An 84,737-nucleotide genomic window follows, 5' to 3' on the forward strand; every position below is an offset into this window, starting at 1 on the left:
ACTTGCGCTGCTTCTCCAGCACGCTGAGGGGGTTGTCGAATTCATGGTTGCCCACTGCCATGGCATCGTAGCGAATGTTGTTCATCGCCATGAAGTCAGGCTCGGCATCCTGCAGATCGGACTCCGGCACCCCGGTATTCACATCACCACCGGAAAGAACCAGTACGTCACTGCCAGCAGCCTTGGCATCGGCACGCAGCTGCTCGACCAGAGTCTTCTGGGCAGCCATACCGTACTCATTTTCAGCGTTGTGCCAGAAACGGCCGTGGGTATCGTTGGTGTGCAGTATGGTCAGTTTGCAGACATTTTCGGTGCAGGGTGCAACGGTGTCATTGCTCGAGGTATTACAGCCAGTCAGTGCAGCAAGCACGGCCAGTGCCACGCCGCCTTTGATAAAGTTATTATTCATTTCCATATCACCTTGATTGTTTTGTTATTTATCAACCCTGTCCAGCGGGTCGGGCGCCAATATAACAAACAACAGATGACCGTTTTTCATCGATGACTCACAAATTCTGCTAATTGTGATCTTCGGCCCAACATCCGGCTTCCTGCTGATTTATCAGGTTTTTTGTTGAGCAGTCACTCACTTGCTCCCCTCCCGCACCAAGGAGGCGCCACGTATACGCCCCTTTATGGCATACTCCCCAGCCAGCCATGCCCGAGGAGATGATTTGATGGCCAAGTACGACAAGATTTCCCCCGAGACTCAGCAGGAGGCGATGAAAATTGCCCGTGCCAACCAGAAGCCGGGGCAGACCAAGGAACAGACCCAGCTTATCGCGCAAGGGATCCAGAAAGGCATCGACGAATACAAGAAACGGATGAAGGCGCGGGCCCGCGAAGCGAGCCGCCAGAAAAAAATGCAGGCCAAAGCCAGGCAGCCACAGGGCGCGCCACAAACCGAAGAACAAGACGATCAGCTGGAGCTGGTTGAAGTAAGCCATCAGCATCCCCTGCCCTGGATCTTGCTGGTGCTGAGCTGGCTGGGATTTGCTGCAGCCTGGTTCTGGTTGCACTAAGACGCTCTAGCAAACCTTTATCCGGGATCCTCTTCACAGCCCGGGCCCAGGCTGCTGGTGATTACCTGCGAAGAGTGATTAAATCCCGCGCCTCTTGCACCGGACAACCGGTTTTTTGACGATCAGTTTTCAGGAAAGATGTTATGAACCCCGCTCCGCTCTATCTGCTGGCCCCTTTTGTTCTGTTCCTTGTGACCATGCTGCTCTATCGCATTTCGCCGCTGCGGGCGGTCGCCGCCGGTGGGGTACGCTGGTTTATCCTCCCCGCCTTCACCCTGTTTATTTTACTGATCATCATCAACGGTGCCGCCGATCCCACCCTGCGCGATCCGGCATTCCACTGGTTGATGCCGGGCCTTGGCTTTGCCCTGAGCCTGTTTCCGGCCCTACCCAAGGCGCTGGTGCCACGGCTCGCCATCAAGGAGGGGGCCTTTGCCGCCCTCGGCCTGATGCTGATGAGCCTGGCCATGGTCTACTGATCGGCTGGCACAGCCGTTAGCATGGCTCAAGGGGCGCTCTGTGACGGGCGCCCCTTGTACAAACAATGGCCTGCAGGCATCTTGGTGACAGGATAACCAGCAAGGAGGCCAAATGGACAATCCGCCCGATTTCATGGCGCTGTGGGATTATCAGGATCCCGCCGCCAGCGCCCTGCGTTTTCACACCCGTCTTCCCGAAGCGCGCGCCGCCGCCGACCTGCAACTCGAACTGGAGTTGCTGACCCAAATTGCCCGCACCCACTCGCTGCAGCGCCAGTTTGCCGAAGCCCATCAGCTGCTCGACGAGATAGAGCCCCGCCTCACCGATAAAACCCCCAGAGCGCGGATCAGGGCCCTGCTGGAACGAGGCCGCACCTTTAACTCGGCGGGCGACAAAGCCAGTGCCAAACCGCTGTTTGAACAAGCCTGGCAATGGGGACTCAAGGAGAAGGAGACCTATCTTGCCATCGACGCCGCTCACATGATCGCCATCGCCGCACCACTGGAAGAGCAGAGCCGCTGGCATCAACTGGCGATGGAGCTGGCGGAACGCAGCAGTGACGAGAAAGTGCGCGGCTGGCTGGCCCCCCTTTACAACAATCAGGGCTGGACCCTGTTCGAACTGGGTCGCTTTGATGAGGCGAAAATCCAGCAGCAGAAGTGTCTGGCCTGGCATCTGCAGCATAACCAGCCGGCCAAGGCGTTTATCGCCCGCTGGAGTCTGGCTCGCCTGACTCGGGCCCAAGGTCAGCACCAGCAGGCGCTGGCAGAGCTGCACCAGCTCAAGGTCGATATGGCCGAGGCTGGCGAGCCTGAGGATGGTTATCTGTTCGAGGAGCTGGGGGAGAATGCCTTGGTGCTGGACGATCCGCTGGCCGCGGAATACTTCTCCCGAGCCTGGTTTCTGCTGTCACAGGACCGCTGGTTCAGCGCCAACGAGGGGGAGCGATTGGCCCGCCTCAAGCGCCTCGCCAAACTCTGATCCCCAAAATAGCAAGGGCGGCACGTTAGCCGCCCTTTCTGCTGGCAAGATGGTTCAGGCCCGATTGGACTCTTCCCACCCCTGCTTTTTACGGTAAATGGTGGAGGGGCTGATCTCGAGCAGGGCCGCCGCCTTGGGAATATTGCCGTCACAGCTGGCGATGGCCTGTTCGATCACCTCTTTCTCCACCAGCCAGAGCGGACGAATTGGCCCGTTGGCCACCCCGGTGGCGGCCGGAGCCGATGCCACCGCTGCCGCAATCGCAGCCGGCAGCTGGGGACGAACCCCATTGAGTGGTGGCGGCAGAATATCCGGGCTCACCAACTCCTTATCGTTGAGCACCACAATATTGCGCACCACGTTCTGCAGCTCGCGTACGTTGCCAGGCCAGGGGTAGTCAAGCAGCACTCGCGCCGCCTCGACATCGAAATCCTTGAAGCGTTTGTTCTCCTCCTTGGCGTAGCTTTGCAGCAGGGTGCGCGCCAGCAGCAGGATATCCTCACCCCGCTCCCGCAGTGGCGGCAGGGTAAGCGGAATGACGTGGAGCCGATAGTAGAGATCCTCGCGAAAACGGCCCGCTTTCACCTCCACCAGCGGATCCCGGTTGGTGGCGCAGATAAAGCGCACATCCACCGTCTCGAGCTTGCCGCTGCCGACCCGCTGCACTGTGCCGGTCTGGATAAAGCGCAGCAGCTTGCTCTGCAGATCCAGGTCCATCTCGCAGATCTCGTCGAGAAAGAGGGTACCGCCATCGGCCAGACTGGCTGCCCCCTTGCGATCCCCCTGGGCGCCAGTAAAAGAGCCCTTCACATGACCGAAGATCTCGCTCTCCATCAAATCATGGGGAATGGCGGCGCAGTTGAGGGCAATAAAGGGCTGTTCGCTGCGGGGACTGCACTGGTGAATCGCCTCGGCACACACCTCTTTGCCGGTGCCGCTCTCGCCAGTGATAAAGACGGTCGCCTTGCTGGGCGCCGCACTTTCGATGATGCGATAGACCGCCTGCATCGACATGGAGGCGCCGATAAAACCGAAGAAGGAGCTACGCTCGAAGTTCTCCCGATAGTGGGCAACCAGCGAGCTCAACTGCTGATGTTTCAAGGCATTGCGAACGGTGGCGCAGAGCCGCTTGCTGTCAAACGGCTTGGTCAGAAAATCGAAGGCACCGAGGCGCATCGCCTCCACCGCCACATCCACCGAGCCGTGGGCGGTGATCACCACCACAGAGCAGGGTAACTGCTGTTCGGTGATCATCTGCAGAATATCCATACCGGACATATCCGGCAGCTCCAGATCCAGCAGCACCACGGGGGGAGGGCTTGCCAGCAACTGCGCTAACGCCTGCTGACCACAATCGGCCAGCACCACCTCATACCCCTCCTGGCGCAGGTACTGTTCATAGACCACCGCCAGACTACGGGTATCTTCCACCAGCAGGACACGCGATTTATTTTCAGCCACTGGACTCATCCTTGTATTTGATTCTGCGATCTATTTTGCCTTATTTTCGCGCGCAAACCCAACGCCAAGACAGCTCTGTTATCCCGCGATTGCAGGGAATACACAAGTAAAAACGGCTCCTTAAGGAGCCGTTTTTCACTACAAGAAAAGATTACTTCTTGGCATCGTCAGCAGTCGGCTTCTCGATAGCCAGCAGCTCAACGTCAAACACCAGCACGGCATTCGCCGGGATGGAGCCTGCACCATGCTCGCCATAGGCCAGCTTGGACGGCAGGAAGAACTTGAACTTGGAACCAACCGGCATCAGCTGCACACCTTCGGTCCAACCCGGGATAACCTGGTTGAGCGGGAAGGTAGCCGGCTCGCCGCGATCGACGGAGCTGTCGAACTTGGTGCCGTCGGTCAGGGTACCGGTGTAGTGAACCTTGACGATATCGGTAGATTTCGGCTTGGCGCCAGTGCCCATCTTCTCGACCACGTATTGCAGGCCGGATTCAGTGCTCTTCACACCCTCTTTCTTGGCGTTGGCAGCCAGGAACTCTTCGCCCTTCTTCAGATTCTCAACGGCGTCTTTCTCGGCCTTGGCCTTGGTCAGCTCGTTGATCTTGGCGTCGTAATCCTGCAGTACCTTCTGGATCTCTTCATCAGTCATCTTGGCTTCTTTGCCCAGACCGTCAGTCACCCCTTTCAGGATCACGGCGTTGTCCAGTTTGATGCCCAGTTCCTGCTGACGCTCCAGGGTATTGGCGATGTAACGACCCATGGAGAGGCCAATTGCGTAGCCAGATTGCTCTTCAAAGCTCTTGGCTTCGGCCTTGGTCGCCTCTGCCGGCTTGCTGGCTTCTGCCTTCACTTCGGCGGTATTGGCCGCAGCAGGCTTCTCGTCTTTTTGGCAAGCAGTCAGACTGACGGCAACGGCCGCCGCCAACAGGGACACCTTCAGAAATTTGTTCATCAGTTTCTCCAAACTCCAAATACCGCTCTCGGTTCCATCGTGAAATGAGAGGTTTATCGTGATAAGCGCCTTATACTAACGCCGTGATCGCAGGTAACAAAAGCGTGAGACCGCAAAAATGATAAAAAGTGCCATTTATCTGGTGAGCCTCTGTTTAATGCTCACCGGTTGCGAGCAAAGCTCCCAACCCAACCAGCAAATGACCCTCGCCAGCACGGGTCTGCTGACCGCAGATCTCTCCAGTGATGGCAAGCAGGCCATCGTCTCCAGCATCAGCCAGGGCATCATCGTCTGGGATCTGGAACAGAACCGTCAACGCTGGCGCTGGAAGCAATCCGACTCGGCGGAAGATCTGGTATTCATTACCCGTTTTTCCGAAGACAACAGCCATGCAGTCACCGCCACCCCAGACACCTTTGCTACCTGGCGGCTGAACGACGGGCAATCACAAGGCTACTACTCACTTCCTGAATCCAGGCTGAGGGACATCGCGCTCTCGGCCGACGGTCGTTATGTGCTGATAGGTCGGGAAGATGGCAAGGCCGAGTGGCTCGATACCCGAAGCGGCCGTCGTCTGCAGTTTCTGGGGCACACCGAACAGGTCAATACGGTGGATCTCTCCGCCAACGGTCGTTACGCCCTGACCGGCGGCAACGACTATAGCGCCTATCTGTGGGATACCCGCAGCGGGCAGGTAATTTGGCGCTTCAACCATGGTGGCCGGGTGATCATGGCCAGACTGGAGCCGAACGGCCGCTACGCCTTCACCGCCGACAGCAGCCGGGCCAGCATCTGGGATCTGAAAACCGGCAAGGAGGTGAGTCAGCTGCAATATGATCACCGCTTCGAGGTCTACACCAGCGCCCGCTTTGCCAACGATGGCAAGTGGCTCATCACCGGCGCCCCTTCCCGTCAGCTCTCCCTGTGGCAAGTGAGCGATGGTGCCCTGCTGCAGAGCTGGCGCGTCTCGCCGCAACCCAAGGTGAAACCGCCCAGCGCAGTGGTCTACGGCGTCGCTTTGCGCGACAATAGCCACCTTGTCAGTGCCAGCTCCAGTGGTCTGGCCGAAATCTGGACAATCAAGTAAGGACCCGAAGGCCCATGAGTCAGCAACTTAACGATCGCATCGAAACCCTGGAAACCCGTCTCGCCTATGCGGAGTACACCATAGAGCAGCTCAACGACGAGGTAACCACCCAGGGCCGTGAACTCGATCGACTCAAATACCAGATCCAGCTGCTGATCGACAAACTACAAAGCGTACAGCCCAGCCAGATTGCCAGCATGGCCGAAGAGACCCCGCCGCCGCACTATTGATGGGTGTGCAATCAACAAGCTGTCTGCTCAAGACCAATAAAAATCCGAAACCGGCAAAACCGGTTTCGGATTTTTTTCATCCAAATGGCCTGACAGCTGCGACTCGGCGCCTCAGAGTCGGCCCGCGTTAACCTTTGTAGATCTTGGGGTTAAACACATCCCGCAGCCAGTCACCCAGCAGGTTGATGACCAGCACCAGCACCACCAGACAGATACCCGGGAAGGCGGTGATCCACCAGGAGCCGGAGAAGATGTAGTTGAAGCCGACGCTGATAAGCGAACCGAGCGAGGGCTGATCAACCGGCATTCCCAGCCCGAGGAAGGAGAGCGCCGCCTCGCTCATGATGGCGTTGGCCACCTGCACGGTGGAGATCACCAGAATGGGCGACAGGCAGTTGGGCAGAATGTGGCGGAACATGATGCGCGGGGCGCGGAACCCCATCACCTTGGCCGCTTCCACATACTCCTTCTTCTTCTCCGCCAGCACAGAGGCGCGCACAGTACGGGCGTACTGCGGCCACTCTGCAATACCGATGATCACCACCAGCATCATGATGGCGAACTTCGAGTAGAACTCGGAGCCAAAGGTTGCCTGAAAGATGGCGGAGATGATGATCGCCACCATCATGGTGGAGAACGACAGCTGCACGTCAGCAAAGCGCATCAGCAGGTTGTCGATACGACCACCGAAGTAACCGGCAATCAGACCGATGACGATACCAAGCACCAGCTGCAGCGCCACCGCAAACAGGCCGATGGTGAGGGAGATACGGGCGCCATAGAGAATGGTGCTCCAGATATCCCGCCCCTGGTTGTCGGTACCGAGCCAGAAGCGCTCCTCGCCGCCTTCAAGCCAGGAGGGGGGCAACTCGGCATCCATCAGATCAAAACTGGTCTGGTCATAGACGTTGTGCGGGGCGAGCCAGGGCGCCAGCAGCGCCGCCAGCACAAATACCACGAACACCGCAAAACTGAACATGGCTACCTTGTCCCGCAGGAAGTAGTAGACGATGTCGGAATTCTTGAAACGTGCCCAACGGCTTGGGCTTGCAGTTACAGCGTTACTCATGCTTACCCCTTGGCAGTCAGGTTAACGGTCGGGTTGATCAACCCGTAGAGCAGGTCGACCAGGGTATTGGTCACCACGAAGATCAGTCCCACGAAGATGACGTAGGCGGTGATGAGGGGCGTATCGACCCGGTGGATCGCCTCGAGGAACAGGAAGCCGGTGCCCGGCCACTGGAACACGCTCTCGGTCAGGATGGTGTAGGCCACCATGGTGCCGATCTGCACCCCACCGACGGTAATGACCGGCAGCATGGTGTTCTTCAGAGCGTGCTGATAGTAGACCTTGTTGTTATCCAGCCCCTTGGCGCGGGCGAATTTGACGTACTCGGAGGAGAGCTGCTCCAGCATCTCGGAGCGCACCAGCCGGATAAACAGCGGCAGCATGATGGAAGAGAGGGACACCGCCGGCAGGATCAGATGCAGGATACCGTCCCAGGTGAAGAAGCCCGACTCCCAGCCCAGCAGGTTACGGGTCTCGCCGCGGCCATAGGCCGGCAGCCAGCCCAGCTGGATGGAGAAGAGGTACATCAGCATGATGGCGGTCAAAAATACCGGGATCGAGATACCGATACTGCTCCCCGCCATGATGATCTTGGTGGGAATGCTGCGCGGGCGGATCGCCGAATAGACACCGAGTGGAATGGAGACCACCACGATGATGAGCGCGGCGGCAAACACCAGCTCAAGGGTAGCCACCAGCTTGTCGAGGATCACCTCGAGAGCGGGTCGCTTGAAGAAATAGGAGGTGCCCAAATCCCCATGCACCGCATTTTTCAAAAAGCGGCTGTATTTGATGAGGAAGGGATCGTTAAGGCCCATCTTCTCGCGCAACTCGTGACGCTGGGCTTCGGAGACGGATTGTCCCACCAGCTCGCGCAACGGGTCACCCAGGTTGTCCTGGATGGAGAAGGCGACCAGGCTGATGACGAACATCACTATCACGGCCTGATAGAACCGTTTCAGCAGGAATGTAAACATGCTTGTCCTTCTACGTGGCCTGTGTCGTGGCACAGGCTTCTGTTAGTGGGCGGAGTGGCCAGCTGACCACCCCGCCCCGTCCTTCCTTGCGACGTTCTCTTACTTGCTGACCACCAGGTCACCCAGGTAAGGGAAGTTCATCACGTTGACCACTGGCTTGATGTCGACGTTCTTCTTGGCGCCATAGGCCAGATCTTCCCAGTGCAACGGCACGTAGGCAGCATCTTCGATCAGCATGGCTTCGACCTTCTTCAGCATCTCGGCACGCTTGGCCGGATCGGTCTCGGCGTTGGCATCCATCACCAGCTTGTCAGCTTCGGCGTTGGCATAACCGGCGCAGTTGTACTGACCCATACCGGTCTTGGCGTCCTTGGTGAAGGTCAGGAACTCGAAGAAGTTCGCGGTATCTTCGGTGTCGGAGTGCCAGCCGATCAGCTGCATGTCTGCGGCACACTTGTCAAACTCGGGCCAGTACTGGGCCACCGGCATGGTCTTCAGATCCACCTTGATGTTGATCTTGGCCAGCATGGCGGAGACCGCCTGGGCAATCTTGACGTCGTTGACGTAGCGGGCTGCCGGGGAGATGAAGGTCATCTTGAAGCCTTTCTCGTAACCGGCCTCTTTCATCAGCTCCTTGGCCTTGGCCAGATCATACTGGGGTGCCAGCGCCTCGTTGTGACCGGCATAGCCTTTCGGGCTCAGCTGACCAGCAGGGGTACCGAAGCCCTTGTTGATCTTCTCGACAATGCCCACTTGGTTGATGGCGTAGTTGATCGCCTGACGCACGCGCTTGTCTTTCAGTGCCGGGTTGGTGTTCTGGTTCAGCTCGATGATGATGGCGCGGGTACCGGACAGGGTGACCAGCTGGGAGTCCTTGCCATTCTTCACGCGCTCCAGATCGTTGGGCGCAACCGGATAGATCATGTCCACGTCGCCACCCAGCAGGGCTGCAACACGGGTCGCATCTTCCTTGATCGGCACCACGGTCAGGTTCTCAACGTTACCCTTGGAGGCCTTGTCCCAGTAGTTGGCGTTGCGGGCATAATCCAGCTTCACACCCTGCTCGCGGAACTTGACGGTGAACGGGCCAGTACCGGAGACGTGGGTAGAGGCATAGGAGTCGCCGTTTTTGACGATCTCGGCCTTGTCTTTGCCCGCTTCGGTCTTGCCGGTGTAGAACTTGGAGTCCATCGGGAAGATGTAGGTGACGGTCTGCAGCACCAGCGGGAACGGCTTGGCGGTGATCAGATCGACGGTGTAGTCATCTACCTTCTTCACTTCGCTGATGGGATCGAAGATCGCCTTGAAGTCGACGGAGGATTTCAGGCGGTTGACTGTCCACACCACGTCGTCTGCGGTGAAGTCGTTACCGGAGTGGAACTTGACCCCTTTGCGCAGGTGGAAGCGGACAGTCTTGTCATCGACACGCTCGAACTTCTCGGCCAGACGGGGCTCGAACTGCAAGTCCTGGGTGTAACGCATCAGGGGATCGAATACCAGGTGCGACATCTCCAGGGTCTGACCGGAGAGCTGCTCCTGCGGATCCAGCGAAGTGGCGTCAGAAGCGACACCCACCTTGATATCAGCGGCTGAGACACTGAAGGCGAAACCGGCGGCAAACAGCGCCAGGGCAATCTTGGACAATCCTTTCTTCATCTTGTTCTCCATGCTTTTGGCTTTCTTATGACACTTTTTTTGACAAGCAGACCGGCGCACCGGCGCTCTCCTAGCTTGCGATTTCCAGCCCCTCGCGGGACATTCCCTTGAACTCCGGCATGAGGGAGATCAGCTTGCGGCTGTACTCATGCTCGGCATTGGTAAAGAGTTTCTCGGTCTCGGCCACTTCCACCAGATGACCATGCTGCATCACCCCGATGCGGTCGCACATCTGGCGGATCACCGGCAGATCGTGGCTGATAAACAGCATGGTGAGCTTGAGCTCCTGCTGCAGATCCTTGAGCAGGTTGAGGATCTGGGCCTGCACCGACACATCCAGCGCCGAGGTCGGCTCGTCGCAGATGAGGAAGCGCGGGCGAGTGGCCAGGGCGCGGGCAATGGAGATACGCTGGCGCTGGCCGCCGGAGAACTCGTGGGGGTACTTGAGGCCAGCACCACGGCCAAGACCCACGTGATCCAGCAGATCGCCGACAATCCCCTCGATCTGGCTCTCGCTGCTCGCCAGCTGATGGAAGCGGATCGGCTCGGCAATGATGTCGCGCACCTTCATCCGCGGGTTCATCGATGAATAGGGGTTCTGGAACACCATCTGCATCTGGCGACGCAGCGGGCGACGCTCGCGTTCGCTCTTGAGAGCGGTCAGATCGATCCCCTCGAAGAAAATCTTGCCGGTATCAGGCGGATAGAGACCGGTGATGGCGCGGGCACTGGTCGATTTGCCGGAGCCCGACTCCCCCACCAGACCGAAGGTTTCACCCTCGAAGATCTCGAAGCTGATGTTGTTGCAGGCACGCACATACTGGCGGCGGCTCGGGAAGATGGAGTCCTTGGTGACGAACTTCAGATCGACGTTCTCCACCCGCAACAGCGCCCCTTCATAGGCTCGCTCGTCCTGACTCTGGCCGAGCCAGTGGGTCTTGAGGTCGATATTGGTATCCGGCGCACTGGCATCCTCGATATAGGAGACCAGCGGGAAACGCACCAGCTTCACGTCGGAGCGGGGTACCGCCGAGATGAGGCTGCGGGTATAGGGGTGATTGGGGCTGCCCAGCACCTGTTCGGTCAGGCCAAACTCCACCAGATCGCCGCGATACATCACCGCCACCTTGTCGGTAACGTTGGAGACCACGCCCATGTCGTGGGTCACCAGCATGCAGCCCACCTGACGCTCTTTGCAGAGGGCGCGGATAAGCTGGAGGATCTGATCCTGAATGGAGACGTCCAGCGCTGTGGTCGGCTCATCGGCGATGATCAGCTCCGGATCGCAGGAGAGCGCGATGGCGATAACCACCCGCTGACGCATGCCACCGGAGAACTGGTGCGGATACTGTTTGATGCGCAGCTCCGGCTGCGGAATACCCACCGCCCCCATCAGCTCCAGTGCCTTGGCAAAAGCGGCCTCGCGAGAGAGGTCGGTATTGGCCAGAATGGTCTCCACCAGCTGATGCTCAACGGTGAACAGCGGGTTGAGGGAGGTCATGGGGTCCTGGAAGATGAACCCGATACGGGAGCCACGGATGGCCCGCATCTCATTCTGGCTCTTGCCGGAGATGAGCTCGCCATTGAGATAGATATCACCACGGGCGATGCGACCCGGCGGGCTCAGGAGATCGATAACGGCGTTGCCGATGGTGGACTTGCCGGCGCCGGATTCACCGACCACCCCGACAATCTCACCCTTTTCGATAGAGAAAGAGAGATCCTTCACCGCGGCCAGCACCCCGTAGCGGGAGGGGTACTCGATCCGCAAGTTCTTTACTTCGAGCAAGGACATGTTTACCTCTGCGGGGGACATCCGTCCCAAATAATTCGTCCGTAAATTAGCCGCAGATGCCGGTTGTTACCTTGGGCAATATTTGCTCAATCCATGAGGCAGCGAAACCAGCGATCCGGGCGGGTTTTTTGCATTTTTTTGGAATAACCCGCGAGTAACTTAGACGGTTTGACCACGGGTGTAAATGATTGAGTTATACAATTCCGCAATGTTTTGTGCAGATAACCACCAATTCGGCAGAGATAAATGATGATTTTCATCACACAAATGGCCGGTGCGTCCGTACATCTATTGGTATCATTACTTTAATTTCAACAACAACGCAACAAGCAGCATTTATCACTATTTCCAAAACGATCACCAGCCCCGAATGAGTAGTGAATATTTATGTGAAATGGATGATAAACGGCAGCATATGCCGATGAATGAAAATTAAGCAGATATAAATCGGGGGATGCCAGAACGGTCATCCCCCGGAAGATGACTCTCAACCGAGCCAGAATGCCAGTAATTGCATACAAAACAGGGCGATCAGGCCGGCGATCAGATCGTCCAGCATGATGCCCAGACCTCCGTGGATCCGGCGATCAAACCAGGAGATGGGCCAGGGCTTGAGCACATCAAACAACCGGAACAGCGCGAAGCCCGCCACCACCCACTCCCAGCCGGCTGGCGCGGCGATCATGGTGACGCCAAAACCGATCACCTCGTCCCAGACGATGGCGCCGTGATCCGGCATGCCGATGGCATCGGTGGCGCTCTGGCAGATACGGATCCCCACGACAAAACCCACCGCCAGCAAGGCGATAAACCAGTGGGTCGGCAGCCCGCTCACCAGCAGGTAGAGCGGAATGGCCGCCAGGGTGCCCATGGTGCCCGGCGCTTTGGGGCTGAGACCGGAACCAAACCCCACCGCCAAAAAATGAAGCGGATTTTTCAGATCCAGTCGTGTCAGCTCGGGCTTTATCCTGAACAAACTCATGCGAAGTGATCCCACCCTTTCAGTTGCAACTCGACCGCCTGGTCGCCACGCAGGTAGTCGATGCCCGGCTCGCCCGCCACGATGCGGCCGATGCGGCTGAACTTGACCCCGCTGTGGGCCAGCGCCGTATCGAGCGCGCCGCGGTGCTCCTCCGGTACGGTGAAGCAGAGCTCGTAGTCATCGCCACCGGCCAGCGCCAATTGCCACGCCTCCTGCTCGCTCACCGCATCCTGCAACACCGGCGAGAGCGGCAGCAGATCGAGATCGATCTGGGCCCGCACGCCGGAGGCCTTGAGGATATGGCCGAGATCCGATGCCAGCCCATCGGAGAGATCCAGCGCACTGCCCGCCAGCCCGCGCAGCGCCTGACCGGCCAGAATGCGGGGATGGGGGTGGTCGAGCCGTGGCAGCACGGCTGCCAGCTGGTTCTCGTTGAGGGTGCGTTTGCCCAGCAGGTGGGAAAGCGCCAGCGCTGCATCACCCAGAGTGCCGGTCACATAGATGCCGTCACCGGCTTTGGCGCCGCTGCGCATCAGGGCGCGACCGGCAGGCACCGACCCCTTCACCGAGATGGTGATGGAGAGCGGCCCGCGGGTCATATCCCCGCCCACCAGCGCCACATTGTAATACTCGGCCAGCTCCAGGAACCCTTCGGCAAAACCGGCGACCCAGCCTTCGTTGATGGCAGGCAGGGTCAGTGCCAGCGACACCCAGCGCGGCTCGGCCCCCATGGCGGCGAGATCGGAGAGATTGACCGCCAGCGCCTTGTAGCCGAGATCCACCGGATCCATGTCGGGAAAGAAGTGTACGCCGCTCACCAGAGTGTCGGTGCTCACCGCCAGCTGGGTATCGGGGGGCAGGGTCAGCAGGGCACAGTCATCTCCGGGGCCCATCACCACATCCTTGCGGGCGTGGGGGACCTTGAAGTACTTATCAATCAGCTCAAATTCACCCATACAGTAAAAAGCCAGCAATAAGCTGGCTCCTCTCTTAGATGCTGACGGACAGCAGGATCAACGCTTGTTCAGCGACTTGATCACCTTGTCCAGTACACCGTTGACAAACTTGTGGCTGTCATCGGCAGCAAAAGCTTTGGCCAGCTCGATCGCTTCGTTGATGACCACGCGCGGCGGTACATCATCACGACGGGTCAGCTCGTAGGTCGCCAGACGCAGGATCGCCTTGTCCACCATGTCCACTTCTTCCAGCGGACGGGAGAGGAAAGGTGCAAACACCTTGTCCAGCTCGCTGCAGTGGAGGGCTACCCCGAACAGCAGATCGCGGAAATAGTTCAGGTCTACACCCTTGGTGTCCTGATCGATCTTGAACTGCTCTTCGATGTCACCCACGTTAGCCTTGGTCATCTGCCACTGGTAGATGGCCTGTGTGGCGCAATGGCGGGCTTTACGGCGCTCAGACGGTTTCAATGTACTTCTCCTCGTTACACGTCCAGTTCTTTCAGGACGTTGATCATTTCGAGCGCTGCCAGTGCAGCCTCTGCACCCTTGTTACCCGCCTTGGTACCTGCACGCTCGATGGCTTGTTCAATGTTTTCAGTGGTCAGCACACCGAAGGCAACGGGAATTTCATATTCCATCATTACCTGGGCCATGCCCTTGCTGTTCTCGTTTGCCACCAGGTCGAAGTGGTAGGTGCCGCCACGGATGACAGTACCGACCGCCACGATGGCGTCGTATTGACCACTCTTGGCCAGCTTCTTGATGACCAATGGCATTTCAACCGCGCCCGGCACTTTTACCAGTGTCAGGTTGCTGTCCTGCACTTGACCTTGACGCTTCAGTACGTCCACCGCGCCGTTCACCAGACTGTCGTTGATGAAGCTGTTGAAACGGGCAACAACAATAGCAACGCGCGCCTCAGGAGCGGCGATATTTCCTTCGATAACCTTCATTGGAAATCCTGTATCTGTGCAATCAAAAGGGCCGGAGTCAAAAGTGCGCACATTCTAGCACAACAGACCCACGACAAAAACCATGGCCGCAATAGACGGCCATGATCGCGATGTAACCAGTCCGGCGCACTTGCTCGCCGGTAAATTCCACGACTTCCAGACCGAAACCGCCCGGAAGGGGATGGTACTTCTCTGGTGGAACTTTACTCGCCTACGTATTCAACCACTTCCAGACCGAAACCACCCGGAAGGGGATGGTACTTCTCTGGTGGAGCTTTACTCGCCGACGTACTCAACCACTTCCAGACCGAAACCGCCCGGAAGAGGATGGTACTTCTCTGGTGGAACTTTACTCGCCGATGTACTCAACCACTTCCAGACCAAAACCGCCGAGGGCATGGTACTTCTTCGGCGAGCTCAACAGGCGCATCTTGCTCACGCCGAGCGCCTTGAGGATCTGGGAGCCCACGCCAACCCGGCGCGAGGTGCCCTGCCACTTGGCTCCTTCCGGTGCTAGCCCCTTGTCGGCGGCTTCAAAACCTTTGACCCTAGCCAGCAGCTCGGCGCCATGGGATTCCGCCCCCAAAATCACCAGCACGCCGCCTTCGTCGGCGATGCGGGCCATGGATTTGGGCAGCGGCCAGCTGCGGGCCGCATGACGGTCGGTCAACAGCAGATCGCTCAGCACATCGTGCAGATGGACGCGCACCAGGGTCGGCTGGTCGGCCTGCACCTCACCCTTTTTCAGGGCGAAGTGAACCTGATTGTCGATGGTGTCGCGGAAGGTGATGAGGTCAAACTCGCCAAACTCGGTGGGCAGCTTGCACTCGGCCACCTTCTCGACCGTGGTCTCGTGCTGGTTGCGGTACTCGATAAGATCGGCGATGGTGCCAAGCTTGATGCCGTGCTCCTCGGCGAACACCTCCAGATCCGGACGGCGCGCCATGGTGCCATCCTCGTTGAGGATCTCGACGATGACGGCGGCAGGCTCGAAACCGGCCAGACGGGCCAGATCGCAACCGGCTTCGGTGTGGCCGGCACGGGTCAGCACGCCGCCATCCTGCGCCATCAGCGGGAAGATGTGGCCTGGCTGCACCAGATCGGCCGCCTTGGCATTGGGCGCCACTGCCGCCTGCACGGTCACCGCGCGATCGGCGGCTGAGATACCTGTGGTCACCCCTTCTGCCGCTTCGATGGAGACAGTAAAGGCGGTGGAAAACTGGGCATTGTTGCGATCCACCATCAGCGGCAGCGCCAATTGCTTGCAGCGATCCCGGGTCAGGGTCAAGCAGATGAGGCCACGGCCGTAGCGTGCCATGAAGTTGATATCCTCCGGACGGACGCAGGAGGCGGCCATGATGAGGTCCCCTTCGTTCTCCCTGTCTTCGTCATCCATCAGGATCACCATCTTGCCAGCCTTGATATCGGCAATGATTTCCTGGGTTGTGCTCAGCGCCATGGGCTACTCCATCAGTGTGCTTGGGGGTTGAGCCAGCAGGCTCAACGCAAATGCGAGTGTATGTTGCTCTAGATTGGGGCTAGCGGCTCCATTTCAATCAGAGCGGGATCACAGAAAATCGTTTTGGGGGCCAGATTCAGCGTTCACCGTCAGAGAAAACCGGCCTTGGCCAGGGTCTCCATGGTCAGGGTCGAGGCGCTGCTCTCCTGACTCTTGCCCATCATCAGCCGCTCCAGATAGCGGGCGATCTGATCCACCTCGAGGTTGACCTTGTGGCCCGGCTTCCAGCTGGCGATGGTGGTCTCCTGGGCGGTGTGGGGCACGATCGTCAAGCGGAAAAGGTCCCCCTGCACCGCGTTGACGGTGAGGCTGATGCCATCCACCGCAATGGAGCCTTTCTCGGCGATATAGCGGGAGAGCTCGCCCGGCGCCTTGATCCAGTACTCGATGGCGCGGCCGCTGCTGGAGACGCTTTTCACCTCCCCTACCCCGTCTACGTGGCCGGAGACCAGATGACCGCCGAGGTGGGAGGTGGGCATCAGCGCCTTCTCGAGGTTGACCCGATCGCCCACTCTGGCGGCGGCAAAACCGGTACGGGAGAGGGTTTCCAGCGACACATCTGCGGTATAGCTCTTGTCGCCCAGCGCCACCACGGTGAGGCAGACGCCGTTGGTGGCGATGGAGTCGCCCAGTTTGACGTCACTAAAATCCAGACCTGGTGCGTGGACGGTGAGGGCCATGTCATCGCCCTGACGGCGCAGCTCGGCTAGGGTTCCCACCGCTTCGATAATTCCGGTAAACATGCAGATCACCTTGCTGATGATGGGGGCTGATTATGCCCCCTTGAACATTGATAAATCAGGCTATTTTGGCGGTAATGCGAATATCCGGCCCCACCATGCGTACATCCTTGATAGCGAGCTTGGGGGCCTGGAACAGCCGGGTCAGACCCGGCAGATGGAACAGGCCGCGCCCTTCGTCACCCATCAGTTTGGGTGCCTGATAGAGCACCAGCTCATCCACCAGCCCTTTTTCCAGCAGAGCGCCGCACAGCCGCGGCCCCGACTCGACCAGTACCGAGTTGACGTTCTGCTTGGCCAACAGCATGAAGAGGCTGACCAGATCCAGCTTGCCATCCAGCAGCGGCAGCTCCAGCTGCTGCACCCACTCGGGCCACTCGCCGGACGCCTTGTGACGGGCCAGCAGCACCGGGCTCTCGCTCTGGAACAGCGGCAAGTCGGGAGTGAGGCGGTTTTGCGAATCGACGATGACTCGCAGCGGCTGGCGCAGGGTCTCTTTGGGATAACTTGCCTTGACCGAGGGGGGCAGCTCGTCCCAGCGCACGGTCAGGGAAGCGCCATCGGCCAGCACGGTTTCGGCGCTGGAGAGCACCGCATCGTGGCGGGCCCGCAGTCGCTGCACGTCGCGGCGCGCATCCGGGGAGGTGATCCACTGGCTCTCGCCGCTCGCCATGGCGGTGCGGCCATCGAGGCTGGCCCCCAGCTTGACGGTCACTCGCGGGAAGGCGGTACGCATCCGCTTGAAAAAGCCCGGGTTGAGCGCTTCGGCTTCACTCGCCAACAGGCCGAAATCTGTCTTGATCCCCGCTTCGGAAAGCATACGCAGGCCACGCCCACCCACCTGGGGATTGGGATCGACCATGGCCGCCACCACCCGCGCGACGCCAGCATTGATCAGCGCCTCGGCGCAGGGGGGAGTACGACCGTGATGGGAGCAGGGTTCGAGGGTTACATAGGCGGTAGCGCCACGGGCGTTGTCACCGGCGGCGCGCAGGGCGTAAACCTCGGCATGGGGCTCGCCCGCCTTTTGATGCCACCCTTCGCCAACCACCACGCCATCTTTGACCAGCACGGCGCCGACGCAGGGGTTGGGGGCCGTGGTGTAGCGGCCGCGGCGGGCCAGTTCGAGGGCCCGACTCATCCATTGGTAATCATCTTGACTAAACATTCGGGCTCCTTTGACAACACATCTCGACTTTACGCAGTATCGTAGGTTCGATTAGCGCAGCGTAATCGGACGCGGCAACATGGGTGAGCATGGAGGTTTACTTCTCCAGCTTGGCAATCTCTTCGCCGAACTCGCGAATATCTTCGAAGCTGCGATAGACGGAGGCAAAGCGGATATAGGCCACCTTGTCCAGACTCTTGAGCTCATCCATCACCAGATTGCCTACCAGCTCGGAGGCGACTTCGCGCTCGCCGGTGGCACGCAGGCGGGATTTGATATGGTTGACCGCTTTTTCGATGGCCTCCATGCTCACCGGCCGCTTCTCCAGCGCCCGCAGGATGCCGGCGCGCAGCTTGTCTTCGTTGAACGGCTCGCGGGAGCCGTTGGACTTGATGACGCGGGGCATCACCAGCTCGGCCATCTCGAAGGTGGTAAAACGCTCGTGACAGAGCAGACACTCACGACGGCGGCGCACCTGATGGCCTTCTGCCACCAGACGGGAATCGATCACCTTGGTATCAACCGCACTACAGAATGGGCAATGCATCGGACCTCCGGCGTTAATGGAACAGGGACCGGCCCGGCGGGCCAGGATCTAGGTCGGCCAGTGTAGCACGGCCATCCAAAACCGGTAAAAGCCAGAAAAAACAATGCCACCCGCAGGTGGCATTGGTCTCAAACCGGATGGTCTGACTTATCAGCCATAGACCGGGAAGCGGCGGCAGATATCCAGCACCTTCTCGCGTACGGTGGCCAGCACGGCATCGTTATCGTGGTTGTCCAGTACGTCGCAGATCCAGTGGGTCAGCTCGATGGACTCGGCCTCCTTGAAACCACGGCGGGTGATGGCCGGGGTACCAATCCGTACACCGGAGGTGACGAACGGGGAGCGCGGATCGTTCGGCACGGAGTTCTTGTTGACGGTGATGTTGGCTTTGCCCAGCGCAGCGTCAGCATCCTTACCGGTCAGCTCGCGGCCGATCAGGTCAACCAGCATCAGATGGTTGTCGGTACCGCCGGAGACGATCTTGTAACCGCGCTCGATAAAGGTGGCGGCCATCGCCTTGGCGTTTTTCACGACCTGAGCCTGATAGGTCTTGAACTCGGGCTCCAGCGCCTCTTTGAAGGCAACGGCTTTACCGGCGATGACGTGCATCAGCGGGCCACCCTGACCACCCGGGAAGACGGCAGAGTTGAGCTTCTTGTAGAGCTCCTCGTCGTCAGCGGCGGAGAGGATCAGACCACCACGCGGACCGGCCAGGGTCTTGTGGGTGGTGGAGGTGACCACGTGAGCGTGGGGAACCGGGTTCGGGTAGACGCCAGCGGCAATCAGACCCGCCACGTGGGCCATGTCGACGAACAGGTAGGCACCGACCTTGTCGGCGATTTCGCGCATGCGGGCCCAGTCAACGATGCCGGAGTAGGCAGAGAAGCCACCGATCATCATCTTCGGCTTGTGCTCGACAGCCTGACGTTCCATGTCGTCGTAGTCGATCTTGCCGGACTCATCGATACCGTAAGGCACGATGTTGTAGAGCTTGCCGGAGAAGTTGACCGGAGAGCCGTGGGTCAGGTGACCGCCGTGTGCCAGGTTCATACCCAGTACGGTGTCGCCCGGCTGCAGCAGAGCCATGTAAACGGCGCTGTTGGCCTGGGAGCCGGAGTGCGGCTGCACGTTGGCGTAAGTGGCACCGAAAAGCTCTTTGGCGCGCTCGATGGCCAGGGTTTCGACCACATCCACATACTCGCAACCACCGTAGTAACGCTTGGAGGGGTAACCTTCGGCGTACTTGTTGGTCAGCTGGGAGCCCTGGGCTTCCATGACACGGGGGCTGGTGTAGTTCTCAGACGCAATCAGCTCGATATGCTCTTCCTGACGACGGGTTTCGTCTGTGATGGCCTGCCACAATTGCGGATCATAATTGGCGATGGTCATGTCACGTTTCAACATCCGTTTCTCTCCTGAAAATCGTTTGCGCGTTAGGTGAAGTGGGCGCGGGCATTGTAACGTGAGCTGGATCAAAGAGACAGTCCAACCACCTAAAATAATGTTGAATTTATGTTGTAAAAAGCAAGATTCCCTCCCCGTTCAATACCCTGGCTGCTCCGCCAAACGGCACATTTTTCATCCCGCTGCGGGCGGGCAAAACCCGAAGGGGATCACAACGCCCTCTTTATCCATCCTGTAACATATTCATTCGAAACAAATTTAATGATGATGGAGCTGATTGCAGCCATGCATCCGAGGGGCTGCACCTAACCGGAGGAGTTCAAGATGGACCATCTGCTGACATTCGTGATCCTGGCGGTCTTTTTTCTGTTCTACTGGGTCTACTACACCAGCCAACGCAAACATCTCCCCACCACCTCGTGGGAGCAACTCCCCACCAAAGCCGAATATCTGGCGGCCCACCCTGAATCAGTCGATGGCGATATCATCTTCTGTTATCACTGCGGCCACCACGAGTTGCTGGAGGTAGGAATGGTGCACCTGACCGATTTTCGCCGGGAATGGGTCTGTGCCAAGTGCAAGCAGGTGCTGTTTCGGGAGATCGAATAACAGCGCAGGGGCTGGCCCCCTCCCTAAACGTTGTGCATCGCCAGCAGGGATCAGAACTGCGCATCCCTGTTGGCCGTCAGCCACTGCTGCAACCCGCTCACCGCCGCGTCAAATTGCGCCCCGATTGTCGCAGGCTCCCCGCCTCCCACCTCAAGAGCCGCACAGTGGCTGGCAAATTCGGTCAACCCCAGCGCCAGCGCACTCCCCTTGAGCTTGTGCGCCAGCTGACGTTGCTCTTTCCCCTCACCCTGAGCCAACTTATCCACCAACACCCGCCCTTGCGACTCAAACAGCGCGACCAGCTGGCGGATCCGCGCCATGCCGAGCAGGGGCAGATCGGCGTCCAGCACCGGATTGGCCCACTCAGGCTGGTTAGTTGGGGGCGCGGCTGCTGATAATTGCACCCGCGGCTCAATAGCGGCGCCCTCTTGCCGAAATAGTTGATCTATGGCGTTCGCCAGCACCGCCAGCCGCACCGGCTTGCCGACAAAATCGACAAACCCGGCGGCAAGGCAGTGGCGGATATCCTCCGGATACATCTGGGCCGAGATGGCGATGGCGGGCAGCGGCCGCTCATGCATCTCCTCGCTGATGGCTGCCAGATCCTCGCGCAGGGTCATACCGTCCATATCGGGCAGATTGATATCGAGCAGCGCCAGCTCGAAGGGGCGCTCGGTCACCAGCGCCAGCGCGCTGCGACCATCCTCCGCCAGGGTGACGCGATGGCCGAGGCGGGTCAGCATGCCTTGCACCACCAGCCGGTTGATCTCGTTATCCTCAACCAGCAGGATGTCGCGGGACTGGCCAAGGTGCAGCCGCTGCGCCTCAGCGGGCAGTTGGGCGCTCGAGCGTTGCAGGGGCAGGCTGAAGCTGAACTCACACCCCTTGCCCGGTTCGCTGGCAAGGTTCAGCTCGCCTCCCATGGCGGCCACCAGCTTGCGGCTGATCGCCAGTCCCAACCCGGTGCCGCCCTGATGGCCCATATCACGCTTACGCTGGCGAAACGCCTCGAACACCGCCTCCTGCTCATCGGCCGGAATGCCGGGGCCGGTATCGCGCACCACGAAGCGGATGCAGGGCTCGGCGCAAGGGCCGTGACAGACAAGGGGCGCCACCGTCAGGGTAATCTGGCCACGGGCGGTAAACTTGACCGCATTGCCGAGCAAGTTGCCGAGCACCTGGCGCAGTTTGCCCAGATCCCCCTCGACCACAGGCGCCAGCCCGGGCGCATATTCCAGCTCCAGGGTGACCCCCTTGGCCGCGGCCTTTGGCCGGAACAACGCGCTGAGCTCATCCACCAGCTGGAACAGGGGGAAGGGTTCGCGGCGCGCCTCCACATGGCCCGCTTCTATCTTGGAGTAGTCGAGAATGTCGTTGAGGATCTCCAGCAGGGATTCGCCGCTGTGCTCGATGGCGGCCAGATAGCGCTGCTGGGTGTCGCTGAGGTGGGTATCTTCCAGCAGCGTCAGGCCCCCGAGAATGCCGTTCATGGGGGTGCGGATCTCGTGGCTCATGGTGGCGAGAAACACCGACTTGGCGCGGTTGGCCTGCTCCGCCTCGGCGCGGGCCTGCCGCTGCTTCTCCACCTCCTCATTGAGCCGCTCGTTGGCGTGGCTGAGCTGGCCAGTGCGCTCCTCGACCCGCGACTCCAGCTCGCGCTGATAACGGCCCAGCTCCACCGCATTGTCACGAAACACCTGCAGGGCCCGCCCCAGCTCCGCCAGCTCATCGCGCCCGGTACTGGCGATCGGCTCAAGGGGGGCCAGCTCCCCGCGCGCCAACCGGCTCATCCCCGCCACCGCCCGTTGCAGCGGCCAGACGATCCGGCCGTAGACCATGCGCCACATCAGCAGCATCAGCAGTAGCAGCGTAAGCAGGCCAATGGCCATCAACGCCTGCTCCAGCAGCCTGAGGCGCTGACTTAGCGCCTGCTGGCTCTGCCCCAGTGAATCGCGGGCACGGCTGACCAGCTCACCGACCTGCTGATTGAGGCTGCTCATCAGGGCGTCGTTGGCACTGGCCAGCACCCGCAGTGCCTCCCCCTTGCCGAGCCAGTCGCTGCGCAGTTGCACCAGCTTGTCGCTCTGCGCCAGCACGGTCAGCGCCTGTTCCACCGCCTGCCGGCGGGCCGGATCGGTCACCGCCCCGGCCCGCAGTTGCAAGATAGCCAGCTCCCGCTGCCCCTCTTGCAACAGCGTTTGCAACTGTTCCTGTCGTTCGCTGCGCCACATCTCCTCGATACGCTGCTGCTGCATCAGGGTACGATGACGCAGCTCGGTCATCTGCTCCAGCCAGTCGAGATCCTGCTCCAGCAGGCGGTCCAGCGTCCGGGCCGCCTGCGCACCTTGCTGTTGGTAGAGGGAACCCAATCCCGCCACCATCACGGTTTCGGCGTTCTCCATCTGGCTGCGCGCCAGCTCGGCGATCTGTCCGGCCGCCGCCACCAGATGGGCCCGCTGCGCCTCACCCTGCGCCATCAGGGTCAACCGCTCCCCCACCAGCCAGCCCTGCTGGCCCAGATTGCCGATAATGCTCTGACTGAGCTGATCGAGGCTTGTTGAACCCTGCCCACGGCCGAGTTGCGCCAGCACCTGTTGTAGCTGTTGCCCCTGCAGGGTGAGCAAGCGTCCCTGATGCTCCCGCTCCTGCTCGCTGGTTGCGGTGGCCAGCAGCCGTGACGCGCTCTGGATCTCGCCGCTGAGGCGAGAGAGCGTGCGCGCCAGCTCCTGATCGGCGAGAGTCTGCTGCACCCCTTGCTCCAGCTGGCGCAGATGGCTAAGCCCCACCCAGCCCAGCAGGGAAGCACTCAGGGTCAGCAACGCCATCAGGGAGAAGGCCAGCAGCAACTTGCCACCCAGGCCGGAAAAGATTCTCACGGGAAGTCCCTTGGTTGTGGTCGGCTTTGACCGGATAATATGGCCCAACACTTTAACAAAACCCCTGGCCATGCGAAGCGTCTATCTCTCCCCGTTGTTGCTGATCTGGTTACTAATGCTTCCCCGCGCCGCCCTCGCCTTTGCGGTCGATATCTGGCGCGCCGGCGAATTCAGCGGCCAGCCGGTGCGCCAGCAGTGGCCGGAACCCGCCGCCGCAACCAAACCGCTGACCCTCTGTGCCCTCTACCCCCATCTGCGCGACGCCTACTGGCTTTCGGTCAATCAGGGCATGGTTGACGAGGCGAAGCGGCTGGGAGTCAAGTTGCAGATCCACGAAGCGGGAGGCTATGGCGCCCTCGCCGAGCAGCGTCAGCAGTTGCAACGCTGCGTGCAGGAAGGAAGCGATGCCATCTTGCTCGGCGCAGTGAGCTATCAGGGCCTGCGCGAGGCCATCAAGGCCACGCCGCTGCCGCTCTTTGGACTGGTCAACGATCTGCCCAGCGGTCTGGTGCAGGCGAAGGTGGGGGTCTCCTGGTACCAGATGGGCTGGCAAATCGGCCACTGGCTGGCGCAGCGTCACCCCGCCGGCAGCAAGCCGGTCTCGGTCGCCCTCTTCCCCGGCCCGCAGGCAAACGGCGGCAACAACTTCGTCGAGCCGGGCTTTGCCGATGCCATCAAGGGGAGCGCCATCAAGCTGGTCACCACCGAACGCGGCGACAACAGCCGAGAAATCCAGCGCACGCTGGTGCAGCAGACGCTGGCCCGCTATCCCGACCTCGACTATCTGGTGGGGGGCGCCATCGCCGCCGAAGTGGCCGTCAACGAGCTGGCGCAGCGCCATCTTGACAGGCCCCGGGTGCTGAGCACCTACTTCAGCCACGGGGTACAGCGGGGCCTGCGCCGGGGCAAGATCCTGGCAGCCAACAGCGATCAGATGCGGCTGCAGGGGCGCCTTGCGGTCGCTCAGGCGGTCTGCCTGCTACAACACCCTGATGCCAATGCCGAGCAGTGTCCGCGGGTGATGGGGCCACCCATTCTGACGCTGTCTGCGCCACTGACCGACCCCGCCGATTCCCTCTCGGATGGCGCTTTTCGTCCCGTCTATCGGGTCGAATAGCCGTTCCAAATCCGAACAGCACACTCAAGGAGAAGAGATGAAAGAGTTACATGCCAGCTGCCTGTGCGGCGCCGTCGCCCTGACCCTGCCGGATCAGTTTGACTATATGGGGAACTGCCACTGCAGCGAATGCCGCAAGTTTTCAGGGGGAGATTACGCCTCGGTCGGCGGACTGGATGGCAACAAGGTCACCATAGTGAAGGGGGAAGAGGCCATCGGCCACTACCGGAAATCGGCAGAGACCACCCTGGCCTTCTGTCGTCACTGCGGCTCCAGCCTGTTCAGCCAGAAGAGCAGCAGCGGCAAGATCAATCTGCGCCTCGGGGTACTGGACGATGTGCCGAGCCAGCGGCCCGCGTTTCACATCTTTGTCGGCTCCAAGGCGCCCTGGCACCAGATTGGCGACGACTGCCCGCAATTTGATACCCGCCCGCCGGTCTGATACCCGGTCAAACAGGCCAGGGCCACCGCAACGGAGTCAGGAGGCTATCTCGCCGGCAAACAGATAGCCTTCACCATGGACGGTGACAAACAGCTGGGGATCCCGCGGATCCGCTTCCATCTTGCCGCGCAGCCGCCGGATCAACACATCTATGGTGCGATCGCTCGGGCCATCGCCGCGATGGCTGATGAGGGTCAGGATCCGCTCCCGACTGAGCACCCGCCCGGCATGGGCGACAAAGGCCACCAGCACTTCATATTCGGCCTTGGTCAGACGCACCGGCACTCCGTCCTTGCTGAGCTGGCGACGGGGGATGTCAAAACGCCAGGGGCCAAAGCGCACCGCATCGTCAGCCACCGCAGGCTCGCTCGGCGCGGCGGCCGCCAGCGAGATCCGCCACAGCAGATTCTTGACCCGCACCAGCAACTCCCGTAGCTCGAACGGCTTGGTGACATAGTCATCGGCCCCCATTTCGAGGCCGACTATCCGGTCTACCGCATCACTGCGGCCGGTGACCAGAATGATCCCCACCGTGCTGCGCGCCCGCAGTTCACGGGTCAGCAGCAGACCATCTTCCCCCGGCAGGTTGATATCCAGCATCACCAGATCGACCGTCTGTTCCGCCAGCACGGCGCGCATCTCCTGGCCGTTTTCGACCGCCGTCACCCGATAGCCCTCCCGCTCGAAATAGCCGGTCAGCTTCTCGCGGGTAACCGCATCATCTTCAACAACCAGAATGTGGTAGCTCATGGGCAGGGTTCACGATGGTCGACAAGGGAGGATTATTCTATTCACATTTTGTCATAAATACCCCTATTTCATTAATTTGTGGCGGCAGCCCTGTTCACAACGCCTCCCTATCATGGCTCCCATCAAAAAAGTGATGTGAGATAGCATGATGAAAAAACTGTGGCACTTCCTGCGCACCCCCAGCCGTCGCTGGTCGGTACTGGCGCTGCTTCTGGTAGGCGTCGGCGTCACCCTCGCGGGCACCGTCGGTCTGCACTATGGCTTTGAGAAAACCAGCAGCCTCGAATTCTGTATCTCCTGCCACTCCATGAAAGACACCGTCTATCCGGAGTACAAGGAGTCCATCCACTTCAAGAATGCCTCCGGGGTACAGGCGGTCTGTACCGACTGTCACCAGCCGAAGGACTTTGTCGGCAAGGTGGCCCGCAAGATGGAGGCGGCCAACGACCTCTATCAGGAGTACATAGGCCACAGCATCGACACCCAGGAGAAGTTCGAGGACCGGCGTCTGCATCTGGCCGAGAAGGTGTGGGCGCGGATGAGCAGCCAGAACTCCAAGACCTGCAAGTCCTGCCACAGCTACGACAACATGGATCACGCCAAGCAGTCCCCGGCGGCAGCGCTGGCGATGAAAGATGCGGCGGCGAAGAACATGAACTGCATCGAGTGCCACAAAGGCATCGCCCACGAACTGCCCAACATGGCGGGCGGCTTCCGGGCCACTTACGCCACCCTGGTCAACGACGCGCAAGAGGCGCCAGCCGCCGAGACCCTCTACAACCTGGGTGAAAAAGATCTCTACGCCAGCGAGCAGAGCACCGACCCGGTCGGCAAACTGCTGCCTGCCTCCCGCATCGACGTGGTGGACCGCAGCGGCGATCGCCTCAAGGTGACCATCGAAGGGTGGCGCGAGAGCGATGGCAAGGGCCGGGTGCTGAGCGAATACATGGGCAAGCGGGTCTTCGTCGCCACCATCCGTGACGAACTGAAAGCGAGCGAGAAAGTGCTCAAGCAGGAGACCGACAGCGCCACCCATATCAAGTGGGAGCAGGTTCAGGTGCAGGCCTGGGTCGATGGCAAGGGCTTTGAATCATCGCTCAAACCGATCTGGGATTACGCCGGCGAGATGTACAAATCCACCTGCAACTCCTGCCACGGCGCGCCGGATCCCGCCCACTTCACTGCCAACGGCTGGATTTCGGGACTCAAGGCGATGTCTGCCTACTATCGCCTGAGCAAGGAAGAGGAGCGCACCCTGCTCAAATACCTGCAAAACCATGCCGCCGATACCGGTGGTCAGGGCAGCCACTAAGTCCGGATTCGAAAGAGGAATAACAAGATGATCAATATTTCCCGTCGTGGTTTTCTGGGTGGCTTGCTGGCCAGCGGTGCCTCTGCCCTGATCGGCCCCTCCCTGCTCGGTCGTGCCGTGATGGCCGCCGAGTCTGGCGAAAAACTGGTGCAGTCCGGCTCCCACTGGGGCGCCTTCCGTGCCCGGGTGGTCGATGGGCGCTGGGTCGAGACCCTGCCGTTCGAGCATGACAAGCACCCCACCGACATGCTCAAGGCCTTGAGTGAGGTGGTCTACAACCCCTCCCGCATCCGCTACCCCATGGTGCGACTAGACTGGCTGCGCAAGGGGCACCAGTCCGACACCAGCGAACGCGGCCAGAACCGCTTCGTGCGGGTGACCTGGTCTCAGGCGCTGGACTTCTTCTATCACGAGCTGGAGCGGGTGCAGAAGACCTATGGCCCGAGCGCCCTCTATGCCGGTCACTCCGGCTGGCAGTCGGTGGGCAAACTGCATTCCGCTGGTGCCATGCTGGGGCGCGCCATGAACCTGCACGGCACCTATCTGGCCAAGGCCGGTGACTACTCCACCGGTGCCGCCCAGGTGATCCTGCCCCACGTGGCGGGCGCCATGGAGGTGTATGAACAGCAGACCTCCTGGCCGCTGGTGCTGGAACACAGCAAGACCATCGTTATCTGGGGCTCCGATCCCATCAAGAATCTGCAGGTGGGCTGGCTGGTGCCGGACCACAGCGTCTACGACTACTGGGCGCAGTTGAAAGAGAAGGTGGCCAAAGGCGAGATCCGGGTGATCAGTGTCGATCCGGTCAAATCCAAGACCCAGAAGTACCTCAATTGCGATCAGGTGACCCTGAATCCGCAGACCGACGTACCGCTGATGCTGGGCATCGCACACACCCTCTACAGCGAGAAGCGCCACGACGAGGCGTTCCTGAAGAACTACACCACCGGCTTTGACAAGTTCCTGCCCTACCTGCTGGGCACCAGCGATGGTCAGGTGAAGGATGCCGAGTGGGCCGCCGCCATCTGTGGCGTACCAGCCGAGACCATCCGCGAGCTGGCCCGCACCATGAGCAGCGGTCGTACCCAGCTTATCGGCGGCTGGTGCGTGCAACGCATGCACCACGGCGAACAGTACGCCTGGATGCTGGTGGTTCTGGCCTCGATGATTGGCCAGATCGGCCTGCCGGGGGGCGGTTACGGCTTTGGCTGGCACTACAACGGGGCGGGTACCATCACCTCCAGCGGCCCCATTATGTCCGGTTTCAGCTCGGTCATCCCCGGCGTTAAACCACTCCATGACGGCGAATGGAAGGGCTACTCCAAGTACATTCCGGTGGCCCGTTTCGTCGACTGCATCCTCAATCCGGGCAAGCAGATCGCCTTCAACGGCCAGACCATCACCTACCCCCACATGAAGATGGCGGTGTTCTGCGGCAACAACCCGTTCCACCACCAGCAGGATCGCAACAAGATGGTCGCCGCCTGGCGCAAGCTGGAAACCGTGGTCAGCATCGATCACCAGTGGACCGCCAGCTGCCGCTTCGCCGATATCGTGCTGCCCGCCACCACCACTTATGAGCGGGACGACATAGAGCAGTGGGGCTCCCACTCCAACGCGGGCATTCTGGCCATGTACAAGGTGGTGGAGCCGCTGTTCGAGGCGCGCGATGACTACGACATCTTCGCCGATCTCTGCCGTCGCTTCGGTCGCGAGGCCGAGTTCACCGGTGGCAAGAGCAAGCTGGAGTGGATCCAGAGCATCTATGACGATGCCCGCCTGCAGGGCCGCGGCATCGGCATTCGTCTGCCCCGTTTCAGCCAGTTCTGGCACGGCGAAGGCTTCGTCACCTTCCCGGCGGGCCAACCCTGGGTGCGCCACGAGTCGTTCCGTCAGGAGCCGGATCTGGAACCCCTCGGTACCCCGTCCGGCCTTATCGAGATCTACTCCAAGACCATCGCCGACTACGGCTATGGGGATTGCCCGGGCCACCCGGTCTGGATCGAGCCCTACGAGCGTTCCCACGGCGGGCCGGGCAGCAAACAGTACCCGCTGCACCTGCAATCCTGCCACCCGGACAAGCGGCTGCACAGCCAGCTCTGCTCCTCCGACAACTACCGCGCCACCTACACGGTACAGGGGCGCGAGCCTGTCTACATGAATCCGCAGGATGCCAAATCCCGCGGCCTCAAGGACGGCGATCTGGTGCGGGTGTTCAACGGCCGCGGTCAGGTATTGGCTGGTCTGGTGGTGAGCGATGACTACGCCCCCGGCGTGGTGCGCATTCAGGAAGGAGCCTGGTATGGGCCGCAAGAGGGTGGCAAGGTGGGGACTCTCTGTACCTACGGCGATCCCAACGTGCTGACCGCCGACATCGGCTCCTCCAGCCTGGCGCAGGCCACCACGGCCCATACCGCGCTGGTGGAGATCGAGAAGTTCCGTGGACAGGCACCCGCCGTCACTGCCTTCGGCGCGCCGGAATCGGCCAAGGGCATCGACCCCATGTTCCCGGCACTCTGACCCCTGGGGGACGAAAGCGCCCCCTTGAGTTTCCTTTATTTTTAAAGTCGTTAGAATCGGGAGCCATCAAGGCTCCCGATTGCCATCCACGGAGGAAAAATGCAGGAATTTATGGCTACCAGCGAACGCCGGGCCGAACTCTACTGGTGGTTCTCCACCCTGTTCGCCGCCGAACTCAGTGATGAGCAGATCGCCGAATATGACACCTATGATGTGCGAAGCTTCCTGAAAAGCCTCTCCACCCTGGATCCGATGCGCGAAGCCGTGGCCGAGCTCAACGATGCCATCGCCCGCCTGCTGGTGCGCCCGGATCGCCAGCTGGAACTGGCCGCCGACTTCGCCGGCCTGTTTCTGGTGGATCCCAAACAGGGCGCCCTGCCCTACGAATCGCTCTACCGTGGCGATGCCAAGCTGCTGATGCAGGCCCCGATGGCCGAGATGCAGGCCCGCCTCGATCGCCTTGGTATCAATGTCAGCGATAAATACAAAGAGCCTGCCGACCATCTGGCTATCGAGCTGGATCTGATGGGCAATCTCATCATCCGCGCGGCGGAAGCCAAGAGCGCAGCCGAGCGGGAACGCTGGCTCGACGAGCAGGAAGCACTGCTGCACGGTCATCTGCTGGGCTGGTTTGACAAGTTCGAAAGCGCCTGTCGCGCCGCCGACCGGTTTGGCTTCTACGGCGCCAGTGCCCGTCTGCTGGGGGTCTTCCTCAAGATGGATGCCAACTACCTCTCTCTGGTCAAACCGGCACCGTCCGCCGACTGAGGCCGCGATGAAGACAGCCCTGCTTCTGATTGCATGCTGGCTGCTGGCCCTGATCCCGCTGGATCAGGGCATTACTCCCCTGATTGCGCTGCTGTTCAACCCGGATCGCGAGCTCTACGGCACCGCTCAGCTCACCGGCTTTGCCGGCATCCTGCTCACCCTCTACCTTGCCAATCTCGGCGTCGAGGTGGTGTTGCGCCGCCGCTTCCAGATTGCCGGCATGCTGGCGCTGCTGGCCGCCTGGATCGACTTCATCAACAGCAGCGGCAGCGAGTCGCACTTCCTGCTGCTCTATCTGCTTGCCCTCCCCTTCCATCTGCTCGGCTGGCTGGTACTGGTGCGCGGCATTCAGGCGTTTGGTCGCCAGAAGGGATAACCACTCGCCCCTTTTTCCATCCTTTTTATCAGGTTTTTCTGCCTATTCTTGCCGTCAAAACAACCAGATAACTCCGCTTGACTCCCGGCCAAACAGTTCGTGCCATACTGACAACTGATGCAAGTGATAAAACAATCAATGCCGAGGTCATCATGGATGGGAAGCTTTTCAACGCCGACACCGAGGCAATGTTGACCCAGCTGTCAGATCACACCGTCCTGGAACAGCTGATGGATAATGCCCCTCTGGGCATCGGCGTCTTTGACTGCGAATTTCGCTACCGTAAAGTCAATCAGGTGCTTGCCGACATCAATGGCAAGAGCATCGAGGAGCATCAGGGCAAGCACCTCAGAGAGGTGGTTCCCAAGCTGGCCCCGACCCTGGAGCCCATGTTTCAGCAGATCATGCGAAGCGGCATGCCCTACGTGGATATCGCCATCACGGGCCAAACCGCGGCGTACGACAGCAGCTCACGCCGCTTTCAGGCCACCTACAGCCCGATGCGGGATGAGAAAGGGGAGCTGAACGGCATCCTCGCCATCGTGCGGGACATCACCGAGCAGTACGAAACCGAACAACGCCTGCAACTGGCAATGCGAGCGGCCCAAATCGGGGTGTGGGAGTGGCACGTGGCGGATGACAGATTGCTGTTCGACGGCCAGATTGAGCCGCTGCTGGGCATCGAGGCCAACCAGTTCCACGGCGGGCTGCAAGCGTTCGTCGACTGTTTTGAACCGGAATCCGGCAGCCAGCTCAAGGCCGCCCTGCAAAGTCATGACCCCATCCATCTCACCCTGAGCTACCTCACCGCTCTCAACGAGCGCCACTGGGTCGATATTCATGCCGACCATGTCCCCGCCACCGAGTCGGTCGGCCACCGGGTCATGGGAGTCATTCACAATGCCACCGCCCGCCGCCGTCAGGAGGAGCGACTCCATCAGGCCAACGTGGTATTCGATACCACGGCCGAGGGGATCATCATCCTCGACAGCGAGCACCATATTCTGTCGGTCAACCCGGCCTTCACCATGCTGACCCAATACAATGCCGAGGAGGTGATAGGCCGCACCCCGGATATCATCATGCATCCCAGGCGCTACACTGACCTCGACTATCCCTGGTATCACCTGCGCCCCGGCAACAACGCCTGGCATGGCGAGATGGTTTGTCTGCGCAAGGATGGCAGCTACTTCTCCTCCTGGCAGCAGATCAGCGCTGTCTATGACAACTTCAACAACACTACTCACTATGTGATCGCCCTCTCCGACATCAGCGCCATTCGCAAGGTGGAGGCCGAGCTGAATCACCTTGCCTATCACGATCCCCTGACCGAGCTGGGCAATCGTCATCTGTTGCAGGAGCGGCTGGCCCTTGAGCTGAAAACCGCGCAGCTCAATCGCAAACGGTTGGGGCTGCTTTTTATTGATCTGGATGGCTTCAAGCTGATCAACGACAGCCTGGGCCACGGAGTCGGCGATGAGCTACTCAAGCGGCTGGCAGAGCGGATCCGCGGCTGCCTGCAGCACAACGATCTGGCGACCCGCCTCGGGGGAGACGAGTTTCTGGTGCTGATCCCCTATCTGGAGGAGCCTGACGAGCTGGCAACCCTGGCCAATACCCTGCTGACCGTGTTGCGTGAACCGGTTGAGCTGGCCCATGAGCTGGTGGCAATCTCGGCAAGTATCGGTATCGCCATCTATCCGGATCATGCAGACAGCCCGGAAACCCTGGTCAGCGCCGCCGACAGCGCCATGTACGAGGCGAAAAGTCAGGGGCGCAACGGATTCCAGTTCTATACCCCCTGCATGGCGGCTCGAGCCCGCGAGCGGATGCAGATTGAGCAGGGTCTGCTCAAGGCCCTGGAGCTCGAACAGCTCTGCATCTTCTATCAACCCATGACCAATCTGGCCAACGGCCACCTGAGCGGACTGGAAGCCCTGCTGCGCTGGCAGCATCCGAATGAGGGGATGATAGCGCCGACCCGTTTTATTCCGGTGGCGGAGGAGTGCGGCCTGATCGAGAAAATTGGGGAGTGGGTGATGCGCAACGCCTGTGAGCAGGGACAAAACTGGCTGGCCGCCGGACTGCCGGTGCCCCGCTTGTCGGTCAATGTGTCGGTACGGGAGATGCGCTCCCCGGGCTACGTTGAACGGGTCGCCGCTATTCTGGCAGAGACGGGATTTCCGCCAGAACGGCTCGAGATCGAGGTGACGGAGAGCATCATCCAGCGAGTCGAACAGAGTCTGGATCTCTTTACTCGCCTGAAAAATCTCGGCGTGCAGATTGCCATCGATGACTTTGGTACCGGCTTCTCGTCACTGAGTCTGCTCAAGACCCTGCCGATCGATCGCATCAAGATCGACCGGGCGTTTGTGCAGGCATTACCGGAAGACAAGAACAGTCGGGAGCTCTGCCGCACCATCATCAATCTGGCCGACAGTCTGGATATGGAGGTCACCGCCGAAGGGATTGAAACCAAGGCACAACACGCCTTTTTGCAGTCACTCAACTGCGGCGAAGGACAGGGTTATCTGTTCAGCAAACCACTGCATGTAGAACAGATGCACGAACGCTTGGATTGCCAAAACGCTCAACATTAGCGATACCAAGGAAACAAACCGCCAATCAAACTATTTTCCAAACGTCAGGGTAGGAACACCACCATTATCCCGGTCATTGGCCATGCGAGTGAGCGGTGAGTCGCCAGAGTAACGGGATCCTGGCTCACTGAGGGAAAACTTGGTTCCCGACTTTTTGTCCTGCCATGCATGACCAAGCTGATCAGCAACCCGCTCCCGCACAGTCTGTGAAGGCTCCTGGTGTGTAATCGCAAACTCTTTGGGAGGTTTGTCTGCAAGAACAGTCGTATCAAAGTGCCACAGGGATGCACAGAGCAATAGAGAAAACATAACTACCTCCATCCATCAAGGTCCTCCTTTTTACCGACTCACTGCGCGAGTGTCACCCATAACCCTGTAACCAAATGTTGCTGTCTATCCAAAAGTCTAATTGCCCCCATCAGCCAAAGGTATAAGTTGTTACTTAATTATTAAAAGTATGTATTCAAAGGAGTGAGTGATGAGCGAGAGCAAGGTCTACCCGGTCAAACCCCACATCAGCAGCAATGCACTGCTCGACAAGGGCGACTACGCCGCCATGTATCAGGCCTCCGTCGAGGATCCCGATACCTTCTGGGGAGAGCAGGGAAAAATTCTCGACTGGATGAAACCCTATACCAAGGTCAAGAACACCTCCTACGATCCGGGCCATGTCTCCATCAAATGGTTTGAAGATGGCCAGCTCAACGTCTCGGCCAACTGTCTCGATCGCCATCTCGCCGAACGGGGTGACAAGGTCGCCATCATCTGGGAAGGGGACAACCCCGCCGAAGATCGCAAACTCACCTACCGCGAATTGCACAGTGAAGTGTGCAAGTTTGCCAACGTATTGAAAGCACAAGGGGTTCACCGCGGCGACGTGGTCTGCCTCTATATGCCTATGGTACCCGAAGCCGCCATCGCCATGCTGGCCTGTACCCGCATAGGCGCGGTACACAGCATCGTCTTCGGCGGCTTCTCGCCGGAAGCGCTGGCTGGTCGCATCATCGACTCGGGCTCGCGCATCGTGATCACCGCCGACGAGGGGCTGCGTGGTGGCCGTCCGGTGCCGCTCAAGAAGAATGTGGATGAAGCGCTCACCAACCCGGATACCCAGGTCAACAAGGTGATCGTGCTCAAGCGCACCGGCGGCAATGTCGCCTGGTACAACCACCGCGACATCTGGTGGCATGAAGCGACCGCCGCCGTCAGCAGCGACTGCCCGCCCGAGGCGATGAACGCCGAAGATCCGCTCTTTATCCTCTATACCTCCGGCTCCACCGGCAAACCCAAGGGGGTGCTGCACACCACCGGCGGCTATCTGGTCTATGCCACCCTCACCTTCAAATATGTGTTCGACTACCACGAAGAGGACATCTACTGGTGTACCGCCGATGTGGGCTGGGTCACTGGTCACTCCTATCTGGTCTACGGGCCGCTTGCCAACGGTGCCACCACCATCATGTTCGAAGGGGTGCCCAACTACCCGGCCACCAACCGCATGAGTCAGGTGGTGGACAAGCATAAGGTCACCATCCTTTATACTGCACCAACCGCCATCCGTGCCCTGATGGCCAAGGGTAACGAAGCGGTCACCGGCACGTCACGCCAGAGCCTGCGCATCATGGGCTCGGTGGGTGAGCCCATCAACCCGGAAGCCTGGGAGTGGTACTACCGCACCATTGGCGATGAGCGCTGCCCCATTGTCGATACCTGGTGGCAGACCGAGACCGGCGGCATCCTGATTACGCCGCTGCCCGGCGTTACCGACCTGAAACCGGGCTCGGCGACTCGTCCCTTCTTCGGGGTGCAACCTGCGCTGGTGGACAACATGGGCGAGCCGCTGGAGGGGACCACCGAGGGTAACTTGGTGATCACCGACTCCTGGCCGGGCCAGATGCGCACCGTATTCGGCGATCACGAGCGCTTCGAGCAGACCTACTTCTCCACCTTCCCGGGCCGCTACTTCACCGGCGACGGTGCCCGTCGCGACGAGGACGGCTACTACTGGATCACCGGTCGGGTGGATGATGTACTGAACGTCTCCGGCCACCGCATGGGTACCGCCGAAATTGAATCGGCGCTGGTGGCCCATCCCAAGATCGCCGAAGCCGCGGTGGTGGGGGTTCCTCACGAGATCAAGGGTCAGGGCATCTATGCCTATGTCACCCTGATCGCCGGGGAAGAGCCGAGCCGTGAGCTGCACAAAGAGGTGAAGGAGTGGGTGCGCAAGGAGATTGGTGCCATCGCCACTCCGGATGTCATTCACTGGGCAGAGGGGCTGCCGAAGACCCGTTCCGGCAAGATCATGCGGCGAATTCTGCGCAAGATCGCCACCGGCGAGACCGACAGCCTGGGGGATATCTCCACCCTGGCGGATCCGGGGGTAGTAGACAAACTCATTCGCGAGAAGTCGGAAGCAGCCTGATCCCGCTTCGTTTGTTGCTCAACAAAGCCGGCCCTGTGCCGGCTTTGTCGTTTCTTATCTGCCAGCAAACAGCAAGGCGGTAGACACGAAGCCTTGCCGACAAAAACGTGCAATAAATAGCCAGATGTAGAGATTAGACCAGTAAAATGCTGCTAATTTTCACGAAATCAATATAATTGCGAAATCTGTGTGCCAGGGCACACCGATTTGCGCAGAAAATGGCTAGATTTCTGGTAGTCCACAAGATAGCTGATAGATAGCAGCATTATCATCGAGGATGTACTCAATATGTCGCAAAATCACCGAATTCTCCTGCTCAACGGACCAAACCTGAATCTGCTGGGCAAACGGGAACCGGGTATCTACGGCAGCAAGACGCTTGATGAGATCGTCGCCGATCTGAAGCTTAACGCCAGCGAACTCGGTGTCACTCTGGAACATCTGCAATCAAACGCCGAACATGAGTTGGTCGGCCGCATCCATCAGGCCATGGGCCAGGTGGATTTTATCATCATCAATCCAGCCGCCTTCACCCACACCAGCGTCGCCATTCGCGATGCGCTGCTGGGTGTCGCCATCCCTTTTATCGAGGTTCACCTGTCAAACGTCCATGCCAGGGAGCCGTTCCGTCATCACTCCTATCTGTCTGATGTCGCAAAAGGGGTCATTTGTGGTCTGGGGGCCGATGGCTACCAATTCGCTTTAACCGCGGCCGTGCACCATCTGCGCGCGGCTTGATAATCACTGATCAGATAAAGAAGAAAGAGAATGCTAATGGATATCCGCAAAATCAAGAAGCTGATTGAACTGGTTGAAGAGTCCGGCATCGCCGAACTGGAGATCTCCGAAGGTGAAGAGTCCGTTCGCATCAGCCGCAACTTCTCCGGTCAGGTGACCACCGCCATGCCGCAGATGATGATGCAGCAAGCTGCTCCGGTTGCCGCACCTGCCGCTGCAGCCCCGGTTGCCGCGGCACCGGCCGCAGATGCCGCCCCGAGCGGTCACCTGATGCGCTCCCCGATGGTTGGCTCCTTCTACCGCTCCTCCAGCCCGGATGCCAAGCCGTTCGCGGAAGTGGGTCAGCAAGTCAATGTCGGCGACACCCTGTGCATCGTCGAAGCCATGAAAATGATGAACCAAATCGAGTCTGACAAGGCCGGTGTGATCAAAGCGATCCTGGTTGAAAATGGTCAGGCCGTCGAATTTGACGAGCCGCTGTTCATCATCGAATAAGGGAAATCGCCACCCATGTTGGACAAAGTAGTCATCGCCAACCGCGGTGAAATTGCCCTGCGGATCCTGCGCGCCTGTAAAGAGCTCGGGATCAAGACAGTGGCCGTTCACTCCACCGCCGACCGGGAGCTCAAACATGTGCTGCTGGCCGACGAATCCATCTGTATCGGCAGACCGGCCAGTACTGAATCCTACCTCAACGTCCCGGCCATCATCGCCGCTGCCGAGGTAACCGGTGCCGTGGCCATCCACCCGGGTTACGGCTTCCTCTCCGAGAACGCCGATTTCGCCGAAGTGGTCGAAAAATCCGGCTTCATCTTCATCGGCCCGCGCGCCGAGACCATTCGCCTGATGGGTGACAAGGTCTCCGCCATTGAAGCGATGAAGAAAGCGGGCGTACCGTGTGTACCGGGCTCTGACGGCCCCGTCGACAACGACGCCAAGCACAACGCCGCCATTGCCAAGCGCATCGGCTATCCGGTGATCATCAAGGCCGCCGGTGGCGGTGGTGGTCGCGGTATGCGCGTGGTGCGCAATGAAGCGGAACTGGCGGGCGCCATCGCCCTGACCAAGTCCGAAGCAGGCCAGTTCTTCAAGAACGACATGGTCTACATGGAGAAGTACCTGGAAAACCCGCGCCACATCGAAATTCAGGTGTTGGCAGACGGCCAGGGCAACGCCCTCTATCTGGGCGAGCGTGACTGCTCCATGCAGCGTCGCCACCAGAAAGTGGTGGAAGAGGCGCCGGCACCCGGCATCACCGCCGAAATGCGCAAGTTCATCGGCGAGCGCTGTGTGCGCGCCTGTATCGAGATCGGCTACCGTGGTGCGGGTACTTTCGAGTTCCTGTACGAGAACGGCGAGTTCTATTTCATCGAGATGAACACCCGTATTCAGGTTGAGCATCCGGTCACCGAGATGGTCACAGGTATCGATCTGATCAAGGAGCAGCTGCGCATCGCCGCCGGTCAGCCCCTGTCGATCACCCAGCAGGATATCCGCATTCGTGGCCATGCCATCGAGTGCCGGATCAACGCCGAAGATCCGGCCACCTTCATGCCCTCTCCGGGTCTGGTGCAGCGCTTCCACGCGCCGGGTGGTCTGGGCGTGCGTTGGGACTCCCACATCTATGCCGGTTACAAGGTACCGCCCCACTACGATTCGATGATCGGCAAGCTGATCTGCTACGGCGAGAATCGTGACATTGCCATCGCCCGCATGCGTCATGCGCTGGACGAGCTGGTGGTGGAAGGGATCAAGACCAACGTACCACTGCAAAAAGAGATCATGAAAGACGAAAACTTCCAGCACGGTGGCACCAATATCCACTACCTGCACAAGAAGTTAGGTCTATAAGGATCGCTGATAGAGACCGGACTTCCGATGGAAGTCTGCTCCGCAAGGAGCCTCTGCTGAAAAAGGGCCATGGCGACATGGCCCTTTTTTGTTATCCTTGCGCCCCTCAAATTTGTCGGAGGCCAAGGTGAACCGTTTTGCTCTCGCCCGCCGGGAAGCAGCTTTCTGCCTGCTGCTGACCCTGTTCTACTTCTTTGCCTGGTATGGCACCGCCTATTTTATCCCGCCCCAGCTGGAGTTGTGGGGGCTGCCACTGTGGTTCCTGCTCAGCTGCATGGTGATGCCGCTGCTGTTCATTCTGCTCTGCGCCCTGATGGTGAACCGGCTGTTTGTGGAGATCCCCCTCGATACCCACTCCCCTTCCGGCAAGGAGTCATCCCATGAATCTTGAGTTGATGCTGCCGCTCGTCATCTATCTGGTGCTGGTGCTGGGGGTGGGTTTCTGGGCCAGCCGCCATCGCGCAGAAGGCAACTTCGTGCAGGAGTACTTCATCGGCAACCGCAGCATGGGCGGGCTGGTGCTTGCGATGACGCTAGTGGCCACCTACACCTCGGCCTCCTCCTTTATCGGTGGGCCGGGCGCGGCCTACAAGATCGGTCTGGGCTGGGTGTTGCTGGCGATGATCCAGCTGCCCACCGTCTGGCTCACTCTGGGAGTGCTTGGCAAGAAGTTCGCCATCATCGCCCGCCGGGTCAATGCGGTGACCATCAACGACATGCTGTGGGCCCGCTACCAGAGCAAGGCGGTGGTGATCCTCGGCTCCATTACTATCATCCTCGCCTTTATCGCGACCATGGTGGTGCAGTTTATCGGCGGCGCCCGCCTGCTGGAGACCGCCACCGGGCTCTCCTACCAGCAGGGGTTGATGTTGTTTGCCAGCTGCGTACTGCTCTACACCATCATCGGCGGCTTCCGCGCCGTGGTGATGACCGATGCCCTGCAGGGGATCATCATGCTGATCGGCACCGGCGCCCTGCTGGCAGGAATTCTGATTGCCGGTGACGGGCTGCCTAACCTTATCCACCAGCTCAGGGAGATCGATCCCAAGCTGGTAAGCCCGCAAGGGGCTGGCGACATGCTGACCCAGCCCTTTATGTTGAGCTTCTGGATCCTGGTCTGTGTCGGGGTGGTGGGGCTGCCCCACTCGGCATTGCGCTGCTTTGGTTATCGCGACAGCAAGGCGCTTCATCGCGGCATTCTGATCGGTACAGTGGTCAGCGCCCTGCTGATGTTCGGCATGCATCTGGCGGGTGCCCTTGGCCGCGCCATCCTGCCGGGCATGGACAGCCCGGACAAGATCATGCCCTCCCTGATGATGGAAGTGCTGCCCCCCTGGCTGGCCGGGGTCTTTCTGGCGGCGCCGATGGCGGCCATCATGTCCACCATCGACTCCCAGCTGATCCAGGCTTCCGCCACTCTGGTGAAGGATCTCTACCTCAACTATCTGAGTCCAAAGCAGGAGAAGCTGGAAGTGCGCATTCCCCGCCTCTCTCTGCTCTGCACCCTGATCTTGGGCACTCTGGTGCTGCTGGCGGCGCTGCAACCGCCCGAGATGATCATCTGGCTCAACCTGCTCGCCTTTGGCGGTCTGCAGGCGGTGTTCCTCTGGCCGCTGGTGCTCGGCCTCTACTGGTCACGGGCCAACGGCCCGGGCGCGCTGGCCAGCATGGTCAGCGGCATCGTCAGCTATGGGGTACTGAGTCAGTGGGGGATCAAGCTGGCTGGTCTGCACGCCATCGTGCCAAGCCTCACGCTGGCGCTGGTGGTCTTTATCACGGTCAGCTTGCTGACGGCACCGCCCTCGCGGGAAGTGCGCGAGCTTTTCGGGCAGAAATAATAAAAATATAAATTAGGGGTTCCAAAACTATCCCCAAATAGGTGTTTTCCGGTTAAACTGTGCGCCAAGTCACAGAACGTAGCCGCTGTATGCCCGTTAAAGCCACTCGACAAGTCGTTACTCAAGCCCTGCAGCGGCTCGGTTATGCCCTGCTGCTGCCCGTCTCCATCCTGCCGATGGCGGCGCTGATATACCGGCTTGGGCAACCCGACGTGCTCGATTTGGCGGTGCTCTCCCTCACCGGTCAGGCGATCTTCAGCCAGATGCCGCTCATCTATGCGGTGGCGATCGCCTTTGGCCTGAGTCGGCAAGAGCTGGGCGGGCAGACGCTGGCGGGTGCGGTCAACTTCCTGCTGCTCAGCACCGCTTTCAATACGCTGGCCCCCAACCTGCACGCCGACATGATCTGCGGTCTGCTGGCGGGGCTCACCACTGCCATCATCTACCCCTGGGTTCACCAGCAAACACTGCCCCGCTGGCTGCAGATCGCCAAGGGGGAGTTTCCCAGCCTGCTGGTGTCGGCCTTGGCTTGTCTGCTGATCGCCATCCCCCTTTCGCTGCTGTGGCCGCCGCTGGAGCGCGGGCTGACCCTGCTCACCTCCGAGCTGCTTACCACGCCGTTTGGTGCCTTCTGCTACGGCACCCTCAACCGCTTGCTAATCCCGCTCGGGCTGCATCAGGTATTGGGTAGCGTCATCGGCCTTGGCGAGAGCAACCTGCAGGCGCTGGCCACCGCCCAGCCCCTTCATGAAGGGTATGTGGCCGGTCTCTACCCCATCATCATGTTCGGCCTGCCGGGCGCCTGTTTTGCCATCTGGCTACACCGCCAGCGGATGCAGCGGCTGCCGCAGGGCGGGCTGCTGCTCACCCTGGCGCTCACCTCGGCACTGGTGGGTATCACAGAGCCCATCGAGTTTCTGTTCGCCTTTACCGCCCCCTGGCTGTTTCTCGCCCACGCCCTGCTGACCGGGCTATCGCTCGCTGTCTGTAGCGGGCTGGGGATCAAGGTGGGCAGTTACTTCTCCGCCGGCCTGCTGGATCTGGTGCTGAGCTATCAGGCAGGGGAGCACAGCTTCTGGCTAATCCCGGTCGGTATCCTGTTTTTCGTCGCCTACACACTGCTCTTTTACCAACTGCTGGAGCGTGCCCCCCTCAGCATGCCGAGCAAGCCCATCGCGGTGGAGCATCCGCGCCTTGCCAGCGTTGCCCCCTCCGACCCGCAGATGCTGGCGATCCAGTACCTCAAGGTGCTAGGCGGGATGGACAATCTGGTGGCGATGAGTGTCTGTATCACCCGCCTCAGCCTGCGGGTGCGCGATATTTCACTGGTGGATGAATCTCGCCTGCTGGGCCTGGGCTGCCTCTCCTGGATCCAGCTCAACGACCACCAGCTGGTGCTGGTGCTGGGCCCCAGCGCCAGCCTGATTGAAGGGCAGATCCGCATGCTGGCGGAGCGCCAGTCGGTCCCCCTCGGCCTCAAACCCAATCAGGAGTCGGCCAGCCAGAGCAGCTGGTAACTCAGGCAAACGGCAACCGCTCGGCCACGAAATCCATCAGGGTGCGCAGAGCGGGGGCCAGATGCTCCCGACTCGGATAGATAAAGTAGAACGGGTTGGCCGGAATGGGCTGATCCGGCAACACCTTCTGCAGCCGCCCCGCCGCCAAATCCCCTTCACAGACATGGTGGGGCAACAGGGCAATCCCCCCGTCATGGAGTGCCATCTCCCGCAGCGCCAGCAAGCTGTTGCTGACACAGGCCCCCTGTGGCCGCCAGCCTCCCTCCTGCAATGGCCACACCGGCATGGCCGAGTGCACCAGACAGGCATAACGGCCCAGCTCGCTCAACTGTTGCGGCATGCCGTGGGCCGCCAGATAGGCGGGCGCTGCCACCAGATGACGCGCCACCTGACCGATACGCCGACAGATAAGGCTGGAGTCTTTCAGCGGCGCCGCCCGCAGCGCCAAATCATAACCTTCCCCCACCAGATCGAGCTGTTCATCGCTCAGGGTCAGCTCCAGCACCACTTCGGGATAGAGGGCGCGAAACTCGGCGAGGATCCGGCCAAGCAGCAGGGTGCCGGTCGCCTCGGGGGCGGTGATCCGCACCCGCCCCGCCGGGGCCGAGCGCAGCCGTGCCATCGCCAGATTGGCGCTGCGGGCCAGTGCCAGCAGCCCCTGACAGTGCTCCACATAGAGCTCCCCCTGCGGGGTCAGGCTCAACCTGCGGGTGGTGCGCTGCAACAGCCGTACCCCGAGCTGGGATTCCAGCCGCGAGATCTTCTGGCTCACCGATGACTTGGGCATACCAAGCAGCTCGGCGGCCCGGGTAAAGCTTCCCTGCTCCACCACGGTGGCAAACAGTCCCATCAACTCCAGATCGACATTGTTCATATATTCAAACAGTCTTTACCGATTACCCATCTTAATCTTGATAATCAACCAGACTAGAGTGAGTGGCAATCCCGAACACAGCGATTTGAAAGGAAAAACCATGAAAGCCATTGCCCTGACTCACTATCTGCCAAGCGACCACCCCGACTGCTTCATCGCCGCCAACCTGCCCGATCCGGTTCCGGGTCCGCGGGATCTGCTGGTACGGGTCACCGCCACCTCCGTCAATCCGGTGGATACCAAGGTGCGTTCCCCCAAGGCCAAAATTGAAAGTTCGCCCCGGGTACTGGGCTGGGATGCGGTGGGGGAAGTGATCGCCATCGGCAGCGAAGTCACCCTGTTCAAGGCGGGCGACCGGGTCTGGTATGCCGGCGATATCAGCCGTCCGGGCAGCAACAGCGCCCTGCAACTGGTGGATGAACGCATCGCCGCCATCGCCCCCACCAGCTTGAGCGATGTGGAAGCCGCCGCCCTGCCGCTCACCGCCATCACCGCCTGGGAGACCCTGTTCGAGCGCTTCGCTCTTACCCGCGAAAGTCGTGGCAAACTGCTGATCATCGGCGGCGCCGGTGGCGTGGGCTCCATCGCCATCCAGCTGGCTCGCCAGCTCACCGGTATGGAGGTGATTGCGACCGCCTCCCGCCCCGAGAGCCGCGAATGGTGCCTCGAAATGGGCGCCCATCAGGTCGTGAACCACCACAAGTTGCAGGAGGAACTGACCGCCCTTGGCATCACTCAGGTCGATGCCATCTTCTGCACCAACGCCACCGCCGAGCACTGGGCCACCATGGCCGGGCTGATCCGTCCGTTTGGCCATATCTGCACCATCGCAGAATCGAGCGAGCCGTGGGATCTCTCCCTGCTCAAGAGCAAGAGCGTCACCTTCAGCCAGGAGTTCATGTTCACCCGCTCCCTGTTCCAGACGCCAGACATGATCGAGCAGCACCGCCTGCTCGGCCGAGTGGCGGCACTGGTCGATGAAGGGGTACTGCAGACCACCCTGACCAGAACCATCCCTTCGCTGACCCCGGTCACGCTGGCTCAGGCCCATGCCGAGGTGGAAGCGGGCCGTATGGTTGGCAAGCTGGTGATCGACATGAGCGGCTTTGCCAACTAAGCCCTCAAACGCACCATGATGGGATAAGTTCACCAAGGAGATGCCCCAAACGGGCACAACCAGCGGCACTCATGACTGCCTGTGGCAGACCAACGCCCGACAATCAGCCAAAAAAGAGGCCATTTCGCGAGAAATGGCCTGAATACCTGAACATTGGGGTAACAATCACACACATATCCTTATGCAGGACATATTAGTCTTTGCATCTGGCGTGCCAACAGCAGCATGAATGCGCCAAAACGGCGTCAGCCCGTCCTTGAGCAAGGTGCCGACCTTGCTCTTTTTTTGTCTGGCAGACTTTTTACCAGGCAAACAAGTGCAGATAAAAAAATGCCACCCGAGGGTGGCAGTGAAAGATGACGGAACTTGAGCAAAGCGTTCAGCGAAAACCGGTCGTCTTCGCCTGCATAGAGCAATACAGGAACCGTGCCAATCCGGCAAAAGCCCCCGTATCCCTCCACGTCATGGGCAAACCACGACAGCACTGCCCCATGATGGTAGAATCTCGCGGTTTCACATTTATGAAGAGTCGACGCCATGCCCTGGATACAAATTCGAATCAACGCCACTGCCAAGACCGCAGACAAGGTGAGCAACATGCTGCTGGGGCGTGGAGCCCAGGCGGTGACCTTTATGGATGCCAAGGATGTGCCCGTCTACGAACCCATGCCCGGTGAAACCCCGCTCTGGGGCGAGACCGAAGTGATGGGTCTGTTCGATGCCGAAACCGATCCGGCCCCCACCATCGCCTTCTTCCAGCAGATCTTCGGCGAAAATGTCGGCTACAAGGTCGAGCAGCTGGAGGACAAGGACTGGGTGCGCGAGTGGATGGATCACTTCCATCCCATGCAGTTTGGCGAGCGCCTCTGGATCTGCCCGAGCTGGCGCGATGTGCCGAACCCCGATGCGGTCAACGTCATGCTGGATCCGGGTCTGGCCTTCGGTACCGGTACCCACCCCACCACCGCGCTTTGCCTGCAGTGGCTGGACGGACTGGATCTGACCGGTAAAACCGTGGTCGATTTTGGCTGTGGCTCCGGCATTCTCGGCATCGCCGCCCTGAAACTGGGTGCCGCCCGCGTCATCGGCATCGACATCGACCCGCAGGCCATTCAGGCCAGCCGCGACAACGCCGCGCGCAACGGCGTTGCCGACCAGATTGAGCTCTATCTGCCAGCCGACCAGCCGCAAGATGTCGAAGCGGACGTGGTGGTTGCCAACATCCTGGCCGGCCCGCTGCGCGAACTGGCACCGCTGATCGCCGGCCACGGTAAAGCGGGCAGCCTGATGGCCCTCTCCGGCGTGCTGGAGAGCCAGGCCCCGGAGCTGGAAACCATCTACGGCCAGTGGTTCGAGATGGACCCGACCGCCGTCAAGGAGGAGTGGTGCCGCCTCTCCGGCCGCAAGCACGGCTAAGCGCGGGCAACATAGACGCCAACCTCATGCCATCAGGGCTCCCATTCGGGGGCCCTGATTGTTTTGGCCTGTCAGGCTCTTCCCGGTCCGTGGACATGGGCTTGATCGCCCTCCCTTCTGATTGTGTTCGTTTGAAAACAACAGACACCTTTTATTCCGGTAAGATAGCGGTCCGAGCCAACGCAACCGAGAAGGATTTCTTATGCGGATTGCCATTCTGGATGACTATCAGGATCAGGTGCGCCACCTCCCCTGCTTTGCCCTGCTGGCGGGTCATGACGTCACCATCCTCAACCAGAGCGAACCCGATACAACGCGCCTTGCCGCACTGCTGGAAGGAATGGAAGCACTGGTGCTGATCCGCGAGCGTACCCGCATCGACGAACAGCTGCTGATACAGCTTCCCACCCTTAAACTCATCAGCCAGACTGGCAAAGTCAGCCAGCACATCGACCCGGCACTATGCCAACGGTACGGCGTTGCCGTGGCAGAAGGGATCGGCAGCCCTATTGCTCCCGCCGAGCTCTGCTGGGCGCTCATCATGGCAGCCTCCCGCCATATACCTGCTTACAGCCAGGCGTTAAGCCAAGGCCAATGGCAGCAATCTGGTGACCTAGGTTTGGGACGCACGCTGCATGGGTTGACGCTCGGCATCTGGGGCTACGGCAAGATAGGCCAGCGGATCGCCCGCTATGGCAAGGCATTTGGCATGTCGTTACTGATATGGGGCAGTGAGGCTTCGCGCAGGCAGGCCGAGCTGGATGGCTATGCCTGCGCCTCCAGCAAGGAGGCGCTTTTCAGTCAAGCCGATATCCTCACGCTGCATCTGCGCCTGAGCGAGGCAACCCGCGGCGCTGTTACACGCGCAGACCTGGCCCGCATGAAAGTTGACTCTCTGCTGGTCAATACCAGCCGTGCCGAACTTATCGAGCCGGGCGCCCTCTATGCAGAGCTCAGTAACCATCCTGAGAAACGGGCCGCGCTCGATGTATTTGACATCGAGCCGGCGACACAGGAAAGCGAGCCCCTGCTGCGTCTGCCCAACGTATTGGCGACGCCTCATCTCGGCTATGTGGAGCAAAACAGCTACGAACTCTACTTTCGCGTGGCGTTCGAGAATGTGCTGGCCTTTGCCGAAGGCAGACCTGCCAACCTGGTTCTGCCCATATCGGGTGGATGATCACGTTACTTCTGCCGTATTGGCGCCAATATCCAAATCCCTGGCAGATAAAGGAAAGCAACCTTCATGATCGAATACCAGAAGATGATCAGCAGCCAACCGTACAACTGCATGGCACCCGAGTTGGCCCAGTTGCGCCGGGAGGCGGCACGGCGCTATCGCCGTTTCAATCAGGCGGAAGAGGAGACAGAGCAGCGGGCACTACTGGCGGAGCTGATTGGCGAACTGGCAGAGAATGCCTTTATCTGCCCGCCCCTCTACTGCACCTATGGCCGCCACATCCACCTGGGCAAGGACTCCTACATCAATATGGGGGCGACCCTGCTGGACAATGCCCCCATTCGCATCGGCGCCCATGTGATGATTGGGCCAAACGTGCAGATCTATACCGCAGCCCATGCACTGGAGGCCGACGAACGGATTCAGGGCACAGAGACGGCGCTGCCGGTCACCATTGAAGACAAGGTCTGGATTGGGGGCGGCGCCATCTTGCTGCCCGGCGTCACCATAGGGCGGGAGGCGATCGTCGGCGCGGGCGCCGTAGTCACCAAAGATGTACCGGCCGGAGCTCGGGTAGTCGGCAATCCAGCCCGGATCCTGCCAGCCAAAAACAGGGCATAAGGCTGCCAACCGGGCTGCATCTTGATGCCGCCATCAACTCACAACAACCCCGACACCCCATAAAAAATAAAGCCCAATGTCACGAAGACGTTGGGCTGTTAAAAGGTGCTACGGAATTGCGACTCTCATCGCAGAAAAATTAGAAGGAGTACCCTTCTAAACTGGCAGTGAGATATTAGCGAATGCGCAAACGTTTTACATAGTGAAATACAACAGGATTGCGAGGTACATCGCACTATTTAAATAATTACCTGCTATGGTGCGCGAAGCCTCTTTGACCCATTTATTTTCCCCAATCACTCTGGTTACTATTCACGGTTAAACAGAAAAGCCCCGATATCTCGAGGCTTTGCTTCTCTTAACCGCAACGTGGCCGAAAAATCAGAAACGGCGGACAAACTCATCGAGCGGCAGCTCGCGCAGTTTGCGTGCTTCCAGCATGGGGGTGCCGAGATAGAGGAAACCCACCAGCTGATCCTCTGCCGCCAGTCCCAGTCCCTTGTTGATCTGCTCATCAAAGATAAACCAGCCGGAGCGCCAGATGCCGTTGAAGCCCTGCGCCTGCGCCGCCATCTGCATCGCCATCAGGGCGCAACCTGCGGAGAGCTCCTGCTCCAGTTTCGGCACCTTGGGGTGATCCTGATAACGGGTTGCCACGGCGATGACCAAGGGTGCCCGCAGCGGCGCTTCGTTGCACTTCTTGATGCTCTCTTCATCTTCGCCACGGGCACGGGCGGCGTCCGCCAACAGCTTGCCCAGCCGCTCGCGCCCCTCTCCTTCAAACAGAATGAACTGCCAAGGGGTCAGGGTGCCGTGATCCGGCGCGCGCAAGCCCGCCTTGAGGATATTGTCGAGCACCTCACCGCTCGGGGCGGGATCGGCGAGACGGCCACAGGAGTGGCGATTGAGCAACAGGGTGAGGGCATCCATGGGCAATTCCTTCTCTAGGGCAATGATGGCGCTACCTTAGCACAGCACCGAATGAAGAAAACCCCTGAGGCTCAGGGGTTTATCGCACTATAAAGGACAAGAGGGCACAGTTTGCTAGATGATCGCAGCCAGCTCGGCCCCTTGCCGGATGGCGCGCTTGGCATCCAGCTCGGCAGCCACGTCGGCTCCGCCGATGATATGCACCGGCTTGCCTGCCGCCTGCAACCCGGCCTGCAGCTCTTTAAGGGGCTCCTGCCCGGCGCAGACGATAACCTGATCCACCGGCAGACACTGCTTGGTCTCGCCCACCTGAATGTGCAAGCCCTCGTCATCGATCCCCAGATATTGCACCCCGGAGAGCATCTGCACCTTGCGGTTCTTGAGCACGGTACGGTGGATCCAGCCGGTGGTCTTGCCAAGGCCGTCGCCCACCTTGCTCTCCTTGCGCTGGAGCAGCCAGATCTGGCGCTCGGGCGCATCGACTTCAGGGGTGGTGAGGCCACCGCGCTCGCCGAGATGCTTGTCGATGCCCCACTCCTTGAGCCAGTGATCACGGTGCCCATCGGCATCCATCTCCACCTTCTTCTCTACCAGATACTCAGCCACATCGAAACCGATGCCGCCGGCACCGATCACCGCCACCTTCTGGCCGACCGGCTTGTGATCCCGCAATACATCGAGGTAGTTCAATACCTTGGGATGCTCGATCCCCGGGATATTGGGGGTGCGCGGACGGATACCGGTAGCGAGGATCACCTCGTCAAAACCGCCGCCGAGCAGGCTCTCGGCACTCTGGCGCTGGCCGAGATAGAGCTCGACGCCGCACTTCTCCAGCCGTTTGGCGAAATAGCGCAGGGTTTCGTGAAACTCCTCCTTGCCCGGGATCTGCTTGGCGAAGTTGAACTGGCCGCCGATTTCGCTGGCCTGATCGAACAGGCTCACCTGATGACCGCGCTCGGCAGCGTAGCAGGCAAATGCCAGCCCGGCCGGGCCCGCCCCCACCACCGCCAGCTTTTTGGGCTGGGGCACGCGGCCAAAAGTCAGCTCGGTCTCGAAACAGGCGCGAGGATTGACCAGACAGGAGGCTCGCTTCTGCTTGAACACATGGTCAAGGCAGGCTTGATTGCAGGCGATGCAGGTGTTGATCTCGTCCGCACGGTTCTCGGCCGCCTTGATGACAAATTCGGGATCCGCCAGGAAGGGGCGCGCCATGGAGACCATATCCGCCTCGCCACCCGCCAGAATGCGTTCGGCCACCTCGGGGGTGTTGATACGGTTGGTGGTAATGAGGGGCACCTTGAGGTGTTTTTTCAGCTCGGCGGTCACCCAGCTGAAGGCGCCGCGCGGCACACTGGTGGCGATGGTGGGAATGCGCGCCTCGTGCCAACCGATGCCAGTGTTGATCAGGGTCACCCCCACCGCTTCCAGCGCTTTGCCAAGGGCAATCACCTCTTCCAGGGTCGAACCCTGTTCCACCAGATCCAGCATGGAGAGGCGGAAGATAATGATGAAGTCGGTGCCGACCCGCTCGCGGATGGCGCGGACAATCTCCACCGGGAAGCGCATCCGGTTTTCACTGCTGCCGCCCCAACCATCGGTGCGCTTGTTGGTGCGCTCGCAAATGAACTGGTTGATGAGATAACCTTCCGAGCCCATCACCTCGACGCCGTCATAACCGGCCGCCTTGGCCAGCGCTGCTGTAGCCGCGAAGTCGCGAATAGTGCCGCGGATCTGCCGCTCGCTCATGGCGCGTGGTTTGAACGGAGAGATGGGGGCCTTGAGGGCGCTCGGCGCCAGACTGAACGGATGATAGGCGTAACGACCGGCATGGAGGATCTGCAGCGCTATCTTGCCCCCCTCCTGATGCACGGCGCTGGTCACCTTCTTGTGCTTGCTCACCTGCCAGGGGAAGCTCAGCTGGGAGCCGTGAGGTACCAGCCGACCGCGCAGATTGGGGGCAATGCCGCCGGTGACGATAAGACCGACGCCACCACGGGCACGCTCGGCGTAAAAGGCGGCCAGCTTGTCAAAACCGCCCTTCTCCTCTTCGAGGCCGGTGTGCATGGAGCCCATCAACACACGGTTGCGCAGCTGGGTAAAACCGAGGTCAAGGGGCGTCAGCAGATGGGGATAGCGACTCATGATGCCTTCCTCTTTAAGGCCAGGGTGCATGGAACAACGCCCAACACCCGGTTGCGCAGCTGGGTAAAGCCAAGGTCGAGCGGGGTCAGCAGGGTCGGATAGCGGCTCACGATGCCTCCAGTTAATTTTTTGTTATCAAACTGAGACTAGAGTAAAGAATCGAAAATTCTTTTTCAAACAAATGTTTGGACAATTTTTCAGCGAACAGCCGTGCCCTGAACGAAGATAGACGGGATCCGCCAGTCGGAAATGGCAATTTCGCCCGCAACTGGTTAATAATGGCTCTTCTCTACCCATTAACAGGGCGATAACGCGACTATGTCTATTTTCAAAGGTCTGGGTTGGTTGTTCCGCAGCCTGTGGCGCCTGCTCAATTTCACCCGGCTGATGCTGGTCAATCTGCTGTTTCTCATCGTAGTGCTGGTCATCGTCTTCAGCGTCAGCCAGAAAGAGGCACCCAAGGCGCCCATCGAAGGGGCGCTGACCCTCAATCTCAACGGCGTGCTGGTGGAGCAACGCACCCAGACAGATCCCACAGTCCAGTTGCTGCGCCAGATGGACAGCAGCGACGAGCAGCCGAGCGAGATCGTCCTCTCCGACCTGCTGTGGGCCATCAAGAGTGCCAAGGATGACGAGCGCATCAAGGCGCTGGTGATCAAGCCACAAGGGCTGCAGGGAGCCAACTTCACCAAACTGCAGGAGGTGGCGAGTGCCATCGACTCCTTCCGGGAGAGCGGCAAACCGGTGATCGCCATGGCCGACTTCTACACTCAGGGCCAGTACCTGCTGGCGGCCCACGCCGATCACGTGCTGCTCAACCAGAGCGGCGCCGTGGTGATCGAGGGGCTTGGTGTCTACCAGACCTACTTCAAGTCGGCGCTGGAGAAGCTCAACATCACCCCGCATGTATTCAAGGTCGGCACCTACAAATCCTTCGTCGAACCCTATACCCGCGACGAGATGTCTCCCGAGAGCAAAGAAGCAAACCAGCGCTGGCTGGATCAGCTGTGGCAATCCTATGTGGCTGACGTAGCCGAGCAACGGGAGATCGAACCGGATGCCGTGGCACCGGGCAAGGAGCGCTTCCTCGAGCTGCTGCGCAAGGCCGGTGGCAATGCCGCCAACTACGCCCTCGACAACGGGCTGGTGGATCAGCTGGCCACCCGCGACGAGATGACCCAGGCGGTCATTAAAGAGGTGGGTGAAGCGGACGACCACAGCTGGAAAGGGGTCGGCCTGAAAGAGTATCTGGCTGCCATTCCGGAACAATATCCCCAGAGCGGCAAGGATGAGGTGGGTCTGGTGGTCGCCAGCGGCGCCATCATGGATGGCGTGCAGCCTGCCGGTACCATCGGCGGCGACAGCCTCTCCGACCTGCTGGCCGATGCCCGCCGCGATGACAAGGTCAAAGCCGTGGTCCTGCGGGTCGACAGCCCGGGCGGCAGCGCCTTCGCCGCCGAGCAGATCCGCGCCGAGCTGCTGGCCCTGAAACAGGCAGGCAAACCGGTAGTGGTCTCCATGAGCAGCTATGCAGCCTCCGGTGGCTACTGGATCTCCGCCGATGCGGACAAGATCTTCGCCTCCCCCACCACCCTCACCGGCTCCATCGGGGTATTCGGCATGTTCGCCACCATCGACAAGGCGTTGGCCCAGTTCGGTGTCCATACCGATGGGGTCGGCACCACAGATTACGTCGGCGTAGGCCCGACCCGCGCCCTGCCGGATCACGTCGGTCAGGCTATCCAGCTGAGCGTGGAAGATACCTACCAGCGCTTCATCGGTCTGGTCAGCAAGGGCCGTGGTCTGAGCCCGGAAGAGGCCGAGAAAGCGGCCGAAGGTCGGGTCTGGACCGGCGAAGATGCCAAAGCCCTGGGTCTGGTGGACGAGTTCGGCAATCTGGATGACGCCATCAAGGCCGCCGCCGAACTGGCCAACCTCAAGGAGTGGCAGGTGACCCCCATCGAGCAGGAGGAGTCCACCAAGGACAAGTTCCTGCGCCAGCTGTTTGACAGCAGTGCCCAAGTGCTGGCCCCCCAGTTGCAAAGCTGGCTGCCGGCAGGATTTGGCAAGGCATTGGTGGAAGTGAACCGCAGTCTCGACCCGCTCACCCGCTTCAACGATCCGCAAGGCACCTACGCCTTCTGCCCGGTCTGCGTGCAGTAAGCAAGCGGTGACTCCCCCCATAAAAAACGGCGACCATCTGGTCGCCGTTTTCTTTATTCAGCCAGTGCGCGCGGCACCGCCAACTTGCTCAATCAGGGATTGAGGCGGGTCGGCATACCGGTACGCTGTTCCAGCACCTGCTTGACCACGTTGGAGTCAGACTCGGCGTGAGCGATGAAGCGGGTGATGGCCGGTGTCATCGGGAGCGGCACGGAGGCGGTGGAGTTGAACTCCTCCTCGGTACGCGACAGCGGCTCATGTACTTCCATGTAGCGACCGCCATCCGGCTCGACCGTGGTCTTGACCGGCTGGTTGACGAACTGGACGCGGGTGCCGACCGGCACGTTGTCGAACAGATACTTGATGTCGTCAGCGCGCAGACGGACGCAACCGCTGCTCACCCGCAGACCGATACCGAAGGTGGCGTTAGTGCCGTGGATGGCATAGAGGTTGCCGATGTAGAGGGCGTGCAGACCCATGGGGTTATCCGGACCCGCTGGCCATACTGCCGGCAGAGTCTTGCCCTGGGCGGCATAGCGACGACGGATGTTCTCGGTCGGGGTCCAGGTCGGGTTAGCGCGTTTGCGCTCTACCTTGGTGATCCAGTTCTCCGGGGTGTTTACCCCCAGCTGACCGATGCCGATGGGCAGTACTTCCACCACGTTCTTCCCTTTCGGGTAGTAGTAGAGACGCATCTCGGCAACGTTGATGACGATCCCTTCGCGGGGCGCGTTGGGCAGGATCAGCTGATGAGGGATGATCAGGGTGCTACCCGCCTTCGGCAGATAGGGATCAACGCCCGGGTTGGCTTCCATGATGTTGGTCAGACCCAGCTGGAAGTCAGCAGCGATCTGCTCCAGCGGACGGTTGTCCGCAGGCACCACGTATTCCTGGTTTTCACCGATCAGGCGGCTGTTGGCCGCAGGCAGACGGTACTCGACGGCGGCAGCCTGCTGGCTGACCAGCGCAAATGTGCATAAAAGGGCCGAAGCGGCAGTGCGAAGGGGATTCATAAAATTCCTGTGTGGTTTCCTGTACCAAATGGGCCGGGGGCCGTCTCATCCTCGGTCTGCCGGTGGCGGGTCAACCTGCCCCACGACGCCAATAACCGAGCGCGCATTCTTTCCTGAGTCGGCCAAAATTTCAACTTCCATATGTTGCTTTTCTTGTTAAAAGTAGCCGTTTTCGATGTGACGCTTATCAACAGGGCAAAAGCCACACTGGCAAGTCGCAGCTGAGTGAAAGATGAATGGCACGGCCCGCCTGGCAGCGAGCCACTCCAGCCCCCGTCAACCACAGCGCAGCGCCACCTTGCTTCACGGTTGCAGCCCTAGCCAAAACGTTTGTCACACCGGGAGAGATAGACCAATGTCGACGGAGGCTCTTTATTGGGATGAAGAGGGATAAAACCGTGCGTCGGCTACCCGCCGGTGCTGGCAGCCACCATAAAAAAACCGCTCCGAAGAGCGGTTAATGGAGCCACCAGGCAACCATAAAAGGGACTACAGGTAGTTGTCATTGGAATTACTGGACGGCTGCCTCTCCGGTGCCATTCTGCTCTTTGAGGAAGCTGATCCACGGAGATGCCCGACCACTAACGTTGCCATTCTGAGCCGCCTGGGTGAAGGCGTTGAGGGCCTCCTTCGGCTTTTGTTGCTCAAAATAGGCGACCCCGGTCAGGAACTTGAGATCAGCACGCTGTTCACCATTGGCATTGGCTGCCGGTTTGGCGGCCAGCGCCACCAGATCCTGATAGCGCTTGCTCTGGATCATCATGCGCGCCATTTTCAGCTGCAATTCGGCGCTCGGGGCCAGCTGGTAGGATTTGGCCAGGGTGTCGATGGCCGGATCCAGCTCCTTGGCCTGATGCCAGTAGTTGGCCAGGGTCTTGTAGTTGCTGGCGCTCTGCTCAATCACCCCGTCCTTCATCCCCTTCTCCATCACCCGTGCGGCGCGATGGGGAATGCCGGTGAAGGCGAGGTAGTTGGCGAGGCGCTGCAGCTCGGCGGCCTCGGTCAACATGCCGAGGTTGTAGGCCGATTCCAGCGCCGCCAGCGCCTTGGCATCGTTGCCTGCCTGCATATGCATGGCCGACAGCTGGGTCCAGTACTTCTTCTTCTCCGGGAACATGTTGACCAGAGAGGTCAGCACCTCGGTCGCCGGTTTGTACTGTTTCAGCTCGTAGTGAGCGCCCATCTTCAGCAGATACCAGGACTCCGGCGCTTTACCTGCCGACAGCTTGATCGCCTGATCCACCGCCGGGATCGCGTCACGGTACTGCTTGAGCTGCACGTGAGCGTTGGCCAGCGTGATATAGGCATGGGAGTTGGGCTTGTCATCCTTGCCCTGGTTGGCAAACCACTCCTTCATGGTCTTGATCGAGCCCTGATAATTACCCTCAGCCATATAGAGCTGGGCCAGGTTGTAGCGCACCTGCTGGGCCACCGGTGGCGGCAGGCCGCCTGTCGCGATGGCATCGGCAAAGTACTTGGTCGCCTGACCGTATTTCTCCTGCTGGGCGGCTACGAAACCGAGCGTCTGCAATATGACTCCCTTGTCGTAGACCCGATCACCCACGCTGGAGAGTGCCTCCTGCAATCTGGCATTCGCCAAACCGTATTGCTTGTCAGTGATCAGCTCCTGCGCCTTGTTGACCGCCCGATAGGCCCGATCCGACAGGGTCGGCTGCTCGGCTGCCCAACTGGCGGTGCTAAGCAGCACCGCCATGGCGACCGGGGCGAGGATCATCTTGTGTAACTTGTTCATCGCCACCTTCCTTAGTTGACCGCAAACTCGATCTCTTGCTGCATACGGCTCGCCTGCGGCTTGCCATCCACCATGGCCGGTTTGAACGTCCACTTGGCGATGGTTTTGCGCGCCTCTTTGCCGAGGTCATAACTGCGCGGCTCTTCCTTGACGATCCGCACGTTGCTGACGGTGCCGCGCTCGGTGACGGTGAACTCCACCAGCACCTTGCCGGAGGCCAGTCCAGCCAGTGCCGCCTTGCGGGGCATCATGGGCTCGAAGGTGGCCAGCGGAATGGCACCATTGTTGCCACCGACGCCGCCACCACCGCCACCGGTGCTGTAGGCACCCAGCGCGTTGCCACCACCGATGTTGACCGGGATGTCGAGCTTGGGCATGTCCATCGGCGCGCTATCCATCTTCGGCCGATCCGTGCTGGCCACCTCCATCTCGGGAGGCGGCGGCGGACGCTTGGGCGGCGGCGGTTTGGGCAGCTCCCGCTGTTTCTCTTGCAGGGTCTCCTGGGGCTTGAGGCGGATGAAATCGGTCATGGTGACGTCATCCTTCTCCACCAGCTCCCGGTGATCCGGTGTGATCAGCTTGTTCATTCCCAGAAACAGAAAGAACACCACCACACAGGAGACCGCCAACGATATCAGGTATCTCATAGGTCTCTCTCCGGTATCAGCTGCTCTTGTCTGCCGCTATGGAGATGTTCTGGACACCGGCCATGCGGATCTGATCCATGACCTGCACCACCAGACCGGAACGGGATTCGTTATCGGCCTGGATCACCACGGCGCTCTCCGGGTTCTCGGCCCGCAGCCGCTCGATGTTGGCACGCACCGCCCCCACCTCGACCACCCGCTTGTCGACCCAGACCTGACCGTTTTCGCGCACCGCGACCATGATATTGCCCTTCTTCACCGTCTCGGCCGTGCTGGCACTGGGACGGTTGATCTCGACACCGGACTCCTTGACGAAGGAGGTGGTGACGATGAAGAAGATCAGCATGATGAACACTATGTCCAGCATGGGGGTCAAATCGATAGCCGCCTCGTCAGCACCGCTGTCGCTGTAACGTTTTCTCATAGCAGAAACTCCTTGCTTGTTCTGTGCCCCCGGCAGGCCATGCCTCGCCGGGGGTATGCATCCTGCATCAACCGTGTTTCAGGTTGTCTTCCAGCTTTTGCACCGCCAGTTTGGCCTTGTGATCGAGCTGGTTGACAAAAAACAGGCCGGAAAGGGCGGCGATCATGCCCGCCATGGTCGGTACCGTTGCTTTGGAGATCCCCGATGCCATCGCCCGCGGCGAACCGGTGCCAGTGATGGCCAGGGTGTCAAACACCTGCACCATCCCCACCACGGTACCGAGCAATCCCATCAACGGGCAGAGAGCGATCAGTACCTTGATGACCGGCATCCCCTTGTCCACCGCCATGGCAACCCGAGAGACCAGCTCGCGCCGGATCTGCTTGGCAGACCAGGAGAGATGATCGGTGCGGGCCAGCCAGGTCGCCTTGGTCTGCTTCACCTGCTTGGGGTAGACCGCCATGAAATAGAACCAGCGCTCCAGCAACAGGGCCCACATCATCAGGGTCAGGAAGAACAGGGCGACCAGTACATCGCCCCCCAATCCCAAAAACCGGCGGACCGACTCGACTTCTTCAATCAACCAGAACCACATGGGTGACTCCTTACGCTGCGGCTTTGGAGGCGTGCAGACGTTCCTGATAACGGGCGACGAAACCGGCGCTCTGCTCTTCCAGCACCTGGATCAGACGACGGCTCTGGGTCTGCACAATGGTGTAGAGGAACAACATGGGCACGGCGACGACCAGGCCCTGCATAGTGGTCACCAGCGCCTCCGATATACCGCCCGCCATCAGCTTGGGATCGCCGGTACCGAACAATGTGATGGCCTGGAAGGTGGCAATCATCCCCACTACGGTACCGAGCAGGCCCAGCAGCGGCGCGACCGAGGCGATCAGCTTGATGATGCTGATACCCTTCTCGAACTTGGGCACGTTGCGCAGGATGATCTCGTCGAGCTTGGACTCCAGATCCTCGATGTTGTCACCACGATGGCTCTGGTAGGCTCCCAGCATGTCACCAATGGGGTTGCCCTTGATGATCTGATCGGATTTCAGCTGCTTGCGCATGGACGAGCCGATCAACGACAGCCGGATACCGCAGAAGATGGCCAGCAGGGTACCGAGCACACCGAGCACCATGATGACGTAACCCACTTCACCACCCTGATCGATCCGCTCCTTGAGAGTCGGTGACTGCACCAGCAGAGAGAGGATCACGCCGCGAGACGGGTCGATAAAGATGGGTTTGACCCCGTCACCGCCCTGTTCAAACTCGGCGATCGGTTCCAGCACCCCCTTGTCAGGTTGACGGGAAAGCTGCTCGAACTTGCCGGTCTCCGGCACGAAGGTGAGGTACTTGCCTTCGGAGACAGTGTTGAACTCACCGATCTGGGTGACCGTCTTCTCGGCCTGGTTGCCTTCGCCGTAGACCACGGTCGCCGGGATCTGGCTCACCTTGCCACCGTCCACCATGCGGCTGAGGGTGGTGGTCCAGAACGCTTCCAGATCGTCGCTGGAGGGGAGCTCTTTACTCTCGGCCAGACGGGTCAGCAGCGCGGTCTGTTCCGGATGCTCGACCCGACGGGCGGAGGCATTGAAGATCCCCTTGAACTCACCGGCGAACTGACGCAGTACGCCGAACATCTCGCCCATGTTGCCGGAACGCTGGCGCAGGGTTTCGGTCAGTTCGGTCAGCTGCTTGTCGTTGGCATCAAAGGTCGCCTTGAGCTGCTCGCCCTTGGCGGTTTCGGCAGCCAGCTCGGCCTTGGCCTTGGCCAGCAGCGCCCCCTGCTCGTTCTTGTCAGCCAGGAAGCGGGCTTCCCGCTCCTTGTTGAGTTGGGATTCGCTCAGGCTGGAGGCCTTGACCTGATTCAGCAGCGCATTGAGATCAACAGGTTTTTCGGCGGCGGTCACCGGCAGGGTGACCAGGGTTGCTCCCGCAATCAGGGAGGCAATCGCAAGTTTGATTCCTTTCATGATGCTTTCTCCGCAGTTTGAACCGGCAGCTTGATCAGAGCGGGAGGCGCCTGCTTCTTGGCGATGCGAAGGCCCTGTTCAACCGCACTGCGATACTCCTGGGGCAACTCTTCCCACTGGCGAGTCTTCTTGTTCCACATCCCGGTCTCATTGCCATCCGGGGATTGATAAAGCAGCGCAATGCGGCCAACCCGCAGGAACTCGTAGGTCTTCTCGCTGCCATCCTTGTCCAGGCTCGCCTTGTAGGATTCGATGGTGCGGCTGAAGCCCTCCTCGATCTGGTAAGCCTCCAGGATCTTGCGGTACTTCTCGGAGATGGTGACATCAGCACGGTTCATCAGGTCGGTCAGAGCCGCCACACGGTCCTCGCGCTCGACCTTCTGGAACGGCAGATCCAGCGCCACAAACTGCTCGAGGGAGTCGATCATCTTGAGCATCAGGGGCACCACTTCGGTGCTGGTCTGGTCGATCTGGGCGATCTGCTTTTGCATCGACGCCAGCTCGGCGCTCTGGGACTCGACCATCTTGCTCACCTGCTCGTTGTAGGTGCGCAGACTGTCGACCTGACGCAGGGCGGCCTTATACTGGGCCAGTGCGGATTCGGCAGATTCGGCATAGCTGTCGATTTTCTGCTGGGAAACTTTGGATGCGTTGTCGGTGGCGGCTTGAGCGTCCACGGCCTGACCGGCAGTGGCGGCACTCAGATTGAAGCTGGTCAACAAGGCGGCCGAAACCAGGCTGCCAAGGAGCGCTTTCTTCATTGTAATGGTCCTTGTCTTCATAGGATTACCCTATCTCCGTAACTTCCTTGGACGTTGGGCACAGCCGGCCCGACCGGGCCGGCTGAGGTTGTATATCAACAGGGTTGATTAGAACTTCTGGGTGTAGTCGATGTAGTAGATGCGACCGTCGATGCTGTAGAGGTCTTCATCGTAAGTGAAGCCATCGTTGGACAGGGAGGGGCCACGGTTGAACATGTTCTTCACACCGGTCTGGATCTTGCCATTCCAGCTGGTATCGACCGCCACGTTCAGGTTCCAGACGGTGTTGGAAGCGATATGACCCTCTTCCTTGCCATCCACATAATCCTGACTCTGTGAGTCGATATAGTTGGCGCTCAGGTAGGTATCCAAATTCCACAGCTGCGGGAAGTTGGCACCGATCCCGGAGTTGAGGCGCAAGTCAGGTTTGCCATTCCAACCCTTCTTGTCGATCATCGGACCACCGGCAAACAGCCCCTCTTCGTACTGCAGGATGTAAGTACCACCGAAGTCATAACGCAGGGTGAAGGTGTTGAAGTCGTACTTGTAATCGGCTTTAAAATCTACACCACTGGTCTTGAGTTGCCCCAAGTTGACCATGCCAGCCTTGATCTCCTTGATGGTGCCGTTGGGGAGACGAATTACGTTCGGGTTGCTGCCACTGTTCAGCTCCTGATAAATCTGGGTTTGTGCTGTGGCTAGCTGGATCACATCATCAATCTTGATGTAGTAGTAATCGAGTGACAGATTCAAGTTGTCCAGCGGGTTGTAAGCAGCCCCGATAGTGAAGGTATCAGCCGTCTCCTCCTTCAGATTTTTATTGGACTGACGGGTAACGTCATACTGTTTTTCAGGACAGTTAGCTGTGCCGGTAGCATTGCAGCGTACATAGTCCTTGGCATAGTCAGCAGAGAATGAGTCTGCGGCATAGAGATCATCCAGCCCCGGCGCCCGGAACGATTGTGACCAGGAGGTCCGGAACATCAGGTTGTCTAGCGGCTGGTAACGCAGGCTCGCTTTGGGCGAGAAGGCGCTGCCAAAGTCGCTGTACTTGTCATAACGACCCGCCAGGTTCAGCTCGACCTGCTCGGTGATGGGGATCAAGCTCTCGATATAGGTGGCAAACACATCGCGCACACCACCACCGGAGTTGCCGGATGAACCTATGACGTTGCCTGCTTCAGACTGACTGTCATAGGTATCGGAGTAAGTCCAGTCGTTATACTCGGAGCCCCAGTACCAACCGATTGGACCGGCAGGCAGTTCGCCCATTTCCCAACCCAAACCGCCATACCACTGGAAAAAGTCCATCTTGGAAGTACGCGAGGTATCGTAGGACAACAGATCATTTACTGACTTATCAAACTCACCATTGGTGAACTTGCCATCTTTGATTGCATTACGGGCAGCACTTTTGAGGATATAACCGCTACCATCGCTGGTATTGTCAGTCTTGGAGTACATGTAACCGGCGTTCCATTCAACATCCCCAACGGCCTCGGTAGGTAGTACACCGTCAAAGCCCAGGTTCATGCTGCCGGTAAAATCAGTCACATCGTTATCACGGGGACCAATATTGTTGAATCGATAGAAAATTGCAGCCTGACCGCCAGTGATTCCGTTCGCAGCCAACAACGCAGGATCATCACTCACAAATGAGCCCGCAGCAGGGGCAAAGCGGCCAAAACTGGTCACCCGAGAGCCGATAAACTGAGGTACAAAATCCACGCTGTCATTGATGTGATAGCGACCATTCACATAGACAGTATCGCGAGAACGAGAGGCTGTTTTAGCAGCGACCTTGGCGAAATCAAAGTTGCACAAACCATCCTGTTCAACAAAGCCGGTCCCGACATTGGCACAGTTGATACCTGCAAGCTGCTTCAGATCGCCTGTATCTAAATCCATGATATTACGGCCAGCCACGCTGGGGGACATTGCACCTTGTAAAGCCAGATAGTCACGGTCACGATAATAGATCACGTCCTTCTCATCGTGCTCGTAAACCATCATCAGGGATCCTTTCTCCCCATTGACACCCGCAACCACAGAGCCACTCTTCTCATCACCGCCCTCTTCGGTTGGTGAGCCAAGACGCCCTTGGAATGTCAACCCTTCGAAACCCTCTTTGAGGATCACGTTGATAACACCGCCGATAGCATCAGAACCATAGAGTGCGGAGCCGCCATCTAGGTTCACTTCCACTCGCTCAACAGCAGCCATGGGGATGGTATTGAGGTTGATGGAAGTGCCCCCCATGGAGGGGGATCCAGCAACACGTTTGCCATTGAGAAGCACCAGGGTACGTTCTGAGCCCAAGCCACGCAGCCCTACTGTGGCTTGTGACTGGGCAGAACTACCGGAGGATGGGGAGAAACCACCAAAGGAGTTGTAGGAGGCCTGTTTCAGATAATCGGCCACAGTCTGCTGACCAGACTGTTCAATTTGAGCCTTGCTGACAGAGACAACCGGAGTTGCCCCCTCAACATCAACACGGGAGATACGGGAGCCAGTGACTTTGATTTTCTGCAGTTTTTCGACGTTCTGCCCTTCTTCAGCAGATACGGATGGGGCCGCCGCAAGGCTCGCCAAGGCGAACGCAATCGCAGCAGAGATTCTGCTCTTCCTAAGCATCGCTTATATCCTTCCTGGTTGTTTATTGTTTGCTTCCTGATACCGCCCTCTTTGGAGCGATGTGTAAGGCTTATCAATCTTTGACTAGCGACGTCAATGGAGCAGGGGTGTGGCGAGGTCAAGCGTAGAATAAGCGGAGTGTATTAATTTTGACCGACATAATTAGTGAATAATTCTGCCAAAAACAACTTGCGCAATGTAAAGATATTGTTAAATGGCGTAAATGGCGCTGAATTAAAATTTGATGAACTTATTAGTTAACGTGCTGTCCGTTTATATCTTATTTTGATTTATCGGCCTTAATAAGAATAAAACACTAACTTCATGAGGGTTGAACCTGACCGCTCCCATGGGGATAACAGTTAAAGTCGTCGAGATGATATCGTTTTCCTTCAATTTCATCTTTCAAATAAAAACATTGCAAATCAACACCTTAAAAACACAAAAAACTCAAACAAACAGCTATTTATATTTTTTAAAATAATGTTTAGCGGTAGCGTTTTGTTTTGATTTTCACTTTTCAGATAAAAAACGTCATTTTTCGGTGCTTTTGGTCTCAGCGGGTCATTTGTCCCAGTTTTCCATTTCCTTGTACTTGATTTTTGTTGCAGAGCTTTTACAGTGGCCAAGCGGATTGTCTGCTGTTTGGCAACCAATTCAGCGCGTAATGCCAGGAAGGACAGGCCCGTCACCGGATTTGACTGGCCGCAAAAAAGAACAACAAGGACGAGGTTCCACCATGCTGTCGTATTTCCTACGCCGGATGCTTTTGATCATTCCGACGTTTCTCGGTATCACCCTGCTCGTCTTCACCATCACCCGTTTCGTGCCGGGCGGACCGGTCGAGCGCATGCTGCTGCAAGCCCAGGTTTCCCAGAATGAATCTGGCCGCTCCAGCGGCAGCAAGGGGGCGCAGGCCCTCTCCGATGAACAGATCGAGGAGCTCAAGGCCTTCTATGGTCTCGACAAGCCCATGCTGGTCGCCTACTGGGAGTGGCTGCAGAAGCTGGCGGTGCTGGATCTGGGCGAATCGACCCGCTACTACGAACCGGTGTGGGAGCTCATCAAGGAGCGGCTCCCCGTTACCGCCTTCTTCGGGCTGGCAACCTTTCTGCTGAGCTATGCGGTCTCCATCCCGCTCGGGGTGGCGAAGGCGCTCAGGCACAACAGCCGCTTCGACTCGTTGAGCTCCATGCTCATCTACATGGCCTATGCCCTGCCCGCCTACGTGGTGGGGATCTTCCTCATCACCGTCTTCGCCTTTCATCTGGAGTGGCTGCCGATGGGCGGTTTTCCGGGAGACGACTTTGAGTACATGGAGAGCAGCTGGGATCAAATCCGCACTGTCTTTGCCCACGCACTGCTGCCGCTTATCGCCTACGCCATCGGCGATTTCGCCATCCTCACCATGACCATGAAAAACAGCCTGATGGAGAACCTGTCGGCCGATTATGTGCGTACCGCCGTGGCCAAGGGACTGCCGTTTCGCAAGGCGGTCACCGACCACGCCATGCGCAACAGCCTGATCCCCATAGCCAGTCACCTGGGGTCTGTGCTCACCGTTTTCTTTGGCGGCTCCTTCCTCATCGAAACCATCTTCAACATCGACGGCATCGGCCTGCTCGGTTACGAGGCGATCGTCGAGCGGGATTACCCCACCGTCATGGGCATTCTGGCCATCACCTCCATGCTGATGCTGATTGGCAATATCGTCTCCGATATCTGCGTTGCCCTGGTTGATCCCCGCGTGCGGTTTGGAGATTGACCATGAACCAGACCTCTATTGCCATGCCGATGCTGATATCACGCCATATCGTCTCCGATATCTGCGTTGCACCTTCTGTTGACCCCCGCGTGCGGTTTGGAGACTGACCATGAAGCTCAATCCGGTTACCTTGAAAAAACTCAAGCGCTTCAAGTCGATCAAGCGCGGTTACTACTCCTTCATCATCTTCACCACCCTGGTGCTGCTCTCCCTGCTGGCGGAGCTGCTGGTCAACAGCCGGGCACTGATGGTGAGCTATCAGGGCCAGCTGCACTTCCCCACCTATGGCGATGTGATCCCCGGTCAGCAGTTCGGGCTCGATTACGAGTACGAAACCAACTACCGCCAGCTCAAGGCCAAGTTTGCCGCAGAGGGCCAGGGCGACTGGGTACTGCTGCCGCCGGTGCCCTGGAACCCCTACGAGCAGGATTTCAAGGAGGATGCCTACCCGCCTTACGCCCCCAGCGCGGCCGAGCGCCACTTCCTCGGCACCGACACCAGCGGCCGCGACGTGCTGGCGCGGCTGGTTTACGGCTTTCGCATTGCCATCGGCTTTGCCTTTATCGCGCTGGCGGCCAGTTACGCCATCGGGGTAACCATCGGCTGTCTCATGGGCTTTCTCGGCGGCCGCTTCGACCTCATCCTGCAACGCTTTATCGAGATCTGGTCCCAGGTGCCATTTCTCTACGTCATCATGATCCTGGTGTCGCTGGCCAAGCCCAACTTCGGCCTGTTTGTCGCCATCAACGTGCTGTTCGGCTGGATGGGGATCACCTGGTATATGCGCACCCTCACCTACAAGGAGCGGGCACGGGACTATGTGATGGCGGCGCGGGCGCAAGGGGCGACCACCGGGCGGATCATCTTCAACCACATCCTGCCCAACACCCTGATGATGATCGTCACCCTGGCGCCGTTCGCCGTGGTGGGCAATATCTCCACCCTGACGGCGCTCGACTATCTGGGCTTCGGGCTGGCTCCGCCGACCCCGAGCTGGGGGGAGCTGCTCTCCCAGGGCATCAACAATCTGGATGCCATCTGGATCGTCAGCTCGGTGGTGGCAGCGGTGAGTCTGGTGCTGATCATGGTCTCCTTTATTGGTGAGGCGATCCGCGAGGCGTTTGATCCGCGCAAATTTACCCGTTACCAATGAGCCAGCCGATGCCAGCGCATCGGCTGGCGCCGGGTAACGAACAGTGATGAATGAAGGACGGGCCACCGCCATCGGCGGTCCCGGGAGCAAGGGATAATCCCGTTATCAATCAAGACCCCCAGTGCAGGGGCCAGACCTGGAAGTCAAACATGAAAAATAAAATCAAATGGATAGGTGCTCTCTTTGTGCTGGTAAACGGATCCTGGGTCTGGGCGGCCAGCCTGCCCGCGGATCTCAAATGGGAGACCAACGACACGGATCCTGTGTTCGCCTCCCCCAAGGCGCAGCCGGGCGGCAGCCTCAATATGTTTGTGGAGAGCTTTCCGCTGACGTTCCGCACCGTGGGGCCTGACTCCAACGGATCGTTCCGCTCCTTTATTCTCGATAACCAGTTGCGACTCATCAGCTTCCATCCCAATACCGGCAACCCCATCCCCTCGCTCGCGACCCACTGGGCCATCGCGCCAGACAGCCAGACCGTCTACTTCAAGCTGGATCCCCGCGCCAAATGGTCGGATGGCAAGCCGGTCAATGCTGACGACTACACCTTCGGCTACGAGATGATGCGCTCCAAACACATCAAGGGGCCCTGGTTCAACAACTACTACACCACTGAAGTGGTCGCGGTAGAGAAGATCGATGATCACACCATTATGGTCAAAGCGGCCAACCGCAAGGCCAAGATGGACCTGCTCAACACCACCGAGCTGTGGCCCCAGCCCAAGCACTACTACAAGCTGACCCCCAACTGGGTGAAGCAGTACAACTGGGCCGTGGTGCCCACCACAGGCCCCTACGTGATCAGCGACGTCAAGAAGGGCAAGTCGGTCACCTTCAGCAAGCAGAAGGATTGGTGGGCAAAAGACGATCGCTACAACCAGCACAGATTCAACATCGACACCATCAAGGTGCAGGTGATCCGCGACCACAACATCGCCTTCCGCCACTTCCTGAAAGGGGAGATCGATACCTTCGAGATGATCCTGCCCAACTGGTGGCATGAAAAAGCGGTCACCCCGGAGTACAAAAAAGGCTACGTGCAGAAGGTAATGGCCATGACCGACACCAAACAGGGCGGTCAGGGGGTGCACCTCAATGTGGCCAACCCCAAGCTGGCGGACGTGAACGTGCGCCTCGGCATCCAGCACGCCTTCAACATCGACAAGATGATCGAGACCGTGCTGCGCGGCGACTATGACAGAGCCACCACCTTCGGCTCGGGTTTTGGCGAGTTCACCGACATGACGCTGCCGGAGCGGGCTTATGACATCGGCAAGGCGCGGGAGTACTTTGCCAAGGGCGGTTACAACAAGCCGGGGCCGGACGGCATCCTGCAAAATGAGAAGGGGGAGCGGCTGACGCTGGCACTCACCTACACCAGTCAGGAGCACTCCAAGCGCCTGACCGTGTTGAAAGAGGAGGCCAAGAAAGCGGGTCTCGATCTGGAGCTTAACCTAGTGGATGGCGCCACCGGCTTCAAGGTGATGCTGGAGAAGAAACACGAGGCGGCCTGGCTTGGCTGGGGCGGCGGCGGTCTCTATCCACAATATTGGGAGTCGTTCCACTCCGCCAATGCCAACAAACCGCAGACCAACAACCTGTTCAACGTGGCTGACAAGGAGCTGGACGCACTGATCGACGCCTACAACGTCGAATTCGACATGGCCAAACGGGCCGAGATCTCCCGCCAGATCCAGCAGCGCATCTATGATCTCGCCATCTTCGTGCCCGGGGTGCAGCTCAACTATGTGCGGGCCAGCAGCTGGCGTTATGTGATGCTGCCGGACGTACCTGCCACCAAGAACACGCCGGATCTGCTCTACTGGCCGATGGATGGTTATCCTCACAGTAGTGGTGGTCTGCTCTGGCTCGATCCCAAGGTGAAGGAAGAGACCCGCAACGCCAAGGAGGCAGGGGAGGCGCTGGCGCCCATCAACCTGCTCGACAAGACCTATGCACGTCATTGATATTCAGGCCATTGCGAAGGGAGCAGCCGTTATGCCCAACACTCAGGCCCCCATTCTTGACGTACCGGATAACGGGGGGGAGTTCGCCGCTGATAACGGCCAGCACCAGGCCCCAATCCTCGAAGTACGCGATCTTGAGGTGGAGTTCGCCGTCGATGACGGCAAAATCAAGGTGCTCGACGGGGTCAGCTTCAAGGTGGCCCCGGGTCAGACGCTGGGGATCGTCGGCGAGTCCGGCTGTGGCAAGAGCGTTACCTCGCTCGCCATCATGGGGCTCTTGCCCAAGCCCCACGGTCAGGTGGTGGCCGGTTCCATCCGCTTTCAGGGGGAGGAGCTGCTGTCGCTTGCGCCGGATCAGATGTACAAGGTGCGCGGCAACCGCATCTCGATGATCTTTCAGGAGCCGATGACGGCCCTCAACCCGGTGCAGACGGTGGGGGAGCAACTGATGGAGGTGTTTCGCCTCCATCGCCCCGAGTATGACAAGGCCCAGCGCAAAGCTGCGGCCATCGCCATGCTGCAGAAGGTGGGGATCCCGGAACCGGCCCAGCGCTTTGCGGTCTATCCCCACAACCTCTCCGGCGGCATGCGCCAGCGAGTGATGATCGCCATGGCGCTCTCCTGCGAGCCAGACCTGCTTATCTGTGACGAGCCGACCACGGCGCTGGATGTCACCATTCAGGCCCAGATCCTCGAATTGATGAAAGAGCTGCAGGCCCAGACCGGGATGGCCATCATCTTTATTACCCACGATCTGGGGGTAGTGGCGGAGCTGTGCGACGAGGTGGTGGTGATGTACGCCGGGCGGGCGGTAGAGCAGGCCGACGTGTTCGAACTGTTTGACCACCCCCGTCACCCCTATACCCACGGCTTGATGAGCTCAATCCCGCGCCTTGAGGATGAGCCCAAGAGCCTGCTCAAGACCATCAAGGGACAGGTGCCAGCCCTGCACGAGATGCCCGCTGGCTGCCGCTTCTCCAACCGCTGCCCCCATGCAACCGATCTCTGCATCAGCGCCATTCCGGCGGTGGAGCAGTTAAATCTGCGCCACCATGTCGCCTGTCACTACTGGAAGGAGTTGACCGTATGAGCACTCTGTTATCGGTCAGGGATCTGAAACAGCACTTCCGGCTGGGAGGCGGGTTCCTGCGCAAGCAATATACGGTTCACGCGGTGGATGGCATCAGCTTCGACCTGAAACAGGGGGAGACGCTGGGGCTGGTGGGTGAATCGGGCTGCGGCAAGTCCACCCTCGGGCGCAGCCTGCTCAAGCTGTTCGAGCCGACCGCGGGCACCATCACCTTCGAGGGGCGCGACATCACCGCCCTCAGCCCGAAGGAGATGCGATCCCTGCGTCAGGAGATGCAGATGGTGTTTCAGGACCCTGCAGAATCCCTCAACAGCCGCCACACCGTGGGCCAGATTTTGGAGGAGCCCTTTATCATCCACGGTAAAGGCAACACTGAACAGCGGCGCGGCTGGGTGCAGGAGCTGCTGGCAAAAGTGGGCCTGCCGGGCAGCGCGGTGGATCGCTACCCCCACGAGTTCTCCGGCGGTCAGCGCCAGCGGATCGGCATCGCTCGCGCCATCGCCCTCAAGCCCAAGCTGCTGGTGTGCGACGAGGCAGTCTCGGCCCTCGATGTCTCGGTGCAGTCGCAGATCGTCAACCTGCTGCTCAGCCTGCAGCGGGAGATGAACCTCTCCATCATCTTCATCGCCCACGATCTGTCGGTGGTCAAACACATCTCGGATCGGATCGCGGTGATGTATCTGGGACGGATCGTCGAACTGGCGGATGCCCAGTCGCTCTATCTGGCACCGCGCCACCCTTACACCCAGGCGCTGATCTCCGCCATTCCGGTACCGGACCCGCGCAGGCGCAGCCAGCGCATTCTGCTGACCGGCGATGTGCCCTCCCCCATCTCGCCGCCAAGCGGCTGCCACTTCCACCAGCGCTGCCCCCATGCGACCGAGTTGTGCAAAAGCAAGGCGCCCAAGCTTGAGGCGTGTGATGAGTCCCATCATCAGGTGGCCTGTCACACCCCGCTCGCCGTCGGTAGTCACGCTATCAGCGGCGACAGCAGGCTGGAGCAGGCGAGCTAGGCGCAGCGAACAAACCCCAGGGTAGAAACAGACGAGGCGGCCATCAGGCCGCCTCGTGCTATCGGGTCACTCTTGTCTTATCGGGTCACGGCTACCGCTCATCAGGCAATCTGATAGCGGCCCGGCTTGTGGTTGAGTGTCAACACCAGATTACAGATAACCGCCGCCACGATGGAGAGCGCCAGAATCCAGGGCTGCACCACGAAAAACGAGGCGACAACAATGGCGCAATCGAGCCCCATCTGCAGCTTGCCCGCCCGAATGCCAAAGCGATCCTGAATAAAGAGCGCCAGAATGTTGAAGCCCCCCAGACTCGACTTGTGGCGAAACATGATGAGCAGCCCCATACCAATCAGGGTGCCGCCGATCAGCGCCGCATAGAGGGGCTCTATCTTGCCGATCTGCAGCACCCCGTTGAGGTGATCGGTCATGTAGGAGACCGCCGCCACCGAGACAAAGGTGTTGAAGGTAAAACGTGGCCCCATCCGCAGCCATGCCAGCGCATAGAAGGGCAGGTTGATGCCGAAAAACAGCAGGCCGAAGCTGATACCGGTCACCTTTTGCAGCAACAGCGCCAGCCCGGCAGTCCCGCCGGTGAGCAGGCCAACCTGATGAAACAGAAAGATGCCGAGGGAAACAAAGCCGGCCGCCGTCAGCAGGGCCAGCACATCCTCATAAATAGGATGGGCAGTACGAATCGAGGTGTTGTCCATAACCTGTATCCAAGCGAAGTAAAGAGAGAGAGAGTGTCTGTCGCCTGCCGTTGCGGGCGGGCTGCGAGCCCTGTCCACAGGGCTTCGTTATGGGGTCCAGTCTATTTTTTGTGAAAAGGATCACAACAGGCAGGCTGAACGCCCCATTCTGGTGCCTGTCATCTGGCATTGACACCCGCTGCACCAAGATGCAGCATGCCGCGGTTTAAGCGCGCCATCCCCCATTCACAGCACGAGGCACTTTTCATGAAGGTCACCATTTTTGGCACAGGCTATGTCGGGCTGGTACAGGCCGCCGTTCTGGCCGAGGTGGGCCATCAGGTCTGCTGCGTGGATGTGGATGATGAGCGGATCGCCGCCCTCAGGCTGGGGCAGATCCCCTTCTATGAGCCGGGGCTGGCCACGCTGGTCGAGAGCCATCTGGCCAGCGGCCGCCTGAGCTTCACGGTCGATCCCGCCATTGCCGTGGCACACGCCGACCTGCTGCTGATCGCCGTGGGTACCCCGGCTGACGAGGATGGCTCGGCCGATCTGCAACATGTGCTGACGGTGGCCGACACCATAGGCCGACTGATGAGCCGCCCCAAGCTGGTGGTGACCAAGAGCACTGTGCCGGTCGGCACGGCGCAGCAAGTAAGGGAACATATTGAGCTACAGTTGGCCGAACGTGGGCTGTCCCTCACCTGCGAGGTGGCGGCCAACCCCGAGTTTCTCAAGGAGGGGGCGGCGGTCAACGACTGCATGCGGCCGGATCGCATCATCATCGGCTGTGACAGCGAGCGGGCGCTTGAGCAGTTGCGCGCCCTCTACGCCCCCTTTAACCGTAATCACGACCGGATCGTGGTGATGGATCTGCGCAGCGCCGAGCTCACCAAATACGCCGCCAACGCCATGCTGGCCACCAAGATCTCCTTTATGAACGAGATGGCGGCCCTCGCCGAGCAACTGGGGGCCGATATCGAGGCGGTGCGCCAGGGGATGGGGGCCGATCCCCGCATCGGTTACCACTTTATCTACCCGGGCTGCGGCTACGGCGGCTCCTGCTTCCCCAAAGATATCAAGTCGTTGCGCCATACCGCGGCGAGTGTCGGCTGCGACGCCCCGCTTTTAGCGGCGGTCGAGCAGGTCAACCAGCGCCAGCAACAGAAGATGGCGCAAACCCTGCGCGGCCGCACCTTCGCCCTGTGGGGGCTGGCGTTCAAACCCGGCACCGACGATATGCGCGATGCGCCGAGCCGCCCGCTGCTGGCCGCCATCTGGGCTGCCGGTGGCCGGGTGCAGGCCTTTGATCCCAAGGCGATGGGGCGTGCCCGCCAGATCTACGGCCAGCGGCCGGATCTGCTGCTCTGCCCCACTCAGGAGGCTGCACTGGAAGGGGCCGATGCCCTGCTCATCTGTACCGAGTGGCAGGCGTTTCGCGCCCCCGATTTCCAGCAGCTAAAGGCCCTGCTCAACCAGCCTGTCATCATCGATGGCCGCAACCTCTATGATCCGCGCCAGCTCAGCGAGCTCGGGTTTGACTATCACGCCATCGGGCGACCACATCTTCCCGCCAAAAAGCAGCCTGCCAACACCAGCTGCAACCCGGAGACCCAACCATGACCTATCTGGTCACCGGCGTCGCTGGCTTTATCGGTTTTCATGTGGCCAGCCAACTGTGCGCCGCAGGTCATCAGGTGGTGGGGATCGACAACCTCAACGACTACTACGAGGTGAGTCTGAAAGAGGCGCGGCTGGCCCAACTTGCCAGTTTCCCCCATTTTCGCTTCGAGCGGCTTGATCTGGCAGATCGCGAGGCGATGGCGACCCTGTTTGCCAGCCACGGTTTCGAGCGGGTGCTCCATCTGGGGGCGCAAGCGGGGGTGCGCTACTCCATCGACAATCCGTTCGCCTATGCCGACAGCAACCTCACCGGCATGCTGACGGTGCTGGAGGGGTGTCGTCACCACGGGATTCAGCACCTCATCTACGCCTCCTCCAGTTCGGTCTATGGCATGGGGGATCAGATGCCCTACTCCACCGCGCAGCAGGTGGATCACCCGGTCTCCCTCTACGCTGCGACCAAAAAGAGCGGCGAGCTGATGGCCCACGCCTATTCGGCGCTCTATGGCCTGCCCACCACAGGGCTGCGCTTCTTTACCGTCTACGGCCCCTGGGGCCGGCCCGACATGGCCATCATCAAGTTCACCCGCGCCATCCTCGCGGGAGAGCCTATCGACGTCTATAACAACGGCGATCTCAGCCGCGACTTCACCTTTATCGACGACATCGTCGCTGGGATCCTCGCCGTCGCCGATCAGCCGCCCCGCCCCAATTCCGATTGGCACGCCAGCGAGCAGAGCGCGGCCGAGAGCGCCGCCCCCTACCGCATCCTCAATATCGGTAACGGCCAGCCGGTGCGGCTGCTCGATTTTATCGAGGCGCTGGAAGAGGCCATCGGCAAACCCGCCATCAAGCGGATGCTGCCGATGCAGGCAGGCGACATGCACGCCACCTGGGCCGACAGCGAACCGCTGCACACCCTCACCGGCCTGCGCCCCGCCACGCCCCTCAAGCAGGGGGTTGCCGAGTTTGTCCGCTGGTATCTCGACTACTACCAGCCCGACCGCTGACGAACGCGGGTAGACCCTCGGTCATTGATGAGTTAATCAGATACCACTGATGCCCCGCGGGTTTTAGGATGGCTGAACGCACTGTCTGCGCACCATAGCGAGGATTTGAGATGCAACAACAGGAACAGGGTCTGATCGATGGACTGTTCGACCGCCTCAAGCAAGCGCAAGCCAGGGATAGCAAGCGAGACCAACAAGCGGATCAGCTGATCCGCCAGCATCTGGCAGAGCAGCCCGATGCCCCCTACTACATGGCCCAGGCGCTGCTAATTCAGCAGGCAGCCCTTACTCGCCTCAACGAGCGGGTCAAGGAGCTGGAAGCCAGCCAGAGCGCCCCAAGTGGTGGCAGTTTTCTCTCCGGCCTGCTTGGTAGCGAAAGCAGCCCGCCCCCGCGCTTCACGCCGCCACCGGCATCCGCTCCTGCCCAGCCAGCATCCCGTACCAGCTCCTTTTTGGGCGGCGCCCTGCAAACCGCCGCCGGTGTGGCCGGTGGCGTGATGCTGGCCGATATGATCGGCGGACTGTTTCACAACAATCGGCCCGAGGAGATCATCGACATCATAGAGCCAGCGCCCATCGCCAATCCGGTCGATGCGGAACCGGTGCGCTGGGACGGCTGGGATTCACCTCCCGATGCTGGCAGCAATTTTCTCGACGACGATAGCCAGAGTAGCGGCTGGGCCGACAGTGACGATAACAACGACGGTTTCTTCTGACCGTCAAACCATTACTGGCCCCGCACCTAGCGGGGCTCAACTCGATACGAAACCCATGACTATGGAAAGTGTGATGACACCACGGATCGGCAGCGGCATGACGCGATATACTCAGCGCGCTTCGTGCCACCCGGGAACAACTCCCGACCCCAGGCGCTCTGTCCGTGGCCACGCAACACCCCCATGACGACAAGGAGCCACCTCATGATCCGAACCCTGCTTTTGACCGGTGCCGCCATTGCGGCCTATGCCCTGACCCAGAGCCACTCTCTGCTTCCCCTGCTCAGCCTGCTGGCCCTGCTTTCGCTCTGGGTTGTCAGCGAAATTGGCAGCTTCTATCGCGCGCTTCCTCCCGCAGCGCTGGATGAGCAGGAGTATCACCACGACTTTTAACCGGATGAAAAATGGTGTGAAACGGTCGAGATGCCGTTAGTTCCATACCGTTTTGCTCTCTGAAATCAACCGGCTATAACAACAGGATCCACTGGGTTCGTGGCGATAGCAGCCATGTTCCTCTATATCTTCTGTACTCAAACAGGAGATAACCCATGAGGCACATCAGCGAAAACGGACTGTTTTTGCTGCTTTTTTTGTCGTTGTTACTGGCAGGTACGCCGCGGGCGATGGCACAAGGCAGGGATTTCAGACAGGCCCCCAAGGCGCTGACGGCGATCAAGCAGGGTCAAGTTGCCCAGCAACACGGTCATCTGCAAAAGGCCATCGCCCTCTACTGTGTCGCCGCCAGCACCGGCAACCCTGAAGGATATTTCCGGATCGGCCGCCTGCTCGCCACCGGCCCCGCCTCGGTTCGCAGCGCCAAGCTGGCCAACAGCTATCTCGCCATGGCGATGCGCCTTGGCAACCAACGGGCCGCCCGTTACTACAACGCCCGCATCGGCAATGCCCCTATGGGGGATAGGTGTGGCATGGGGATCCGTGGCGGTCAGGGTGGCTATCTGGCCGGGCTCCCCTCCACCCCCTTCAATGTCGACTCCTGGGTTGCCCGCCAGCCCCCCGCCAAGCAAAAGCTGGTCACCATGCTGCGTCACGCAGCCAAGCACCATAAAGTGGATGCCCGGCTGGTACTGGCGATTGCCATCGCCGAATCCAATCTCAACAGCCGCGCCGTTTCACCCAAGAATGCGCAGGGGCTGATGCAGCTGATCCCCGAAACCCAGCAACGGTTCGGGGTAACCCGGCCATTCGATCCGGCCCAAAACATCAAGGGCGGCGTCAGTTATCTCAAATGGCTGGATCGCCGTTTCGATGGCGACTGGGTACTGATCTCGGCAGCCTACAATGCCGGGGAAAAAGCGGTGGAACGCTATGGCGGGATCCCACCCTATGACGAGACGCAGGAGTACGTGAAACGGGTGCTTTACTTCGCTGGCCACAAGCAGCCCTGAGCGGAAAATCAGGAGCTCGCCCGACCGGAAGGCGGCACACGCCCCTTTCTGCGGCCACTGTAGCGGCCACGCCCCCAATAATCGAAGCCATAGTGGCGGTAGTAACCCACCAGATTGCTGACCAGAAACAGCCCCTCCATCAGCGCGGCGACCGGTGAGCCCACCAGCAAGTTGTTACCCAGCCAGCAGAGGGTACCGAGCAGCATCCAGCGCCGCAGCAGGCGATCATCAGGGCAAAACGCGGCCCGGGTTTGCAGCTGGCTCGCCAGCAGCCCGATCCATGAGAGCAGGCCCTGATAGGTCGCTAGCGCCGCCGCACAGGCCAACCCCATGAAAAACCACATCAAGATGCGGCGAACCAGCCAGATGCTCACCAGAAAGCGCATACTGGCCAGCAGCAACAGGCTGGCGGCCGACCACTGCCCGAGCAGGGCAAAGTGACCGGCATTGAGGGCGCAGGAGAGGGCCAGACAGGCCAGGATCCTGCGGCGATCCCGCAACTGAAACGACAACAGATCGAGCAACAAGGCCAGGCTCACCACCAGTTGCGACCACAGAAACAGCGACATCATCCACCCCTCGTCTGTCATTTGGATGGCGCAGCATGAGGGGATGGCCGGAGAGCGGCATTAACCCGTGTTAATGCGCCTGCGGATCCGTGACAGGGTGACCGGGCTGATGCCGATGTAGTTGGCGAGCTGCACCTGAGTGAGCCGCGCAGGCCAGTGAGGGAAGGTGTGGCAGAGCTCCCGATAACGTTCCTCGGGGGAGTGGAGCAGCAAAAACGCCTCCTTGCGCTCCTTGTAACCGAGCTGCTGGCGTAGCAGGGCCATGCAAACCGGCTGCCAGGCGGGCTCATCCAGCAGGGTGAGCGGCACCCGCACCACCTGCAACTCCGTCAGCGCCTCCAGCTGATAGCGGGCGATCGATCCCGTGAGCCAGCTGTCATAGAGCAGGCAGAGTTCCCCCTCGAAGTAGAACTCCTTGCAGCGCTCCTGTCCGTCCCGGGTGTAGTGGCAGGCGCGAGCGATGCCCGCTTCGATATAGAAGGCAGCTTCCTGCCCTGCCCCTTGCGCCAACAGTGCCTGACCGGCGCGCAGCGTCTGCCGTGGCAAGCGCTGGCAGAGAGCTTCACTCAGCGCGGCGTCCAATCCCATTGTGCAGAGAAAGTCGGCCAGTGAGGGGGCTTGAGGAGATGGGTTCATGACGGCTCCGGAACAAAACGGCAGCCCACATCATGCCCAAATTGCACGGCTGATGCAGCAAGGCGTGACCGCTGCGGCAAAGGGGGGACATAGCCGGGTGCCACCTTTGCCCCCCCTCGTCCGTTGGTTTACAATCGACGGGTTTTTTGGAACCCGGTTGACCTGTGTCGACCTGGCCCCACCACGACATCAGTCTGTTAATGCCAAGACATTAACCTGCTGAAAAGGAAGAGAATTAGCCAATGGCTCAATTTATTTACACCATGAACCGGGTCGGCAAGGTAGTGCCGCCCAAGCGTCATATTCTCAAGAACATCTCCTTGAGCTTCTTCCCGGGCGCCAAGATCGGCGTGCTGGGTCTGAACGGCGCCGGTAAATCGACCCTGCTGCGCATCATGGCGGGCATCGACACCGAGATCGAAGGGGAAGCCCGTCCGCAGCCCGGCATCAAGATCGGCTACCTGCCGCAGGAGCCGAAGCTGGAGCCGGAGCAGACCGTACGCGAAGCGGTCGAAGAGGCCGTTGGCGAGGTGAAGCGCGCCATGGCCCGTCTGGACGAGGTCTATGCGGCCTACGCCGACCCGGATGCCGACTTTGACAAGCTGGCCCGCGAACAGGGCGAGCTGGAAGCCATCATCCAGGCCCAGGGCGGTCACAACATGGAAAACCAGCTGGAGCGCGCGGCCGATGCCCTGCGCCTGCCGGCCTGGGATGCCAAGATCAAGCACCTCTCCGGTGGTGAGCGCCGCCGTGTGGCACTCTGCCGTCTGCTGCTGGAAAAGCCGGACATGCTGCTGCTGGACGAACCAACCAACCACCTGGATGCGGAATCCGTGGCCTGGCTGGAGCGCTTCCTGCACGACTACGAAGGCACTGTTGTGGCCATCACTCACGACCGTTACTTCCTCGACAACGTGGCGGGCTGGATCCTGGAGCTGGACCGCGGCGAAGGTATCCCGTGGGAAGGCAACTACTCCTCCTGGCTGGAGCAGAAGGATGCCCGTCTGGCGCAGGAAGCCAGTTCCGAAGCGGCCCGTCGCAAGTCCATCGAAAAAGAGCTGGAGTGGGTTCGTCAAAACCCGAAAGGCCGTCAGGCCAAGTCCAAGGCCCGTATGGCTCGCTTCGAAGAGCTCAACACCAACGACTACCAGAAGCGCAACGAGACCAACGAGCTGTTCATTCCGCCCGGACCGCGCCTCGGCGACAAGGTGGTTGAAGTGGCCAACCTGCGCAAATCCTACGGTGATCGGGTGCTGATCGACGATCTGTCGTTTGCCATTCCGAAAGGGGCCATCGTCGGCATCATCGGTCCTAACGGTGCCGGTAAGTCTACCCTGTTCCGCATGATGTCGGGTCAGGAGCAGCCGGATTCCGGCGCCATAACCCTGGGTGAAACCGTGGTACTGGCCTCTGTCGATCAGTTCCGCGACAGCATGGATGACAAGAAGACGGTATTCGAAGAGGTCGCTGACGGTCAGGATATCCTGCGCATCGGCAACTACGAGTTCCCGAGCCGCGCCTACATCGGCCGCTTCAACTTCAAGGGTTCCGATCAGCAGAAGCGGGTTGGCGAGCTCTCCGGTGGTGAGCGCGGTCGTCTGCATCTGGCCAAGCTGCTGCAGACCGGCGGCAACGTGCTGCTGCTGGATGAACCGACCAACGATCTGGATATCGAAACCCTGCGCGCCCTCGAGAACGCCCTGCTGGAGTTCCCGGGTTGTGCCATGGTCATCTCCCACGACCGCTGGTTCCTCGACCGTATCGCCACTCACATCCTCGACTATCAGGATGAGGGCAAGATCGAGTTCTTCGAAGGTAACTTTACCGAATACGAAGAGTGGAAGAAAAAGACCTACGGCGCCGAGGCGATCCAGCCCCATCGCGCCAAGTACAAGCGCATCGCCAAATAGGGCTGACTGCGTGTTGAGGGGAGCTTCGGCTCCCCTTTCTCTTGCCTTTTGACTTACAATCCTAGACGGATGCCTTTGCATGGATGTAGCACGATGACGACCCCCATAGAGAAAAAACTCACCATCCAGATCCGGGTTGAACCGGGTTGCCTCGGGCCGGATGGCAAGGAGCACATAGAGACCTTCTGTGCTGCTGCCGCCAAGATTTTTGCCGCCGTGGAGCCCGAGCTGGTGAGCTGGGTGCTGATCCCCCGCTACGACAAGCAACTGCCTGAGCAGGAGTTCTTTATCGAGGGGCGCAAGCTGACCGAAGAGCAGGCAAGCCTCTTTCTGCGCCGCTTCGGCCGCGAGCTGGGTGAAGTGCAAGACCGGCTCGACTCGGTGCTGGCCCAGCTGGTCGAGCGCTACTTCAAAACCCTGTAAGCCCCCAATTTTCGATAAAAGGTTCTCTGCTGAGAACCTTTTATCATGCTCAAAAAGCAAACGTTTGAATTTTTACTCTATTCATTGATCTGCTTCGCAGATCCGGGGTTTGTAAACGGCGCCGCCTGTGTAAAAATGTGCGCGCTGTCACGGTATCAGGACGAGTCTGGTTACTTAACCGCCAGAAAAAGGGCAATTTACCCCGCATGGATGGGATAGCCCGTTCCCCTGCTGCTTATTTCACGTCACCTATTGGAATCCAACATGAATCAACAACACCAAGCTGCCAATCAGGCCGCCGGGCAAGGATTGCTTGAGCGCCTGTTTGCCCTGCAAGGCCATGGCACTACCGCCCGCACCGAAGTGATTGCCGGTATCACCACCTTCCTGACCATGGTCTATATCGTGTTCGTCAACCCGCAGATCCTCTCTGCGGCGGGCATGGACACCCAGGCCGTGTTCGTCACCACCTGCCTCATCGCCGGTATCGGCAGCATCCTGATGGGCCTGTTGGCCAACCTGCCGATCGCCCTGGCTCCCGCCATGGGCCTCAACGCCTTCTTCGCCTTCGTGGTCGTCGCCGGTATGGGTTACTCCTGGCAAGTGGGCATGGGCACCATCTTCTGGGGTGCCATGGGTCTGTTGATCCTCACCCTGCTGCGAGTGCGCTACTGGCTGATCGGCAACATCCCGCTCACCCTGCGGGTCGGCATCACCGCCGGTATCGGCTTGCTGATCGCCCTGCTCGGCCTGCACAACGCCGGGATCGTGGTGGCCAGCCCCGCGACTATGGTAACCGTGGGCAACCTCACCTCCCTGCCCTGCCTGCTGGGTCTGCTCGGTTTCTTCCTGATCTGCATCTTCTCCGCCCGCGGCGTCCACTCCGCCGTGCTGATCGCCATCGTGGTCACCACGGGTCTGGGCTGGCTGTTTGGCGATGTCACCTTCAAGGGCTTTGTCTCCATGCCCCCCAGCATCGAGCCGGTGTTCGGCCAGCTGGATCTGATGGGATCGCTCGATATCAGCCTGGCCGGGATCATCTTCTCCTTTATGCTGGTCAACCTGTTCGACTCCTCCGGCACCCTGATCGGCGTCACCAACCGCGCCAAGCTGGCCGATGACAAGGGGCACTTCCCGCGCATGAAGCAGGCACTGCTGGTCGATAGCGTGAGCTCGGTCGGCGGCGCCTTTATGGGCACATCCTCGGTCACCGCCTTCATCGAGAGCAGCTCCGGCGTTGCCGTCGGCGGCCGTACCGGTCTGACTGCCATCGTGGTCGGCATCCTGTTCCTGCTGGCAATCTTCTTCTCTCCGGTCGCCGCCATGGTGCCGGCCTATGCCGCCGCTGGCGCCCTTATCTATGTGGGTGTGCTGATGTGCTCCGAGCTGACCCGGGTGAAGTGGGAAGATCTGACCGAAGCGGTTCCGGCCTTCATGACTGCGGTGATGATGCCGTTCAGCTTCTCCATCACCGAGGGGATCGCCGTGGGCTTCATCTCCTACTGCGTGATGAAGGCGGGCACCGGCCGCTGGCGCGAAATCAACCCCTGCGTGCTGGTGGTAGCCCTGCTGTTCGTCCTCAAGTTCTTCTGGGTAGACGGTCACTAAGTCAGGCTTTCGCCAACAAAAATGCCAGTCAGCTGACTGGCATTTTTTTATCCCAAACTATTCTCGGCCTGTGCTCTGGCCATAAAAAAATCCGAAACCAGTGGTTTCGGATTTTTTCTATTCAGCATGTGGCAGAGCAGGGTTATCCCCTCGCCTGCCACATCGGCAGCAGTTACTCGGCAGCCATGCGGGCTTCGATGTAAGCCAGCGCGCGGTCGATACGGGCCAGTACGCGCTCCTTGCCCACCAGCACCATCACGGCGTCGATGGCAGGGGGGGATTTACCTAGAGCGGTGATGACGACCGGCAACGTCAGGCTTACTCGGCAGCCATACGGGCTTCGATGTAAGCCAGCGCGCGGTCGATACGGGCCAGTACGCGCTCTTTGCCGACCAGCGCCATCACGGCGTCGATGGCTGGGGACTGACCCAGACCGGTGACGGCTACACGCAGCGGCATACCAACCTTGCCCATGCCCTGACCCAGCTCGGCAGCGGTCGCTTCAATCAGCTCGTGCAGCGCTTCGGTAGTCCAGCTATCCAGTGCAGCCAGCTTGGTTTTGGCCAGAGCCAGCGGCTCGGCAGCAACGCCGCGCAGGTGCTTCTTGGCAGCCGCTTCGTCGATCGCTTCATACTCTTCGAACAGGTAGCGGCTCTGGGCGGCCATCTCGACCAGGGTGTTGCAGCGCTCGGCCAGCAGGGTGACCACGTCGGCCAGCGCCGGGCCATTGCTGGTGTCGATCTTCTGGTTTTCCATGTGCCATGCCAGATGCTTGGCAACATAAGCCGGATCCAGGCTGCGCATGTAGTGGTTGTTCAGCCACAGCAGCTTGTCGGTATTGAAGGCAGAGGCAGACTTGGAGATGGCATCCAGGCTGAACAGCTTGATCATCTCTTCCAGGCTGAAGATCTCCTGATCGCCGTGGGACCAGCCCAGACGCACCAGATAGTTCAGCAGCGCTTCCGGCAGGTAGCCGTCATCGCGGTACTGCATCACGGAGACTGCACCGTGGCGCTTGGAGAGCTTGGCACCGTCGTCACCCAGGATCATGGAGACGTGGGCAAACTCCGGTACCGGCGCGTTCAGCGCCTTGTAGATGTTGATCTGGCGCGGGGTGTTGTTGATGTGGTCTTCGCCACGCACCACGTGGGTGATCTCCATATCCCAGTCATCGACCACCACGCAGAAGTTGTAGGTCGGCGCGCCGTCGGTACGGCGGATGATCAGATCGTCCAGCTCGGTGTTGGCGAACTCGATGCGGCCACGGACGTGGTCATCGAACACCACGGAGCCTTCGGTCGGGTTGCGGAAGCGGATCACGTGCGGCGCATCGGCCGGGTGATCGTGGGCGTGGTCGCGGCACTTGCCGTCATAACGCGGTTTCTCGCCGTTGGCCATCTGGCCTTCACGCAGCGCTTCCAGACGCTCCTTGGAGCAGTAGCACTTGTAGGCGCGGCCGTCAGCCAGCATCTCGTCGATCAGCGCGTTGTAGCGATCGAAGCGCTTGGTCTGGTAGTAGGGGCCCTCATCCCAGTTCAGCTCCAGCCATTCCATGCCCTCAATGATGGCGTCGATGGCCTCCTGAGTGGAACGTTCCAGATCGGTATCCTCGATACGCAGCACAAACTCACCGCCCTGGTTCTTTGCAAACAACCAGGAATAGAGTGCGGTACGGGCACCGCCGACATGCAAAAAGCCGGTCGGGCTGGGAGCAAAACGGGTTTTGACTTTCATCTTTAAGCCTTGTGTAGAGGGCCTTGGGCCAATTCGTTAAAAAAACCGTCGCATTTTAGCACCGACAATCACGGATGGGAAAACCATGAAGCCGCAAAGGGCAAAGTAGCAGGTTTAATTTGCGCAACGCCGCCCTGCCCCCCTGATCTTTGAAGGGGATCGCAGAACAGAATCCCCATTTCCGATTTGCTATGCATAGCGCTGGAGAGCTGCCTCCTCCTGCCGATATCCAGACAACTCTCAACGCCCCACGCAACAAGAACAAGGAAGAGACGATGCAGTTCCGTTCAATCCAGACCCGAATACTGGTCATGGCCGGGATCGCCATGACGACAGCCCTGGTCATCCTGATCCTGCTCAACCAGTACTCCGGTCAACAGACCCAGAAGCTGACCATCAGCTCCAGCCGCGCCGCCCTGCAGCAGGAGGCATGGCAGAAGGTCAGTGCCAACGCCCGCGCCGAAGCGGCCACCATCACCCAGCTGTTGCAAAAGGGGCTCTCCTACACCCAGCAGATGGCCAGCGTCTTCGCCCAGCAACAGCAGGGCCTGCTGCCGCTCGATCGCCAGCAGGCCACCGACCTGCTCAAGGCACAATTGGCGTTGGAGCCCCAGCTCTATGGCGCCTTTGCCGGCTTCGAGCCCAACGGTTTCGACGGTCAGGATGCCAGCTTTGCTGGCCAGAGTGCGCTGGGCAGTGATGACAAGGGGCGCTTCGTGCCCTACTTCTATCGCGACAAGGATCAAATCGGCACCGATCTGCTGCTCTCCATCGAAAAAACCGACCCGGACGAATTCGGCAATCCCGCCAACGACTACTACGCCTGCCCGAAGCGGGAGGGGCGCTCCTGCCTGATCGATCCCTTCAAGGTGGATATCAACGGTCAGCAGGTGCTGGTGAGCACCATCACCACCCCCATCATGGTGGATGGTCAGTTCAAGGGGATCGCCGCGCTGGATCTGGCGGTGGACTCCATCAGCCGTCAGGCCAAGAGCCTCAACAGCAATATCTATGACGGCCAGGGCGAAACCCTGATCGTCAGCGCCGCCGGTGTCATCACCGGCACCAGCGGCGATGCCAGCCTGCTCGGCAGCAGCGCAAGTAAGGTGCTGGGCAACCAGTGGCAGCAGTACCTGAAACCGGAAGTTCAGCGTCAGGAGCTGGACGAGTCATTCCGTATTTCCGTCCCCATCATGGTACCGGGAATGAGCCGCAACTGGGCCATCATCGTCACCCTGCCCTACAAGGTGGTACTGGCGGGGGCCGATCAACTGGAGAGCCAGCTGAGCGACATGAACCAGGCAGCCATGACCCAGCAATTGGTGGGTGCCGTTATCGTACTGGTGCTGGCGCTGGCCACCATGCTGGTGATTGCCCGCAGCATCACAGGCCCCATCCGTCAGATGGTCAGCCTGGTGGATGACATCGCCGATGGTGAAGGGGATCTCACCAAACGCCTCACGACCCGCTCGGTGGATGAGCTGGGGGATCTCGCCAAGGGGATCAACCGCTTTATCGACAAACTGCAGGGGCTGCTCGGGGATGTGCTCAAGACTGCCAGCGAGGTGAACCGTTATGCCGGTGATACCGACCGCATCGCCGGTCAGACCGACAACAACCTGCAGCACCATCAGGCCGAGATGGAGCAGATGCTGACCGCGGTACAGGAGATGTCCTACGTCAGTCAGGAGGTGGCCACCCACGCCAACAATACCGCCGACTCGGCCAAACAGGCGCAAGGCGCGGCGGATCAGGGCAAGGAGCGCTTCCAGCAGGTGATCCAGTCGATGCACAAGGTCGCGGCAGAAGCCGGGAAAGGGGCCGAAGTGGTGGAAGGGCTGGCCCACGACAGCGCCCAGATCACCAGCATCCTCACCGTCATTCAGGGGATTGCCGATCAGACCAACCTGCTGGCCCTCAATGCCGCCATCGAGGCTGCACGGGCTGGCGAACAGGGCCGCGGCTTTGCGGTGGTGGCCGACGAGGTGCGCAAACTGGCGGGCAATACCCAGCAGGCGGTGCAGAACACCCAGGAGTTGATCGAGAAGATCCGCCTCAGCTCCACCAATGCAGTCAACGCCATCAACCAGAGCCAGCAGCTGACCCATCAGGCGGTGGGCGAGGCGGATCTGGCGGAAGAGGCGCTTGGCAGCATCTACCAGGCCATCTCCACCATCAACGACATGACCTATCAGATCGCCTCCGCCGCCGAAGAGCAGAGCTCGGTCTCAGAAACCGTCTCCGGCAACCTGTCAAAAACCAACGCACTGGCCAACGACATTGCTCAGGATGCGACCGAAACGGCCAAAGCCAGTCAGGCTTTGCGTCAGGCTGCCGACAAATTGCAGCAATTATTGGGTCAATTTCGTCTCAGCTGATAATTTTCCGCATCAGGACTCTCCCCCTCGGGGGCGAGTCCGTTTACCATAGGCGACGAATTTGCCTGATGGCAGGCAATGTAGTGAGAGGTAAATGCCGTGCCCACCCCGGACCGTCGCCCACGAGGCCATAACAGACGAGCCCAGCAGCGTCGCCAAGACGAATCACAAGGATCCCTGCTCCATCGCATCAATGCCGCGACCCTGTCCCTGCGCCAACGTTTTGGCCAAGGGATGAGCAACCTCGGCCAACGCCGCCAGGATGCCAAAGCAGGCAAATTCAAGCTGTCCAGCCCGCTGCCCCGCAAAAACACCATAGGTCTGCTGATCCTGATCCCGCTCTGGTTGCTGGTGCTGGCCTGGGAGCCGGCACCATCCGCTCCCAAAGCAGCCCCTTCCGGCTCGCTGGAAGTGCCGCTGGCCGTGCCTGCTCAAGCTCTAACTGTCGATAATGGCGCGGCAGGTAGTGCACCCGCGGCAGCCAAACCAGTCGAAGAGAAGGTCAACGGTACCTGGCTGCAACACGATGTGCAGGCGGGTGAGACCCTCTACTCCATCTGGCGTAAATTCGAGTTGCCGGGTGCCGAGCTGAGCCGCCTGATCGCCATCGAGGGGCCGGATCGTCCCCTGACCCGCCTGCAATCGGGCCGTTCTATCTTCATCCTGGTGGACGACACCCGCCGCATCCAGCGGGTGGAGATCCGCTCCTACGGTCAGGCGGTTTACCGCTACGACCGGCAGGGCGAAGGGTTCGCCCTCAAGGAATAACAACAACGGGAGGCGCTGGCCTCCCGTTTTTTTCAGTCAAATATCTTCAAATAAGCTACTGACTTCACAATATTTTTAGCTTGTTCAAAAAACGAAAGGGGTCAAATTGACAAGGATCGGCGCTAACGTACAATCGTTTGTGCTTTAAACAGGGATTGTTCTACGTGCTACTGGGACAAAGAGACGTGGTCAGTCATGAGCCAACCCCTGCTTGCAAGGCAAATGCAGCCCAGCACGGGCTTAGTTTCATTTTGTTATTGATAGGATTTAGCACATGTCTGACATTCGCACCGGCCAGGTAAAATGGTTCAACGAAACCAAGGGTTTTGGCTTTATTGAACAATCCCAGGGTCCGGACGTATTCGTTCACTTCTCCTCCATCCAGAGCACCGGTTTCAAAACCCTGGCTGAGGGTCAAAAAGTCCAGTTCACTGTGACCCAGGGCAAAAAAGGCCCTCAGGCTGAGAACGTTACTCTGGTTTAAGCCCGCGCCAGTGAATCATGCAGGAGGAGCCAAGGCCCCTCCTCTTTTTTGCCCGCAATTCTCGCCTCCCACCACTTGTCACAACCGCTTGCCTCGTACAATCCGCACCATGAGCCCACATCCCCTTCCTGTTGGCAGGAGGTGGTAGAGACGCGCCTAGTAAACGCCAGATACGACAAAGCATCGCAGCGCGATGTGAGGGGAAATTCAGAGGGATTATGAAGACTTCGAAGAGAGATTGGAGCGGGAAACGAGACTCGAACTCGCGACCCCGACCTTGGCAAGGTCGTGCTCTACCAACTGAGCTATTCCCGCAACAGAATGTCATTTACAAGTGATTGGAGCGGGAAACGAGACTCGAACTCGCGACCCCGACCTTGGCAAGGTCGTGCTCTACCAACTGAGCTATTCCCG

76 protein-coding genes and 1 tRNA gene (1 of these 77 only partly in view) are annotated in these 84,737 nt (G+C 59.8%); 41 read left to right on the forward strand and 36 right to left on the reverse strand.

Annotated features, from left to right (window positions below):
- Positions 1–409: the beginning of a bifunctional UDP-sugar hydrolase/5'-nucleotidase UshA gene (gene ushA / locus OKC31_RS14905; RefSeq protein ID WP_257696678.1), read on the reverse strand. The gene continues 1,316 nt to the left of window position 1, outside the view; the window shows 409 of its 1,725 coding nt (coding positions 1–409); its start codon is at positions 407–409; the stop codon falls past the left edge of the window.
- 268 nt (positions 410–677) lie between these two features.
- On the opposite strand from ushA, the gene OKC31_RS14910 reads away from it, so the two are divergent.
- The 3 genes from OKC31_RS14910 to OKC31_RS14920 all read left to right on the forward strand — a co-directional run bounded on the left by OKC31_RS14910 (position 678) and on the right by OKC31_RS14920 (position 2,483).
- Positions 678–1,022: a DUF2956 domain-containing protein gene (locus OKC31_RS14910; protein WP_257696677.1), complete on the forward strand. Its 345-nt coding sequence runs from the start codon at positions 678–680 to the stop codon at positions 1,020–1,022.
- 143 nt (positions 1,023–1,165) lie between these two features.
- On the forward strand, positions 1,166–1,501 hold the full coding sequence (locus tag OKC31_RS14915; RefSeq protein ID WP_005335280.1) for a hypothetical protein: 336 nt from the start codon (positions 1,166–1,168) through the stop codon (positions 1,499–1,501).
- A gap of 112 nt (positions 1,502–1,613) precedes the next feature.
- Positions 1,614–2,483: a hypothetical protein gene (locus OKC31_RS14920; RefSeq protein ID WP_257696676.1), complete on the forward strand. Its 870-nt coding sequence runs from the start codon at positions 1,614–1,616 to the stop codon at positions 2,481–2,483.
- A 54-nt stretch (positions 2,484–2,537) separates the two neighbouring features.
- Here the strand turns inward: OKC31_RS14920 and OKC31_RS14925 are convergent, their stop codons facing one another.
- Both OKC31_RS14925 and fkpA read right to left on the reverse strand, forming a co-directional pair.
- Positions 2,538–3,944, reverse strand: a complete 1,407-nt coding sequence (locus tag OKC31_RS14925; protein WP_005348258.1) for a sigma-54-dependent transcriptional regulator — start codon at positions 3,942–3,944, stop codon at positions 2,538–2,540.
- Between the two features lie 151 nt (positions 3,945–4,095).
- A complete protein-coding gene (gene fkpA / locus OKC31_RS14930) occupies positions 4,096–4,899 on the reverse strand; it encodes an FKBP-type peptidyl-prolyl cis-trans isomerase (protein ID WP_257696675.1) in 804 nt (267 codons plus the stop codon).
- 118 nt (positions 4,900–5,017) lie between these two features.
- On the opposite strand from fkpA, the gene OKC31_RS14935 reads away from it, so the two are divergent.
- Both OKC31_RS14935 and OKC31_RS14940 read left to right on the forward strand, forming a co-directional pair.
- Positions 5,018–5,986 (forward strand): hypothetical protein, encoded by a 969-nt coding sequence (locus OKC31_RS14935; RefSeq protein ID WP_257696674.1) that lies wholly within the window; start codon positions 5,018–5,020, stop codon positions 5,984–5,986.
- A gap of 14 nt (positions 5,987–6,000) precedes the next feature.
- Positions 6,001–6,216: a SlyX family protein gene (locus OKC31_RS14940; protein WP_005335285.1), complete on the forward strand. Its 216-nt coding sequence runs from the start codon at positions 6,001–6,003 to the stop codon at positions 6,214–6,216.
- A gap of 127 nt (positions 6,217–6,343) precedes the next feature.
- On the opposite strand, the gene OKC31_RS14945 is transcribed toward OKC31_RS14940, so the two are convergent.
- The 13 genes from OKC31_RS14945 to glyA form a co-directional block, all read right to left on the reverse strand.
- On the reverse strand, positions 6,344–7,285 hold the full coding sequence (locus OKC31_RS14945; protein ID WP_040068611.1) for an ABC transporter permease: 942 nt from the start codon (positions 7,283–7,285) through the stop codon (positions 6,344–6,346).
- Positions 7,286–7,287: 2 nt separating this feature from the next.
- On the reverse strand, positions 7,288–8,262 hold the full coding sequence (locus OKC31_RS14950; protein ID WP_005349514.1) for an ABC transporter permease: 975 nt from the start codon (positions 8,260–8,262) through the stop codon (positions 7,288–7,290).
- 99 nt (positions 8,263–8,361) lie between these two features.
- Positions 8,362–9,918 (reverse strand): ABC transporter substrate-binding protein, encoded by a 1,557-nt coding sequence (locus tag OKC31_RS14955; RefSeq protein WP_201905711.1) that lies wholly within the window; start codon positions 9,916–9,918, stop codon positions 8,362–8,364.
- A gap of 70 nt (positions 9,919–9,988) precedes the next feature.
- Positions 9,989–11,713: a dipeptide ABC transporter ATP-binding protein gene (locus tag OKC31_RS14960; protein ID WP_270657118.1), complete on the reverse strand. Its 1,725-nt coding sequence runs from the start codon at positions 11,711–11,713 to the stop codon at positions 9,989–9,991.
- 487 nt (positions 11,714–12,200) lie between these two features.
- Positions 12,201–12,695: a phosphatidylglycerophosphatase A family protein gene (locus OKC31_RS14965; RefSeq protein WP_160881823.1), complete on the reverse strand. Its 495-nt coding sequence runs from the start codon at positions 12,693–12,695 to the stop codon at positions 12,201–12,203.
- The gene (thiL, locus tag OKC31_RS14970) at positions 12,692–13,651 is read right to left on the reverse strand and encodes a thiamine-phosphate kinase (protein WP_026034998.1); all 960 of its coding nucleotides are present in this window, start codon (positions 13,649–13,651) and stop codon (positions 12,692–12,694) included. Before thiL ends, OKC31_RS14965 begins: the two co-directional genes overlap by 4 nt.
- Before the next feature lie 57 nt (positions 13,652–13,708).
- Positions 13,709–14,122 carry a transcription antitermination factor NusB gene (gene nusB, locus OKC31_RS14975; RefSeq protein WP_005343514.1) on the reverse strand — a complete coding sequence of 138 codons (414 nt, stop codon included), beginning with the start codon at positions 14,120–14,122 and terminating at the stop codon, positions 13,709–13,711.
- 14 nt (positions 14,123–14,136) lie between these two features.
- Positions 14,137–14,607: a 6,7-dimethyl-8-ribityllumazine synthase gene (gene ribH, locus OKC31_RS14980; RefSeq protein WP_005338866.1), complete on the reverse strand. Its 471-nt coding sequence runs from the start codon at positions 14,605–14,607 to the stop codon at positions 14,137–14,139.
- Positions 14,608–14,956: 349 nt separating this feature from the next.
- Complete coding sequence (gene ribBA, locus OKC31_RS14985) at positions 14,957–16,066, reverse strand: bifunctional 3,4-dihydroxy-2-butanone-4-phosphate synthase/GTP cyclohydrolase II (RefSeq protein ID WP_021230382.1); 1,110 nt, start codon at positions 16,064–16,066, stop codon at positions 14,957–14,959.
- A gap of 149 nt (positions 16,067–16,215) precedes the next feature.
- Positions 16,216–16,869 carry a riboflavin synthase gene (locus OKC31_RS14990; protein ID WP_247823989.1) on the reverse strand — a complete coding sequence of 218 codons (654 nt, stop codon included), beginning with the start codon at positions 16,867–16,869 and terminating at the stop codon, positions 16,216–16,218.
- A 55-nt stretch (positions 16,870–16,924) separates the two neighbouring features.
- Complete coding sequence (gene ribD / locus OKC31_RS14995; RefSeq protein ID WP_201938299.1) at positions 16,925–18,034, reverse strand: bifunctional diaminohydroxyphosphoribosylaminopyrimidine deaminase/5-amino-6-(5-phosphoribosylamino)uracil reductase RibD; 1,110 nt, start codon at positions 18,032–18,034, stop codon at positions 16,925–16,927.
- A gap of 97 nt (positions 18,035–18,131) precedes the next feature.
- Positions 18,132–18,581 carry a transcriptional regulator NrdR gene (gene nrdR, locus OKC31_RS15000; RefSeq protein WP_005338880.1) on the reverse strand — a complete coding sequence of 150 codons (450 nt, stop codon included), beginning with the start codon at positions 18,579–18,581 and terminating at the stop codon, positions 18,132–18,134.
- Positions 18,582–18,731: 150 nt separating this feature from the next.
- A complete protein-coding gene (gene glyA / locus OKC31_RS15005) occupies positions 18,732–19,985 on the reverse strand; it encodes a serine hydroxymethyltransferase (RefSeq protein ID WP_005338884.1) in 1,254 nt (417 codons plus the stop codon).
- Positions 19,986–20,309: 324 nt separating this feature from the next.
- Between glyA and OKC31_RS15010 the strand changes: the two genes are divergently transcribed.
- On the forward strand, positions 20,310–20,594 hold the full coding sequence (locus OKC31_RS15010; protein WP_100646668.1) for a hypothetical protein: 285 nt from the start codon (positions 20,310–20,312) through the stop codon (positions 20,592–20,594).
- Between the two features lie 50 nt (positions 20,595–20,644).
- Here OKC31_RS15010 and torS read toward each other — a convergent pair whose 3' ends face one another.
- The gene (gene torS, locus OKC31_RS15015) at positions 20,645–23,470 is read right to left on the reverse strand and encodes a TMAO reductase system sensor histidine kinase/response regulator TorS (RefSeq protein ID WP_247823988.1); all 2,826 of its coding nucleotides are present in this window, start codon (positions 23,468–23,470) and stop codon (positions 20,645–20,647) included.
- Positions 23,471–23,540: 70 nt separating this feature from the next.
- On the opposite strand from torS, the gene torT reads away from it, so the two are divergent.
- The gene (torT, locus tag OKC31_RS15020) at positions 23,541–24,587 is read left to right on the forward strand and encodes a TMAO reductase system periplasmic protein TorT (RefSeq protein WP_247823987.1); all 1,047 of its coding nucleotides are present in this window, start codon (positions 23,541–23,543) and stop codon (positions 24,585–24,587) included.
- A gap of 37 nt (positions 24,588–24,624) precedes the next feature.
- Positions 24,625–25,029: a GFA family protein gene (locus tag OKC31_RS15025; RefSeq protein WP_247823986.1), complete on the forward strand. Its 405-nt coding sequence runs from the start codon at positions 24,625–24,627 to the stop codon at positions 25,027–25,029.
- A 36-nt stretch (positions 25,030–25,065) separates the two neighbouring features.
- Here the strand turns inward: OKC31_RS15025 and torR are convergent, their stop codons facing one another.
- Positions 25,066–25,779, reverse strand: coding sequence for a two-component system response regulator TorR (gene torR, locus OKC31_RS15030; RefSeq protein ID WP_042080622.1), 714 nt, complete (start codon positions 25,777–25,779; stop codon positions 25,066–25,068).
- 145 nt (positions 25,780–25,924) lie between these two features.
- Between torR and torC the strand changes: the two genes are divergently transcribed.
- The 5 genes from torC to OKC31_RS15055 all read left to right on the forward strand — a co-directional run bounded on the left by torC (position 25,925) and on the right by OKC31_RS15055 (position 33,355).
- Positions 25,925–27,091 (forward strand): pentaheme c-type cytochrome TorC, encoded by a 1,167-nt coding sequence (torC, locus tag OKC31_RS15035; RefSeq protein WP_005343495.1) that lies wholly within the window; start codon positions 25,925–25,927, stop codon positions 27,089–27,091.
- A gap of 27 nt (positions 27,092–27,118) precedes the next feature.
- Positions 27,119–29,611, forward strand: a complete 2,493-nt coding sequence (torA, locus tag OKC31_RS15040) for a trimethylamine-N-oxide reductase TorA (protein WP_270657119.1) — start codon at positions 27,119–27,121, stop codon at positions 29,609–29,611.
- Between the two features lie 99 nt (positions 29,612–29,710).
- A complete protein-coding gene (gene torD, locus OKC31_RS15045; protein ID WP_005358423.1) occupies positions 29,711–30,379 on the forward strand; it encodes a molecular chaperone TorD in 669 nt (222 codons plus the stop codon).
- A gap of 7 nt (positions 30,380–30,386) precedes the next feature.
- Positions 30,387–30,755, forward strand: a complete 369-nt coding sequence (locus tag OKC31_RS15050) for a hypothetical protein (protein ID WP_005349490.1) — start codon at positions 30,387–30,389, stop codon at positions 30,753–30,755.
- A 152-nt stretch (positions 30,756–30,907) separates the two neighbouring features.
- The gene (locus tag OKC31_RS15055; RefSeq protein ID WP_425600908.1) at positions 30,908–33,355 is read left to right on the forward strand and encodes a sensor domain-containing protein; all 2,448 of its coding nucleotides are present in this window, start codon (positions 30,908–30,910) and stop codon (positions 33,353–33,355) included.
- A gap of 30 nt (positions 33,356–33,385) precedes the next feature.
- Here the strand turns inward: OKC31_RS15055 and OKC31_RS15060 are convergent, their stop codons facing one another.
- Positions 33,386–33,664: a hypothetical protein gene (locus tag OKC31_RS15060; RefSeq protein ID WP_270657120.1), complete on the reverse strand. Its 279-nt coding sequence runs from the start codon at positions 33,662–33,664 to the stop codon at positions 33,386–33,388.
- A 169-nt stretch (positions 33,665–33,833) separates the two neighbouring features.
- On the opposite strand from OKC31_RS15060, the gene acs reads away from it, so the two are divergent.
- The 7 genes from acs to OKC31_RS15095 all read left to right on the forward strand — a co-directional run bounded on the left by acs (position 33,834) and on the right by OKC31_RS15095 (position 41,724).
- A complete protein-coding gene (gene acs / locus OKC31_RS15065) occupies positions 33,834–35,780 on the forward strand; it encodes an acetate--CoA ligase (RefSeq protein ID WP_247823985.1) in 1,947 nt (648 codons plus the stop codon).
- A 288-nt stretch (positions 35,781–36,068) separates the two neighbouring features.
- A complete protein-coding gene (aroQ, locus tag OKC31_RS15070; protein ID WP_005338907.1) occupies positions 36,069–36,518 on the forward strand; it encodes a type II 3-dehydroquinate dehydratase in 450 nt (149 codons plus the stop codon).
- 36 nt (positions 36,519–36,554) lie between these two features.
- A complete protein-coding gene (accB, locus tag OKC31_RS15075; protein WP_005338908.1) occupies positions 36,555–37,013 on the forward strand; it encodes an acetyl-CoA carboxylase biotin carboxyl carrier protein in 459 nt (152 codons plus the stop codon).
- Positions 37,014–37,028: 15 nt separating this feature from the next.
- Positions 37,029–38,369 carry an acetyl-CoA carboxylase biotin carboxylase subunit gene (gene accC / locus OKC31_RS15080; protein WP_005338910.1) on the forward strand — a complete coding sequence of 447 codons (1,341 nt, stop codon included), beginning with the start codon at positions 37,029–37,031 and terminating at the stop codon, positions 38,367–38,369.
- A gap of 127 nt (positions 38,370–38,496) precedes the next feature.
- Positions 38,497–38,760 carry a YhdT family protein gene (locus OKC31_RS15085; RefSeq protein ID WP_047438157.1) on the forward strand — a complete coding sequence of 88 codons (264 nt, stop codon included), beginning with the start codon at positions 38,497–38,499 and terminating at the stop codon, positions 38,758–38,760.
- Entirely contained in the window at positions 38,750–40,207 is a 1,458-nt protein-coding gene (gene panF, locus OKC31_RS15090; protein WP_101531276.1) for a sodium/pantothenate symporter, read from the forward strand. The genes OKC31_RS15085 and panF overlap by 11 nt, the downstream gene beginning before the upstream one ends.
- A gap of 89 nt (positions 40,208–40,296) precedes the next feature.
- Positions 40,297–41,724, forward strand: a complete 1,428-nt coding sequence (locus tag OKC31_RS15095; protein WP_100654445.1) for a PTS transporter subunit EIIC — start codon at positions 40,297–40,299, stop codon at positions 41,722–41,724.
- Between the two features lies 1 nt (position 41,725).
- Here OKC31_RS15095 and OKC31_RS15100 read toward each other — a convergent pair whose 3' ends face one another.
- Positions 41,726–42,598 (reverse strand): LysR family transcriptional regulator, encoded by an 873-nt coding sequence (locus OKC31_RS15100; RefSeq protein ID WP_247823984.1) that lies wholly within the window; start codon positions 42,596–42,598, stop codon positions 41,726–41,728.
- A gap of 100 nt (positions 42,599–42,698) precedes the next feature.
- Here OKC31_RS15100 and OKC31_RS15105 point away from each other — a divergent pair, with 100 nt between their 5' ends.
- The 4 genes from OKC31_RS15105 to OKC31_RS15120 all read left to right on the forward strand — a co-directional run bounded on the left by OKC31_RS15105 (position 42,699) and on the right by OKC31_RS15120 (position 46,932).
- Complete coding sequence (locus tag OKC31_RS15105) at positions 42,699–43,715, forward strand: zinc-binding alcohol dehydrogenase family protein (RefSeq protein ID WP_139740031.1); 1,017 nt, start codon at positions 42,699–42,701, stop codon at positions 43,713–43,715.
- A gap of 537 nt (positions 43,716–44,252) precedes the next feature.
- Positions 44,253–45,131: a 50S ribosomal protein L11 methyltransferase gene (prmA, locus tag OKC31_RS15110; protein WP_005338919.1), complete on the forward strand. Its 879-nt coding sequence runs from the start codon at positions 44,253–44,255 to the stop codon at positions 45,129–45,131.
- Positions 45,132–45,333: 202 nt separating this feature from the next.
- A complete protein-coding gene (locus tag OKC31_RS15115; protein WP_247823982.1) occupies positions 45,334–46,311 on the forward strand; it encodes a D-2-hydroxyacid dehydrogenase family protein in 978 nt (325 codons plus the stop codon).
- Between the two features lie 66 nt (positions 46,312–46,377).
- Complete coding sequence (locus OKC31_RS15120) at positions 46,378–46,932, forward strand: sugar O-acetyltransferase (RefSeq protein WP_247823981.1); 555 nt, start codon at positions 46,378–46,380, stop codon at positions 46,930–46,932.
- A 381-nt stretch (positions 46,933–47,313) separates the two neighbouring features.
- On the opposite strand, the gene OKC31_RS15125 is transcribed toward OKC31_RS15120, so the two are convergent.
- On the reverse strand, positions 47,314–47,862 hold the full coding sequence (locus OKC31_RS15125) for an NAD(P)H nitroreductase (protein WP_182963008.1): 549 nt from the start codon (positions 47,860–47,862) through the stop codon (positions 47,314–47,316).
- Between the two features lie 114 nt (positions 47,863–47,976).
- Positions 47,977–50,004: an oxidoreductase gene (locus OKC31_RS15130; RefSeq protein ID WP_182963009.1), complete on the reverse strand. Its 2,028-nt coding sequence runs from the start codon at positions 50,002–50,004 to the stop codon at positions 47,977–47,979.
- Between the two features lie 318 nt (positions 50,005–50,322).
- On the opposite strand from OKC31_RS15130, the gene sppA reads away from it, so the two are divergent.
- Positions 50,323–52,167: a signal peptide peptidase SppA gene (sppA, locus tag OKC31_RS15135; RefSeq protein ID WP_182963010.1), complete on the forward strand. Its 1,845-nt coding sequence runs from the start codon at positions 50,323–50,325 to the stop codon at positions 52,165–52,167.
- 92 nt (positions 52,168–52,259) lie between these two features.
- On the opposite strand, the gene OKC31_RS15140 is transcribed toward sppA, so the two are convergent.
- From OKC31_RS15140 to OKC31_RS15175, 8 genes are all read right to left on the reverse strand, one after another.
- Positions 52,260–53,180 (reverse strand): L,D-transpeptidase family protein, encoded by a 921-nt coding sequence (locus tag OKC31_RS15140; protein ID WP_005338927.1) that lies wholly within the window; start codon positions 53,178–53,180, stop codon positions 52,260–52,262.
- Positions 53,181–53,691: 511 nt separating this feature from the next.
- A complete protein-coding gene (locus OKC31_RS15145) occupies positions 53,692–54,933 on the reverse strand; it encodes a tetratricopeptide repeat protein (RefSeq protein WP_139405674.1) in 1,242 nt (413 codons plus the stop codon).
- Between the two features lie 11 nt (positions 54,934–54,944).
- Positions 54,945–55,580, reverse strand: a complete 636-nt coding sequence (locus tag OKC31_RS15150; protein ID WP_042656692.1) for an energy transducer TonB — start codon at positions 55,578–55,580, stop codon at positions 54,945–54,947.
- Positions 55,581–55,596: 16 nt separating this feature from the next.
- A complete protein-coding gene (locus OKC31_RS15155; RefSeq protein ID WP_005338933.1) occupies positions 55,597–56,004 on the reverse strand; it encodes an ExbD/TolR family protein in 408 nt (135 codons plus the stop codon).
- Between the two features lie 67 nt (positions 56,005–56,071).
- On the reverse strand, positions 56,072–56,599 hold the full coding sequence (locus OKC31_RS15160; RefSeq protein ID WP_005338936.1) for a MotA/TolQ/ExbB proton channel family protein: 528 nt from the start codon (positions 56,597–56,599) through the stop codon (positions 56,072–56,074).
- A gap of 10 nt (positions 56,600–56,609) precedes the next feature.
- Entirely contained in the window at positions 56,610–57,983 is a 1,374-nt protein-coding gene (locus OKC31_RS15165; RefSeq protein WP_107682561.1) for a MotA/TolQ/ExbB proton channel family protein, read from the reverse strand.
- Positions 57,980–58,744 carry a DUF3450 domain-containing protein gene (locus OKC31_RS15170; RefSeq protein ID WP_005343435.1) on the reverse strand — a complete coding sequence of 255 codons (765 nt, stop codon included), beginning with the start codon at positions 58,742–58,744 and terminating at the stop codon, positions 57,980–57,982. Before OKC31_RS15170 ends, OKC31_RS15165 begins: the two co-directional genes overlap by 4 nt.
- Before the next feature lie 108 nt (positions 58,745–58,852).
- Positions 58,853–61,378, reverse strand: a complete 2,526-nt coding sequence (locus OKC31_RS15175) for a TonB-dependent receptor (protein WP_182963011.1) — start codon at positions 61,376–61,378, stop codon at positions 58,853–58,855.
- Positions 61,379–62,117: 739 nt separating this feature from the next.
- Here OKC31_RS15175 and OKC31_RS15180 point away from each other — a divergent pair.
- The 5 genes from OKC31_RS15180 (at position 62,118) to OKC31_RS15200 (ending at position 68,366) form a co-directional block, all read left to right on the forward strand.
- The gene (locus OKC31_RS15180; RefSeq protein ID WP_182963012.1) at positions 62,118–63,143 is read left to right on the forward strand and encodes an ABC transporter permease subunit; all 1,026 of its coding nucleotides are present in this window, start codon (positions 62,118–62,120) and stop codon (positions 63,141–63,143) included.
- 109 nt (positions 63,144–63,252) lie between these two features.
- Positions 63,253–64,296 (forward strand): ABC transporter permease, encoded by a 1,044-nt coding sequence (locus OKC31_RS15185; protein WP_013724081.1) that lies wholly within the window; start codon positions 63,253–63,255, stop codon positions 64,294–64,296.
- Positions 64,297–64,445: 149 nt separating this feature from the next.
- Positions 64,446–66,263, forward strand: a complete 1,818-nt coding sequence (locus OKC31_RS15190; RefSeq protein ID WP_182963013.1) for an extracellular solute-binding protein — start codon at positions 64,446–64,448, stop codon at positions 66,261–66,263.
- 31 nt (positions 66,264–66,294) lie between these two features.
- Complete coding sequence (locus OKC31_RS15195) at positions 66,295–67,353, forward strand: ABC transporter ATP-binding protein (protein WP_108542579.1); 1,059 nt, start codon at positions 66,295–66,297, stop codon at positions 67,351–67,353.
- The gene (locus OKC31_RS15200) at positions 67,350–68,366 is read left to right on the forward strand and encodes an ABC transporter ATP-binding protein (RefSeq protein ID WP_139493712.1); all 1,017 of its coding nucleotides are present in this window, start codon (positions 67,350–67,352) and stop codon (positions 68,364–68,366) included. Before OKC31_RS15195 ends, OKC31_RS15200 begins: the two co-directional genes overlap by 4 nt.
- Positions 68,367–68,467: 101 nt before the next feature.
- On the opposite strand, the gene OKC31_RS15205 is transcribed toward OKC31_RS15200, so the two are convergent.
- Positions 68,468–69,079 (reverse strand): YitT family protein, encoded by a 612-nt coding sequence (locus tag OKC31_RS15205; RefSeq protein ID WP_005349421.1) that lies wholly within the window; start codon positions 69,077–69,079, stop codon positions 68,468–68,470.
- 246 nt (positions 69,080–69,325) lie between these two features.
- Between OKC31_RS15205 and OKC31_RS15210 the strand changes: the two genes are divergently transcribed.
- The 5 genes from OKC31_RS15210 (at position 69,326) to OKC31_RS15230 (ending at position 73,813) form a co-directional block, all read left to right on the forward strand.
- Positions 69,326–70,681 carry a UDP-glucose dehydrogenase family protein gene (locus tag OKC31_RS15210; protein ID WP_270657121.1) on the forward strand — a complete coding sequence of 452 codons (1,356 nt, stop codon included), beginning with the start codon at positions 69,326–69,328 and terminating at the stop codon, positions 70,679–70,681.
- On the forward strand, positions 70,678–71,691 hold the full coding sequence (locus OKC31_RS15215) for an NAD-dependent epimerase (RefSeq protein WP_247823978.1): 1,014 nt from the start codon (positions 70,678–70,680) through the stop codon (positions 71,689–71,691). Before OKC31_RS15210 ends, OKC31_RS15215 begins: the two co-directional genes overlap by 4 nt.
- A 110-nt stretch (positions 71,692–71,801) precedes the next feature.
- Positions 71,802–72,407 carry a DUF2076 domain-containing protein gene (locus tag OKC31_RS15220; RefSeq protein ID WP_247823977.1) on the forward strand — a complete coding sequence of 202 codons (606 nt, stop codon included), beginning with the start codon at positions 71,802–71,804 and terminating at the stop codon, positions 72,405–72,407.
- 204 nt (positions 72,408–72,611) lie between these two features.
- Positions 72,612–72,800 carry a hypothetical protein gene (locus OKC31_RS15225; protein WP_201973455.1) on the forward strand — a complete coding sequence of 63 codons (189 nt, stop codon included), beginning with the start codon at positions 72,612–72,614 and terminating at the stop codon, positions 72,798–72,800.
- Positions 72,801–72,955: 155 nt separating this feature from the next.
- Positions 72,956–73,813: a lytic transglycosylase domain-containing protein gene (locus OKC31_RS15230; protein ID WP_270657122.1), complete on the forward strand. Its 858-nt coding sequence runs from the start codon at positions 72,956–72,958 to the stop codon at positions 73,811–73,813.
- Between the two features lie 8 nt (positions 73,814–73,821).
- On the opposite strand, the gene OKC31_RS15235 is transcribed toward OKC31_RS15230, so the two are convergent.
- Positions 73,822–74,385, reverse strand: a complete 564-nt coding sequence (locus OKC31_RS15235; protein WP_247823975.1) for a YgjV family protein — start codon at positions 74,383–74,385, stop codon at positions 73,822–73,824.
- Between the two features lie 57 nt (positions 74,386–74,442).
- A complete protein-coding gene (locus OKC31_RS15240) occupies positions 74,443–75,018 on the reverse strand; it encodes a Crp/Fnr family transcriptional regulator (RefSeq protein ID WP_247823974.1) in 576 nt (191 codons plus the stop codon).
- Positions 75,019–75,260: 242 nt separating this feature from the next.
- Between OKC31_RS15240 and ettA the strand changes: the two genes are divergently transcribed.
- From ettA to OKC31_RS15255, 3 genes are all read left to right on the forward strand, one after another.
- Positions 75,261–76,928, forward strand: coding sequence for an energy-dependent translational throttle protein EttA (gene ettA, locus OKC31_RS15245; protein WP_005338959.1), 1,668 nt, complete (start codon positions 75,261–75,263; stop codon positions 76,926–76,928).
- Positions 76,929–77,021: 93 nt separating this feature from the next.
- A complete protein-coding gene (locus OKC31_RS15250; protein WP_005343410.1) occupies positions 77,022–77,351 on the forward strand; it encodes a hypothetical protein in 330 nt (109 codons plus the stop codon).
- A 264-nt stretch (positions 77,352–77,615) separates the two neighbouring features.
- Positions 77,616–78,959, forward strand: a complete 1,344-nt coding sequence (locus tag OKC31_RS15255; RefSeq protein WP_247823973.1) for an NCS2 family permease — start codon at positions 77,616–77,618, stop codon at positions 78,957–78,959.
- Between the two features lie 172 nt (positions 78,960–79,131).
- On the opposite strand, the gene OKC31_RS15260 is transcribed toward OKC31_RS15255, so the two are convergent.
- Both OKC31_RS15260 and gltX read right to left on the reverse strand, forming a co-directional pair.
- Positions 79,132–79,269: a glutamyl-tRNA synthetase gene (locus OKC31_RS15260; protein WP_247823972.1), complete on the reverse strand. Its 138-nt coding sequence runs from the start codon at positions 79,267–79,269 to the stop codon at positions 79,132–79,134.
- Positions 79,270–79,277: 8 nt separating this feature from the next.
- The gene (gene gltX / locus OKC31_RS15265; RefSeq protein ID WP_058057262.1) at positions 79,278–80,693 is read right to left on the reverse strand and encodes a glutamate--tRNA ligase; all 1,416 of its coding nucleotides are present in this window, start codon (positions 80,691–80,693) and stop codon (positions 79,278–79,280) included.
- Positions 80,694–80,968: 275 nt separating this feature from the next.
- Here gltX and OKC31_RS15270 point away from each other — a divergent pair, with 275 nt between their 5' ends.
- The 3 genes from OKC31_RS15270 (at position 80,969) to OKC31_RS15280 (ending at position 84,323) form a co-directional block, all read left to right on the forward strand.
- Positions 80,969–83,071, forward strand: a complete 2,103-nt coding sequence (locus OKC31_RS15270; RefSeq protein ID WP_247823971.1) for a methyl-accepting chemotaxis protein — start codon at positions 80,969–80,971, stop codon at positions 83,069–83,071.
- A gap of 99 nt (positions 83,072–83,170) precedes the next feature.
- On the forward strand, positions 83,171–83,839 hold the full coding sequence (locus OKC31_RS15275; RefSeq protein ID WP_247823970.1) for a LysM-like peptidoglycan-binding domain-containing protein: 669 nt from the start codon (positions 83,171–83,173) through the stop codon (positions 83,837–83,839).
- Between the two features lie 274 nt (positions 83,840–84,113).
- On the forward strand, positions 84,114–84,323 hold the full coding sequence (locus OKC31_RS15280) for a cold-shock protein (RefSeq protein ID WP_005338972.1): 210 nt from the start codon (positions 84,114–84,116) through the stop codon (positions 84,321–84,323).
- A gap of 239 nt (positions 84,324–84,562) precedes the next feature.
- Here the strand turns inward: OKC31_RS15280 and OKC31_RS15285 are convergent.
- Positions 84,563–84,638, reverse strand: a tRNA-Gly gene (locus OKC31_RS15285).
- Between the last annotated feature and the right edge of the window lie 99 nt (positions 84,639–84,737).

It is taken from the genome of Aeromonas sp. Y293-4, assembly GCF_027705905.1.
Lineage (GTDB): Bacteria > Pseudomonadota > Gammaproteobacteria > Enterobacterales > Aeromonadaceae > Aeromonas > Aeromonas veronii.

Coding starts and splice junctions, on each gene's coding strand:
- OKC31_RS14910 (WP_257696677.1), top strand. CDS start 678: ATGGCCAAGTACGACAAGATTTCCCCCGAGACTCAGCAGGAGGCGATG.
- OKC31_RS14915 (WP_005335280.1), top strand. CDS start 1,166: ATGAACCCCGCTCCGCTCTATCTGCTGGCCCCTTTTGTTCTGTTCCTT.
- OKC31_RS14920 (WP_257696676.1), top strand. CDS start 1,614: ATGGACAATCCGCCCGATTTCATGGCGCTGTGGGATTATCAGGATCCC.
- fkpA (WP_257696675.1), bottom strand. CDS start 4,899: ATGAACAAATTTCTGAAGGTGTCCCTGTTGGCGGCGGCCGTTGCCGTC.
- OKC31_RS14935 (WP_257696674.1), top strand. CDS start 5,018: ATGATAAAAAGTGCCATTTATCTGGTGAGCCTCTGTTTAATGCTCACC.
- OKC31_RS14940 (WP_005335285.1), top strand. CDS start 6,001: ATGAGTCAGCAACTTAACGATCGCATCGAAACCCTGGAAACCCGTCTC.
- OKC31_RS14945 (WP_040068611.1), bottom strand. CDS start 7,285: ATGAGTAACGCTGTAACTGCAAGCCCAAGCCGTTGGGCACGTTTCAAG.
- OKC31_RS14950 (WP_005349514.1), bottom strand. CDS start 8,262: ATGTTTACATTCCTGCTGAAACGGTTCTATCAGGCCGTGATAGTGATG.
- OKC31_RS14955 (WP_201905711.1), bottom strand. CDS start 9,918: ATGAAGAAAGGATTGTCCAAGATTGCCCTGGCGCTGTTTGCCGCCGGT.
- OKC31_RS14960 (WP_270657118.1), bottom strand. CDS start 11,713: ATGTCCTTGCTCGAAGTAAAGAACTTGCGGATCGAGTACCCCTCCCGC.
- OKC31_RS14965 (WP_160881823.1), bottom strand. CDS start 12,695: ATGAGTTTGTTCAGGATAAAGCCCGAGCTGACACGACTGGATCTGAAA.
- thiL (WP_026034998.1), bottom strand. CDS start 13,651: ATGGGTGAATTTGAGCTGATTGATAAGTACTTCAAGGTCCCCCACGCC.
- ribH (WP_005338866.1), bottom strand. CDS start 14,607: ATGAAGGTTATCGAAGGAAATATCGCCGCTCCTGAGGCGCGCGTTGCT.
- ribBA (WP_021230382.1), bottom strand. CDS start 16,066: ATGGCGCTGAGCACAACCCAGGAAATCATTGCCGATATCAAGGCTGGC.
- OKC31_RS14990 (WP_247823989.1), bottom strand. CDS start 16,869: ATGTTTACCGGAATTATCGAAGCGGTGGGAACCCTAGCCGAGCTGCGC.
- ribD (WP_201938299.1), bottom strand. CDS start 18,034: ATGTTTAGTCAAGATGATTACCAATGGATGAGTCGGGCCCTCGAACTG.
- nrdR (WP_005338880.1), bottom strand. CDS start 18,581: ATGCATTGCCCATTCTGTAGTGCGGTTGATACCAAGGTGATCGATTCC.
- glyA (WP_005338884.1), bottom strand. CDS start 19,985: ATGTTGAAACGTGACATGACCATCGCCAATTATGATCCGCAATTGTGG.
- OKC31_RS15010 (WP_100646668.1), top strand. CDS start 20,310: ATGGACCATCTGCTGACATTCGTGATCCTGGCGGTCTTTTTTCTGTTC.
- torT (WP_247823987.1), top strand. CDS start 23,541: ATGCGAAGCGTCTATCTCTCCCCGTTGTTGCTGATCTGGTTACTAATG.
- OKC31_RS15025 (WP_247823986.1), top strand. CDS start 24,625: ATGAAAGAGTTACATGCCAGCTGCCTGTGCGGCGCCGTCGCCCTGACC.
- torR (WP_042080622.1), bottom strand. CDS start 25,779: ATGAGCTACCACATTCTGGTTGTTGAAGATGATGCGGTTACCCGCGAG.
- torC (WP_005343495.1), top strand. CDS start 25,925: ATGATGAAAAAACTGTGGCACTTCCTGCGCACCCCCAGCCGTCGCTGG.
- torA (WP_270657119.1), top strand. CDS start 27,119: ATGATCAATATTTCCCGTCGTGGTTTTCTGGGTGGCTTGCTGGCCAGC.
- torD (WP_005358423.1), top strand. CDS start 29,711: ATGCAGGAATTTATGGCTACCAGCGAACGCCGGGCCGAACTCTACTGG.
- OKC31_RS15050 (WP_005349490.1), top strand. CDS start 30,387: ATGAAGACAGCCCTGCTTCTGATTGCATGCTGGCTGCTGGCCCTGATC.
- OKC31_RS15055 (WP_425600908.1), top strand. CDS start 30,908: ATGGATGGGAAGCTTTTCAACGCCGACACCGAGGCAATGTTGACCCAG.
- OKC31_RS15060 (WP_270657120.1), bottom strand. CDS start 33,664: ATGTTTTCTCTATTGCTCTGTGCATCCCTGTGGCACTTTGATACGACT.
- acs (WP_247823985.1), top strand. CDS start 33,834: ATGAGCGAGAGCAAGGTCTACCCGGTCAAACCCCACATCAGCAGCAAT.
- aroQ (WP_005338907.1), top strand. CDS start 36,069: ATGTCGCAAAATCACCGAATTCTCCTGCTCAACGGACCAAACCTGAAT.
- accB (WP_005338908.1), top strand. CDS start 36,555: ATGGATATCCGCAAAATCAAGAAGCTGATTGAACTGGTTGAAGAGTCC.
- accC (WP_005338910.1), top strand. CDS start 37,029: ATGTTGGACAAAGTAGTCATCGCCAACCGCGGTGAAATTGCCCTGCGG.
- panF (WP_101531276.1), top strand. CDS start 38,750: ATGAATCTTGAGTTGATGCTGCCGCTCGTCATCTATCTGGTGCTGGTG.
- OKC31_RS15095 (WP_100654445.1), top strand. CDS start 40,297: ATGCCCGTTAAAGCCACTCGACAAGTCGTTACTCAAGCCCTGCAGCGG.
- OKC31_RS15100 (WP_247823984.1), bottom strand. CDS start 42,598: ATGAACAATGTCGATCTGGAGTTGATGGGACTGTTTGCCACCGTGGTG.
- OKC31_RS15105 (WP_139740031.1), top strand. CDS start 42,699: ATGAAAGCCATTGCCCTGACTCACTATCTGCCAAGCGACCACCCCGAC.
- prmA (WP_005338919.1), top strand. CDS start 44,253: ATGCCCTGGATACAAATTCGAATCAACGCCACTGCCAAGACCGCAGAC.
- OKC31_RS15115 (WP_247823982.1), top strand. CDS start 45,334: ATGCGGATTGCCATTCTGGATGACTATCAGGATCAGGTGCGCCACCTC.
- OKC31_RS15120 (WP_247823981.1), top strand. CDS start 46,378: ATGATCGAATACCAGAAGATGATCAGCAGCCAACCGTACAACTGCATG.
- OKC31_RS15125 (WP_182963008.1), bottom strand. CDS start 47,862: ATGGATGCCCTCACCCTGTTGCTCAATCGCCACTCCTGTGGCCGTCTC.
- OKC31_RS15130 (WP_182963009.1), bottom strand. CDS start 50,004: ATGAGTCGCTATCCCCATCTGCTGACGCCCCTTGACCTCGGTTTTACC.
- sppA (WP_182963010.1), top strand. CDS start 50,323: ATGTCTATTTTCAAAGGTCTGGGTTGGTTGTTCCGCAGCCTGTGGCGC.
- OKC31_RS15140 (WP_005338927.1), bottom strand. CDS start 53,180: ATGAATCCCCTTCGCACTGCCGCTTCGGCCCTTTTATGCACATTTGCG.
- OKC31_RS15145 (WP_139405674.1), bottom strand. CDS start 54,933: ATGAACAAGTTACACAAGATGATCCTCGCCCCGGTCGCCATGGCGGTG.
- OKC31_RS15150 (WP_042656692.1), bottom strand. CDS start 55,580: ATGAGATACCTGATATCGTTGGCGGTCTCCTGTGTGGTGGTGTTCTTT.
- OKC31_RS15155 (WP_005338933.1), bottom strand. CDS start 56,004: ATGAGAAAACGTTACAGCGACAGCGGTGCTGACGAGGCGGCTATCGAT.
- OKC31_RS15160 (WP_005338936.1), bottom strand. CDS start 56,599: ATGTGGTTCTGGTTGATTGAAGAAGTCGAGTCGGTCCGCCGGTTTTTG.
- OKC31_RS15165 (WP_107682561.1), bottom strand. CDS start 57,983: ATGAAAGGAATCAAACTTGCGATTGCCTCCCTGATTGCGGGAGCAACC.
- OKC31_RS15170 (WP_005343435.1), bottom strand. CDS start 58,744: ATGAAGAAAGCGCTCCTTGGCAGCCTGGTTTCGGCCGCCTTGTTGACC.
- OKC31_RS15175 (WP_182963011.1), bottom strand. CDS start 61,378: ATGCTTAGGAAGAGCAGAATCTCTGCTGCGATTGCGTTCGCCTTGGCG.
- OKC31_RS15180 (WP_182963012.1), top strand. CDS start 62,118: ATGCTGTCGTATTTCCTACGCCGGATGCTTTTGATCATTCCGACGTTT.
- OKC31_RS15185 (WP_013724081.1), top strand. CDS start 63,253: ATGAAGCTCAATCCGGTTACCTTGAAAAAACTCAAGCGCTTCAAGTCG.
- OKC31_RS15190 (WP_182963013.1), top strand. CDS start 64,446: ATGAAAAATAAAATCAAATGGATAGGTGCTCTCTTTGTGCTGGTAAAC.
- OKC31_RS15195 (WP_108542579.1), top strand. CDS start 66,295: ATGCCCAACACTCAGGCCCCCATTCTTGACGTACCGGATAACGGGGGG.
- OKC31_RS15200 (WP_139493712.1), top strand. CDS start 67,350: ATGAGCACTCTGTTATCGGTCAGGGATCTGAAACAGCACTTCCGGCTG.
- OKC31_RS15205 (WP_005349421.1), bottom strand. CDS start 69,079: ATGGACAACACCTCGATTCGTACTGCCCATCCTATTTATGAGGATGTG.
- OKC31_RS15210 (WP_270657121.1), top strand. CDS start 69,326: ATGAAGGTCACCATTTTTGGCACAGGCTATGTCGGGCTGGTACAGGCC.
- OKC31_RS15215 (WP_247823978.1), top strand. CDS start 70,678: ATGACCTATCTGGTCACCGGCGTCGCTGGCTTTATCGGTTTTCATGTG.
- OKC31_RS15220 (WP_247823977.1), top strand. CDS start 71,802: ATGCAACAACAGGAACAGGGTCTGATCGATGGACTGTTCGACCGCCTC.
- OKC31_RS15225 (WP_201973455.1), top strand. CDS start 72,612: ATGATCCGAACCCTGCTTTTGACCGGTGCCGCCATTGCGGCCTATGCC.
- OKC31_RS15230 (WP_270657122.1), top strand. CDS start 72,956: ATGAGGCACATCAGCGAAAACGGACTGTTTTTGCTGCTTTTTTTGTCG.
- OKC31_RS15235 (WP_247823975.1), bottom strand. CDS start 74,385: ATGATGTCGCTGTTTCTGTGGTCGCAACTGGTGGTGAGCCTGGCCTTG.
- OKC31_RS15240 (WP_247823974.1), bottom strand. CDS start 75,018: ATGAACCCATCTCCTCAAGCCCCCTCACTGGCCGACTTTCTCTGCACA.
- ettA (WP_005338959.1), top strand. CDS start 75,261: ATGGCTCAATTTATTTACACCATGAACCGGGTCGGCAAGGTAGTGCCG.
- OKC31_RS15250 (WP_005343410.1), top strand. CDS start 77,022: ATGACGACCCCCATAGAGAAAAAACTCACCATCCAGATCCGGGTTGAA.
- OKC31_RS15255 (WP_247823973.1), top strand. CDS start 77,616: ATGAATCAACAACACCAAGCTGCCAATCAGGCCGCCGGGCAAGGATTG.
- gltX (WP_058057262.1), bottom strand. CDS start 80,693: ATGAAAGTCAAAACCCGTTTTGCTCCCAGCCCGACCGGCTTTTTGCAT.
- OKC31_RS15270 (WP_247823971.1), top strand. CDS start 80,969: ATGCAGTTCCGTTCAATCCAGACCCGAATACTGGTCATGGCCGGGATC.
- OKC31_RS15280 (WP_005338972.1), top strand. CDS start 84,114: ATGTCTGACATTCGCACCGGCCAGGTAAAATGGTTCAACGAAACCAAG.